The sequence below is a fragment of the Vibrio navarrensis genome, from assembly GCF_015767675.1.
GTDB lineage: Bacteria > Pseudomonadota > Gammaproteobacteria > Enterobacterales > Vibrionaceae > Vibrio.
Genome location: NZ_CP065217.1, coordinates 1670624 through 1785966 on the forward strand (window position 1 = coordinate 1670624; position 115343 = coordinate 1785966).

Genomic DNA, 115343 nt, shown 5'->3' on the forward strand with positions numbered 1-115343 from the left:
GCCGATGTCGTTGCACGTTATTTTGTCGGTGTCATTTTGCTCATTTCAGCGGCAACCTGGCTCTACTGGCACCAAACTAAGCCGGAAGATGCGTTTTGGATTATGTTATCTGTGCTTGTGGCGACCTGCCCTTGCGCCCTTTCGCTCGCCACGCCGACAGCCTTGACTTGTGCGACCTCACGCATGGGCAATTTTGGCATCTTGCTGCGCAAAGGCCACGTGTTTGAAACTCTATGTAAAATCAATCATCTGGTGATAGATAAAACGGGCACCTTGACCAAAGGTGATATCGAGATACAGCGCACGGAAACCTTTGCCGAATGGCCAGAAACACAATGTCTCGCGATTGCGAGCAGTTTAGAATACTACGCTAACCACCCGATTGCTCGCGCTTTTTCTAGATACGCAGACTCAGCCGTTCAAGCCGTCGATGCAACCAACGTCATTGGCTCAGGTATTTGTGGTTATTGGAGCGGCGAAGAAGTGAAAATTGGTAGCAGTAGATATGTACTAGACAGTGAGCAGTCGGAAAGTCATGCGGTATATCTTTCTATTGCTGGCAAACACGCCGCCACATTTTTTTATCACGATCCAATTCGTAAAGAGAGCAGAGAGTTTTTGCAAAAGTTTGCTGAGGCAGGAATAAAAACAACACTGCTCACCGGTGACTCTCTTGCCAATGCAACGCCTGTTGCTAGCGCGATGGGCATTGAACACGTGATAGCTTCTGCCAAACCCGAAGATAAGCTCGCCTATTTGCAAAGCTTGGATGCCTCAGACATAACCATGATGGTTGGCGATGGTATAAACGATGCGCCTACTTTAGCCGGTGCTCATCTTTCGGTCGCAATGGGTAGCGGTACCGACGTTGCTAAAGCATCAGCAGATATGACGTTGCTTGGTGATCGGCTCGATAAATTACTCGAAGCTCGAGAGCTCGCTTTGCGCACAAGGAAAATCATCCGAGAAAATCTGGCTTGGTCTCTAGGCTATAACCTGTTAATTTTACCGCTAGCGGTTGCTGGCTTGGTTGCCCCCTACATCGCCGTTGTTGGCATGTCGGCAAGCTCTATCATCGTTGTCTCTAATTCGCTCAGACTGCTCAAAGAGCAAGGTAAGTAATATGGAAAGCTTGTACATTCTCATTCCGATTGCCATTGTTTTGGTTTGTGTTGCCGTCGCGATCTTCTTGTGGGCAGTCAAAAGCGAACAATTTGAAGATCTTGAGCGTCAAGGAACAAACATACTATTTGATGACGAGCAAGAATCTCAGCAACAAAGCGAGAAAAAGTAGGCTATGAATGGTGATTACCTTGGCGCGCTGATGATCGGGTTAGCGGGCGCTGGTCATTGTTTGGGAATGTGTGGTGGGATTGCCTCATTGCTCAATCTAGGCAGTCAAAATCCTTCTCCAAAGTTGAACACGCTTTTCTATAATTTAGGGCGTTTATTGAGTTATGGGCTGTTTGGCGCCATTGTCGGGGGGACCATTTCTTCTCTCAGTGATATGGCTGGACTCAATCAATCGCTAGCATGGTTGCGCTTATTGGCCGCCCTATTCATGATTCTGGTTGCCCTTTATATCGCGAAGTGGTGGAACGGACTTCTCTTCGTGGAGAAACTTGGGCAACTGCTTTGGCGTTTTATTAAGCCGATGACTCAACATTTCATGCCGATCCGCCACCCTTTACAAGCGATCCCTTTTGGTTTTCTATGGGGATGGTTGCCGTGTGGCTTAGTTTACTCAGCCCTCACTTGGTCCGCGCTCTCTGGCAGTGCTTTAAACGGTGCTTTGATGATGCTGGCATTTGGTTTGGGCACCCTGCCGGCGATGTTACTGGTTGGAATCGGTGCGGAGTATTTCGCTCGGATTCAAAAATCATCGATATTCAGACACACTTCAGCCACAATTCTAGTCCTATATGGACTCTATACCGGATTTGGCGCAGCAACGATGCTTGGTCTTGCCCGTTAACTCACATTGAGCAAACGCTTTTTTACTACCCTTTAGTATTCACCAGTGCTAAAATATTGACATATATCAAATAGTGAAAGGTTGTTATGATTTCTGAAAAACCTGCGACAAAGCGTATCCAGTCCGGTGGGTGCGCGATTCATTGTCAAGATTGTAGTATCAGCCAACTCTGTATTCCATTTACATTGAATGAAGCTGAATTGGATCAACTTGATCAGATTATCGAGCGAAAAAAACCGATCCAAAAAGGCCAAGAGCTCTTTAAAGCGGGTGATGTGTTACGCTCTCTCTACGCGATTCGCTCGGGTACGATCAAAAGCTACACCATCACTGAGCAAGGCGATGAGCAGATTACAGCCTTCCATCTTGCCGGTGACTTAGTTGGATTTGATGCGATTACCGACGACGCTCATCCTAGTTTCGCCCAAGCCCTCGAAACATCGATGGTTTGCGAGATTCCATACGAAATTCTCGATGACCTTTCAGGAAAAATGCCAAAGTTGCGCCAGCAGATCATGCGTCTCATGAGCAATGAGATCAAAGGCGACCAAGAAATGATTCTGCTGTTGTCGAAGAAAAATGCAGAAGAACGTTTGGCGGCATTTCTTTACAACCTTTCAACTCGTTTCTCTCAACGTGGATTCAGCCCTCGCGAGTTCCGTTTAACCATGACACGTGGTGACATTGGTAATTACCTTGGCTTGACTGTTGAGACCATTAGCCGTCTTCTCGGACGATTTCAAAAATCTGAAATACTCAGTGTTAAGGGTAAATATATTACTATCCTTGATCACAGTGCATTAATGGAACTGGCTGGCGTCTCTAACGGCTAATCCGTTTTTAATGATGTAGCTCAGAGATGAGCTGCATCATAATTTTATGTAAAACCTTTCTAAACTCCTAATATTTCTCTCTTTTCTAAGCTACAGTTACTTATATGGTTCTCCAACATGAGCGTGCTTAGATATGAGTATTTACAGTAAAATCCTTGTGGTTGCCGACATTAACAAAGATGAACAACCTGCACTGGCGCGAGCTGTACAATTAGCCAGAAAGAGTGTCTCGAAGAGTCATGTTACTTTCTTTCTATCCATCTACGATTTCTCCTATGACATGACATCAATGCTGTCTTTAGATGAGCGTGATGCGATGCGCCGCGGTGTTATCTATCAACGCGAACAGTGGATGAGAAAAATTGCAGAGCCATATGTTGATGAATCGATGACCTTTGATATCAAGGTGGTTTGGCATAATCGCCCTTATGAGGCCATCATCGCCGAAGTGTTTTCAGGCAGTCATGACATCGTAATTAAAGGGACGCGTAAACACGATGTCCTTGAGTCGGTCATCTTCACACCAACTGATTGGCATTTGTTACGTAAGTGCCCTGTTCCTGTACTCTTGATTAAAAACGCCGATTGGCCAGAGCAAGCGAATATCATCGCATCAGTCAACGTGGGCTCGGATAACTCGACACATATCGAACTGAATAACATTATGGTTGAGCGGTTGTTGGAAATCTCATCCAGACTGGATGCACAAGCGTATTTGGTTAATGCTTATCCAGTAACACCTGCCAATATTACCATTGAGTTACCAGAGTTTGACCCGACGACCTATACCGATGCGGTACGTGGCCATCATCTCACGTCCATGAAGGCATTGAGGCAGCAATATGGGATAGATGAAGAGCACACCATCGTTGAGCAGGGGTTGCCAGAAGATATCATCCCCGCGTCGGCAGACAAGTTGAATGCTGCTATGGTGATTTTGGGGACAACTGGGCGAACCGGACTCTCAGCGGTCTTTATCGGAAATACCGCTGAACACGTGATTGATAAGATTAACTGTGATGTGTTGGCGCTTAAACCGAAAGGTTATGTCAGCCCGCTCGACCCCAACATCGCTTCCTAAGCCGATAAAAATCCCAGGCGTCTCTTCTGGGATTTTTTCTTGTCGGCACTGGCATCTTGCAAATTTATCCGTATCATACGCACTTCATTTATTTTGATGAATTTAAGATTAGCAGCAGATGACAGAGCAAATTCAAGAGCGTACGAAAGCTCAACAATACAACTTTAATAAGCTTCAAAAGCGCATTCGTCGCAATACTGGCCAAGCTATTGCTGACTTTAATATGATCGAAGATGGCGATCGCATTATGGTCTGTTTATCCGGTGGTAAAGACAGCTTTACGATGTTGGATATTCTGCTGAGTTTGCAAAAAAGCGCGCCTGTCTCCTTTTCTCTGGTTGCTGTGAACCTTGATCAAAAGCAGCCGGGGTTTCCTGCACATGTGTTACCTGAGTATCTAGAAAATCTTAGTGTTGAGTACAAGATTGTCGAAGAGGACACCTACTCCATCGTGCAAGACAAAATTCCCGAAGGGAAAACCACGTGTTCTCTGTGCTCTCGTTTGCGCCGTGGCATTTTGTATCGCACAGCGAAAGAGCTCGGCGCAACCAAAATCGCGCTTGGCCATCATCGCGACGATATTCTGGAAACTCTTTTCCTCAATATGTTCTACGGCGGAAAAATTAAAGGAATGCCACCGAAACTGGTCTCTGATAATGGAGAGCACGTTGTTATTCGTCCATTGGCTTATTGCCGTGAAAAAGACATTATTAAATACGCAGATATGGTCGGCTATCCTATCATCCCATGTAATCTGTGTGGCTCTCAGCCAAACCTTCAACGTCAGAACATTAAGATGATGCTTAATGACTGGGACAAACGCTTCCCTGGACGAATTGAAACCATGTTCAGAGCGATGCAAAATGTTGTGCCAAGTCATCTGGCGGACTTTGAACTGTTTGATTTCAAATCAATCAACAAAGACTCAGGTGTTATCAATGGTGGTGATATTGGCTTTGATAAAGAAGATGTGCCAAATGTGGTCGAAGATGAGGACGATGTAGTGCAAGCGTTTGATACTGCACTTAAACTCGATGTGACCAATCTGTCTGTGTAACGTGTTTGGTTTAAAGACACAATGAAAGAGGCTGCCATTTCGGTAGCCTCTTTTTGTTTCTATTGAATTCTATTTTTTTGCCCTAGGCAAGTAAGGCAGTACCCGTGTAGTGGCTTGCGGTAAAAGTACAAATCCCTCTTCACCAATCTCCGTTAGCGCAACTTGTACTTTGCCATTCACAATCGCTTTTTCACCACCGTTAGAAAACGTGACTTTACTATTGAGCCCATTAGCAAATTCCATCGTCACCCCCTCAACTTCGGGAGTAAACCAACTGGAAAACATGCCCCCCAAATCGTCCAAAAGATCCTTCATTTGTGGCATCAAAGGGGCTAGTTGTTGGTAGGTTACTTTCCCTTCAAGCGGCTCTTTCGTCATCACTACCAGTGAATAGTCGCAACGTATATCCTGAGGAGTGTGGACAAAAACCAGTGGGTTGGCGGACTTCAAGTTATTATCCAGTGGTAACAAGAGCTCTTGGGATGGCGGGATAACAAACTCTTCGTAATGCTGTTCCTTTTCCATCCAAGCCTTCTCTATATTACATAGCCGCTTGGTTTGCGGGTTGACAAAGAAGATCCCGACTTTGACATCATCATGTCCTTCTTTGGTGTTGTTTTTCAGTTGCGAGAACAACTTCGAGTAGGTAAACATGTATTCCTGAGCTTGAACGCTAAAGGAAGAAAACAGACTCATCGCACATCCTAGCAGAGCTAGGTTTCTTTTCATCATTACTTGCATCCTGTTTATTGGCTCCAAAACTCGCTGTTGTGACGTATCATCGCTTGCAAATCTTGGACGTAATCCATGCCGCGTTCTGAATAGGCTAATAGCCCATTTGTTAATGTGGTCGCCGTTTCGACACTGAACAGATCTTGCTTTTTGTCCACCAAATTTTGGCGAATATTACGCAGTTCTGTATAAGCTCGGTTGCGGTTTACATTCATAAAATAACGGTGAATGGATTCTTGAGCGGAAGAGAATTTGGCCACCTCGTGAAATGCGCCTTCACTGCGCTGCAAAGGGACAACGCCGCAGCCGCGAGTGTAACACCACTGCCCAAATAGGTTGTTGGCTTCACGGGCAAATCGTGACGTTCCCCATGCTGACTCATTCGCCGCTTGCGTCATGACTAATGACTCAGGAAGCACATTAACGCGTTTCAGCATTTCACCAAGCCAATCACGGGTCAATTGCTCGTCTGTCAACGTGACGTCGTAACGCTTAGCTAGGCGTAATGCCCTCTCTCTTTGCTTTTGCGAGGGTTCAGCAAGATTTAGAGTGAGCAAAAACTCACGGTCTTTGAGAATTTTTTGATTTTCTGCGGCAATCTTAGGGCGTAAATAATCAAAAAATGCCAGTTTCTTTTCTCGAGTATCTGTGATTGAGGCAAAATCTGGCAACGCTTCCGCGGCTCCAGTTGCGTCATCCTGCTGAGCTTCCAGCTCACGACGCTGCTCTTCGTAAAAGAGATAAGGACCGATAGATGAAAAAGCGACAGCCATCGCTATGGCTGTCGCTTTGAGAAAAATGGAAGAAGACGTGTTATTAGGCATTGAACACCTGCGAATGATTGTCATCGTTATGATCGCCAGAATCTTGCACTGTAACGACCTTGAGTCGGATACCGAACATTTCTCGATAGAGAATTCCTTTGAGATGGAAAAAGAACGGCAACACAAAAATCAAACCAATGCCATAGAAAAGGATGGCAACGACAAACAGCAACATCACCAGTAAATAGAGCCCTGAGATGACCAGTATTTTGCGATTTATCGCCCTAAATGATAACAGCAGAGAGCGCATCGGTGGTACGTTCTTCTCACAGATCAGTAAGATAGACAAACTGAATGCCATCGACAAATAGAGCGAAACAAATGGCAGCAGCAGTCCCGCCACGCCCTGTAGCATGAGGCTGAACAGGGTAGAAAGAATGACAGGGACGGTAAATTGCAGTCCTTTGCCAATGTGACGGTTTTTAGTTTTTAGCCCAGCGGCATGGCTCATGGCCATTAAACTAACACCGGCAAAAATCGGCGCGCTCACCACTTCGAAACTAAAATTGGCGATGTAAATAGACGAAAGGATCTGCTCATTGAGCAAATTCGGGTCGAGAATTGCATCAAGCAAAACAGCGGGATCGCCTAATTGCAATTGTAACGCGATGTAAAAAATGGCCAACTGCACTAACAGTAAAGCGATAATGGCGGGGGAAAAGCTGAAAAGATGTCGGATGGTCAACTTCCAAGCTTCTTGAAAAATTGCCCCTGCCTTTAACTCATATTGCCCAGAAAGCGCCCTATCGATGGTGCCACCAAGGTTAAAATCTTTTTCAAATTCGTTATTCATATCTATTCCAAGGTTTACTGCGTACCTTATCTACCTAACTCGCTGATTAGAATTGTCTTCATTATACTGAAATCTACTTTTTGCTAAACTCTGTTTTGTTAGCAGTCCTTGCATTATTTGTTATTTGGCTGATAATTAACCGCTTGAAAAGTATAGGTAGCGGAAGGTTTTTGCTCAGGAATTTTTGCCTTGCAATCAACAGGTTGATTGTGTCACTAAATCCTAAGGGTAGTATGGTAAGAAACATCGTCTTTTGCATGCAAAACTTTTTCTGTTTCCGAATAAGAAAACACTTTGAATTCACAAATTTGGTGATTATGATGCGCCCCTTACATGTGAATAGCTACAGGTCGTACTAGTTAGTTGACAAGACCAATGTGGGAGAAATACAGACGTTGAACGCTAAACAGAACGCAGGACAGCCAGTTATCCGCTTGACTGGCATCAGTAAGAGTTTCGATGGTAAGGAAATCATCGGTAATTTAAATCTGGACGTTAATCATGGTGAGTTTTTGACGATCCTAGGCCCATCAGGTTGTGGTAAAACAACGGTTTTACGCATGATTGCAGGCTTTGAAACTGCAGATAAAGGCCAAATTACGATAGACAATCAGGATGTTACCAATGTTCCTGCGGAACAAAGGCATGTCAACACGGTATTCCAAAGCTATGCGCTGTTTCCTCACATGACGGTGTTCGAAAACGTTGCATTTGGCCTGCGCATGCAAAAAGTTCCTTCCGCTGATATTGAACCTCGCGTGATGGAAGCACTAAAAATGGTACGACTAGAAAGCATGGCGCAGCGCAAGCCTCATCAGCTCTCTGGTGGTCAGCAACAGCGTATCGCTATCGCACGTGCGGTGGTCAACAAACCTAAAGTTCTGTTGCTCGATGAATCTCTCTCTGCCCTTGATTACAAACTGCGCAAGCAGATGCAAATTGAGTTGAAGCAGCTGCAGCGCCAACTAGGTATTACCTTTATCTTTGTTACCCACGATCAAGAAGAAGCCTTGTCGATGTCAGACCGCATCATCGTTATGCGCTCTGGTGTGATTGAGCAAGATGGCTCCCCACGTGAAATTTACGAAGATCCGAAGAATCTGTTCGTTGCGCGTTTCATCGGTGAAATCAACGTGTTCGAAGCGGTTGCGAAAGAGCGTGTTGACGAGAAGCGTATCCGAGCTGAAATCGAAGGGGTGGACTCAGTGGTCTACTTCGATGAACCGATTACGCAAGGTCAAAAGCTGCAAGTATTGCTTCGCCCAGAAGATTTACGCATCGAAGAGATCACGGAATCGGAAGAAAAAGGCATCGTTGGTCACGTGACTGAACGTACCTACAAAGGCATGACACTGGATTCGGTCATTGAAACAGAGTCAGGAATGCGTGTGATGGTAAGCGAGTTCTTTAACGAAGATGATCCAGACGTAGATCATTCTCTAGGACAAAAAGTCGCCATTACTTGGGTAGAAAGCTGGGAAGTGGTGCTAAGTGATGAGCAAGAAATTTAGTCTGCAAAACGCCATCATCACGCTGATTGTTTCATGGTTAGTGCTGTTTGTTCTGATCCCAAACGTGATGATCATCGGAACCAGTTTTCTGACTCGTGATGAAGCCAATCTAATAGAGATGACGTTCACGCTCGATAACTACGCGAGATTGCTCGATCCGTTGTATGCCAAGGTGCTATTGCACTCTTTTTATATGGCGATTGTAGCGACCTTGATCTGTTTGGTTATCGGTTATCCCTTTGCCTATATTGTGGCCAAGATGCCAGCGAAGTGGCGTCCTTTTATGCTGTTTTTGGTGATTGTTCCTTTTTGGACCAACTCACTGATCCGTACTTATGGCTTGAAAATCGTCTTAGGTACGCAAGGCATTCTCAATAACGTCCTACTCACTTTGGACATTATCGATAAACCGCTACGTCTGATGTATACAGAAACTGCTGTGATGATTGGCCTCGTTTACATCTTGCTGCCATTTATGATTTTGCCGCTCTATTCGGCGATCGAGAAGCTGGATTACACCTATATTGAAGCTGCCAAAGATTTGGGTGCCAACAAGCTGCAGACGCTAACTAAGGTCATTTTGCCCCTTACCATGCCAGGTATCATCGGCGGTTGTTTGCTGGTTTTGCTACCCGCTCTTGGCATGTTCTACATTGCCGATTTGCTGGGTGGCGCGAAAAACCTATTGATCGGTAACGTAATTAAGAGCCAAGTGCTCAATGCTCGTGATTGGCCATTTGGCGCAGCAACCAGTATTGCCTTGACCATTGCAATGGCAATTATGCTGTACGCCTACTACCGTGCAGGAAAACTGTTGAATAAGAAAGTGGAGCTGGACTAATGGGACGTACAATTAGATTTAGCTTTATGACCTTGGTGTATGCATTTTTGTATTTGCCAATCATAGTGTTGATTGCCAACTCGTTTAACGAAAACAAGTTCGGTATGAAATGGGGCGGATTTACCACCAAGTGGTATCACGCGCTAATGAATAACGACAGCTTAATGCAAGCCGCTTGGCATTCATTTAATGTGGCGATCTTTTCTGCTACAGCAGCTACTATTATTGGTAGCCTGACAGCCGTTGCTCTTTTCCGTTACCACTTTAAAGGCAAAAAAGCGGTGAACGGAATGTTGTTTGTTGTCATGATGTCACCAGATATCGTGATGGCGATTTCGTTACTCGCGCTGTTTTTGGTTTTGGGCGCTCAACTGGGTTTCTTTACCTTGCTGATTGCCCACATTACGTTCTGTTTGCCGTTTGTTGTGGTGACGGTTTACAGCCGTCTAAATGGTTTCGATGTCAAAATGTTGGAAGCAGCGAAGGATTTAGGGGCAAGTGAGTGGGTGATTTTGAGAAAAATCATTCTACCTCTGGCGAAACCTGCTGTTGCAGCTGGTTGGCTACTGAGCTTTACCTTGTCTCTAGACGACGTAATCATCAGCTCATTTGTTACTGGTCCAACGTATGAGATTTTGCCATTGAAGATTTATTCTATGGTTAAGGTCGGCATTTCACCGGAAGTGAATGCCCTTGCAACAGTTATGTTAGTGGTATCGCTAGCGCTGGTGATCACTTCTCAGCTTATTGCACGAGAGAAAGTGAAATAAGCCAGCCGGTTTCTGCTGCGATTTAAACGCGAAACAGAATGATGCGAATCATTCTGTTTTTCTATCAAAAGCCTTCGGGCAACGTTTGGTTTGGAGCTAACGTCAATGAAAAAATGGGCTACTTTATTAGCTGGTAGTGCATGTGCGCTTTCCTTATTTTCTGCTTCTGCTGCCGCAGATGAGAACAAAGAGCTGGTCTTCATGAACTGGGGACCTTACATCAACAGTGGCATCTTAGAGCAGTTTACTAAGGAAACTGGCATCAAAGTGATTTACTCAACTTATGAGTCAAATGAAACCTTGTATGCAAAGCTAAAGACTCACAATCAAGGCTACGATCTTGTTGTTCCTTCAACCTATTTCGTGTCTAAGATGCGCGATGAAGGCATGCTACAAAAGATCGAAAAATCTAAGCTGAGCAATTTCAAAAACCTCGATAGCAACTATCTCAATAAGCCTTACGATCCAAACAACGACTACTCGATTCCTCACGTTGTGGCGATCACAGGTCTTGCGGTCAATACCGATATGTATGATCCGAATGATTTCCAAAGCTGGGCAGATCTGTGGAAACCGGAGTTAAAAGGCCAACTGATGCTGATGGACGATACACGTGAAGTGTTCCACATCGCACTGCGCAAACTGGGTTACTCAGGTAACACCACCGATGAAAAGCAGATCGACGAAGCGTATGCCGAGCTGCAAAAACTGATGCCAAACGTACTGGTCTTTAACTCAGATAACCCAGGCGCACCATACATGTCTGGTGAGGTTGGCCTTGGCATGCTTTGGAATGGCAGTGCCGCAGCCGCGCAGAAAGAAGGTCTACCACTCAAGCTGGTTTTCCCTAAAGAAGGCGGTATCGGCTGGGTAGATAACTTTGCAATCAGCTCTGGCGCGAAAAACGTCGAAGCGGCGCATAAGATGATTGATTTCCTACTGCGCCCAGAAATTGCAGAGCAGATCTCTAACGACACTGGCTATCTCACGGCTGTGAAAGCATCTAATGAGAAGTTTAAAGATATTGCTCCACTCTTCCCATCTCAAGAAGATCTGGATCGCGTTGAGTGGCAAGCTGCGGTTGGTGATAAGACCGTGAAATATGAAGAATACTTTATGAAACTGAAAGCCAGTCAGTAAAACGACACATGGTTTCATTGCTAATCACTTAGGCAGCCAAAAGCTGCCTATTTTTTTTTATTGCTGATATAATCCCGACCTATTCGCGTCTAATTCGTGAATTTCAGCCTATTTTTTACAACCATTTGCCCTTTAGGGCACGCTAACATGAGCGGAACAGTAATGAAAAAAGCACTGTATACCGGCGCATTGTGTGCTGCTACTTTCTTGCCTACCCCTTCCTTTGCCGCAGATCAGGAACTCTATTTCTATAACTGGTCTGAATACATCCCAAGTGAAGTGCTGGAAGATTTTACTAAAGAAACGGGTATCAAAGTCATCTATTCGACATACGAATCCAATGAGAGTATGTACGCAAAACTGAAGACTCAGGGTGGTGGTTACGATTTGGTGGTCCCTTCAACCTACTTTGTCTCCAAAATGCGCAAAGAGGGTATGTTACAGAAAGTCGATAAAACCAAACTCTCCCACTTCGCTGAACTCGATAGCAACTATTTAGATAAGCCTTTTGACCCGGGTAACGACTACTCCATTCCTTACATTTGGGGGGCGACGGGCATTGGTATCAATGTGGATATGCTTTCCAAAAATTCGGTGAAAAATTGGGGCGATCTTTGGGATACTCAATGGGAAGGTCAACTGATGTTAATGGACGATGCTCGTGAGGTCTTCCACATCGCGCTCTCTAAACTGGGTTATTCACCGAATACCACGGATGCGAAAGAGATTCACGCTGCTTTTGAGGAATTAAAGAAACTCATTCCTAACGTGCTGGTCTTCAACTCAGATTTTCCAGCAAACCCCTATTTAGCTGGTGAAGTGTCTTTGGGCATGTTGTGGAACGGCTCTGCTTACATGGCTCGCCAAGAAGGCGCCAAGATTGAGATCATCTGGCCGGAAAAAGGGGCTATTTTTTGGATGGACAGCCTAGCCATTCCAGCCCAAGCAAAGAATGTTGATGCCGCTCATAAAATGATCGATTTCCTTTTGCGCCCTGAAAACGCGGCGAAAATTGCGATGGAAATTGGTTATCCGACGCCTGTGAAAAGCGCTTACCCTCTGCTACCTAAAGCGTTTGCTAACGATCCGAACATTTTCCCACCACAATCTGTGATGGATAATGGGGTATGGCAAGATGAAGTTGCTGAAGCCAGCGTTTTGTACGATGAGTACTTCCAAAAGTTGAAAGTGGATAACTAATCCACATCTCCAAGAAAAAGCGACGTAGTGCCGCTTTTTCTTGGCTGTTCTCTCTCAACTGGCAACTTGAGAATCGATATGGGCTAACAGCTCTTCCACCAAGCGTGGAACTTCAACGCTCGCCTTACCATAACGTTTTTCGGCAAACTCACTCTCCAGTGCACTCGGCTCAAGGTTGATTTCTATGGTATGCGCACCATGCATTTTCGCATCATGTACAAATCCAGCCGCGGGATAAACCACCCCCGAAGTACCGATAGAAACAAACAGGTCGGCCTCTTCGAGTGCGGCATAGATATCCCCCATTCTGAGCGGCATTTCACCAAACCAGACAATGTGTGGCCTCATTTGAGCTGGCATTTGACAGCAATGGCATAAATCTCCTGTAAGAATGTCTCCACTCTGTTCAATAACCTGATTCGAGACACTGCAACGACTTTTGAGTAGCTCACCGTGCATATGGATGATATTTTTGCTTCCGCCACGTTCGTGCAGATTATCAATGTTCTGAGTAATGATAGTAACCTTGCCATCTAACTCTTGTTCCAAACGTCCCAATGCATTATGCGCTGCATTGGGTTCAATATTCTCGCCTTGCAGTTTACGTCGGCGCTGGTTATAGAACTCTTGGACTAGATCTGGATTTTTAGCAAAGCCCTCTGGGGTTGCGACATCTTCAATGCGGTGGTTTTCCCAAAGGCCATCTTGTGCTCTAAAAGTCTGAATGCCTGACTCAGCAGAGATTCCTGCACCCGTTAATACAACAATATTTTGGTATGGGAAATTCATGTTACATCCTTGCTTCTCGAAGTGGTGATAGTCGCGCGAAGATGAACGAGAGAAAAACTCAGACACTACACACGCTGTCTTTTGTTAATAGAGTAGCACTGCAGAAATAACAACAATAGTGATGAGGGTTAGACGATGGTCGCAATTGTGAGCGTTAAGAGGCAATAATGTGAACTGATACCAAAAGGGGCCGACAATGCGGCCCCTTTCTCACTCTTCCACCGAGTTTATTATTCCATGTTAGTGGCAGAAATCTTGTGAATAGCCAAATCGGCGCCGTTAAACTCATCTTCTTCTGAAAGACGTAGCCCACTGGCTTTGTGGATTGCACCATAAACAAGCACAGCACCGATCAGCGCCACACTAATGCCCAGCAGCGTACCGAGAATTTGCACGCTCAAACTCACCCCGCCCAAACCGCCTAAAGCGCTTTGACCAAAAATGCCAGCCGCAATACCACCCCAGGCTCCACAAAGGCCATGCAGCGGCCACACCCCAAGTACGTCGTCAATTTTTGTTTTGTTCTGTAAGTAAGTGAAGAGGTAAACAAACAATACGCCTGCAATCAAGCCAGTAACGAGCGCACCAATCGGGTGCATGAGATCAGACCCCGCACACACCGCCACCAGCCCAGCTAATGGGCCGTTATGGATAAAGCCAGGGTCATTCTTACCAGCGATAAGCGCCGCAACAATACCACCAGCCATCGCCATGAGAGAGTTCATTGCGACTAAGCCACTGATGCCGTTTAGGGTTTGGGCCGACATAACGTTGAAACCAAACCAGCCAACACAGAGGATCCATGCGCCCAACGCAAGAAATGGAATGTTTGATGGAGCAAAGTTAGTGTGCTTTCCAGCACGTACGCGCCCTTTTCGCATGCCAAGGAACAAGACCGCAACCAGCGCAATCCAACCACCAACGCCATGCACTACCACAGAGCCTGCGAAGTCGTGAAATCCTACGCCAAATTGACTTTCAAACCAGGCTTGAACGCCAAAATTGCCGTTCCAGATGATGCCTTCAAACAGCGGGTAAACCAAACCGACGGTAAAGAAGGTCGCAATCAGTACTGGATAGAATCGAGCTCGCTCGGCGATACCACCAGAAACAATCGCCGGAATTGCCGCAGCAAAAGTCAGCAAAAAGAAGAACTTGACCAATTCATATCCGTTACCTTGTGACAAGGTACTGGCATCGGCTAGGAAGGTGCCGCCATAAGCCACCCAATAGCCAATAAAAAAATAAGCAATCGCAGAGATACCGAAATCGGCGATGATCTTGACTAACGCGTTCACTTGGTTTTTTTGTCGTACTGTCCCCACTTCAAGAAAGGCAAAACCGGCATGCATCAAAAACACCATGATCGCTCCAAGAAGGAGGAACAGTGTGTCGGAGCTTTGGGTCAGGGTTTGAACGGCTCCTTGAACCTGACTGGCGGTAACACTCATTGTTAGAACTCTCCGTTTATGTAGTGCACTTATCCTGTGCATCAGAAAACTTTATCATCACCATGATGGTGAGAAAATCAATTGAGCGCTACATACAGCAAAGAACGTTCCAACTATTGGTTAATCTATTAATAAAATCCATCCATATGAAAATTATCAATATTTCTTCTATTTAAATACAACAAATGAAATGAGGGAGAGAGATTTTGCACTCAATTGGTTCGAATGCACCAAAAACAAGCGCACCCATTACGTGCAATAAGGCAGTGGATAGAATCAAGAGTAAGAAGCCCCTCGTTTATACGAGGGGATTTTCCTAGTGGGGTAACCGGTGTCGCTTAGTCGACACCGCGAGATTTGAGGAACTCTGCGTAAGTACCTTTGAAATCGGTGATCTTGCCATTACGGATCTCGATAATCCGAGTGGCTAGAGAGTCAACAAAAACGCGGTCATGTGATACGAAGAACAGCGTACCCTTATATTGCTCAAGCGCATTGTTGAGTGATTCGATCGATTCCATGTCCATGTGATTGGTTGGTTCGTCCATCAGCAGCATGTTAGGTTTGTGCATCATGATCTTACCGAGAAGCATACGCCCCTGCTCTCCACCGGAAAGCACTTTCACGGATTTCTTAATGTCGTCTTGGCCAAACAGCATGCGACCAAGGAAGCTACGTACCACTTGTTCGTCGTCGCCTTCCTGACGCCATTGCCCCATCCACTCCATTAGATTCATGTCTTCAGCAAAATCGTGCGCGTGGTCTTGCGCGTAGTAACCAATGTTTGAGTTTTCAGACCACTTGTAGCTGCCTGTGCGAGGCTCTAGCACGCCAGCAAGGGTGCTGAGTAAGGTTGTTTTACCGACACCGTTTTCACCGATAATGGCAACACGCTCACCCACCTCAAAAATGGCATTGAAGCCCGCGAAAAGGTCTTGATCAAAACCTTGGCTGAGGTTCTCAACTTCCAGCGCGTTACGGAAAAGCTCTTTCGATTGTTCGAAGCGAATGAATGGGTTTTGACGACTTGAAGCCTTCACTTCATCCAGTTTGATCTTATCAATTTGTTTAGCGCGAGAAGTCGCCTGCTTCGCTTTTGATGCGTTGGCCGAGAAGCGAGCAACGAAGGTTTGTAGCTCGGCAATTTGCGCTTTCTTCTTAGCATTATCGGCTAATAGACGCTCACGTACCTGAGTTGCAGCGGTCATGTATTCATCGTAGTTGCCTGGGTACACACGAAGCTCACCATAGTCCAAATCCGCCATGTGGGTACATACCGAGTTCAGGAAGTGTCGGTCATGCGAAATGATGATCATGGTGCAGTTGCGCTCGTTGAGCGTATCTTCTAGCCAACGGATGGTATCAATGTCCAAGTTGTTGGTCGGCTCGTCCAATAGCATGATATCTGGATCAGCAAACAGCACTTGCGCCAAAAGAACACGCAGTTTCCAGCCTGGTGCAACTTCGCTCATTAAACCAAAGTGCTGCTCCAGCGGAATGCCCACAGCCAAGAGCAGCTCACCCGCTTTCGCTTCGGCCATGTAGCCGTCCATCTCTGCGAACTCAACCTCAAGATCGGCCACTTTCATCCCATCTTCTTCACTCATTTCTGGCAACGAGTAAATACGGTCACGTTCTTGTTTTACTTTCCAAAGATCTTTATGCCCCATGATCACGGTATCGATGACCGTAAACTCCTCATAAGCAAATTGGTTCTGGTTCAGTTTGGCAACTCGTTCGTTCGGATCGTAGCTCACGTTTCCGGCACTAGGTTCCAGTTCACCGCTTAGGATTTTCATAAAGGTTGACTTACCACAACCATTTGCGCCGATTAAACCATAGCGGTTGCCCTCGCCAAATTTAACCGAGATGTTTTCAAACAGAGGCTTGGCGCCAAATTGTTGAGTGATGTTTGCTGTAGAAATCAAAACCTGTACCTTTTGTGTCCAGTATCAAATAAAAAAACTGCGCAACGTTACTTGTTCAACGAGCCGACTGCAAGCATTGATTGCGCTGTGTAGCAAAGAAAGTGCTTAAGTTTAACAGCTTTGTTAGGCAAGCGGGTGATTGATGTGTTTCTTTCGTTAGTTGGTGTCTTGCTTGGGGAAATCGCCGGGGATTTCTGCTAGAGTCTGCAGCAATTTTGAAGTGGTTAGACCCAGTTTCAATCAAAGAGAACCGATATGCTGCAACCAACACAGACCACTTGGGTAATTCTTGCCGGAGGGCAAGCCACCCGTATGGGAGGCGATGATAAAGGGTTTATTGAGCTTAACCACAAACCGCTGATCCAACATGTTATCGAGCGCCTTGCAACGCAAACCGATCGTATTTTTATCAACGCCAATCGTAACCAATCGCGCTACCAAGCGTTCGCTCCGGTATTTGCGGATCATATTGAAGGATTCCAAGGGCCTCTTGGAGGCATGCATGCCGCGCTCAATCATATAGAAACAGATTGGGTTGGCTTTGTTCCCTGTGACAGCCCAAATATCAGTCTCGACTTGGTTGAGCGTTTCTGTAGGTCGGTCGACGAATCCAGCGATATTTGGGTCGCCCACAATGGGCAGCAGCCACAACCTGTCTTTGCACTTTGTCACAAACGTGCCCTGCCCGCTTTGACGGCATTTTTACAGCGTGGCGAGCGCAAAATGGGGTTGTTTTTTTCACAGCACCATGCACGTTATGTGGATTTCAGTGATTCGCCACAATGTTTTGTGAATCTGAATACGCCACAAGAATTAGCCCAGTTTGGAAAAATCTGTTCATGATACATAAATCATCTATCCCTTTACTCGGTTTCGCAGCGTATTCCGGTACTGGAAAAACCACTATGCTTGAAGCACTACTGCCAAAACTTACTGAAGCGGGCTTAAGAGTGGGTGTATTAAAACACGCCCACCATGATTTTGATGTCGATAAGCCCGGCAAAGACAGTTACCGTCTGCGCAAAGCAGGTGCGTTGCAAATGCTGATCGCCTCACACAAGCGCTTTGCTTTAATGACAGAAACGCCGCAAGCTGAAGCTGAATTTGACTATCTGCTTAGCCGTTTTGATCACAGCAAACTGGATTTATTACTGGTCGAGGGCTGCAAAAATATCGCCTTTAATAAGATTGAGTTGCACCGCGAGGAAGTCGGTAAACCGTGGTTGTATCCGCACGATGAAAACATCATCGCGATTGCATCTGATGCCAATCACTTAGAGACGACCTTGCCGCAAATGAACCTCAATGACCTCGACTCTATTGCCGAGTTTGTTCTTCGCTACGCGCGAGAACAATTTCACTCTAAAGAGCACTCAACAATAGATAACGTATCGCAAGATATGTTGACGCAAGAGAGCGGCATTGAGCGTATCCTTTCTCATCTAAAGCCGCTCGCTGAGAGCGAAACGGTGCCCCTCGCTGATGCCTACGGACGCGTATTGGCTTTGCATATATCTTACAATGGTGACGTTGTCACGGATGGCGGTGCGCTACTGACGCAAACACATCTCTCTTCCCTATCTGCTTTAGGGATCAAGCGCTGTCAGGTCATACGAAAACCACGTGTCGCACTACTGTCGCTAGACGGTAACGATTCTCAAGTTTGCCATGCTGTTTTACTTGGCATGCTGCATACGCTCGGTTGTGAGGTAACCGCGCAAGTTGTTGGTGCTGAGCAAAGTCAACAACGAGTACAATTACTTGAAGAGGCGCTAAACCTGAATGAGGTTATCCTCCTCAACGGGAGCGCTAAGAGTTGTCAAGGCATAGTACTTAATTCTATTCCAGAGATTAATGGCAACGGTTTCTCTTTGCAATTCGTTGAGCAAAAACCGCTTTTCTTGATGGATACATCACTCGAAGGTTTGCAAGGTTATTTTCTTTCAACCGTTGCACCTATGCTGCGTAAACTTCGTGGCGAGCGAGGCCATCTGGTTACCGGGCAAAAAGCGCGATTAACCCAAGGAATTGAGGGCATTCTGGGAGAGCGCGAATTTTGCTATGGCTCTTTGACGGTGGATAACATGGGAAGCAATCAGGTGACACCGGTGATGCACTCGTTTGAGAGTCTGGCCTCTTGGTTAACGATACAGAGTAAAGAGAATATCAACTGTCTGATCGTCGTCCCCGCTGCTGTGGATACGCTGAAAGCCGGAGAATGCGTGACAATCTATCCACTTCAAGGCAAAATCTAGCCAATTTAAATCAAGGCCAACTCGTTGGCCTTTTTCATTGCGAGAGAAACTGATGGTTCGCACTCTAATTTACATCTACAAAGGCGTTGAGAAAACGCTGCCTTTTTCTTACGAAAAGCATCGCAATATTCACGAAGCGGTTGCTGAAGCGGAAGGCATTGATATCTCAGCATACTTGAAAATGGAGCAGCAGCTCGAAGCGATTTCGGACACCAAGTCGGTGCGCAATTATCGCGATAATCACTTCAAGAAGTTGGGATTTGAGTTGATTACGCTCAAGCAGAAAGATAACTTGGGCGTAGGCAAAAAGAAGCGCGACTGAACATAAAACAAAGGCTTGCATCTGCAAGCCTTTATTAAATTTATCCTTTGATATTTAAGAAGGCTGCGCCACGAACACCGCCTGAATCACCATGTTTTGCTTTGATGATCTTCGGACATTTCGCCACAGACAACAAATACTTAGGCACGCGTTTTGGCATCTCATCGTAAATGAGATCAAAGTTAGACAGACCGCCCCCCAGCGCAACCACGTGTGGATCGTTTGCGGTAAAGATATTGGCAAAGCAGATCGCCAGCAACTCCATAAAGCGCTCAACATGTTCTGCGGCTTTCTCATCGCCTGCGGCGTTTGCTTGAATAATGTCGATGGCTTTTTTCTCTTCACCATAATAGTGGGCGTAAAGCAGCTCAAAGCCACGACCTGAAAGATAGCTATCAAGACAGCCTTTTTTGCCGCAGCCGCAACCCAACAATGGTGCTTTTTCTCCAAGTTGGAACCATGCATCAATCGGCAAGCGCATGTGGCCCAGTTCACCTGCCACGTTGTTACGGCCAGAGAACACTTTGCCGTCGTAGATCAAACCACCGCCAAAACCTGTACCGAGAATAAGCCCCATCACCGATGGCGAATCTTGTAACTCTTCATCCCACGCTTCAGAAAGAGCAAAACAGTTGGCATCGTTTTCAATTTTTACGCTACGACCAATACGCGCCTCTAAATCAGCACGCAGTGGTTTGCCTTTTGCTGCGGGGACATTCACCGTCAGAACCGTTGCATCATCAGCATCTTCCATCCCCGGCAGACCTAAACCGATTTTACCTTCGCAGCCAAACTGCGCATCGTACTTTTCAACTAGACCGACGATGGTGTCAATCAGCAGTGAGTAATCGTCGGTAGGCGTAGGGACACGCTCCGTTGCAACGCGCGCTAGTTTTTCATTAAATGCACCAAACTCAATTTTAGTGCCGCCGACATCAAAGCCGTAATACATGGGTTCTCTCCTGAAAAGACCTGTCAGACTCCTAATGTGTTGGAGTCAAAAGATGATAAATATCTGCGCATTATCCACATCTGTACGCCTACAAACCGTGACGCAGGCAGGATTTATCTGCTGATTGATATCGTTTGCGCAACTACTCAGCAGCGCAGCAGTATAACTTAGAGTGATGTCTCGCTTTTAAAGCGGCGAAGGTATGCAGATCGATATGGCCTACTCTCATCCGGTTTTGCGCGACTTTTGCTAAGCAGGTAACTTTCGCGAAAGGCTTCAAACCAACTTTGCAAACACTGGCTGGCATGCGTTTCGCTGGCTTGGCTAAGTACTAATGAAGCCACTTCTGCCGTTGATAGGTGTTGATCATTATCTGAGTGGCGCATTTGATATTGGGACAACTGCTCGGGGTCGATGGAGAGCACAGGCAGATTTTGCAGATAATTGGAGCGACGAAAGATTTTTCTCGCTTCACGCCAGCTGCCATCAATGAAGATCAGAAGCCATTTGCGGTTATCATGCTTGGACGACTCACGTATTAACAGGTTGGAATCCAACTGCTTAAGCAAGCGCTCTGGTTGATCAACATAATCTGCGGGAAAGACAATCACTGGTTGGTAGTCGTCACACTGTAACAAGGCAAGCATTTCATGGTCAGGTTCGGTGCGGTTCCACTGATACACATAGGTTTCTTGTACCACATCGGCAATCAAGCGCCCTGTGTTGCTCGGCTTAAACACCTCATTGTCAGAGACGATCAACATGCACGCGATATTGGTCGGCACATCTGGCTGAATATCGCACAAGCAATGCTCCAAGGAGACTTGGCAATAGCGGCAGCGCACGACATTGCATCCGCGCGCCTGAAATGGCTTGGTTGAGATGGACTGGCGGTACTGGTATAAACGGTGAAAAGCGTGCAATCTCATGATGAACTTGGCTCAGATAAAAGAGAGCTGGATTCTACTGACAAGGCGCGACAAGCTCAACACTGCTCTCAATCGGACAAATTAAAGGAATCCTATGACCGAGCCGAGTTTTAACGACCCCTCCACTCTTCGCTTAGCCATTTTTATTGCTGTTTTGTTGATTTGTGCCGCTTGGGAGCACTACCGACCACGAAAAGCGCTGACCGCCCCTAAAACGGTACGTTGGTTTAACAACCTCACTTTGGTCGCCCTTAACGGCTTACTCATCGCACTTTTACTGCCCCTGACGGCTTTTGAAGCCGCTAATATCGCCCAAGATCAGCAAATGGGCATTTTCCATCAGCTCTCTCTGCCCATATGGGCCAATGTATTGCTTTCTGTCATTGCGCTCGATCTCATCATTTATCTACAGCATCTGTTGTTTCACAGGCTGCCTTGGTTATGGCGTTTACATCGCATGCATCACGCCGACTTAGATATCGATGTCACCACAGGTACTCGCTTCCATCCGATAGAAATTCTTCTGTCTATGATGATCAAAATCGGCAGTGTGTTCGCTTTAGGTGTCTCACCACTGGCGATTGTCGTGTTTGAAATCATTCTTAACGCCAGTGCGATGTTTAATCACAGCAATGCAAAGCTGCCACTTAGGCTTGATGCGGTGATGAGAAAAGTGATTGTGACGCCTGACATGCATCGGGTGCATCATTCAGTGATTGTGCGGGAAATGCATTCCAATTTTGGTTTTTTCCTTTCGCTGTGGGATAGGCTTTTCCGTACCTACATTGCTCAACCGGAACTGGGCCACCAGCAGGTACAAATCGGTGTGCGAGAAATTAGAAAAGCGCGAGAACAATGGTTAGACAAAATGCTGACTCAACCGTGTCGCTATTCGACGAAACGTAAATAGTAACGCGAGTTAAGATGGTGCTGGTTTTAAAGCGCCAATGAAGAAAGCCCAACGCTGTCGTTGGGCTTTCTAAAAATTCGTTAAGCTAGCTGGCTAACTGATATTTATGTAGCATCTCTTGCTGCTGACCTGCAATATCAGCGACTTGCTGTGAGCTCTCCACCATCGATTCCAACTGCTGCCTAGTTTGATCGCCCTGCTCAGAAACATGAGCAATGGCGCGCGAGACTTCCGAGGTGGCTCGCTGCTGCTCTTCTGTCGACAAAGTAATTTGTTCAACGCGCTCGCGAATATGCCCAACTGCGATCTCAATATCGCTGAAGGCGACTTTCACTTCACTGCTTGCTGCTAGTGCTTCGGCCATTCCTTTACGCGATTCTTCCACCGATTGGCGGCTTTTCTCTGCCGCCGATATCAACTCGTTCATCATTTCGCTGATGTTTGACGTTTGTTTGGAGGTATCGCTGGCCAGCTTACGGACTTCATCGGCTACGACAGCAAATCCTCTCCCTTGCTCACCTGCACGGGCCGCTTCAATTGCTGCGTTCAATGCCAGCAAGTTGGTGTTCTCCGCAATACCACTAATCAAATCGACCATTTCGCGAATGGCCTTAACGCGCAAATCCAACTCGCGCATCGCTTCTTCGTTGATGTTCAATGACTGTTCAAGCAGCGCCAAACGATTGAGACTTCCCTCGACCACTCTGACGCCGTGCAGCGTATTTTCTGTCGCCGTTTTGGCATCATCGTAAGAGGCACTAGTTACCGAGGCGATCTCTTTGATAGAGGCTTCCAGTTCAGTGACCGTCGCCACCATCGCCGCTAACGCATCATTTTGCACACTCAAACTTTGGCTAGAATACTCTGCCGCACCGTGACTGATTTCTGCCGTCTGATAGAGCGCCTCACAGTTTCTCGTGACGACCGTGAGCGATTCACCCGTGGAGTTGATCACTTGGTTGAGTTTTCTAGCCACTTCACGCATCTCACGCGGCCCCACTTCCTCGGCCAACTGGGTAAAGTTGTGTTGCGTGAGCTCAGAAAGTCGTTTCATAATATTTTTCAAACCACGATTGACCCATGCACGAAAACCAAGCCATGAAGTGATGACCAGAGCCGCGACAACTAGGCCACTGAGCGTCAGAGTGAGGCTCATATTGCTAATGGTCTGATTCACAATCTGCTCGCCTTGGTGGATCAGTGACGAGGCAGTGGCCGAGATCGCGTTCAATAGCTCGATGGTTTCATTGGATAAATGTGTAGCTTGAGTGATCTGCGTCTGCTGCTCTTGTTGATTTCGAACTCTCTCCATCAACATCGCTAGGACGCCTTGCTCTTTAAAGCCAGCCAACACCATGTCATAAGGCGCGGTCAAGCTAGCAAATTCGGTGACGTCTGGATGCCACTCTTTAAAATCATCATAAGCGAGACGGATCCCGGCGATACGGTTACGCATTTCACGATACTCGCTCTCCGCCTTTTCTGGATCGCTTTGCATCATTAGCATGAGAAACGTGCTCTCCATGGAGCTTGCCCCTGCGCTAAAGCGGTTTGCGGCATCGGTTGACTCAGGATTATCGAGACTCAAAAACGAGCTGATACGATTCATTTCTGGGCCAATAGAGCTGAGACCATAGCGAAAACTGCTAATCGCTTGGTCAATTTTTTGTTGGTTGTCGATCGCTTGTGCTTGTCTCGTCAAGATATCTGAGGTGATCTGGGCTATCGCATCGACATTACTTTGCAACTGCTGCTGCTGTTGCGTGGAAATCACTTGTTCAAAAGCGCTGGTAACTGCCATCACTCGTTCAATATATTGAGACGTTTCTGAAGTTAACTGCTTGATTTTAATGCGAGTTGCTTGCAGTTCACCCGGGGCTTTAAGTGAAGATCCGTAGTTGAGCAGTTTGATCTGTTCAAGAATGTTCTGGGTTAGTTTGGCGTTATTCATCGCAAGTGGTAAAGCTTGGGTCGACAAGGTGCTAAACTGTGTACCTATCTTTTGCACACCGTTGTAACTCGAGATCGAGAGTGCAAAGACGAGGAGAATGATAGAGAGAAACAGCACGCTTATCGCCTGGATCAAAGAAAGAGAAGCGCGTTTAGTTTTAGGCAAATTCATACATTAACCAAAGTATCAAGTCACAAGAATGAGACAAAGTGTGATTTACTACCAAGTTTATGGGTCCTTCGTGACAGTTACATGACAGTAAAAAGACATCCTGATTACATATGAAACAATTTAATTATTTAATTTTGCTAATGATTTTGCTTGTTGGTGGATGCAGCCAGACGAAGATGGCTCACCGCGAGGTTGATAAACTGAACCTTTCAGATCACATTTTTGCCAACAATCCTGAACTGCACTCATTCTATCTTGAATGGCATGGCACACCTTATCAGTTTGGTGGGCATGACAAAGACGGTATTGATTGTTCTGCTTTTGTTCAACATGCCTTTGGCCAAGCCTATCAATTTACTCTGCCCAGAACCACGAGAGAGCAATTCGATGCGAGCCGAAAGATTGAATGGCAGCAGAAGCAGCAGGGGGACTTACTGTTCTTTAAAACCAGCAAATCGGACTATCATGTAGGAATATATTTAGGTGGGTTGCAGTTTATGCATGCATCAACAACGAAGGGAGTAATCATTTCACGGCTTGATAACCCTTATTGGGTGGATAAATTTTGGCAGGTCAGAAGAGTTACTCTCTAACTCTTCTGACCTGGTAGTCTCAATCGTACTTCGCCACAGCACTGTCAAATAGGTTTTTTACCAGTGCAATGTACTCATCAAGAAAATTGATCTGTTCGTTTGTCGCTTTCTTATGCCAAACGCCCGCCAGCACTTCACCCAAATCGTCTGCGACCATATCTGCCTCTTTCAGCAATTTAAAACGGATGCTGGAATGCAGTTCTGGGTTCTGTTCAAAAAGAGCCATGATGTTGGATGCAATCATGTCTGTGATCACATCTTCTATGGTTTCTGTGCCTGTATCGCCAACGTCAGACGCGAATACATCAAGATTCAAGGCAAGGTGCTCTATGAGAGCTAAGTATCCATCGGTTTCAACAACCACTCTTCTTCTCCGTCTGAATGCTTACATCAAGCGTAAGCTTACAACTTTTTTATCTAAGTTAATACTAAGACATGTCTGGGAAATTTCACCAACTTAATCAATTATAAATCGCAGAATTTGATCAAATGGCGTACTTTCCATCAAAAGCGAACAGAGATCACTCTTCGTAAACACAAGTTTGGTTGCGGCCACTCTCTTTTGCCACATAAAGTGCCTTATCCGCGCATTTTAGCCACTCTATGTATCCGGAAAAAGCAGGTTTAAATTCACATACACCTAAGCTGATGGTGTAATTGATCACGAAATCTTCGACTCGGACGATTTCTTGCTCTACTCGTTTGCGTAAACGCTCAGCGAAATAACGCGCTTGATCGGCGCTGGTGTTTGGCAATAGCACGGTAAACTCTTCACCACCATAGCGCCCACACAAGTCACTGCCACGAGCAGTTTTCTTAAGCATATTAGAGGTCTTACGAATCACTTCGTCGCCTGCATGGTGGCCGTAGGTATCATTTACTCGTTTAAAATGATCGATATCGAAAATGACCAGTGAGCTGTGTGTATCGAGAAACTGCATTCGATTAAACTCTTCTTTCATCGACTGTTCCCAGAAGGCTCGATTATACAGCCCTGTTAGTCCATCACGGCGGCTCATTTCTGATAGATGCTGATTGGTCTCTTTGAGGTGAATTTTACTGCGCGCAATTTCGGAAACATCATTAATTTGAATCGCTATGTGTGTCACCTGACCACACAGAGAGCGCAATGGCGTAATGACGATGTCTTGGTACATATAAGTGCTGCCATGTGAGACGGGCGAGAAATTATGGAACTTAAATAGATAAGGGCGGTTTTCCCAGCTAGAGAAAGAGCGCGTCGCCAGTTCAGCAGCGGTATTTACTTTGGTCTCCAACCAAACACGTGGTAACTCATGAAAACATTCAAAGAGATTTCGCCCTAGAATCTTCTGCGACATTACCCCACTGTAGGACTGCATAAAGCTGTTCCAGACACACACTTGAAATGAGCGGTCGATAACAACCAAGCCAGAGTCCATGGTATCGAGAATTTGGGTGACCCAGTGAAAATCGGCAATATCGAGCGTTAAGTCCGAAGTCATAATGTCTCCATAATGTCGTAGATGATAGCAACCGACGGACTATCAATGAGAAACAGCACCTCGCATTCAAAATCCATGGTTTCAGCAAAATAGGTGTACTCAATGGTAAACAGCTCGTCTGATTCTTGTCCGCAATCGACGTCCTGAATCACCATATCGATGATGGCGGGCTGACGAAGTGAGAAGGATTTGTCGAGGTGGTCACCAAGCGAGGTTAAAAAAGAAGAAACCAGTAAGTTGGCAATGTTGAGAATCACCTCGTTGTGGGTGGTAAAGTCTTTGTGGTAACCGAGCTTCTCACCTATTTGGTCAATGTCGTTGCCACGAAGACAAACTAAGGCTTCACCATGAATCCCGCCACCAACAAAACGCTGTGAGACCGCAACCGATCCTTCCCTTTTCACCACATCAACCACCGTCATATAAAGCTCCCCACAGGTGAGTGGTCCGACATTCGGTACTGGTAGCTGAATGAACTCATTAAGATGGTCTGCCATAATCGCCGCCCCTTTCCCCAAAGCAATATTGGCGATCTCTTTAAATTTTAAAAGTGGGGTGGCGAGCGCTTCGGATTTAAGAACGGGCTTAATATGAGGGTTGGTGTAGCGTAGCCCCAGTTGCTGAAACAAAGGTTCTGCTTCTTCATCGCTAAAGGGTTTTTCTACAAAGGCGATGGCTCCCATATTCAGACATCGCTGCTTAGCTTCCCTTTGCACATCGCCCGATACTACCACCACACGGGTTTTGTACTGGCTGACGGGCAAACTGGCTAACAGCTCAAAGCCGTCCATCACTGGCATAGTGAGATCCAAAAACAGCACATCGATATTTTGTTCCATCATGATCTGCAGCGCTTCATAGCCATCTTGCGCTTCGAGAAGATGCACAGAGCTATCGCATACAATTGAACGACTGATTGACTTTCTTGCAACCGCCGAGTCATCGCAAATGAGTATTTTCATACAGACCGTGGAACCAATGTCAAAAAATGAATAATACGTGTCGAACAAAAAATGCTCTAGAGGGAAAAGAGAGAAAAAGCGGGCATATAAGCGACTAAATTCACATTTGAGTTATTTTTTTTCGAAAAATTACCTGATTCTTACTGAAGTTTGTGAAATGGCGACATTTTGTTTCTTCTTCTAGCATACACTTAGGATGAAACCAGCGTAGTCAGATGGGAGGCTTTATGTGGCAAACGATTTCAGAGCAGCTTTCAGACACTTTAATGTTCTCTTACGAGATTGTAGAGAAGGTACCGCTTGATGGCGGTGATATCAGTGACTGCTTTATGATCAGCGATGGTGAACAGCGTTATTTTGTCAAAGTCAACGAGCGTGATTTCCTGCAAAAGTTTGAAAGTGAGGCGGAAAATCTGCGTCAGTTACGAGAAACCTGTACCATTCATCTGCCAGAATTAATTTTGACAGGCGTCTCTAAATCCAACGCTTTCATCATTCTCAATTACCTCCCGACCAAACCACTTGAAGATGCGCAAAGCAGTTATCAATTGGGCCAACAGCTTGCGAGACTGCATTTGTGGGGAGAACAGAAAGAGTATGGTTTCGACCAAGACAACTTCATTGGCGCGGTACTGCAGCCAAACGCTTGGCACAAAAAATGGCACACCTTTTTCGCTGAGCAGCGCATCGGTTGGCAGTTGCAACTTTTACGTGAAAAAGGCGTCAATTTTGGTGTGTTGGATGAGATTGTCGACGTGGTAAAACGTCAGCTCATTAGCCACAACCCTCGCCCTTCCCTATTGCATGGCGATTTATGGCATGGAAATATGGCATTATCTGCCTTTGGCCCAATCTGTTTTGATCCGGCGAGCTATTGGGGAGATCGGGAATGCGATATTGCCATGACGGAGTTATTTGGCGGTTTTCAGCCCGAGTTTTACCAAGGTTATGAAAGCTTAGCCCCGCTCCCATTTGGTTACGCTCAGCGCCGAGAAATTTATAACCTTTACCATCTCCTCAATCATTGCAATCAATTTGGCGGCCACTATCTAGAGCAAGCTCAGAAGGCGGTTGATAATGTCCTCTCCTACTGAGGAAAGGGGATAAATTAAACGCCGATCCAGCAGAGCTAAATCAAGAATGTCATCGTTTTCAGTACAACGATGACATTTTTCGAGTCATATCACTTTAACTTCTGTTCGTTTGTCTATGTATTGAGTTTTTTGTCATGTTTTGCACTTATTTTGAGTCAAACATCAACTTTCCTGCCTAACATAAACTCAGAGCGTAGTGCTGTTGTGTACAAATAAACCTGCTTTTGAGCGCTTTGGATAGCAAGCATTTCGTCACGCGCCACGTTTGCCGACACAAACCAGAATAGACGTAAGGAAAAGAAGTATGCGTAACTACACTGAAAAACACATCAAGTGCCCTCATTGCGGGCATCTTATCGGTATTACATTAGACGCCAGCAATGGCAGTCAAGACTTCTACGATGACTGCCCAGCTTGTTGCCACGCAATCCACCTCAATATGATGGTGGACGAAATGCAAGACACCATTCAACTAACGATAGACGCCGACGACGAGCAGGTTTTCTAAGAGAAGATTACCGCCACATAAACGTGGCGGTGTGTTGTTAAGCCAGACCTTTCGCCGCCAACACGCGTTCAGTGGTATCCACAATCGCTTGGGTCTGTGGGTCAAATTCGATATTCACTCGCTCTCCAACCTTTCTTACGCCAAACAGAGTTCGATTTAATGTCTCTGGGATGAGATGTACAGAAAAACGGTTCTCTGTGACTTCACCGATAGTTAACGAGCTGCCATCCACACCAATAAAACCTTTTTCGAGCACGTATTTCATTTGCTTCTCTGGCAAGCTAAACCAAACGGTGCGGTTATTGGGGCTATCAATCACATCTTCGATCACAGCGGTATTGCTGATATGGCCTGACATGCTGTGTCCACCGATTTCATCACCAAACTTCGCGGCTCGCTCAATATTCACTTTGTCGCCTGGTTGTAAGTCACCCAAGTTGGTCAGTCGTAGGGTTTGCCGCATGAGGTCAAAACTGACCAGTTCACCGTCAATGCGAGTCGCGGTTAAGCAACAGCCATTGTGGGCCACCGATGCACCGATTGTTAACCCTTCTAACATTTCATTGCATAAACGGAGTGTATGAGTCTGAAATTGCTCTTTCTTATCGATGATGACCACTTCTGCCATTCCCTGAACAATGCCTGTAAACATGCTATGCAACCTCTTTTTTCTAGCGCGTAGTTTAAGATTCCATTATTATCCTGGATCAATATTCCGGAGGCTTCAAAAAAATCATACTCATTGTTCTGGCCTACGCTCAACACCAGACAACTTTCCCGAAATGATACCTGTGCTGAATGTTCATCAGCTCAACCACTCCATAGGTTACGTGCCTTTGTCTGCCCCGGAAATGCAGTAAGACCTTATAACATATTTACCTATCTAGTGGAGTAGACGTGCAAAATTACAAGAAAGAAGCATCCAGCCTCGTCAGGCTAGCAACACCAGTACTCATTGCATCCGTTGCACAAACCGGTATGGGTTTTGTCGATACCGTGATGGCCGGGGGCGTGAGTGCAATCGATATGGCAGCCGTCTCCGTTGCGTCAAGCATTTGGTTTCCTTCAATTCTGTTTGGCATTGGACTATTGATGGCCCTGGTCCCAGTTGTTGCTCAGCTCAATGGCGCCGGAAAACGCGACAATGTGCCGTATGAAATCCAGCAAGGCGCAGTAATGGCACTGCTTATCAGTGTGCCTATCATCGCGGTGCTTTTTCAGACTGAACGAATTGTTAGCCTTATGGATGTCGAAGTCGCACTAGCCACCAAAACCGTAGGTTATATCCACGCGGTGATCTTTGCTGTGCCTGCGTTTTTGCTGTTTCAAACACTGCGTAGCTTGACCGACGGGCTTTCTTTGACTAAACCAGCGATGGTCATCGGCTTTTTCGGTTTGCTGCTCAATATTCCGCTCAACTGGATGTTTGTCTACGGCAAACTTGGCGCGCCTGCGCTCGGTGGCGTCGGTTGTGGGGTGGCGACGGCCATTGTCTACTGGATCATGTTCTTCATGTTGCTGCTTTATGTGACGACGTCACAAAGGCTCAAACAGGTGAAGCTATTCCATGTTTGGTATCGCCCTAATCTGAGTGCTCAAATCAAACTCTTTAAACTTGGTTTCCCTGTCGCCGCCGCACTGTTTTTTGAAGTCACTCTTTTTGCCGTTGTGGCGTTGATGGTTGCGCCGCTCGGCTCTGTGGTGGTTGCAGCCCACCAAGTGGCGATCAACTTTTCCTCCTTGCTGTTTATGCTACCAATGAGTATTGGCGCGGCGACCAGCATTCGCGTTGGTCATAAGCTTGGCGAAGCCAGCACTGAAGGCGCGAGAGTGGCTTCCCACGTTGGTCTGATGGTTGGGCTACTCACTGCGGTACTCACGGCGACGGCAACTGTGCTGCTGCGTGAGCCGATTGCATTGCTTTATACCGACAACCAAGCGGTGATCCATCTCGCTATGCAACTACTGCTGTTTTCGGCCATCTATCAATGCACGGATGCGATTCAAGTCATTGCGGCAGGTGCACTTCGTGGCTACAAAGACATGAAGGCCATCTTTAACCGTACGTTTATTGCGTACTGGTTGCTGGGTTTACCAACGGGCTATGTGCTTGGCATTACCGATTGGATTGTTGAACCCATGGGAGCGCAAGGCTTTTGGATTGGTTTCATCGTCGGCCTCTCAGCGGCAGCGTTAATGTTGGGACTACGTCTGCATTGGTTGCACAAGCAAAGTGACGACATACAGCTGCAACTGGTAGGAAAATAGCTATCTACCCAGTTATTGACCCCACTCTTCAAGCCGGCGGATGCCGGCTTTATACTATCTTAAGCGTGGAAGGTTATTGAGGATGACTATGTTGCAGCGTGTTTGCTTACTCTTATTTGCTCTCTTTGTGCTTACTGCCTGCACTGACAATGGCGGTATCGAAGATCGTTTTGTCACCTATGCAGAGCGTCTGGCCAACGTTCTTGAGGTGGATGCGCCAACACCTCCCTCCTCATTTGCCATCACACTTGAGGATAAAAGACGGCTATACAGCGAGCTGCCTCGCTTATCTCTCGGTTTACTGGATAGTTATGAGTTGAGTGATTGTGGCCTTTTTCAAATCGTTGCTGAAAAGAACTCGTCGCTTGGAAAAGTTTGGGATCAGTTCCAAGATTTCGACTATCAACTACGTTTAAGTAATACGCTACGTCACTGCCTGATGTCCGACTCGCTCTCGGCTCGTTTGAGGAAGCAACTGGAAGATCTTGCCAACATCAAACAGGGTCATTTGTCCATCCATTTGCGAAACTTAATCTTGACCAGTGACGCGATGAGAAAGCAGCTCAGTGGTCATCAGTGGTTAATGGAGGGACAACAAAGCCAGTGGAGTGAAATTCATGACGCCTTGTCGATTTTTGCGCAGATAGACGCCGCGGCCAAGGCGGGTGAACCGTTTACTCTGTCAGTCTACCCCTACCAAGAAGTTTTAGAGAGAGCCCCCCTGATTGGTGCTTTGTACTACTCGCTACAACGCTCAACACGTTGGCTGAATCTCACCACTGAGATGCTATCGAAGCATATTTCTTCAATTCACTGCGGCGCTAATCGGGATCAGACTCGTTTTAACTACCTGCGCAACGTTTTTGATGAATACTACATAAAGTCGATTCAAGCGTATAATGCCGACCTTGACGCAGCTTACTATCAATTGAGTAACCATTTGCCCATCATCATTACGTCATTTGAAGAGCAAAACTCGGCATATCGACTCCAAGAAGCTCATCAAGAATTTCGCCAGGCCAATCTACAACACATTCAGTTTTGGCAGCAGCTTTTTCAGCGCTGCCAGAACCCTGTTCAATAGTCCGCGCTTATTGAGTAACACGCTGGCGCAAGTAACGAGCAAACTTAGGAATGCCATTGTGGGTTAGGCCGTTATAACGAAAAGTAATGGTGCTGCCGATCGCTGGTGGCGTTTCGCGTTGCACATCGGTAAACCCGCTACCGATATAAAATTCTGTTCCATCCCCCAGCCGAACCAAAATGGCGCCCATTTTACCCATAAGGCGCCCACTACCGGGCTTATAGCCAATCACCACCGCGTCATCGTCTTGATAACGCTTGAGTTTAAGTAGATCGGAGCTGCGACCCGCTTGGTAGCGGCTGCTGATTTTACGCAGCATTATCCCCTCTCCTTGCTGGTGATCTATTTCATCTAAGTGTGCAAACAGCGCTTGTTCACTTTGTATCGGCAGATGCTCAACGTATTGGATATGTTGAACATCCATTGTCCGAACCAAGTCAGTGATGTGATGGTAACGCTTGCGGTAGTCGCCTGCGGTATGTGGCGAATCAAAAAGCATAAAGCGAATTTGCTGCCATGCTTGGTCTATCGGGCTAGTATCTAACACGGTTTGCTGCACAAGATGAAAGTGACCTCGCCCCGCCCAAAGCTCGCCATCTAACGGATAGTTGGGCAGTGCCTGCACAAACCAGGCTGGTGCGTGAATTTTTTTGCCACTGCGAGTTTGGAGCTGCTCCCCTGTCCAATAGGCACGAATGCCATCCAGTTTTTCGCTGTACCAGTACTCATCGATGTTAATTCCGCTTTGGTAGTTTTCAGCCAGCACAATATCTGCCTCTGGCGGTGGAGAAAGCCCTTCAGCAGAAGTAGCGAAAGTGGCCAATAGGCAGGAAGCTAAGATGGTAAGACGCATCGCATAAATCCTCATAAGTTATCATTTTTCAAGGATCAAATTGGGTGCGAATTGTTCATCTTGGGCAAGTTGAATATATTACTATTGCGAGGCTGATTTTGTAGTTCCGGCTGTGACAAACATCGTATTTCAGTCGCAGGTGCGACATAGCACGTTAAATCGGATTTGAGTTTAGTCTTGCCAAATTTTACGCATTTTCTCTATCGTCTGTACTGGCACTTGATGAACGCTAGCGAACTCTCCTTTGCAAACCAGAACCTCAAGTGGAATGTGATTCTCTTTGGCGTATCGGCGATAGGGTGCTAGTTCCCAGTGGCGTACAAATGTATTACTGACAATCACATGCTGCTGAGCTTGTAAAAGCTCAATGGTACGCGCTAAACACCATTGATGCGCTTCGCTTAGTCTTTGCGGATCGAAGTGATACTCTCCGTTTGCATCGACGAAAAACATATCCGTCTCAATGTGTATCGCCTGATGTTCTCTCGCCAGCTTTTGCGCCAAGGTACTTTTGCCGGAACCCGGTAATCCACGGATTAACGTCAATTTTGCCTTTGTCATTGAAGTAACCTCGTGATGACGCCGATTTGGAAGATAAATAAACTGCTCAGGATTATACATACTTGTGGCAAGAGTTGGCGTTTTGGTTAAGCCTAATCAATTGAACAGAAGTAAAATAATTTAGAACCATGTCACTTTGGCCTGAAAATTGCCCTATTCGTTTCAAAGGATAAATTCGGCGTACTTCGCCCTTTTTAAACAAAGTGTTGCACCAAATTGAAACATAGGAGGCACCAGTATGGGCAGTTTTTGGGATAAAAGATGGCAGATCATTGAAGGTGCGGACAGCTTGTATCAGGTGATCCAGCGTTCACACAAACCAGCGACCAAACGTGAGTTGGCACAGTCGCCCGCTCAGTCTCGCAGCAATCGACAAGCGGTTCACTATACGCCACCAGAAATACGTGAACTGGTGGATGAGATCGTCCGTTATTCCAGCGTTAAAACGGAGCGCAATGCCAGTCGAAAATAATCTTTACTGTTGATTTTTTGCTCATTCACACAAGGAAAATGTGATTTAGGGCGACTCTTTTTTACAATTTGTAGCAAGTTAGCTTGTTATTTCCGTTCAAATCCCAATGATCACAGTATGAGTTAGCAGACCCTCTCTCAGGAGAGGGTTATTCATATTAATTTGATGCACCGCAATGCGAGCCTGCGCCAGTGAATTTTAGTATTACGCTTCCAAACCGAAGCCATTTTCAAAGGTAATTTTTATGTCTGATGCACCAACTACCGTGGAGTATACCGTCGAAACCCTACAACCTGTGGTTGAATCTTCAGGTTCAGTTTGGGGTTATGTTTTAGGGGGTATTGCTGTGGTTGCCCTGCTTGGTTACGTGGTTTACAAAAAAGCCAACACGCCTTCTTTTATTATCAAGCAAATGCGTAAGCGCAATCAGAAAGAGATGAAAAAGCAAGGCATCGAAAGTGCTGAAGCGATGCTCGATCTTGACCAACTACTTAACGCCGTGGAAAGTTACGCGAACGATAAAGGGATGAGCGGAACTCAAATGGTTCAGCTTCTCGCACCACTGAACGATAAAGCGAAAATTAAATCGGCCACGGATCTCTACGGCTCAATGTCTTACATCGCAAAAAGTATCAATAACATTGCGCTGGCAAAAATGTTGGGAAATAAGGCGAAGCAAGTCCGCTCTAGCTCTGCGCTGATGACTGGCCTGCTCAAACGCGCAGGCGTGTAATTAGCAAACTCTCGGCAACTTACTTTCTACTTTGGGGTTTGTCTTTTTAGGCAGACCCCTTTGCTTATTTAGTTTACCAATTCATCGAGTTTCTGCTGAACAAGCAAATTTGTTTGAAAGCGAAAAATATTACGCTTCGCTTGAAGACAAAAGACCGCAAGGGCGATATGCTGCGCTGTAAGAGAGTGAACTGTCTGAAATACAATGGATTTTTGTGCTTTGAATCACACTAGTGGCTTTTCTGCTGTGACAGCGTCGCCAAGCTATCCATACCCGCTTTTTGGTATGATTTTTAAGGAAAAACAATGCCTCCAATGATTGTCGGCCACCGTGGTGTGGCAGGTTCTTATCCAGAAAATACGCGGGCAAGTGTGCAAGCCGCGATTGATCTTGGTCTCAGCTGGGTTGAAGTTGACGTACAGCCGACCAAAGATGGCGTTTTGGTTGTTTGCCACGACCACACGATCGACCGGTGTAGCAACGGTAAAGGCCGCGTCGATGAGCACACGCTGGAAGAATTACAAGATTTAGACTTTGGCGGTTGGTTCGACCCCAAGTTCAATGATGAACCGATCATGACATTAGAATCGCTGTTAAAAATGGCGGCTGAGTACGATTTGGGCTTAAACATTGAAGTCAAAGTCGATCGCCACGAATTGAGTGGAATTGTGCGCAATCTCAAAGAATTGCTTGATGATAGCCCACTCACTACCGACAAAATCTTGCTGTCTAGCTTTAGCCATGAGGTGATTTTGCAGTTACATAAACACTGCCCGGGTTACCGACTGGCCGTGCTAAGTGAACGTTTGTCGCAGCGCGACAGACAAGTGCTGAAAGAAGTCAACGCGTTCAGTTGTAACTTGAACTATCGCTGGATTACAGAAAAACACATTCTCGACTTGCGCCGCGGCGGATATCAGATCTGGTGTTTTACCCTCAACCAGCCGGATAAGTTTCGTTATTTTGACAAAGTCGATGCGATTTTCTCTGATTTCCCTGAACGTTTTACCTCTTAACGCCTTCTGCTCTCGAGAGGTTGTTTCAAAGCTGTTTTAATAACAATGCCCATCAACGTTGGTGGGCATTGTTGTTCACTTCTTATCGAATCAACCTTGTTTGCCGGTTGATTCTCGAATCACTAATTCGCTTTGGTAAACACGATGCTCGACAGGCACAGTTTCCTTGTTGGCGAGCTTGAGAGCACAAAGTGTCGCATCTTTACTTAAGGTAACGATCGGCAGGCTGACTGTTGATAAACTCGGTATCGCATAAGCGGCAGCTGGCTCATTATCGATACCGATTATGGCGATATCGCTAGGCACTTTCTTCCCGTGATCGTACAGTGCGCGAATCGCGCCTAGCGCCATATCATCGTTGCTGGCAAAAACGGCTGTGAACGTTTCAGCTGTTTGGAGTAAATTGTTCATCGCCTCATAACCACCAGCAAGCGTGTTATTACTCTCAATCACCAAATCAGTGCTTACCGCAATACCCTTATCTTGCAACGCTTTTTGATAGCCCTGAAAGCGAATTCTGCCCGTCTCGCTCTGTAATGGCGACGCAATGCAAGCGATTTGTCTGTGTCCAAGTGAAAGCAAGTGTTCCATTGCCAGTGATGTCACCTGCTGCTGATCGAGACCAAAGCTATATAAATGAGGGTTGGTCAAACGCCGATTGAGGATCAATAGCGGTCGTTGTATCTGTTGCTGCAAGCCAACTAGGTCATCCTGCGATAAATGACGGCTATAAAGCAGAACCGCATCACAACGCTGCGCCGCTAATGTGGCGACCGCTTCTTTTTCGCCTTGCTCACTGTTTTTGCTGTTCACGACCAGCAGTTTTTTCCCAGCTTTCTGCGCGCCTTGTTCGGCTTCAAACAAAATCGAACCAAAATAGCTGCTCTCAAAATGCGGCAGCACCAAGCCAATTGAGTTTGTGGTATTGGTAGCGAGCGCCTGCGCCAAACTGTTGGGCTGATAACCGAGCTGCTGCATGGCGGCAAGTACCGCTTCACGCGTTTGTGCTTTGACTTGACCTGTCTCATTCAGCACTCGTGATACCGTGGCTTTGGAGACACCCGCCAATTTACACACGTCGTTTATGGTTGCCATCAACAATCCTTCAAACTGAGTCCGCAAAAATTAAGCGGCGACCCAAAGGCCGCCGACACGATTTAAAGCTTTTCACCGTTACTGGCGATCACTTGTTGATACCAGTAGAAGCTCTTTTTCTTAGCGCGCGCCATGGTGCCACTGCCATCATCGTGTTTATCCACATAGATAAAGCCGTAGCGTTTTTTGTACTCGCCAGTGGTGAACGATACACAGTCGATACAACCCCAAGGGGTGTAACCCATCACTTCAACACCATCATAGTCGATCGCTTGTTTGACTGCCGCGATATGCTCAGAGAGGTAGCGAATTCGGTAATCATCGTTGATTGAACCATCCGCTTCGACGGTGTCCAGCGCGCCGAGGCCATTTTCTACCACAAAAATCGGTTTTTGGTAACGCTCATACAACTCAGAAAGCGCATAACGTAAACCTTGTGGATCAATCTGCCATCCCCAATCAGACGCTGGAAGATACGGGTTTAAGCGGCTGGTTTCAAACAAAGAGGTGGTTTCGCCCTCTTGTTCTGGCGCTGCAGAGACAATGTTGGTCATGTAGTAACTGATGGCGAGATAATCGGCGCAGCCTTGGCGCAGGATCTGCCCATCACCAGCTTGCATCTCAATCTCGATGCCTTTGCGTTGCCACTCTTTGCGCAGATAACTGGGGTAATAGCCACGAACCTGTACGTCACTGAACAGATATTTCTCACGCATCAACTCTTGTGCCAACAACACATCTTCCGGACGTGAGGTGGCAGGATACAGCGGCATCATATGGATCATGCTGCCAATTTTAAAATCCGGATTGATCTCGTGCCCCAGTTTCACCACTAATGCGCTGGCAATAAATTGGTGATGTAGCACTTGGTACATGGCTTGTTCTGGGTGGTCTTGCTCAGCGTAAAGCATACCTGAGTTGCAATAACCAAAGATCGGCAGCTTCCAGTTGCGTTGGTTATTGATTTCATTAAAGGTGATCCAGTATTTCACCTTATGCTGGTAACGGGTCATCACGACTTGCGCAAATTTGGTGAAGTGATCAATCAAATCGCGGTTGAGCCAACTACCATACTGCTTTACCAGATGCAGCGGCATTTCAAAATGTGACAACGTAATGACAGGTTCAATCTTATGCTTTAAAAGCTCATCAAACAGATCATCATAAAACTGTAAACCTGCTTCATTGGGCTCGGCTTCATCGCCATTCGGGAAGATTCGTGTCCATGCAATAGATGTACGGAAGCACTTAAAACCCATTTCAGCAAACAGCGTGATATCTTCTTTATAGTGATGATAAAAATCGACCGCTTGATGGTTTGGGTAAAATTCGCCTTCCATAACCCCATCGGTAATACGGCGTGGTACTTCGTGCGCACCGCGAGTCAGCACATCAACAATGCTCACGCCTTTACCACCTTGATCCCAACCGCCTTCCACTTGATGCGCCGCTACCGCACCACCCCACAAAAAATCGTTAGGAAAAATAGACTTAGCCATAGATGACCTCTCTCACAAAATTGGCGATTCATTTTTAGCCAGTTCAAACTGCTGACACTATAACTTAAACTTTTTTACAATGTAACCGGTTTCTGAAACCGGTTACAAGACAAAATGTCCGCAATATGACCATGGTCAATGTTACCTATCACAAGTATCGGCAATTCTAATTAGTCTTAGTGGGGATCCGTGTCTAGACTCTAAACGTCAACACAGTATCTCAACTCATTCGAATACAAGCTGATTTTCTGCTTTCGAGTGATGAAATTCATCAAAGAATCCCCAGACACTTGGGGTTGTCGCAAAACGGCCAACTATGCACCTACACCAATATGAGTGCGGGTCTCATGAAAATGGCCAACACGCAGCAACTTTCAACTGAAAGGGAATAATGCGAAGCAAGGAGTAATCAATGGAGCACAATAAAGCGGGTTCAAGCGGTCAATGCCCAGTCATGCACGGCGGTGCAACGTCAGCGGGTATATCAAATATGGATTGGTGGCCTAAAGCGCTAAACTTAGACATCCTTCATCAGCATGACAGCAAAACCAATCCACTTGGTGCTGATTTTAATTATCGCGAAGAGCTGAAAAAGCTTGATGTAGAAGCGCTAAAGCGCGATCTTAAAGCGTTAATGACCAATAGCCAAGAGTGGTGGCCTGCCGACTGGGGACATTACGGCGGTTTGATGATTCGTATGGCATGGCACTCTGCGGGTACCTACCGTATTGCCGATGGTCGTGGCGGCGGCGGTACCGGTAACCAACGTTTTGCCCCACTGAACTCATGGCCAGATAACGCCAACTTAGATAAAGCACGCCGTTTGCTGTGGCCTATCAAACAAAAGTACGGTAACAAAATCAGCTGGGCGGATTTGATGATCCTCGCGGGGAACATGGCTTATGAATCGATGGGCCTCAAAACCTTTGGTTTTGCCTTTGGCCGCGAAGACATCTGGCACCCAGAAAAAGACATTTACTGGGGTTCGGAAAAAGAGTGGCTTGCCAAATCTGGCGGTGAAAATAGCCGTTACTCTGGTCAGCGCGATCTCGAAAACCCACTTGCTGCCGTCATGATGGGGCTTATCTACGTCAACCCAGAAGGTGTGGATGGAAACCCAGATCCACTCAAAACGGCGCAAGATATGCGTGTCACTTTTGCTCGCATGGCAATGAATGACGAAGAGACCGTTGCTCTGACGGCTGGCGGCCATACGGTGGGTAAAGCGCACGGTAATGGTAACGCTGCCAATCTTGGCCCAGATCCAGAAGGCGCTGAACTGCACGAACAAGGCTTAGGTTGGAACAACCACACCAGCCGTGGGATTGGCCGAAACACCGTCACCAGTGGTATTGAAGGTGCATGGACCACTCACCCAACCCGTTGGGATAACGAATATTTCTACTTGCTACTCAGCTATGAATGGCAGCTCACTAAGAGCCCAGCCGGCGCATGGCAATGGGAACCTGTCAACATCAAAGAGGAAGACAAGCCGGTTGATGTGGAAGACCCAAGTATTCGCTACAACCCAATGATGACCGATGCCGATATGGCTCTGAAAATCGATCCTGAATATCGCAAGATTTCAGAGCGCTTCTACAAAGATCCCGCTTACTTCTCAGAAGTGTTTGCGCGAGCTTGGTTTAAGCTCACTCACCGCGATATGGGACCGAAAGCGCGCTACTTTGGCCCAGATGTTCCGGCAGAAGATTTGATCTGGCAAGACCCTGTTCCAGCAGGTCGTAAAGACTATGATGTGAATGCGGTGAAAGCAAAAATTGCTGCGAGCGGTCTAAGCATCAGTGAAATGGTCAGCACCGCTTGGGATAGCGCTCGTACTTTCCGTGGCTCCGATAAACGTGGTGGTGCCAACGGGGCGCGTATTCGTCTCGCTCCTCAAAAAGATTGGGAAGGCAACGAACCTACGCGCCTTGGTAAAGTGCTGGCGGTATTAGAGAAAATTGCCGCTGAATCAGGCATCAGTATCGCCGATACGATTGTTCTGGCAGGTAATGTAGGTATTGAACAAGCGGCCAAAGCCGCGGGCATCAATGTGACCGTACCATTCGCATCGGGACGCGGTGATGCCACACTGGAACAAACCGATGTCGATTCATTTGAAGTGCTTGAGCCTCTCGCGGATGGCTTCCGTAACTGGCAGAAAAAACATTATGTAGTCACACCGGAAGAAATGTTGCTCGACAAAGCGCAACTGCTGCGCCTCACCGCTCCAGAAATGACGGTGCTAATTGGTGGCATGCGTGTGCTTGGCACTAACTACGGTGGCAACCAACACGGTGTGTTTACCGACCGCGTGGGTGCGTTGACCAACGATTTCTTCGTTAACCTCACCGACATGAGTTACACCTGGAAACCAACTGGTCGCAACTCTTACGAGATTGTTGAACGTAACAGCGGCAAAGTGAAGTGGACAGCCACTCGTGTTGATCTGGTGTTTGGTTCTAACTCCATCCTACGTGCTTATGCCGAAGTGTACGCACAGGACGACAACAAAGAAAAATTCGTCAAAGACTTTGTTGCCGCATGGACCAAAGTAATGAATGCCGATCGATTTGATTTGTGCTGAAACAAACCTTTATAGAGCAATTCTCCTCACCTGAGTAATGCTCATCGTTTTAGGTAATTGAACGATCCTGAGCAGGCCTCATAATCGGTCTCAACATTGTTGAGGCCGATTTTTTTATGGTTTGCCGAGCATGGCGTTGAGATCTACTAGGAGGTGAAAGTCCTCTAAGGGCTTAGTCGAGCGAGAACCATTAGCCTATGTAAGGGGTTCACCGTTAGGTTGAATCTGAAGGAATCAAATGGCAAAACTTGGTTGTGACGAACAGAAATCTGAGCAGGGAAAAATCATGAACATTCCCGTAAATAAAGGCTTCCCAGAACCTTCAAAAGGTACTCGGGATCCATCGCGCACATCGCTCTTTTGTGTTTAATACTCGCTTTTAGCGTCGTTTCACTTTTGAGCATGTTTAAACACATCTGTCTGATCCTTGCGAAATTCTCTGCTCGTTCTTCCGCTCGTTTACGGCAAGCATCCTCACCAAATTCAGTATCCAACATCCAATGCATCGACTCGACTAACCAGTGCGAGCGTGAAGCATTTAACAATTCTTTAGCACTGAGCGCTTTCGAACTAATATAATATCGCACCGTTACTTCTGACTCTTGGGCCACTGCTGATTCTTGACGAATGGAGACCACAATTCCCATCGTTTTAAGCCCTGGCCAATCCAATTCAAGATCGCCCAAAACTCTTAAATCTTCATTCACTAAGGCCAATCGTGTTTCCTGGCGACCACGCGATTTTTCCTGAGTACTGTAAGAATCACCATCATGCTTTTGTAGCATACTCATATCAAAATAGTTATCAAAAGCCTCCTCTAGTCGGCCTTGATTTCCTTTCACAGCCAGCAAGTAATCTGCGTTCTTTTCAAGGATCTTTTGCGCGATTTTCTTTTGGCAACCCATCGCATCAATTGCGACTAAAAAACCTGATATATCAAGCAGTTGAAGCAACTCAGGGATAGCGGTTATCTCATTGTACTTCTCGTAAACTTTATGTTGTCCAAGGCACACGCCATTCTCTGTAGCAAACGCATTAACCATATGGATCGCACCAAGCCCACGGGAATCATCATAAGACCCTCGAACGGTTTTACCGTCTATCGCTATCACCTCACCATCAGTGAGCTCACAGCATGATTTCATCCATTCGATAAAACACTTTTGTAAGCGTGTCGCATTAATCATTCCCATCACTCGAGCTATGGTAATAGCAGAGGGAACACCATGACTAAAATCACCAAAGCGTTTGAGAAAATCTAACCATCTTGTGCCATAAAGATGAATGGCTTTCCAATCATCCTGTCCGGAAAGTACTGCACAGATTGTTAACAAAATGATATCCGTTAACTTGTGTTCGACTTTGCCTTGTTGACGGTAATCTGGGATGACATCGAAATGCATAAATGGGTGCTGGTTACTCATCGTTTGACCTCCAATTTGTCTATGGAGGTATTATACCAATATAAGTAAAAATGTGATCTAATTGAGGCCATTCAACGATAAAACTTATTCGCTATGGACAGTCTCAATAATATCGACTTTAAAAAGCTCGCAAGCCAGCAGAAATCTATTCAGATGAAAATGAGATTGCTGGCCCTCGCTCATTTCAAAGAGGGACACTCTCGCACCCAAATCGCCAAGTTTCTTATGGTGAGCCGAACCAGTGTTAATAAGTGGGTTCACACTTTTCTTGAAGAAGGATTAGAAGGGCTGAAGGAAAAGCCAAGAACGGGACGACCCCCCTTCTTAACTTTTGAGCAAAGAGAGCAGTTGAGCCAATACATAAAAGATAAAGCCAATGATACACAAGGCGGACGACTGACTGGGGCCGACATCCACGCTTATATCGTGAAAGAATTTGGCCAGCACTACCACCCTGACTCTATCTATTACCTGCTCGAGCACATGGGCTTGTCATGGATAACTTCCCGCTCAAAACACCCCAAGCAATCTCAAGAAGTCCAAGACGATTTTAAAAAAAATTCAAAATTGAAACGATCCTGAAGATCCCAGGACATATCGCTTTAGAGCATGTGGATGTCTGGTTTCAAGATGAAGCCAGATTTGGGCAACAAAACACGACGACACGGTTATGGGCAGAGAAAGGAACACGTCCCAGAGCCGTGAAGCAACAACAATTTGAATATGCGTATCTGTTTGGCTCTGTCTGTCCCGCGAGAGGGATTGGCGAAGCGATGATCGTTCCTTGGGTTAATAAAGAGATCATGATCGAGCATTTAAAGCAAATATCGGCTGTCACAGAGAAAGGGCGTCATGCCTTCATCATTATGGATGGGGCGAGTTGGCATACCAATGACATTGCAGAACCGTTTAGCAATGTCAGTATCATCAAGCTCCGTATCCGCCCCATGAACCCACGGGGCGATATTGTTAGTGTTTGAAGTTCCAAGGCAGGAGTGCATCGATATCAGGTTCCGCTTTCGCTAACTCCTGCATGCACTTGACCATGTAGTCGTAAAGGATAAGGCCGTTGGCTTTCGCTGTCTCGACGATACTGTAAAGCATCGCGCTCGCTTCCGCCCCGTTAGGGTTGGTCGAGAAGAGCCAGTTCTTTCTCCCAATAACCAGCGGTTTTATTGCGCGTTCAGCTCGGTTGTTGTCTATCGATAAGTGACCGTCATCGATATAGCGGGTGAGCTTCGGCCATTGGCCGAGCGTGTATTTTATCGCTTTACCCAGCGGGCTAGACTCAAGCACTTTCTGAGTTGTCATCCATTCATAAAGCTCATCCAGTATCGGCTTAGCATGCTCTTGGCGCTCTGCTTTTCGTTTTTCCGCAGACTCACCTTTTAAGCGTGATTCTATTCCATAAAGCTTCTGGATTTTGGCCAGCGCTTTATCCGCTTTACCTGACTTGCCTTTGCCTTGAAGCTTCTTCGCCTCCATGAACTTGCGCCGAGCATGCGCGAAGCAACCGACATTGGTGACGAGATGAAGCCCATCATAAACACCATAGCCATCGGTTTGTAGATAACCACTGTAATCCCCCAAGAAGGCAACAGGGCACGCCCTAGCTCGACTGTTTTGATAGTCGTACAAGACGATATTTCTCACATTAGGGAGGGCGGCATCTGGCGAGTCTGCGCCCGAGCAGTAAAGCCACATATAACACTGTTTATCTTCTTTGAGGACATTGAGCGGCGTTTCATCCGCCTGAATCACCACTTGCTCAAGTAGGTGCGTTTTTAAGGCCGCGTAAAGTGGAGCGAACTTCTCACTGACTTGGATAATCCACCTTGCCATGGTGGTTCGTGAGAGTTCGATACCCGACTGGGTAAACAGGGATTCTTGACGGTAAAGTGGCATCGCGTATTGGTATTTGCCGAGGATGATATTGGCCAGCAAGCTTTCTGTCGCGAAGCTCTTAGGGATAATGCTTTGCAGCGCTGGCTTTTGAACAACGTGGTTTTTGTCTTCTGTTTGCTCGCATTGGCGGCAAGCATATTTAGGACGAACATATTCCAACACTTTGAGTACCGCTGGCGTGAACTCAAGTTTCTCGCTACGGTCTTCACCGATTTTATGCAGACTATGTTGGCAGCAAGTGCACTGCTTTTCATCGTCGTCTAAATCGAGTTCGATAACTTCACGAGGCAAGCTCTTTGGCAGTGGTCTGCGTTTACCGCGTTTCTTCGTTGTGATGGTCGTTGTGACAACGTCAACCTCTTCTTCTTTAGCAGCTTCACACTCCGCTTCGTTGAAGAGGTCACCTTGGGATTCATTGTAAGGCTTTAACGCCTCCGAGCGTTTAGCGAACTGACGGTCGAAGGCAAGTTTAAGCTGTTCAAGCAGCGATTGGCGCTCTTGTTTCAATTGGGTTTCTGACGCCAACAGCGCTTTCACCATCGCTTGTAGCTCGGCAACATCTTGGCTTTCTGGGCTGATATTTGGCGTCTTTTTCATGGCATTGATGATACTAAAATCATGCCGTTAATGCTTGGTAGATAAGACTTTATTATCGCTTAAGTCATTGTAAAATCGTTTATTCTAACGGGTTTATGGCCGATAATCGTGAAGCCAGAAAGCAGTCTATCAAGTTCGAATTGAGTTAAGGTAAACACGTCGTTTTGCTCTTTTGATGGCCACTTGTACTTGGCTTTTTCAAGGCGTTTGTACCAAAGAGCAAAGCCCGTTTTATGGTGAGTAGGCCAGAGGAATTTCACCTCTAGCCTCTCGCAGAACCGTACGTGATACTCTCATATCATACGGCTCCCATTACCCAATCGTTGATCTTCAAAATAATGCCAGTGGATAAATAAACAAGGACGACTTTGCGCCACATGCCTTAACCACTGCGCACTTTTCCGTTTATGGCCTGCAAGGCGTTTGTATTTTCGCCTCGCCCAGCGCCCTAATCTGAGTTCCAGATAGTCCGCTAGTTTGCGCATTTGAGTAGGATAAAAAAATCCATAATATTGGAACCACCCCCGTATTATTGGGTTATATAAACGTGATAGCTCTTCCAACGTCGAAGGTGTCCTTATTGACAGACGCCATGATCTAATACGTGACCGCATGGACTTTAGCGCTTCGTTGCTCACCGCAGGTAAAAAGCTAGTAAACAAATTACCTTCCTTATTGCTCGCTTTTCTTGGTCTGAAAGTAAAACCTAGAAAAGTGAATTGCGTTGTTGGGTAATCAAGCGAACGATTACTGTCCTTGCAGTACACGATCTTTGACTTCGTTGGATGTAGAGTAAGCTTACACTCCTTCAAGCGCTTTCCAATCGCTCGTAGCAAATACTCTGCTTGTGCTTTGGAATGACAATGGACAACAGCGTCATCTGCGTACCTAGCAAATGGACATTTTGGAGAAGTTTTACTTATCCAAGTGTCAAACGCATAGTGCATAAACAGATTCATCAGTAACGGACTGATCACCCCGCCTTGGGGAGTACCCTGAGTACGAGGTTCTAGGACGTTGTCAACATTGAGTGTTGCCGCTTTTAACCATCTTTCGATGTACAGTAAAGCCCACTTAATCTTTACATGATGACGCACAGCCTTCATCAGAAGCTCATGATCGATATTGTCGAATGCGCCTTTGATATCAAACTCAACGACCCAGTCCATTCGCCAACACCGCAGTCGAGTTTTATCTACCGCTTGCAGTGCCGATTTCCCTGGTCGATAACCGTAAGAATCAGGATGGAAGCATCTGTCTATTTCGGGTTCTATTTGCATCTTGACCACCATCTGAGCGATGCGATCAGACACAGTAGGGACTCCCAGACTCCTTGTGCCACCATCCTTCTTAGGTATATTTACCTGCTGAACAGGTGGTGGCATGTAGGAGCCTGACGACATACGATTCTATATCTTGTAGAGATTTCCTTTCAGGTTTCGCTCAAATGCAGACAAAGAGATTTTGTCTACACCAGCTGCGCCTTTATTAGCTTTTACACGCTGATATGCCCTCCAAACGAGTTGTTTTGAAATATCAAACGATTTTGTTGATGCCATCTGGCTCCTCCCTAACATTGCTAGGTTGACTGAATTTCATCAACTGGATAATGCTGCCCCTTCGCTCCTCATCCATTACAGATGACTCATCACTACTACGAGCAGCTCCGTCCCTGTATTTGATATCGGTATTCTTCCTCATGGTATTTGCCATTTGTCATTTCCCTTAACACTCAAATCCAGGTTCCCACGTTCCATGCTACCGCCTAAATCAAGCTCATGCCGCCTATACACCGATTGCCGCTGAAACAGTAAGTAGGTTTCCTTTCAGCTAATCCTAGGGTTACTGGGCGCCCCTAGTTTTGACAATGCTTAATCCTTAACGATGCGTCATCGGACGGTTTGCTTTCGCTCATCTTCTTGATTCATACCTGATATCTTATTGATACCTTTTCCAAAGTCGCTCACTACCATACCTCTTAAATACAGCAGCACTTGGCGGTTTGAAACCGACCCCTACAGGCAGATTTCGGGAGGCCATCTCCCATCAGTAGCACAGCTCCAAAAGGACTTAGCCTTTTGTTCGTGGCACACCCCAGTACAACACTTTGATTTTGTCGCGTTGTTTGTTGGTGAATAGGAACAGTGCGCCGCTGCCCAAGGGCAAGTCGGTGTCATTTTCGATCATCGCAGCGAGGCCGTTGATGGACTTTCTAAAATCGACGCTTTCGCGATAGAGATAGATTTCGGGAGCACTGAGCATACGTTTCATGACAGCGCACCGATAAGTTCTGCAAGATAGGTCGCTGGCGTGCCTTGTGGGATGCTCAGTTCAACACTGTTTACAAGTAGTGTCATGTTGGCAACGACAGCGTGAATGGCTTGATACTTTGTGGTCTTTTCAACGACTTCTGCTCGGACAAAGCCTAGAGATACGTCAGTTTTATTGAGTTGCTGACGCTTGGCATAGAATGTTGAGGAGAAGTGGACTTTTACAGAAATTCACATGCTCGGAACAGGGCAACCATTTTGTTTTGTTAACTTCTAGATGAATAGTTGAGTTTCTGTCTTGGGACCACTTCTCACCACAGGGCAAGATCATGAACATTTCTTGTACAACGCAAGGTTAAATTTGACCTGAAGCACGGTCTGTGATCTTATGCTCTTCTTTTGGGGAGCGACCATGAATATTAATACCATCAAAGCGCATTTCAGTATCATCCGTGACAAACGGCAAAGTGCAAAAGTTGATTATCCTCTGTTTGATATTTTGTTTGGGTCTATCTGTGCCGTGATAGCCGGAGGTCAAGGCTGGACTGACATTCGTGAATATGTTCTTGGCCACCATGAGTGGTTTCTTAAACAGGGGCTGTTTGAAAACGGTGTGCCTGTCGACGATACCTTTGCTCGTTTGATTGCAAATATTGATCCTGCCGAGTTTCGCGACTGCTTCCTGGGTTGGATGAATGCGGTACATACCATGACGTTTGGTGAGGTGGTTGCCATTGATGGCAAGACTTTGCGCGGCTCCTACGATAGAGACGACAGGCAAAGCACCATCCATATGGTGAGCGCCTATGCAAGTGCTAACCAAATGGTACTGGGTCAACTCAAAACCAACAATAAAAGCAATGAAATTACCGCGATTCCAGAGCTTATTAAGATGCTCGACTTGCGAGGAGCTATCGTGACGATTGATGCGATGGCCTGCCAGACCAAGATTGCCAAGGCGATCACTAGCAAGGGCGGTGATTACTTGTTGGCAGTAAAGGGGAATCAAGGCAAGTTGTCGGCAGCCATACAGACAGCCTTCGCCCCACACCGCCGTGCCCCAATTGACAAAACCACCTATCAAATCGAGAAACAAAAAGGCCGCGTTGAAGCACGTACTTGCCATGTACTCAAGGCTAGTGAGTTAGAGGGTGACTTCTCAACGTGGAGCGGACTCGCCAGTATTGTCATGGTTGAAAATTACCGAGTAGCCAAAGGTAAAGCGCCAAAGTTGGAGTACCGCTACTACATAAGTTCAGCAGACCTGACCGCGGAGCAGGCAGGAAATGCCATTCGAGCCCACTGGGGCATAGAGTCAATGCACTGGATTTTAGATGTGAGCATGCGAGAAGACGCTTGTCAGATTTACCGACAAAACGCGGCTGAAAATTTGGCAGGTTTAAGACACATGGCACTTAACATGCTAAGAGCTGAGCCAAGCAAAATTAGTGTGCCAATGAAGCAGAAACGTTGCATGATGAACCCCGGCTTCTTGGAGCAAGTCTTAGTTGCTGGATTTAAGTCAATGACTAAATTCTAACCATTCATGCGGACGCCCTGGCACGATTAGAACGAAACAGAAAACTTTCATGCCCGTCCGTGACCGCTGTCCCTGGTATATGTCCCTTTTTTATGCCTACAACATCGGCGACCAATAGCTGAACAAAGAACAGCATCCCTGATAAACCAAGCACCAAAACACTTGTGCCATATTGAGCAACCAACTCCATTCGATAGACTCCAATATCTATTATTTCGTAAGCCCTAACGCCCGGTTAAGGGGCAGCCAACGCCATTACCAAGCTTCCGCATAACACCGTAACCACAAAAACTAACGCATGGTAAAAATGCCGCGCGTTGGCTGTCCCTCTTGAACCGTTTGTTATGCTTAAGCTTCAATGACTTACGTTGTACCAAAACCAAGATCAACTCAGCTTTGATTCACAAACAAAACCCAAAAACCAAAAAACTGAAATGACTCATGATTTTGAAAATCAGACTTTGAACTTTGACCGCTAATACTAAACAAACCTAAGATCAGATTGCTTATTGAGCCAACCGCCTCAACCTCGCGCTTGCCCGAAAATTGATTGAGGCAATTCGCTGAATTTCCAGCGCCAAAGAATAATTGTCCAGAAAACCGCGCCCACTGAAGCCAACTTGCCGAGAAACACCAAACTAAAGAGCCAAGGGAACAAAGAACAATCATAAACCACTGACTTTTGGTGATTAAGCATAACGCCGCATTAAGGGGCGAACAACGCACAAAAGCACTTAATGCATAGCACATTCATCACAAAAACAAACGCACGGCAAAAATGCCACGCGTTGTGAGTCCCTCTTAAATGCTTTGTTAGCCGTTTATCTCACACTTGAATGATGAGACACGCTCTCTAACCTTTCTGCCAGCCAAATTTTAATGATTGATTGACGTGTTACACCAATACGACTCGCTTCTCTGTCCAAGGACTCAAGCATCCAGGCTGGAAAATCTACATTGACTCGTTTTTGCTTATGCATCGGTCTTTTTGCTTGCGATAGATCCAAGTCCATTACGATATCATCGTCGTCACTTTCAAACTTGGCATCAAATTCATGCGCTTTCATAAAGGCTTACCTCCGCTTTCCGTGAACGCCGAACCGAGATAATCCTGATATTCGTGCCTCGGTAGGTAATTACTCCTGACCAATGCTTACCGTTTAGTAAGCCGACAACCAAATATCTGGGCTCATCACTCGTGTTAGCAGGGATCTCGATAAGATCTGAATCATTCCACAACCCTTGAGCTGTATGAAAATCAATACCGTGCTTTTCGAGATTACTTCTGCTTTTGTTTTCATCAAATTCAAATTTAATCATGAGTAAAAACTACACCCTTTTTACTCATTAGGCAAACTTTGTTTATTGATGACGGCTAACGCCGCATTAAGGGGTGAACAACGCTACCACCCCACCTAAAGCATTGTGCCGTAAACACTTAAGTCGATTCAAACCAAAATTGCCAAGCGTTGTGAATCCCTCTTAAATGCTTTGTTAGCACTAAAATTCTTCGATTGTGCTGCGTTCTTCGACTTCTAGAATATCGAACTCTACTTCGCCATCATCCTCAAGGGTGAAAGTAACTGAAGATTCTTCTTCTCCCTCAAGATCCATGTCAGCACAACCATTGTAAACTGACCACTGATACTGGTAATCAAGCTGGTATTCATTACCACCGAGAAAAGTAACATCGAAGATATCAATTCCAGTGTGGTTTTCTGCACGAGAGTTAATATGTGACAAATCAGGTACAAGAGATGAGCCAAAAGATTCTTCATGCTCTATGAGGAAAGCTTTCAATTCTTGGCAAAGATGAGTGCCATGCTCAATTTCGCCAGACTTACTTTGGAAAATCATGTTTATACCTCGAAACTTAATATTTATGGTTAGTGCTAACGCCATGCTAAGGGGTGAGCAATGCACTGCAAAAGCGACCGCACACCAACTTAATCACAGAACTCACCGCATGCTAAAAATGCCACGCATTGCGAATCCCACTTAAGCAGTTTGTTAGCTTAAATTTCAGCACCTTAGATTTACCAAACCCGAGACTAACCCAGTTTGGAAAAACGACAAACCACCTGAGTTTTAAAACCCGAAATGACTCAAACTTTGTGGCCGTTCATTTGCTTTAAAAACCAGTAAATTTTGAAAACACGTTTTCGGGTTCATCCGGAAAATCGATACCTGAATGGCTTTTCTGATACCATATCGCCAAAAATAGCCAGTTAATGTCAACTTCACTTCTTTACCATCGCTTTGGAATACGCGGCCCTTTCCATTATTGCTCTACAGAGTTTGATGGTGACGCGACCATCTTTCACGTAGCACACAATCCTCATATTAAATGTCCATCATGTCGTAGTCGTGATGTCATAAAAAAAAGGAGGTAAGGTTCGCCGTTTCATCGCTACGCCAATCGGCACTAGCCCCTGTTACATCCAGATAGCAAACCAGCGGATTGAATGCCGAGCTTGTAATACACTCGGGTATTTGCCGCTTAACTTTGTTCCTCGTCCCAAAGTGCGTTACACAAAGGGCTTTGAACAGTATGTTCTCTCGCTGTCAGCATTGAACGTCACCATCAATGCCATTGCCAAGCTATGTGGTGTCTGTTGGGATACAGTGAAAGATATTCAGAAGCATTACCTGCAAAAGCGATACTCTCAACCTTGTCTTAAAAACGTCACTCACATTGGAATTGATGAGATTTACTGTGGCTCAAAAAGTGGCTTCATGACGGTTGTGATTGATATGAAGACAAGTGCCGTCATTTATACAGAGAAAGGAAAGAAGGCCGAAAGCCTTGACGGTTTTTGGAAACGGAAGCTGCGTTGTAAAAAGCCGATTGAAGCCGTCGCCACCGATATGGGACAGGCATACATCTCTTCGGTAAAACAGCACGCCCCGAAGGCGAAGTTGGTCATTGACCGTTTCCACGTGGTGAAGCGTTTTAATGAAAAGCTGACAGAGTTCAGGCGTGAACTACAAAATTCGATGAGTAACAAAAATGACGCTCAATACCTTAAGAATACTCGTTGGTTATTGGTAAGTAATCCCGATAGGTTAGATGAGCAAGGCCAAGCGAGATTGGAGCGAGCACTCGCAGCCAATCAGCCCTTAGCGGTGGTTTATTATTTAAAAGAGAAGTTAAGAATGCTGTGGTCGCAGCCATCAAAGATAGAGGGTGAGAGATGGCTAGAAAGCTGGATAGATGAAGCGAACCACTCAGGCATTGTGATGCTAGAGAAGTTTACTAAGACCCTGAGGAAGCATAAGGATGGGATATTGGCATTTTATGATGAAAGGATGAATAGTGGTCGAGTAGAGGGTGTGAACAACCGAATAAAGACGCTGAACAAAGTCGCCTATGGGTATCGTGATTGGGAATTTTTTGAGTTAAAAATCAAAGCCAGTCATGAGGCGAAGTATCGATTTTCCGGATGAACCGAATTTCCAGCGCCAAAGAATAAATGTCCGAAAAACAGCGCTCTAAGAAGCCAACTTGCCGACAAACACCGAACTGAAAAGCCGAGGGAACAAAGAAAAACCATAACCAACTGATTTTACGTGATTAAGCATAACGCCGCGTTAAGGGGCAGCCAACGCTACTACCAACTTTCCGCATAACACTGTAACCACAAAAACCAACGCATAATAAAAATGCCACGCGTTGGCTGTCCCTCTTGAACGCTTTGTTATAAGCAAATAACACATTGATTTAATTGATTTTCAACTGTTCTGCGCGATATAGAACCCATGCACTATTAAGAGCTTCAAAACCAATTTTCGGATAATAACCTTGTGCTTTCGGTGCTGACAGTAAAACCAATTTACAGCTTGGGCTCAGCTCTTCTTTGGTCACTAAGATCAGATATTTACCTATACCATTGGATTGAACACTTTCATCAACAGCTAAATCAGACAGATAGCAGCAATAATGGAAATCTGTCACTGAACGAGCAACACCGACAAGTTGATCGTTCAGCCATGCGGTCACAATTAAATTAGAGTTATCGAGCATACCCTGAATAGTTGACTCATTATCCAAAGGACGACGCTAACCCAATGAAGTTTTCTTCAGTAAACTCACGAATTGTTCAACTGAGATTGGATGGTTTACTTTGTACTCGATTTCCATTTTTCATCCTCTGGGGCTGAATTTGCTTATAACGCCCGCCTAAGGGGCTGACAACGCATTACCACTAAACTCAACCACAACAACTGCAACCACCGCGGCTCATTGGGACTGGAAACGCCACGCGTTGACAGTCCCTCTTGAGGCGTTTGTTATGCTTAAGCTTCAACACTTTACATTTGAACTAAACCAAGAATAACTCATTGAAATAATTAACCAAACCTCGAATTCTCTTGAGTTAGAACTGACTCAAACTTTACCTATAAACTGACCAATACAGGGTTTCATCCTGCAAATCAGCCAAAGTGGAAACCCTCTCCGACAAACCTACTCACCACGCATGAGCACAATAACTCAATGAGACAATCACGCTGAAACTTGAAGCGATAGACACATTGCTGTTTCATTAGGCAGCGAAAAACAATGCTCAATTGCCGACTAACTTTCAGCCTGCAAGTAAAGGCACCAAACTGCTCAAAGCAACTTGAAAGAGCAAAACTCAACTCGCGCAGACTCAAGAACCCAATGAGGCAATCACTCAGAATTTACAACGCCAGATACATTGCCGTTTCATTAGGCAGCGAAAAACAATATTGAATTGCCGACAAAACCTGAACAACATGCCTAAGGGATCGACAATCACAACCTGCTGATTTTTTATGGATTAAGCATAACGCCCGGTTAAGGAGCTGACAACGCAAAACACTGAACTCAAAATAACAACCGTAATCACAAAGGCCGATTTGAACATAAACCGCCACGCGTTGGCAGTCCCTCTTTAACCGTTTGTTATGCAAATTCAATAAGATAAACTGACTTTACTCGATCAAAAGCCACCATTGCAATGGTTGAGTGATTCAAGAATCAACCCAAGCCAGAGCCGTGATAAATATGCCGCCAAAACAAAGCCCACCTTTCAGCAACCAACCAAGCTTTTGAATCAGGAAAACTCAACGAGCGAAAACTTCAGCAAGTACAAAATGCTCGATAAACTTGCCCTTTCCACACTTTGCGCACGCTGAATTGACAACAAACCAGCACCAAAACTCATTGAGGCAAACAAAGAACCTTGCCTGTTTTACGGTTTGAGTTAACCACGAATTTTAGGGTAGCAATGCTCATTTGCCGACAACACAAAACCAATGGCCGGAGAAATCCAAAAGATTGCCCCCCTAAATTTACCTGAGTTGCATAACGCCGCGTTAAGGGGTGCAGGCACGCAATACACAAGTTACCGCACAATGCCGTAACCACCAAACCTAACGCAAACTGAAAATGCCACGCGTGCCAAATCCCACTTGAACGCTTTGTTATGCTTAAGCTTCAATGACTTACGTTTTGATAAAACCAAGATTAACTCGACCTTGATTCACAAGCAAAAGCCAAAACCTAAAAAACGGAAATGACTCATGATTTTGAAAATCAGACTTTTAAATTTGGCTGCTAAAACTTAAAAACCTAAGTTCAATTTGCTGATTGCGCCAACCGCCCTAACCTCACGCTTGCCCGAAAATTGATTGAGGCAACGCTCTGAATTTCCAGCGCCAAAGAATAAGTGTCCAGAAAACAGCGCCCACTGAAGCCAACTTGCCGACAAACTCAAAACTGAAAAGCCAAAGGAACAAAGAAGAACCATAACCCACTGATTTTTGGTGATTAAGCATAACGCCCGCTTAAGGGGCAGCCAACGCCACTACCAACTTGCCGCATAACATCGTAATCACAAAAGCCAACGCATGGTAAAAATGCCACGCGTTGGCTGTCCCTCCACGGCTTGCGCATGAGTTAAATAATTGTTAAGTCCCAAATAACACGTGCTCTCGAAACTCTGTATTTAACGCACATTTTAATTGCCGCCTTTTCAAAGTGCCTTTCATTTCTACTAACTTTATCAAGTTCATGCACATTTGACGTATGCGCGAAAGATTCTCTGCCGCATGCTGATAAGTAATGCGGCTATCATCTTCTCCCATCACACAATCCAGCCACCAATGCATACTCTCTACACCCCAGTGACCACGACACAATTCGCCAAAACTAACCGGCGTCAGTTCCTTCGATGAGATGAAATACCGAATACCAAGACTTCCCGATGATTCACTATTCGACTTCTGGTAAGTTACTGCTATACATAATGTTTTTAAACCTTTCCAATCAACAGCAAAATCACCAAATTCTTGGGTAAATGGGACCGTGATGTAGGTCCTTATCACCTTGCGACCACGTTTACCTGCCTCTTCTTGCTCTACTGCGTGAGACGAATATTCTGCCAATTTCTCAAAAGAAAAATGAGATTGAAAAGAGCATGTAAACGAGGTTGGTTATCCTTAACGGACATTAAATAGTCACCGCCTCTAAGAACAATATCTTCCGCTATGGCTCTTTGACATCCCATGGCATCTAGGCTGATAACTCGGTCTTCAACTTGGATTAATTTCAATATCTGGGGAATTAACGTGATCTCATTCGATTTTTCATCCGTTTTCAACTGCCCTAGCACAAGGCCAGTATCTACAGAATACGCGTTCACCATATGAGTTAAGCATTTGTTTTTACTATAATCATACGTACCTTTTAATGACTTGCCATCTATGGCAACATGATGGGTCACTAAGGATTTTTCTCGCCGAATATCATTACACCATCGAACGAAACACAATGAAAACTCATCTGGATCAATCAAACCCACTATTCGCGCCAAGGTATCGTGACTAGGCACACCAGAAGAGTAGTCACTAAACTTACGAAACCAGGTTAAATTTTCCTCACCAAAGCCTTCGATTTCATCCCAAGTCTTCATTCCGCACAGCATCGCTGTCACCACCTGGAACATCACTTCGAAGAAATTATAGGTCGATTTTCTTGCCTGACGAGTATCACTCAATATGCTAAAATGCTCTTTAAATTCGCTGTAATCCATATTCGTCTTATCCTGCTTTATTTTTAACAGTATAAGATCACGTCAAGATCGCTAATTCAATCTATTTCTAAAAATTTTATCCCGAAATTCGATAAAAAGGTGCGTCAATAACATGCGCGAACCCTGGCTGTCCCTCTTGAAGCGTTTGTTATGTACGTGCGCTTTGTTCCAGCGAAACAAACAACGGCTTTACAAACTTTGCTTCTTCTTGATAACGATTTCTCGTATCCCAAAGATCAACTGCATGTTGAATGTTAAGCCAAAATTCTGGGGTGTTACCTAATGCCGCGGCTAACTTGATTGCTACCGGAGCTGTTAACACACCACCATTAATTAAATTACTCACCGTATTTCTGTGTACGCCCATCGCTTCAGCGAGCGCTTTTGATGTGATGCCCATTGGTTCAAGAAATTCAACTTTTAACATTTCCCCAACGCTAACTGGACGACGTTTTGTCTTACGCATAGTCGTTACCTCAATACTTATGTGGGTCTAAGTAAGTATTTAGTGCAACACCATCAACCCACTGAAAAATCAAACGATACTGTTTGTTCACTCGAATTGAACACCAACCTTTAAGATTTCCTTCAAGATGTTCAAAACGATTACCCGGTGGAATTCTTAAGTCTGATTCAGCTTGAGCTGCATCTAAGATTTCCAGCTTCCGAAATAGAGCGTTCTCTATGCTACTAGGAATTAAACGATGTCGTTTATCATCCTCGTAAAACTGCTCTAACCACTTATCTTTAAATTCTAATGCCATTGCAACTTGCACTGTCTCATTGTGCATCCATAAACAAAGACTAACGCATAATGACACTGTGCACAAGTTTGATTTGTAGGAAGGATTTCAGAAAAGTACATAACGCCGCGTTAAGGGGTGAATGCCGCTTAAATCAACTTTCAGCACACCACTTTCACCCCCCCAAAATCACCGCATACCAAAAATGCCACGCGGCATGAATCCCTCTTGAACGCCTTGTTATACCAATTTTGGGCCAATCATAAGCAACCTAACTTATAAGCCAAACCCAACTTTAGGGAGTTTACGAACTGAGCGAACACCCCATTGTGATAAATCTGGCTTAGGTTGGCCCGTGAAGTCACCAAGGCAGATATACCCTCTAGACAGATAACGATAAAGGAAATCACCACCCTCTAAAGAGCCTCTTCTATCATCACCAAATGGTAATTTTATGCGATCTACTCGTAAATCTGACGCGGCTTTGAAAGCTGGATAAACGCTGGAATTCACCGAATATGAGCTTAGATCGTTTAGAAGTGCTTTATCAGACATTTGTGATGTTGTACGACTAAAGATCATGATTAGACGTTTCTGCTGTTCTGATGAAACGATGATCATTTCCATTTTGGTTTTCCTTTGAAATAAGGAAGTATATAGAAACCAAGCTTCTCTCGATAGTCTCTTGAGTTGGAGCTGATTACGATGAATTGGTATAACGCCGCGTTAAGGGGTGCAGGCACGCAATACAAAAGCTACCGCACAATGCCGTAACCACCAAACGCAACGCAAACTGAAAATGCCGCGCGTGCCAAATCCCACTTGAACGCTTTGTTATGCTTAAGCTTCAATGACTTACGTTTTAATAAAACCAAGATTAACTAGACCTTGATTCACAAACAAAAGCCAAAACCTAAAAAACGGAAATGACTCATGATTTTGAAAATCAGACATTGAACTTTGGCCGCTAATACTCAAAAACCTAAGATCAAATTGCTGATTGAGCCAACCGCCATAACCTCGTGCTTGCCCGAAAATTGACTGAGGCAACTCTCAGAATTTTTAGCGCCCAAGAATGGATGTCCATAAAACAGCGCCCACTGAAGTCAATTTGCCGACGAGCACGAAACTTACAAGCCGAGGGAACAAAGAAAAAACATAAATCACTGATTTTTGGTGATTAAGCATAACGCCCTGCTAAGGGGTGAGCAATGCACTGCGAAAGCTACCGCACACCAACTTAATCACAAAACTCACCGCATGCTGAAAATGCCACGCATTGCGAATCCCTCTTAAGCAGTTTGTTAGTTTTTCTGCCGCCTAAGCTCAAACTCTTCAAATCGATGACCAAGAGAGTATATGTAAATCAATAAAGCTTCGGTCAAATCGAGGCAGTCTTTAGCATCCTCTTTACTGACATTGGCAGTGATTGCGTGAGCAGCATCATTGCCCAAGGCACGAATGCCATGCGCCCAAGAGAGCAAGCGTGCATCAATGTGCCCTGCCTTGTGAAGACTTTCTAGTCTATCGTAAAAATTATGTCCTTTCGCTGAGTACAGTTTACACATGATTTCTAGTGCTCGACGACACATTAATGCACAAGGTTCATATAATGATGCTGAAAAACACTTCGTTGCTTGCTCGTAAGCGAGGTTGATCTCGTTAGGTAAGTTCACCAACTCAGTAGATTTAAGTACCGGGTATAACAGTTCTTCTTCTACCACTTCTTCAAACTCTGCAGGGATTCCCATTAATTTTTTTCTTATGAAAAACGGATGGTCACACTTTTTACACAATGAAACTAGGTAGTAATCAGAATGGTAAATAGAATCAACTTCATCTAGTGGGTTTTTCGCTTCACTCTGAAATCGACCTACCCCCTGTAGCACTACATCACTTACAACCATCATATTGCAGTCAGGACAAAATACATCTATGAACTCTTTACTCAAACTTTAGCTCCGATTCCTATTAAAAAACTAACGCTGCGTTAAGGGGTGAATGCCGCACAAACCGACCTTCCGCAGACTACTTTCACCACCAAAACCAACCGCATACCAAAAATGCCACGCGGCATGAATCCCGTTCAAACGCCTTGTTATGCTTAAGCTTCAATAACTTACGTTTTACCTAAACCAAGATTAACGCGACTTTGATTTACAAACAAAAGCCAAAACGCAGAAAACTGAAATGACTCATAGTTTTGAAAATCACACTTTGAAATTTGGCTGATAAAACTCAAAAACCTAAGTTCAAATTGCTGATTGAGCCAACCGGCCTAACCTCTCGCTTACCCGAAAATTGACTGAGGCAACTCCCTGAATTTTCAGCGCCAAAGAATAAGTGTCCGAAAAACAGCACCCAATGAAGCTAACTTGCCGACTAACTCGAAACCAATCAGAAGAGGAAACAAAGAAAAACACTAAACCACTGATTTTACGTGATTAAGCATAACGCCCTGCTAAGGGGTGAGCAATGCACTGCGAAAGCTACCGCACGCCGCCTTAATCACAAAACCCACCGCATGCTGAAAATGCCACGCATTGCGAATCCCGCTTAAGCAGTTTGTTATGCCGCTAGCTGAAGCGTGAGGCGAGCTTCTTATAAACAGCGTCTTTATCTCGTTTACCAACAGCGAGCACATAAACGACAACTTCATTGTCGATGACTTCATAAGCCAAACGATAACCTGCTGTACGAAGTTTGATTTTGTAAACAGAATCATAACCTCGCAACTTTGATGATGGGACGTGGGGGTTTTCTAGCCTTTCTTTGAGTTTCTTTTTAAATTGACTCTGAATAGTTGGCGCTAGCTTACTCCACTCCTTTTGGGCTGCAGGCAAAAACTTTAACTTATAAGTCATCAATATTGATTTCCACAGCTTGCGACAAATCACCACGACGGCTATCTACTATTTGGGAAAGCTCATAATCATCAAGCATATCCATTAGATACTCGTAAGTTTCAGCCGGTACAAGGTAAGCTGCAGGTTTGTTGTGGTTAAGGATCGCAATAGCTGAACCATCAGCCTCGTTCAAAAGAGCAGTTGGATTTTTCTTTAACTCTGAAATACTAGCAGAGCAATTTGCTAATACCTGTCTCATAACTTCACCATATAAGCATTAAAATCAGACCTAATTTTAGACCTTAATTTAAGTAATTGCCAGAGGTTTACGAAAGCGGCATAACGCCCGCCTAAGGGGCTGGCAACGCATAACACCAAACTCAACCACAACAACCGTAACCACCGCGACTCATTGGGACTGGAAACGCCACGCGTTGACAGTCCCTCTTGAGAATCTCCAAACACGACTCACTAGGTCTCAACAACTCTCATACAATAACTTAACTAATTGATTTAAAATAGAATAACACTCTTTCATAATCATTATTTCTCACTGCATCTCACAGCTCTAGTACCCCCTTGCGTACCCCTAAATCGATTGATAAGTTCAGGGGACATACACAAGAAAAGGAGGGTAACAGCATGGCTGCTATCTATAAATTATCAGACACACAAATTAAAAAAGCAGAACCAAATGATAAAGAATACACACTATCGGATGGAGGAAACCTCTACTTAAGAGTACGTAATAATGGCTCAAAGAACTGGTTATTTATCTACACAGACTCTAGCACAAAAAAACGTAAGAAAATCGGGCTTGGTTCATACCCTAGCCTAGCACTCGCCAAAGTCCGAAAAATAGCAGAAAAGCTTCGTGAACAAATGGCAAATAACATTGACCCGAAAATCTATCGTGATAAGCAAAAACTTGACGGTGCCATTGTCAGTGAGCTTACCTTTGAGTCGGTTGCCGAGCTTATGCTTGAACGAGACGAAGGAAAAGAGACGACTACTCGCAAAAAGTTACTCGAAGAAGCTCAAAAGGAAGCAGAAATTAATGGTACAGATTTTGGTGAAGAAGAAATCAAGCGCATTATGAATAAGGTAAGAACAAGTCATCGAAAGCGCTTGTTCTTGAAGCGTCATTTATATCCAAAGCTAGGCCACATACCGCTGAGCTTTATTACCACAACCGCCGTAATTGAAGTCATCAAACCACTTCAAGCAAAAGGACAACTAGAAAACGTAAAACGCGCTTGTACTTTTGTTAATCAGGTCATGTATTTTGCTCTTAATAGAAACTACATCAAGAGTAACTGCTTAGCATATATCAAACATGAGTTTGTTAAACCAAAAGTAACGCATATGCCTGCTGTCCCTCCTGATGAGTTAGCAGAGGTAATGGCTACCATATCAAACCACAATATGAAACTGGTCACTCGATGCGCATTTGAAATGCAGCTGCACACGATGACACGTGCGTTTGAACTCGCCGCGATGCGATGGTGTGACATTGACTTTAAGTTGAAGCTTTGGACGGTGCCTAAGTTTTACACTAAAGGTGCTCGTGAACATCTCGTTCCTCTGAACGAGTACACGCTTGGCTTATTGGCATTTATGAGGCCCATTTCGGGGGACCAGGCGTATGTATTCCCATCTGATAAACAGAACACTAAGTTTCCACACATTAGCCCATATGCAGTGAATTCATCATTAAATCTCACCACGTTAAAAGGACGCTTAGTCAGCCATGGGTTCCGAGGCATCGCAAGCACCTACCTCAACGAGAACACTAACTTCAAAGTGGATGCCATCGAAATGTGTCTTGCCCATTTAGATGCGAATACGACTCGTGCCTCATACAACAGTGCGTTGTATCTCAATGAGCGGTATGAGATTCATCAGTGCTGGAGTGATTATATCGTCGAATCGACAGGTAAATACTATTCAATTGCGGGGCAGTACCGCACCGAGTGTAGACGGGGCGCGTAATACCCCGCCTCTACCTGAAGTATTACTGCTAAACCTAAACAGCTTAGCTCCAATTAACTCACCGTCACTTATGACACCCTCAACCAGTTTAGGGTGCAGCTTTCTGCACCCTAAATTCAGCTAGAAAGGATAGTTTTAATGCCACATTCACACTCACATCAAGCTCACTTAAGCCAATTTGAGGTAAAACCCATCAGCGAACACCCACGCTTTGGTGAAATGCAAGCACTGCGCAGTCTGCGTCGAAAAGGCCGCCCAACCGTCACTCATCAAACTGAAAACATCGGAATAAAGCAACACCGTCAGCTTAGCACCCATCATATCTCCACCAATCAGCATGGCATTTATCAAGTCAAAATCACACCGCCATTATCATTAAGAATCTCAGGCCACACTAGGTCTCATTATTTTGTGGCGCTAAAAACAGATGAACTACAACATGCAATAAGCAGAGCGAAAGCAGTGCGCTTGCAAGCTAAGTGCTTTTTCCAAAACACCCCCCATGCCCTTCCCGACTCTCTGTCATTGGGTCAGCAATTATTAGTGCAAATCCACTTAGTGGCTAAACATTTTTCTGTGGTTGCTTACAAACACAAACCGTCACCGGACGATTTCCCAACCTTGCCCTCTTTAGATTTGTGCAACGCAGAAGAGGACATTCGTTTTCCATACTTCAACTGGTTAAATGAATTGATGGAAGAACGCGAGCATTCAGGAATGCCTCGATTCAGACTCAATCAGATTGCGGATTACCTTCATCAGTTTTTACGCTTCGTTGACGACAACCACTCCAGCAGCAATGAAAGGTTATACATACAGACGCGAGACATTCGTCAATATCGTGAGTCACTCCGCCAATCGAACATATGCTACAAAGAGCAAAAACAGCGTATTGACGCCATTCGTTTTTACTTCCGCTGGCTGACCTCTCGAGGCTATGACACTACTCCAAGACTGACAAGTCCTCTTTTCTCTTAATTAGGAGTTTAACTATGATGATGACTAACCCTATACGCCTCAGCGTCATTTCTGCACTCGATGAAGGCCTAGCTTACTCCCATTCAGACTACTTTGCGCCGCTTCTGATGCAAGGTATCAGTGCCGTGGACATCGGTCTAATTGAACTGGTCACCACGATTCTGCGCAGTGAACCTTATCTCAATGAAACCGACCTGCTCGAGCGTGGTGTGAGCCAAAAACAAATCCAACGGACGTTGGGTGGTTTTGACAACTTCAAGCAACTGTTGAAGATTGATGATTATTGTTTTAGCGATTTACTACGAGATAACAATTGGGATATTAGCCACGGTATTACGCTGTCGTACTTCCAATATCAGAAGTTTTATCAAGATATCCGACGAGATTACATTCAAGGACATATTGCTGACATGCATCCCAACCTATCAGTATTACTCAATGATGATTACCCTATTCACTCCGTTCCTATCACCCGAAGCCATTATGCCACCGTTCCTGCTACGGACGCTGAAGCAGCGGCGGTGAGTTTTGCTTTGCTGTTCCGAGACTACGAATTCATTGAGTATGACGAATCGAAATCGCTCCTGACCTTACAAGCGCATCGCCGCGATAAAGCTGCAGTCATTGAAGTGCGTTGCCTGGCTTCGCAATTTTGTCAAAACACGGCAGCAGGGATTTGTGTGGTGGATGATGCACAAGCCATGACTAAGCTCAGAAATCAGAGAAAAATTCTTGATTTTAAAACCCTGATTGAGAGAAACACACGTAACACCACAATACCAACTTAAGTGCCTTGAACGCCTCAAACAACTTATTCGAATTAGAGATACAGCTTTCTTGTAAGAAAGCTGTTTAACTCTCTTTTGGACAAAAGCGTGTTAGAAATTTCCGCCTAACACGCTGTCATCAGATTAGATAAATTAGCTTGAGGTGAGGTCATAGCCGTTTACTCAAAAAGCTAGTCCGAAACTTCGAAAACAGTATGCCAGCAAGTTTTATCTGCAACCTACTAACCAAGGAGCGCTTTATCAAGAGCATCCAAAGCTGAAACTATGGTTTCAACAGTCCCGTATTCAAATTCATCTCTGTCGGCTTCTTCGTGAGTCCCCTTATTCAAATAAAGCCAATGAGGGTCTTGTCCGCTGACACCTAGCAGAGTTTCGAATGCACTTACAATTTCTACTTTATTCGGGATATCCGCTTTAGAGCGATTAATTTTAGCCTTCAAATTTTCAGCAAGAGCCCTTAAATCATGTGGTAAATGTGGAGCCCTCTTTGAAACACTAATCAGCCCATCGCTTTTATCACAGTGTCTGCTGTAATGCCCCCATGCTTTCTCGCTTAAATGCTCTAAAGCACGTCGAGAGGAAGCCAGAGCATTGCGATATTCTGCACTTTCCAAGTGAGTAGTTGCGGCAAGCACATAATTAGGTGGGCAAGTGAAAGATGCTACCTGGATGTGTGATTCCCCACTTTGCGGCAAGAACTTGTATGTTGCCGACTCTCTTGCCGCTTCCTTTCCAATATCTTGATGAATGTTTTTGAGGAATTCCTCACCATGACAGGCCAAAATGATCTGTTTTTCCTTGAAAAAATCATCCTTATACAGCGTTTCTCGAATAGCTTTACGGTGCTCGTCATCAATAGCGTTAACTGGATCATCAAAGATGAGAAGTGGACTATCTGTTTTCAGGTTTTTAGCCAGCAGAATTGATAGACCGATACAACGAATATGTCCTTCACTCAACACGTGCAGCGCATCGAAGAACTTTGCTGGTTCAGACTGATAAGAAATTTCAATGCGCTCTCCAGAAGCCAACGGCAGCTTTATTGCTGCTAATTGATCTTTAGGTGCATCATAACGGTTAAAGGCATTGTATAACTGCGTAACAAGCTCGCCTAAATCAGCAACAAGCTTACTGGGTAGCTTCTCTTTATATTCAAAGAGCATATCGACGAATTGTTTGTAGCTGCCTGCTATTTGTTTATTTGCTGCTACAACTGCTTTCTCTGCTTCAGCTTCCGTAATTAGTTCTTTATTTTTTTCATCAAAAGCATCAATCGCTTGCTGTGCTTTTTTTATAGCATCATCATAAGTGGTGCGCTGGGTCTGTAATTTTGTTGCTTGCTCTTTAAGCTCACGAAGTTTCTTTAGCTTTTCCTGTCTAGGTTTTCGTTCTTCGTTAGCTTGTTTAACTTCAACATCACGTTGCTCAAGTTGCTTAACTTGCTCAACTAACAATGCCCATGGCGTTGCCTGATCTACCTCTTGGTTTAGGCTTTGCCACCAAGTCCAACCTATTGTGGTACTATCGTCGACAGTGTGAGGAATAAGAGGATTTTCACCTTCTTTATTATATTTTACACAAGTAGAAACTATGGTATGAACCGACTGAATTGCTTTAGAAAACTCAGTTTTGGCCTGAGTTTGCTCCGTTTCTAATTTCGCTAAATGACCAAGCTTTTCTAATTCGGTTGTAGCTAATACAAATGGATTCTGTGTGACCTGATCTAAAGGCGTTTTACAAGCTGGACACTGATCTTCACTCGTACCTTGCAAGTCAAGCACGGCACCATATAGCTGCTTGAATGATAGACCTTCACTTGCTTTCACGAGTTCATCTGATACTTCGTTCAAGCTTTGATGTGTTGCTTCAACCTTCGCTTTACTCTCCTCCAATTTTTTAACAGAGAGGTCAGTAATGTCTGGTTGTTTCTTCTGCAACTCTGCATCTAAGACCTGAATTTCACCTGGTTTTTCCTCGCTACCCAAAGTCACAAGCATTTGCTGAAAACTAATTTCAGGGGCAAGTTTTTTTGCCAGATCTAGTTCATTAACAGTGGCTACTTTTAGATGTTCTTGGTTGTCTACAATTGTTTGATGATGAACAGCAAGTTGCTGTCGTTTTTCTTTTAGCTGGAGCCCTTTTTTCCCGACCAAATCAATATGACGTTCATCCAGTTCACGGCTAAAATTTTTGACAAAGCTGTTAAAACTTTCCAGACCGAACAGACTTGAAATCAACTCTGTTTGTTTAGCTGGTGCTTGCGCTGCAATGCGAGAAAAGCTATCAATGCGGTTCTTTTCTACAAAACAGAAGCGATATAGAGACTCGTTTGGTGAAACAACAACAGTTTCACCTTTACTATTCACTCCTTCGATGACGGGAGCGGCATAGCGATTAACATGAGCATTTTTTAGATATTGTGCGGAAGTAAGACGTTTGCTCTGAGCTTCTTCGACAGCACCCAGCAAACCAAACTCTAGCGCCTCGCAAAAACTTGACTTACCAGCACCATTCGGGCCATAAATCAACACAAGAAGATTATAGAGGTTTAATGTCTCTTCTTTAGCAAATCCACGGAAGGGACCAACGCTAATTGACTTAAGCAGCTTAATGATATTTTCGCTGCTGCCATCCTCAGTAGCAGCTTCCGCTACCACATCAGATAGTTTATCCCAATTGCCAGAAGTTAAATCTACAACCTTCTTTGCACGACGGCTTTGTGCTGTGCCTAAAGGCTCCAACGTATCTAAATGGTCAAGAACGAGGTTTCCGATTTTTCGTATTCCTATCGCTGAATCATCACCAGTTAACGTTTGCATAAATCGTATCAATTCATTCTTAATCAATGTTACTGCCCTTATTTTTTTAACGTTTACAACTTGTTCATGAGCATTGAAAGCTACCGTTCCTCTCAAAATGGCATGGATACGTTGCTAGAGTTACAAACCTTTGCTGAAACGAGACTCAATACATCATAAATATCTAAAATACAGAGTAATAACTTACCATGAAGTAGTCAGAGTAAAACTTGAGTTAGGTCGCGAGTATATGCAAACACTTAACTATTACAATGGCTTGAGACAATGTCGTTTCATGATAAAACACGTTGCGCCTATATGATTAGCTTTACTAGACGAAACTGGTATCTTTTCACGCCCATTAGCGGTATCCCTAACTAACAATGGGGCGTGCGACGTGAAGTCGTATGAAGCGCTGTTCACCGCTTGATGTGTGAACCATCTGTATCACCAGATGAACCTAGGAGCCTGAATAAAGTAGCGGCTCTGACAATGTAACGAAGGTTGGTATTTGCCAATCGGGATCTAAATCGTGAGAGGACGATCCTCCTGATAACCACAAGTCGGGTGAGTGCTAGGTAGTCAGCATGATGAACATAAGTGAATCCGCTCAAGGTGCGTTATGTGATGAAGCAGCGGAAGTGGTTAACACGCTGTAGCCAAAAGGCGTGAGAGTCGGAAAGAGATTGCCCCATGCTCTTTCGTGATCGTTGAACTCTCCGCACCATAGCGGGCATCTAAACTGACATTGCGCGACATACGGAACATGGTAAGCCTGTATCGCTCCCTCTGGGAAAGCCTCTGTGGCCGATAGTGATGCAGGTAGAGGATGTCGGAAAAAGCGAAGGCTGCATTGTAACGATGCAGATACAGATCCCTATCTGGCACGAAAGTGAGCTGACTTCCGACAGGTCTTCCGTTGCAAGAGAATTTGAAGAACTTTATTCAAGGAGATAAGCAAATGATGATTTCAAAAGAGATTAGTGCCTCTCCTGACAGTGCTCAATGGCAATCCATCAATTGGAAAGTCGTAGAATCCCATGTATTAAAGCTTCAGATGCGTATTGCAAAGGCAACACGAGAAGGTAAACACGGCAAAGCGAAAGCATTGCAATGGATACTTACTCACTCGCGTTCAGCAAAGCTTCTTGCTGTTAAGCGGGTATCACAAAATAAAGGCAGTAAAACGCCTGGAATTGACGGCGTTATCTGGAATACAGATACGCGCCGCATGAAAGCTGTCAATCAATTGAGCAGAAGAGCTTATCAAGCCAAACCGCTTAAGCGTATCTACATCCCCAAGAAAAACGGCAAGCTCAGACCACTTGGTATCCCCTGCATGATCGACAGAGCGCAACAAGCGCTCCACCTTCTTGCACTAGAACCAATATCTGAAACTATCGCCGATCCTAATAGCTACGGCTTCCGACCTAATCGAAGCACTGCTGATGCAATTGCACAGTGTTTTATCTGTTTAAGTCAAAAGAAATCCGCGCAATGGGTGCTTGAGGGAGATATTAAAGCCTGTTTCGATAAAATTGGTCATCAATGGCTTATCGAAAACATACCAGCGGACAAACGGTGCGTATTTCGGTGATTGCGATCGCTCGTTTCCGCTGTTTTTCAAGCAAGTTGTCGTCTTTTTTACAATTTAGTAACGTGAATGATTAGGCTGCACACTTTTCAGGGTTCAAGTACACCTCATCGATATAACTCCAGTCTCTCGTTTGCCGACTCCATCTGCCTGGATGAGTCAATTGAGCACGTCGGTAGACTTGCATACGCTGTCGGAGAATTTCATTATCCTCCCCGCAATGCCTCTGCTGAGGTGTTACATACTTTATGCCACTGTGTTTATGCTCATTGTTATACCAATCAACAAAATTACCAACCCAACACCGAGCGTCTTCAATGGAAGAAAACCCATCCATTGGCCATGAAGGACAATACTTTATTGTTTTGAACAACGACTCAGAGTATGGGTTGTCATTGCTTACTCTTGGCCTAGAGTAAGAGCTTGCAATCCCAAGGTCATACATCTTTGCAAGCATGGTGTAACTTCTCATAGGAGCACCGTTGTCAGAGTGCAAAGTAATGTTGCCTTGCACACACTTTTCCCGCCATGTTGTTCTTTGGAGTAACTCCGCTGCATATTCGCCTAGCTCCTGATCATACACTTCTGCACCTACTACTTTTCTACTGAAGATATCCATTATCAAATAGAGGTAATAGTGCTTCCCTCGTATTTTCGATGGCAGATAACTGATATCCCAGCTCCATACCTGATTTGGTTTGCAGGCTTTTTGAACCTTTGGTCGAGAAGGACTTGTGCCAGCTTTGTTACGAGTTCGCTTACCTAGCTGGTTGTTTGCTTTTAATACACGATAAAATGTGGACTCTGAGGCAATGTAAATGCCTTCATCAGCCAACATTGGAACGATGATATTCGGAGGTAAATCGGCATACTCTGGTGTATTGCAGATATCTAATATCTGCTGCCTTTCGGCTTCTGATAGCTTATTATGAGGCTCGTGCTGCCGAGGATGCTGACGCATATCACTTGTGATTTCGGCAGAGTTCCGTGTCCAACGCTGGAACGTTCGTATTGATAACCCAACGGTGGAACAAGCCTTTGTCTTTGTTGCCCCTTTACGTACAGCTTCATCAACAAGTGTGACTATTTTAAGCCGCTCTGAGATAGGAATAAGTCTTCCTCGTTGATTTCCCAGAGGGCATTGAACTTTTCCCGCAAAACCAGTAGCGCAGCCGTTTCAGCAAGTGCTTTATCTTTACGTGCCAACTCCTTCTCCAACGCTTTTACCTTTCTGCGTTCATCACGTAGTAGCTTATTTTCTTTGTGTGACATTGAAGCCGATGTTGTACTCTGCGCCTTGATAGACAGTGCTCGCCAGGTTTTAACGTCATCGACAAATAACCCTTTAGACCTACAGTATTCAGCTAACTCGCGTTCAGACATTGTTGCAGTTTCAATCACTATGAAAAATCTCTGCTCCGCTGAATAATCAGTAGTAGCATTTTCTAAGGGCAGCTCTGTAGACAATAGGCCGCTTTCAACAAGTTCATTTCTCCACTTAGATACCACGGATGGACTCACATCTAATTCTTTAGCAATTCTTCGATGAGACCAATTATATGGTGGTAACAGCCAAGTTTGGCCTTTCGTTTTCACATCAATTGGAACTGGATTGGCTGGCATAGTTATCTCCTTAAAAATCTAGGCGACAACTATGCTGACACAGGGGGGAAATGACTGATCGGAATGCTCCGAAATATGCAAAACGGATGCTGGAACAATGGCTGAAATCTGGCTTTATAGATAAAAGGTTGTTCTACCATACCGACGAGGGGACACCGCAGGGTGGGATTATATCTCCCACTCTGATGTTGATGACACTTGCAGGTCTAGAACAGCGCATAAAATCTACCGCCCTCAAAAAGGGTGCGAGAGCCAACTTTATTGGATACGCCGATGATTTCGTCGTCACCTGTGCCTCAAAGGAAGTGCTGGAGAACGATATCAAACCGTTGATTGCTGAGTTCTTAGCGGAAAGAGGCTTAACACTCTCCGAAGAAAAAACGCACATTACCCACATCAGCCGTGGTTTTGACTTTCTAGGCTTTAATCATAGGAAGTACAATGGAAAACTGCTCATTAAACCGAGCAAATCCAACACTCTAATGCTCTTGAGTAACTTGCGTGAACTCATCAAGAAGCACGCAACCATCCCCGTTAACGATCTAATCAAGTTGATAAATCCGAAACTCAGGGGCTGGTCGAATTACTATCGACACTGCGTTGCTAAACAGATATTCGGATATGTAGGTCACAAACTATTCCATGCGTTATGGCACTGGGCTAAAAGGCGTCATCCGACTAAGTCTAGAACTTGGATCGCCCTTAAATACTTCATCAACCGTCAAGGTCAATGGCAATTTCACGGTTGGCAGAAGATCATGGATATGGATTGTCAGTTCAATCTGTATCAAATAGCTAAGGTGCCGATTGAGAGACATGTGAAAATCAGGAGTGCTGCAACGCCTTTTGATCCTCAATACCAAGAATACTTGGCTAAGAGAAAATCAAAGAAGCAATGCCGTAACTCTTGGCATGAGTCTGCTCTCGCCGCTTTATAAGTTGCTGGGTGCCAATCGGTGCCTTCGTGAAGGCTTGAGCCTAGTGCGGTGAAAGTTGCACGCTGGGTTCTTAGAGGGGCGACACTTGGTAACAGGTGTCGTCTACTCGACAAATTCGTGTTACCAATGGCGTCAGCCGTGACCCTGCTCGCATGACCAAAAGTATGGAAAGACTCTATATACGTGGCCAGTTTTAGTGAATCACTACAAGATGTCTGGAATAGCTTAACAAGAATAGAGCTAACTGGCTTAAGGTTTTAGCTTGGGTTTATCTTGGTCGGGTCATAGGGGTCGGTGTGTCTTGATTCTAAAAGCCGATCAGATTTCAGCGTGGTTTGATAGGTATCTACTGAAGAAAGACAAAGAGTAGACGTGATTGTGAAGCTCTAATATTGGTCGTTAACATGACAAAAGCGAGTAGCCAAATGAAATGGACCTCGCTTTTTTAATCAATTACCTCGTTCGATTCGAGATAAAAATTACCCAGAAAACTCTTCAGAATCGGGACGATTGATAAACTGCACACCATCTAAGAAGTCGCACAGCAGTTGGTCTTCACACTGTTTGTAGTTTTTGTTGTTTGGCTTGCGGAAATACGCACCAATTTCGTATTTACTTAAACTAATACCAACCACTTCTAATACGTCCAACACATCTTCTGCTTTCATGTCTAGCGCAATGCGCAGCTTCATGAGAATCATGTTGTTGGTCAACGCGACTTCTGGCTTAGGTTGCTCGCCGTCTTTTTTTCCTCGCTTGAGGTTAATAAAGCCATTTAAGAATACCGCTAACTCTTGATCCTTCATCTTAACGCAAGATTTGTCGCTTTCATCTTTTAACCAGTTTGCCACTTTATCGTGAGCCACAGTGACTTCGGCCTGCCCGAAAGCTTTCATTATCTGTGCGTTTTTAAGGTTTAACGCGTGTTGGATACGACGTAAAATTTCGTTGTTAGTCACTAGGGATTCCTAAAATGAGTTCTAAGGGTGAATAAAAATCCATCAATCACATGCGATCTGTGGGTGTCTTTTTTCAATAGCGTAGTTGACGGTGACTCTAACAGAGAACACGTTTCTTCGGTAGGTTAAAAAATGGAAATCAGACGGCCTAGTTGGCTAAGTTGGAGAAGTGGACCCCAACGGTTGGACACATAAGCTAATTTCTTAAGTGGTTGACCCAGCTCATGCTGCGTATCTTTGCCGACCGAAGTAGGCCTCATCAGGAGTGAGGTTATTGAGTCCTTGATGGTTACGCTCTTCATTATAAAACACCATGTAGTTGCCGATTTCAAGCTCGGCTTCACGGGGCGTGGTATAAGCTTTTAAGTAAACCTCCTCATATTTCAGGCTTCGCCATAATCGCTCAATGAAAACATTGTCAACCCAACGGCCTTTCCCATCCATGCTTATACGTACGTTATGCTCAATTAACTTCTGTGTGAACTCTGTGCTGGTAAACTGGCTGCCTTGATCTGAGTTAAAGATATCAGGTGGCCCATAATGCTTCAGCGCTTCCTCAAGCGCTTCGATACAAAAACTCGTGTCCATGGTGTTGGATAGTCGCCAAGCCAGCACTTTGCGGCTATACCAGTCGATAATCGCAACGAGGTACAGGAACCCCTTCGCCATCGGGATGTACGTGATATCAATCGCCCAAGCTTGGTTTGGGTAAGTGACTTCGATATCACGCAACAGGTAGGGATACACCTTGTGTGCTTTGTTCGCCAGCGTCGTTTTGGGCTTGGGGTAAATCGCCCCAATCCCCATATCGCGCATGAGTCGAACAACACGCTTACGATTAACGCTATGACCCTTCTTAGCCAGCTCAGTTCGAATGCGCCGACTGCCCATAAACGGATACTGAAGATGAATTTCGTCAATCATACGGCGCAACGCAATCTCCTCAGCAGAGAGTCCTATGGGTTGATAGTAAGCGGTAGAGCGAGCAATATTGAGCAGCTCACACTGGCGCTTTATCGGCAATGGGGTGGATTTAACCAGCGAACTCTTTCGCTGGGCTCGGTCTAACGACCGAGCACTTTGGCCAAAAAATCATTTTCCATGGTCAATTGACCGATCTTGGCGTGAAGTTTGTCCACTTCTTCGGAATTCTCTTTTCCTGTGTGATTTTCGGTGGCAAAAATCATGGCTGCGTTTTCAAGCAGCTCCTTTTTCCATGTCGAGATTTGGTTAGCGTGCAGGTTGTATTTCTGAGCTAACTCAGCGACGGTTTTATCGCCTTTAGCGGCATCGAGAGCCACCTTAGCTTTAAACTCAGGAGAGTGGTTTCTACGTTTTCTAGTCATAATCTGTCCCTGTATTGTTGGGTACTATCAAAACAGATCGACCACTTAAAGTCATGTCCGAAAATCGGGGGCCACTTCTCTGCAACATGGACCCACAACTTGGCGATTTTCGTGGTTGCTACTTCATCAATACGTCAGCGGAATATGGTGATCATACACATCCTATTTCTGTGATGTGCAAAAAGCACAAAGATGAAGTACGCCGCATCATAGAAAAGCATTTGCCTGAGCCAAATGAAACCCTACTGACCCTACTTTGTCTGCTCAAAGAAGGTGCGATCACGTCGGCTTTTGTCAATCATGATAGCAATGCCGCCATGAAGGCTCTAATGATTTTGAAACAGACGTCGTTTACAAGAGATAATGACCGATGAACAATCCAGCAATAAGACAATCACTGAGAGAGATGATGCTTTTGGCCTGGGAGGTCGAAGCTCGGGATCCCTATACCTCAGGCCATCTTTGGCGAGTGTCAAAATTTGCCCATCTCACGGCGACAGCGCTCAATTGGTCTACTCTGGAGATAGCAAAAGCTACCCTTGGTGCTTTCTTGCATGATGTTGGAAAGCTGCACACTCCTCTCGAAATTCTGAACAAACCTGGGCCACTGACGGATAGCGAGTATCAGGTTATTCAACACCATCCTGTACAGGGTTACGAACTCATTAAGGAGAATCCCTTTTCACATTTCGTAGCTGACGCCATTTTGTACCATCACGAACGTGCCGATGGTCAGGGCTACCCTAAAGGGCTAGACAGCAACGCTGTCTCAAAACACGTCAAACTGATTTCTCTTTGTGATGCGTTTGATGCGATGACCAGCCAACGCCCCTATCGCGCTCCAATGATTAAAGAGAGAGCATTAGACATTCTTCAAGCACATTTGGGGACACAATTTGATATAGAAGTGGGTTCGGCTTTCATCGACTTAGGAAGAAACGGTAAATTCGATCACATTATATTGCACTCAGACGAGGGGATCCCGTTGCAACATTGTCCAATGTGCGGACCGACCATTGAAGTAACGCGACATCAGAACAAAGGCGATCTCACTCGGTGCCGAGTGTGCGGCACTCAATATACTGTAAGCGATGCCAAAGTTTCTCTAGACAGCAAGGAGAAGAACAAGCATATGGTTGATCACTTCATCGACGTTACCATCGACCACTTGCCGTGACCAAACTAGGCGGGTCGCGTATTGCCTGGCCCTTTGCTCTAATTAGAGATGCAAGCAACCTCTCAATTTAATGGAAGCTGCTTGCATTCTAACGATTGAGCTGAAAAAATTATTAAATACTCATTGCGATATCTAGCCAGTACGAGTATTGCTCATGTGATTCAAACTCATTTGGGGAGGTATGACGGTCAATTTCCTGTCCATTCTGGAAGACTAGAAATCCACAATCACAACCAAAAGCATATTGGTCAGCAAATTTTACTTTAAAGCGAACTTCACGGTACTTCTCTGATAGCGCAATGAATATTGGGTACGGAGTAGTATTCGCAGTAAAAAATGTAATTCTTCCGTAAATATATTCACCTCTTTCTTCGAGGTAACATTGGCTATCCCATGCATTCCACTTTGTTCCCCAACTTTGAACATTCCAATCCACATCACCATGATAAACACTGTTTCCCCCTTCAAAAGACGTTGATTTTAAAGAGTTGGAAAGCAGCTTATTAAAATCTATATCATTACTTTCATTCCTGATCGCATCGTGAATAGAATTAGCATAGCATTTATCTTTAGTACGAAACTCGATGATATTATAAATATGATTAGGCATGATTTTACTCCTGTTTTTTTAAAAAAATAAATAACAAAAATTCGTTATATTAGGTTAACTGAAAATTTACTTTTTCAGCTTATTTATATCTAAATAGCATTTCCTAAATGTAGGTCACTAAGCTGATTTTTCCTTGAAGTCGAGCAGTTTAGGCGGTTTAACGATATACACATACTTTCTGAATCAAAGGGCGTTCAACAACGCTCCATTAGAAACGCTTATTTAGTCATATACACATATATAACTTTGTTTTTCTTCACGCTGATTTCACCAAGAATACACTTTGAAAATATAAATACACGACACGGACTTCTTTATTGAATCGTCTTACATTGGTGCAAAACCATTTGCTGGATAGCTGAAACAAATGCCTTAAGACTAGGATATTGTTTGAGAAGTGCCTTTAACGTGCTTTTTACTATTTCGAAATGTGGACTGACTCGACAAATAAATTTTAATGCATTCCTAATTGGCTCCTTATGATTGAAGTTATTCAGTCGAAAAATACCATATTGATGATGTGTGACTGAGATGAAGTTAAAACAAGTTCTCATGATGCACACCTATCAATCGAGTATTGGATGACTCGTTAAAAAGTATTAAAACCCTGATAACAACGTGACGTTCTGAGGGTAAAAAGTGCATCAATACGTTCCAATAGGAATAATAAGGTTTGTTTTGATAGAGAGATTAATTGAAGGGCGTCAAATAATCCCAGGTCCAAAGCGTCATTTAATTTGCTGTCAATTAGTAGTGCTTTTAAACTCTCTCGTCGATGCGTGGACTGCGCTGCCAAAAACTGCTCTACGATACACTTGTTTCTCTCAAACCTTTGCCAAACTACATCACGAAAACTTGGTACGTCCCCCTCGTCAATCGAGGGTAAACGAACAAGGGTAAACCCTAACGTTGCCGCATCTCGTGATATGTCATACAAGACAAATGCGGTTGCGGCATTCCATGGGGTGTTTGGCAACAAGACAACGCCATTATAAAGAATAGCACTGTTGAGTATGGCTTCAGTGTCATCAAGACGCGGTGGGAACCATTCCATATCACTTACCTTCAGATAGCTTTAAAGTGGTAATGAGGCTCTTTCTCAGCAAAATGGGTAAGCACTTTCTCCGCCACCTCAATGCGAAACACTGTCCCAGATTTGGCTTGAGTCACCCAATTTTTCTTACTACCACAGCTTGTGAAGCCGCCCGCTACGACACCTACCCCCTCTTCGACTCTTGCTCCTGAATCACGCCCAAATGCACGTGCGATTGGGTAGCCAAGGCAACAAAGTGTCCCCTTTTCTTCGTACACATCGTAGTCATCATTAATCGTCACTTCGACAGGCACGAGAGGAGAATTGAAAACATAAGCCAGCTCATCAACCTTTTCTTCGATGAGGCCACTGAACACCCAACACTTACTGGACTTATCCCATTGCCCCCCCCAGAGCGCGACATTTATCAACGAGATAGGTATTGTAAGTACTAGTTAAAGTAATAAAACCAGACTCATTTTGCTCCTCAATCGAGGATTTAAGTTTGAATATTAGGTCGGTTCCATACTTTGAACGAACGGAGATGTCTTCGACATCCAGCAGTTGTGTACCGATTGAGAGATTCTGAGACAGTTCATCGATTAAGATTCTGCACTTGTAGCCGTTAAGTGATGCAGCAAAATACTTTCGATTTTTCTTTAAGACGTTAAACTCTTTCATGGTTCCTCCGAAGTAATAATGAGTGACAACGTAATAACTTTTTTATGGCTTTCAGCCACTTATCTTGTTTTTATCGTTATTATTTTTGCTGTTATATTATTATTCAGAGCTTTCAAAGAGCAGAGCGATTTGGAAGCTTTATCAAGCTAGCTTAGCCTGTGCTTTAATGTCAAGAGTTTTTTATCCTCCTCAGCTTGAGCGCAAAAGTCGTTGGGAATCTTGCAATTACCACTGAAGTTGAGCAAGCTCTGTGCAACGTATGCACAGAACTAAAAGATAAATTAGTGAAAGTTCATGTACTGCAATAAAGGATTCGCTTGCTTAAGCGCTTGTCGCTGCGCAAGAAGCTCAGCGACCACACGCTTTTTATCTTCTCCCAAAGCACATGCAATAAGAAACGCATCGACTTCATGCGACATGAATCCCACAGCCTTGGGACCCAGTTGTATTGCGGGCGGAAATGTGCCATCGTTTATACGTCTGTGAAGCGTGGCTTGGGATAAACCAACGCGTTTTAATACATCGACTTTCTTTTCTATTTTCAGTTGATTAATTGTGTGTATAAGCGCCATTGGACGCCTCCGTTTATTCTTATTTTTATGACTACAAGAGCCGTTGCAAATATAATATTCGTATTTAGAGGTTAAAAGCAATCACTTTTTCGCATTTATTTAATTAAAAGTAAATATACATACCTTATATATTTCACGGAAGGCAAAGTATATAAGGTTCATATATTAAACATCATGTCGATATAGCCTGCCATAGCAATCAAGAACAGATAAGTATTAACACAACCTCTCCATTAATTCATTTCATTCAATAATCACACCTCTCGTTTATTTTTACGCCCCATAAAACTCAACTTAATCTATGTAATATCCGCCCCGACAACTACTTACTCAGTTCCAGTGAGACGACCTGAAAGCGACTGAAAGCACCAGAGACACAATGATAGTGCAGCGCAAATGCTTTGTCGCAAACGGCACTTTCAATGTCGTAACGCGCATTTTCCCTGTCGCACTCGACAAACTCCGTCATATTACACAGTAAATACAGGATTATTCAAACCGTCATATAGCATCTAATTAACTTAAATTAAAATAAACACTTCCCATCTCGTTAATTATATCGTTATAATAAAAACACTTAGGACAAAAACAGTAACAAGCGGATACTGCTCTTCCCCATTTGTTCCAAATGGCTCGTTTGTAGCTTTAGCCTCCCTTTCAGTCGGTTGCGCTAACATGCTTCGCAGTTATCGCTAAGTCGCACACTGTTGCTTCCTAGATAATAAAAATAAAATAATAATAATAAAAAGAGAAATAATAAAATGAACTTATCATTAAAAGAAGACTTACATGCAGCAATAAGAGAAATAGTAATCGACACCGAAAGAAAAAATAAAGATAAACTAAGAGCGCTTATTGAGAAAACAGATTGCAGCTTAGAAGAATTACAAGTTGTTGTACCTTCCTTTCTTCCGCAATTTTCAAGCACATCTAAACTTACGCTAAGTTCTCATGCGCGTTTTTGCAATTGCATTGTAAAAAGTATTTACGCTAAAAATAATGCAGATAGCTTTAACAAGGATGTTGTTACTGAATCACTTCGCATCCTAGATGCAGTCGAAAACGGCTTCAAAGAAGAGCGCAAAGAAACTAAAGACTTATGCGATGTAGCAATAAAAACACATGTAACTAAAGAAACCCATGAGCACTTCATAGCGTGCAGAAATAGTAACAACTATCGCTCTAACGCTGCTTTTCTGAGAGACATTATCTCAAACCAAATCGAACCACGCCCAAATAATGGTGAAGCGTATTTGCAGTACTTTAAAGAAACTAAAGAGCTATCAAAAGCCCTACAGGTCAGGGCGTCCGCATGAATGGTTAGAATTTAGTCATTGACTTAAATCCAGCAACTAAGACTTGCTCCAAGAAGCCGGGGTTCATCATGCAACGTTTCTGCTTCATTGGCACACTAATTTTGCTTGGCTCAGCTCTTAGCATGTTAAGTGCCATGTGTCTTAAACCTGCCAAATTTTCAGCCGCGTTTTGTCGGTAAATCTGACAAGCGTCTTCTCGCATGCTCACATCTAAAATCCAGTGCATTGACTCTATGCCCCAGTGGGCTCGAATGGCATTTCCTGCCTGCTCCGCGGTCAGGTCTGCTGAACTTATGTAGTAGCGGTACTCCAACTTTGGCGCTTTACCTTTGGCTACTCGGTAATTTTCAACCATGACAATACTGGTGAGTCCGCTCCACGTTGAGAAGTCACCCTCTAACTCACTAGCCTTGAGTACATGGCAAGTACGTGCTTCAACGCGGCCTTTTTGTTTCTCGATTTGATAGGTGGTTTTGTCAATTGGGGCACGGCGGTGTGGGGCGAAGGCTGTCTGTATGGCTGCCGACAACTTGCCTTGATTCCCCTTTACTGCCAACAAGTAATCACCGCCCTTGCTAGTGATCGCCTTGGCAATCTTGGTCTGGCAGGCCATCGCATCAATCGTCACGATAGCTCCTCGCAAGTCGAGCATCTTAATAAGCTCTGGAATCGCGGTAATTTCATTGCTTTTATTGTTGGTTTTGAGTTGACCCAGTACCATTTGGTTAGCACTTGCATAGGCGCTCACCATATGGATGGTGCTTTGCCTGTCGTCTCTATCGTAGGAGCCGCGCAAAGTCTTGCCATCAATGGCAACCACCTCACCAAACGTCATGGTATGTACCGCATTCATCCAACCCAGGAAGCAGTCGCGAAACTCGGCAGGATCAATATTTGCAATCAAACGAGCAAAGGTATCGTCGACAGGCACACCGTTTTCAAACAGCCCCTGTTTAAGAAACCACTCATGGTGGCCAAGAACATATTCACGAATGTCAGTCCAGCCTTGACCTCCGGCTATCACGGCACAGATAGACCCAAACAAAATATCAAACAGAGGATAATCAACTTTTGCACTTTGCCGTTTGTCACGGATGATACTGAAATGCGCTTTGATGGTATTAATATTCATGGTCGCTCCCCAAAAGAAGAGCATAAGATCACAGACCGTGCTTCAGGTCAAATTTAACCTTGCGTTGTACAAGAAATGTTCATGATCTTGCCCTGCCCTACAGGTGCTTTCAGAAGACATTGAAGATGCTGACAGCGCTAAATTAGCTAAACTAAGTAAATGCATTAAAGAGCTTAAGAAGAACGTTGATAGTACGCGCAAGCTAGCAATAGATTCCCATTCATCAGCAACAGCTAAAGTACTAGCTTTAAAATACTTATCTTCGCGTCAGCTAGACGAGCTATGCAAACAAAAGATACTAGAAGAAGCTGAATTATAAAGCCTGAATTCCCTCCTTGTTCAAGGAGGGCTTATCTACATTACTTCTTACTTTCTCACTCACAATAATAATAAAGAGACAATAAAATGATATTTACAGAATTAGAATGCACAAGAAGCCAACAAACCGCCAAGGACGCACAGAACCTCGTTGAATATGGCGCTAAACAAAAAGACGCAGATAACTTGGTGAAATATGGCGCGGGTAAAACAAAACATGCTCCTGCATCTGAGGGACATTCCTTCTTCATCTGTGCTAACGAAATCGAATCTATACCTGTTGAAATGGGTGAGCCAGCTACTGGCGCTGACTGGCACGATTCTATAGCAGAGCTTCAAAGCTCATACAGGCATAATCCGCACGTTAAGCACCCTTTCCGCCACTTTGTCATCTCTATAGACGAAGGAGAGTACCTCACAGACAAGCAATGGCGTAAAACAGTTAGAAAGACTATGAATCGTCTTGGTTACAAAAACGCACGCTACATCGCATTTAGACACGAAGATACTGATTCTCAGCACGTACACATAACAGTATCAACACAAGACTTGGAAACAAACAAAGTGATAAGTAACTGGATGTCTGTTGAAGCTGCACAAGAAATCATGCGCGAACAAGAAAAAGAGTTTGGATTAAGACAGCTAGAAAACTCAGCATCAGTACTAGCAAAAGGTGAAGCAGTCACTTCTGACAAGTACTCTCACTCAGTCAAGTTGATGGTAAGACGCTTAGTTGAATCAAGCATCAAAGAGCTACCAGCGCTAGTGCAAGCTAGGGCAAACATGCTAAAGAAACTGGGCGTAAACGATGAGCACACTAGTAAAGCAAGCTTGGCTCTTTATCAAATAGCGCTATTAAGAAATGGCGTTGAGATAATACTTAAAGAAGACAGAAACAACGAGAAGTACATCGGTCTTGTTTACAAATACAATGACTTCATCATACCCGCCTCAAAACTTAGAAGCGGGAACAAATTCACTCTTGGAGGATTGATAAAATCAGGCGTTCTAGCCAGTGATGCTAACATTATAAGTAGTTATGACGAGTCACAAGTCGAAAATTATGATCTTAGAGAAATGTTTGAATCGCAAAAAGATTTTGCAGAGCGAAGATTTGAAACAGTGAGAAGAGATGCTGAAGCACATGCTGATAAAGTCAAAAAACAGATGGAAGAGTGGGATAAGCACATGTTTAACTGCTTCATTATCTCGTGTAGAAAGCAGCATCAAAAAGCGATGGAAGATGCGATTGATTTTTGGCTGTATCACGGCAAGCGCATCAACAAACGCGACAAAGCTTTCGTTCACACGATTTACGAGCAAGAGAAATGCATATACTCTGCATCTAAAACGCTAAGTAAATACTTCTATCATCTGCTTCTAATCTTTTTCGAACTAAGCAAGAAGAACCACTGGGAATTGAAAATAACCCCAATCGCGGCACATGAAGATCAAGACCTAGCAATTAACCAAGCCATTGAACAAATAGAAAAAACATATAAAAAAGAAGGTATCTTTGCTGACAACAAAAAGCAGAACAGAAGACGCAACATCAAGAAGAAACCAAAAGATATCGCTGAAAATACATATTAATTTAAAAAGAGGGCTGAAGCTCTCTTTTTATTTTTGTAATATAAACAGAAAAACTCACCATCATTTAAAAAATTAACTGAAGAATTTAATACAAACAATAACATTATAGTTTATATTATAAATTTAAATGCTATAATAAAAAAATAAAAATAAAAATAATAATAAAAATATAATAATATCCGACATTCCGCAGCTAATTTAGGAATAAACTACCTCATAGAATCTACCGAGTAATTTGAGTAGTTGTGTTTGGTGATCTTGAAGTCCAGTGATGAACCGTTGGCCGTTAATCTCTAGCGTATCTATGCCTTCGAATTGCAAGAAGACCCAACGTGCCGTCGGTCTGGAGGTCGTCTTGTTCTTTACCATACTTGGGAAGAACGCTTCGGTTTGTGCGAGTTGCTCTCTGATTTTGTGTTCTAAACTGGCGTAAACAAGCAAGCTCAACGTCATTATCATTAGCAACGCTTCAATGCGTTCAGGCTTTTTCAAGAAGATGGAAGAGGTTAAAAATTCAGGGCTTTTTAGAAAGCGGAAGCCGCGCTCGACTTTTTGTTGCGATTTGTAATGTGCTAGAAGAGCCGTCATGGTGAGTTCTTCATTGTCGGTGTCATTTGTCGCGAGGATAAACATGCCTACTTTGAGCTTAGCCAGTTTTACTTTTTCTAGGTCGGTGAAGGGAGCGGCTTCGATAAAGTATTGGTATCCTGTCGGTGCTTCATCTGTCTTTGGGCGGCCCGAATGAGAGTAAGTCGGCAGTTTGATGAGAGTGCCTTGTTCAAACCCTAGTAAGTCAGATTGTTTCTTGAAATCGTTAAACGCTAATTCTGCGTCAACTTCACAAGCGAATGGTTTTTTACTTAGCTTTTCCAACGCTTTGATTTCTTTTGCTATGTTTTTCTCTAAGTTCTTGAAGAAAGTGATTTCTTCCCGCTTGGTGGCCTGTTCACTGTGAACGAGCAACCAACGTTGATTGACCTTTCCGTAATCCGAGTCTATCCAACATCCTGAGTAGCCATCATCAATAGCGATTAATTGCTCTGGCTCTAGCGCAAACAGTGCTTGTTTTGCGAGCTTGATGGTCATGGGTACACGGGTAATGAACTTTTGATTTTGCTCATCTAGCGAGGAGATGCTTTCTTCGGTGTACAAGGCGGCATCAGCGATAAAGTAACGACTATTTTGCGCGGCTTTTAGGCAATGTATGTGTCTTTTAGTGACTTCAGCGAATGCCTTGGCATCATTGGTGTTGCCACTCAGTGCTTGCATGTAAACAGGAATACCTGCTTGGTTTTCACAGATGAGTTCAAGCACCACTTGGTTAAGCTCTGGCCTATGATCCCGACTGTAGCCTCTTACAAGCTTAATGACGTTGGTGTTTTCATCTTGTGCATACTCACCATCAACGTGGAAGCTAGTGATATCAAGATGAACAGAATCCGTCGTCAAGCCCAGTTTATCAACAACACGCTCAGCAATAACCTGATAGAGCGCTGAGACATCGGCTTCGTATAGAGCATCTAAGGTGCGGCCTAGTACATCATCAGTAAGGTGGTGTGCTTCAATGTCTTTGGCGAGTAGCTTAGACACAGGCTTGGTCTTAAAAAAGTCCGAGAACATGTGCAGTGTTCTGCTATGAAAGCCAAGTCCATTTAGGAGCATGGCCAATACCGCGTCACCATGAGAAACATTGTGGTCAGAATATTTTGGGATAACGGCATCTATCATCCGTGGCAGGCCAATTTCGTGACAAAAGGCGGCAATGAGACCAAGGTGATCTAAGCGTTTAATAACAGGATGGGTAGACATATTTTGAGACCGTCAAATAGCAGTAATAGATCAAAACTGTCGATCGCGGTCAAGATGGTGTCGTGGTTTTTATGAAAAAATGATCGCTAGATCACACTATTTAAATTCTGAAATTAGCTGCGGAATGACGGTAATATGAGTAATTTTAAAAAAATAAATAATGAATTAACTGATAACGTTACAGTAACACCAAAACAAAAGAAATCTCCCCTACCGCGATTTCAAAAAAACAAAAGTGGCAAGATACTTTACATTATTGTCCGAGATCCTGAGTTAATAAATGGTAGCGGCAACGCAACACATATAACATTAATAAAGCTACCGATCACTGCCCCCTCCTCTCCGCGTTCTATAAAACACCTCATTGCCAAATATGGCACTGAAGAAGCGAAATCTGGAAAGTACGAAATTACTGAGCACAACTTTGACGAGATCATGTCTCACTTTAGACCAGCTAACGAGTTATATAAGAAGTACAGAAAAGAAGAACTGCATGAAAAGCAAAGCGTTGTTATTAATTCAAAAGAAGAGCAAGTCTGCAAGATTGCTGCATTGATACATCAAGCATCAGATGCTTTTGACGAGCTAGAGGGTGAAGATGAGATTGATGTTCTTGAAGCACAAGAAATCCATCAGGCTTTGTACCGAGTGAAAAACAGACTCAGAGCAGCAAGAATGCCTGATACTTACTATAACGAGTTTCTCTTTAAAGAAGATGATAAAGAATCTGTTGAGCATATGCGCAGTAAGCGTAAGTTTAACCTTGAAGACAAAGCTAGCCTTATGAGATTCGTTAAAGTCTTTTCTAAGCTAACCCCTCTAAAGCTTCGTGACCGTGACTCATCAAAAACTGATACAAGAACAGTAGCATTAAGAAGAAAAATCGAAGAACTCATACAAAAAGTAGAATAGAACCAACAGCCCCGATGGGGCTGTTTTTCCTTTTTACCCTTGACTGCGGGTAAAGCACAAACTACCCTCTATCGCGGGTAAATATGAGGAATTGTTATGTTGATAACATCATCTAGGCAGTTAGCAATACATCTGCGTGACGAAAGAAAACACAAGAACCTGTCGCAAGCTAAGGCTGCCGACCCCGTGGGTCTAAAACAAGACACTATTTCCAAGTTTGAGATTAATCCAGAGACCACCAGGATTCAGACGCTATTCCGCATCTTATCATCGCTAAATCTGGAAATGCATATAGTGCCGAAAGGAGAAAGTATCAAACTGAAAGCCGACAGTGGGAGCGAAGAGAAATGGTGAGTAAAGCCATTCCCATGCATAGGAATACAATCAGACATCTGATCGTCATATTAACTCTGAAAAGTTATTGCTAGATCGTACAAATCGATCTGCTGCTATTGTAGCTCACAACTGTCGGATAGGCGACACCTGTTACCAGATGCCGCCCTCCTAAGAACCGTACGTGCAACTTTCACTGCATACGGCTCAAGCCTCCGCTAAGGCGTATTACGTTACCCAGCAACCTAGATAGCAGTTAAGGCAGGGTCAAACCAAGAGTGACGACTTTCCTTTTTCGGCTTCCTCTTTGCCAAGTAATCTTGGTAAAGCGGATCGAATGGGGTTGCTGCACTTCTAATTTTCACATGCCTTTTGATCGGCGTTTTCGCTATTTGAATTAGGTTGTAGTGACAGTCCATATTGGCGATTTTCTGCCAACCGTGAAATTGCCATCCACCACTTCTGTTCATGTAGTATTTTCGCCTTACCCAGTCTTTGGGTTTAGTGGGATGACGTCTAACCGCCCATCGCCACAGTAACCAGAAGATTTGATGACCGAGGTAACCGAAAGTGCGCTTTGCAACGCAGTGGCGATAATAGTTCGCCCAACCTTTCAGCTTAGGGTTCAGTAATCTAATGAGATCATTGACTGGCATTGTTGCGTGCTTCTTGATGAGTTCACGCAAGTTACCCAAGAAAGAGAGAACGTTGCTCTTACTCGGTTTGATGAGTAGTTTGCCTTTGTACTTCCTGAGGTTAAAGCCCAGAAAATCAAAGCCATCATCTATATGAGTAATGTGTGTTTTCTCTTCAGAGAGTGTCAACCCTCTTTCTTTTAGAAAATCAATCACCCTTGGTTTGACTTCGTTAACAAGAACATCTTTTGACGAACCTGTTATCACAAAATCATCCGCATAACCGATAAAGTTAACTCGTTCTCCCGATTTCTTAGCGACTTCTTTCACGAGCTTTTCTAGGCCCGCAAGCGTCAGTAACATAAGCGTTGGAGAGATAATTCCTCCTTGCGGAGTTCCCTCCGACGTTCGGTAGAACAAGCCCTTATCGATATAGCCAGAGCCTAACCACTGCTTCAGCATCCTTTTGTCTATTTGAACATGTTCAAGTAGCCATTCATGCCCAATCTTGTCAAAGCAAGCTTTAATATCCCCCTCCAAAACCCAGCGACCTGAGCGCTTAAGACACAAGCATTTGAAACATTGTGCTATTGCGTCAGCCGTACTGCGATTAGGGCGAAAACCGTAGCTATTTGGATCTGCTATCGTTTCCGATATCGGTTCCAAAGCAAGCAGATAAAGCGCTTGTTGCGCTCGGTCTATCATGCATGGAATGCCTAGGGGTCTAAGTTTGCCATTCTTTTTCGGGATGTAGATACGTCTGAGCGGTTTAGCTCGGTAACCTTTGCGATTCAATTGATCCACTGCGGTCATTCGACGGGCATCCGTATTCCAAATGACACCATCGATTCCTGGAGTGTTACTGCCTTTGTTTTGGGACACCCGCTTCACAGCAAGTAATTTCGCTGATCTGGAGTGGGTTAAGATCCACTGCAAAGCCTTCGCTTTACTGTGTTTTCCCTCTCGAGTTGCTTTTTCAATGCGCATTTGAAGCTTTAACACGTGCGACTCGACAGCTTTCCAATCGATGGATTGCCATTGAGTGCCATTAGGAGAGGCACTAACTTCTGATGAAGCCACCATTTGCGTTTCTCCTTGAATAAAGTTCTTCAAATCATCTTGCAACGGGAGACCAGTTAGAAGTCAGCTCGCTTTCACGCCAGATATAAACCTGTATCCACTTCATTACAAAGCGGCCTTTGCTTTTTCTAACCTCCTTTACCTGCACACCTATCGGCAATCTTCGCAGACTGCTTTCCCAATGGGAGATATACAGGCTTACCCTGTTCCGTATGTCGCGCAAAATATCAGCTTAGATGCCCACTATAGTGCGGAGAGTACATCGATCACGAAAGAGTACTGTCCAACTTCTTTCCGACTCTCATTGCCATTTTTGGCCACAGCGTATTAACCACTTCCGCTGCTTCATCATATAACGCGCCTTACGTGGATTCACTTACGTTCATCATACTGACACCCTAGCACTTACCCAATTTGTGGTTATCAGGAGGAACGTCCTCTCACGATTCCATTCCCACTCTGCCTAACGGCTGAGTTTCGTTACATTGTCGGATCCGCTGCTTTATTCAGGATCCTAGGGTCATCTGGTGATACAGATGGTTCACTCTTATCGTGGTGAACAACGCTTCATACGACTTCAGGTCGCACGGACAAAAGTGAGTTAGGGCAACCGCTTCAACTCACTTGTAAAGCATAAGAATGTTTAACGACCGACCTTGCAAACCTACACACTCATCCCATGTGTAGAAAGTTCAATAAGATACTTGTCTTTCCTCAGCTCACTTGACTGCGTGATTCATTGTTTTTATACACATAAAGTTGCACAATATTCTCAGTGTGTTTTATTTGAGAATAATTAAATGAGTAACTTTATCTATCAAGGTGGAATTGCAATTTCTGAGGATGACTTTAAAAGTCATCTAGGCTCTTTATGCCAATTAGAAAACATTGGTGTCCTTCTTGGTGCTGGTGCATCCGTAGGATGTGGCGGTATGACAATGGAAGGAGTATGGCTTGATGCAATAGACTGTTCGCCTGATCTACTCGATGAATTACTTACTTTTAATCTCATAACTCAAAAAAATATTAATAATAAAGATGTAAATGTGGAGCAACTTTTAGATCAAGTAACTCAATATTTATCGGTATACAAAAAGACAACACCACAGGGCAAGATCATGAACATTTCTTGTACAACGCAAGGTTAAATTTGACCTGAAGCACGGTCTGTGATCTTATGCTCTTCTTTTGGGGAGCGACCATGAATATTAATACCATCAAAGCGCATTTCAGTATCATCCGTGACAAACGGCAAAGTGCAAAAGTTGATTATCCTCTGTTTGATATTTTGTTTGGGTCTATCTGTGCCGTGATAGCCGGAGGTCAAGGCTGGACTGACATTCGTGAATATGTTCTTGGCCACCATGAGTGGTTTCTTAAACAGGGGCTGTTTGAAAACGGTGTGCCTGTCGACGATACCTTTGCTCGTTTGATTGCAAATATTGATCCTGCCGAGTTTCGCGACTGCTTCCTGGGTTGGATGAATGCGGTACATACCATGACGTTTGGTGAGGTGGTTGCCATTGATGGCAAGACTTTGCGCGGCTCCTACGATAGAGACGACAGGCAAAGCACCATCCATATGGTGAGCGCCTATGCAAGTGCTAACCAAATGGTACTGGGTCAACTCAAAACCAACAATAAAAGCAATGAAATTACCGCGATTCCAGAGCTTATTAAGATGCTCGACTTGCGAGGAGCTATCGTGACGATTGATGCGATGGCCTGCCAGACCAAGATTGCCAAGGCGATCACTAGCAAGGGCGGTGATTACTTGTTGGCAGTAAAGGGGAATCAAGGCAAGTTGTCGGCAGCCATACAGACAGCCTTCGCCCCACACCGCCGTGCCCCAATTGACAAAACCACCTATCAAATCGAGAAACAAAAAGGCCGCGTTGAAGCACGTACTTGCCATGTACTCAAGGCTAGTGAGTTAGAGGGTGACTTCTCAACGTGGAGCGGACTCACCAGTATTGTCATGGTTGAAAATTACCGAGTAGCCAAAGGTAAAGCGCCAAAGTTGGAGTACCGCTACTACATAAGTTCAGCAGACCTGACCGCGGAGCAGGCAGGAAATGCCATTCGAGCCCACTGGGGCATAGAGTCAATGCACTGGATTTTAGATGTGAGCATGCGAGAAGACGCTTGTCAGATTTACCGACAAAACGCGGCTGAAAATTTGGCAGGTTTAAGACACATGGCACTTAACATGCTAAGAGCTGAGCCAAGCAAAATTAGTGTGCCAATGAAGCAGAAACGTTGCATGATGAACCCCGGCTTCTTGGAGCAAGTCTTAGTTGCTGGATTTAAGTCAATGACTAAATTCTAACCATTCATGCGGACGCCCTGGACAACACCATTAAACATCGGAACAGATTTTGAGTCCCCACCAGTGGGTAAGCTTCAGAAAATCCTTCTTTGCTTATATCAATCAGTAACTAAAGCTGCATTACTGGTAAAGCAAGAATCTTTTGGTGATGAAAAATTAGGATCTCAAGACAAGTTCAAATATCACAGAGAACTGCTTGAAAAATTAATTTCAAATCGCCAGCCAGGTCAAGCAGCTCCGATGCTTTTCACCACCAACTATGATCTTTCATTAGAGTGGGCAGCCGAAGAAATAGGCATCCAACTTGTCAATGGTTTTTCTGGACTTCATACGAGAACTTTCCAACCCCAAAATTTTGATTTGAGCTTCAGAAACGTTAATGCAAAAGGTGAAGCCAGATTTGGACATTATCATGCTTACTTGCATAAATTACATGGCTCACTGTCATGGATTCAAGAGCATAACAGTGACATTAAAGAAATCCCCTCTGCTCTGGCTAAAAGTCGCTATATTGATCCATTGCTAAATGGAGAGCCTGTTTATGACAAGCAATTCTTAATTTATCCAGGTGCGAATAAGTACCACCATACAATCGGCTTTGTATATGGCGAGATGTTTCGTCGGTTTAGTGAGTTCTTATCAAAGCCTCAAACAGCTATCATCATCAACGGATATGGTTTTGGTGACTACCATATCAATCGGATAATTCTAGGTGCACTACTAAACCCATCTTTACATATTGTTATTTTTTATCCTGAACTTGATAAAATCTCGGTAGATGCCGAAGGTTTAAGCGAATCTCAAAAGTGTATTAAAAAGCTCAAATCACTGTCATTGAATCAAATTACAATTGTTGGTGGAGGCTCATCTGCTTACTTCGATTCATTTGTTAAATACATCCCGAAACCAGTTTTATTCCCTCGAGATACTTCAACGCAAGATCTCGTAGCTGCGATCAATGATTTAGTTCAAAGTGGAAATCAGATATGAGCATTGAGACTATTGATTCTATTGGGTATGTGGTTGCTCTTGAGGGAACGAAAATTCGCGTTAACTTACTGGAAGGACATAAAGGTCAATTAGCATCTCACCGACGCGGTATAAGTTCTGTTTCTCAGCCAGGTGATTTAATTGGATTAGATGCAGGTACTAATCTTGTGATTGCCAGAGTTACAGACATGGCATTTGTTGATCCTGATAAAGCCCACTCTTCTAATGTGGGGACGATGAATGTAATTGATACCCCTTTAAGGCAACTCATAGCGTATTCCATCGGCTATGTATGTCAGAATGGTGATAATCGAAAATTTATTTCTGAAAGTTGGAAATTACCTACGTTAGGTGCGAAAGCTATTCCACTATCGAGCGACTACCTAGAAAGTATCTATGGTGTGAATGAAGATGAAAAAAATTCCACTGTTGAGCTAGGTCGAGATTCTAGAACCAAAACAACGAAAATTAATGTAGGTATCAACTCGCTACTTTCTAGACATCTTGCCGTGCTAGGCAGTACAGGTTATGGAAAATCAAATTTCAATGCTTTGTTGTCACAAAGAATTCGTGGAAAATTCAAAAATTCTAGAATCGTTATATTCGATATAAATGGTGAATATGCTGTAAGCGCATCATAAACCCCGCATTCTAATCGTCTAGCCCGAATAATAAGATCAAACCTCCAACCCAAAGGAGATTTGAAATGGCCAAACGACGCACTAACCAAGAATGGCGAACCCTGTTCGAACACTATGAATCCAGCCAGCTATCACAACGATTATTCTGTGAACGTAACGGACTGAGCCTTTCCACTTTTTACGCTAAGCGCCAACAGTTAAAGCACATCGAAAAACCGAACACGGTTGGCTTTGTTAAAGCAGAAGTCGTTGAAAAGACGACAAAGTATCAAGCCACTCACGTTGTCGTTGCCAACATGACACTACTTGTAAACAATGTTGAACTGAGCATCCCACAAGGCACACCAGCGACCTATCTCGCAGAGCTTATCGGTGCGTTATCATGAAACGCATGCTCAGCGCTCCAAAGATTTACTTGTATCGTGAAAGCGTCGATTTTAGAAAGTCCATCAACGGCCTCGCTGCGATTATCGAAAATGACACCGACTTGCCCTTGGGCAGCGGCGCACTGTTCCTGTTCACCAACAAACAGCGCGACAAAATCAAAGTGTTGTACTGGGATAAAACAGGCTTTGCTCTTTGGTATAAGCGCCTTGAAAAAGCCAAGTACAAGTGGCCATCAAAAGAGCAAAATGAGGTGTTTACCCTAACTCAATTCGAGCTTGATAGACTGCTTTCTGGCTTCACGATTATCGGCCATAAACCCGTTAGAATAAACGATTTTACAATGACTTAAGCGATAATAAAGTCTTATCCACCAAGCATTAACGGCATGATTTTAGTATCATCAATGCCATGAAAAAGACGCCAAATATCAACCCAGAAAGCCAAGATGTTGCCGAGCTACAAGCGATGGTGAAAGCACTGTTGGCGTCAGAAAACCAATTGAAACAAGAGCGCCAATCGCTGCTTGAACAACTCAAACTTGCCTTCGACCGTCAGTTCGCTAAACGCTCGGAGGCGTTAAAGCCTTACAATGAATCACAAGGTGACCTCTTCAACGAAGCGGAATGTGAAGCCGCTAAGGAAGAAGAGGTTGAAGTTGTCACAACGACCATCACAACGAAGAAACGCGGTAAACGTCAGCCACTGCCAAAGACCTTGCCTCGTGAGGTTATCGAACTCGATTTAGACGACGATGAAAAGCAGTGCGCTTGCTGCCAACATAGTCTGCATAAAATCGGTGAAGACCGTAGCGAGAAACTTGAGTTCACACCTGCGGTACTTAAAGTGTTGGAATATGTTCGTCCTAAATATGCTTGCCGCCAATGCGAGCAAACTCAGGACAACAGCCGCATTGTTCAAAAGCCAGCGCCGCAAAGCATTATCCCGAAGAGCTTCGCCACAGAAAGCTTGTTGACCAATATCATCCTCGGCAAATACCAATATGCGATGCCACTTTACCGTCAAGAATCCCTGTTTACCCAGTCGGGTATCGAACTCTCACGAACCACCATGGCAAGGTGGATTATCCAAGTCAGTGAGAAGTTCGCTCCACTTTACGCGGCCTTAAAAACGCACCTACTTGAGCAAGTGGTGATTCAGGCGGATGAAACGCCGCTCAATGTCCTCAAAGAAGATAAACAGTGTTATATGTGGCTTTACTGCTCGGGCGCAGACTCGCCAGATGCCGCCCTCCCTAATGTGAGAAATATCGTCTTGTACGACTATCAAAACAGTCGAGCTAGGGCGTGCCCTGTTGCCTTCTTGGGGGATTACAGTGGTTATCTACAAACCGATGGCTATGGTGTTTATGATGGGCTTCATCTCGTCACCAATGTCGGTTGCTTCGCGCATGCTCGGCGCAAGTTCATGGAGGCGAAGAAGCTTCAAGGCAAAGGCAAGTCAGGTAAAGCGGATAAAGCGCTGGCCAAAATCCAGAAGCTTTATGGAATAGAATCACGCTTAAAAGGTGAGTCTGCGGAAAAACGAAAAGCAGAGCGCCAAGAGCATGCTAAGCCGATACTGGATGAGCTTTATGAATGGATGACAACTCAGAAAGTGCTTGAGTCTAGCCCGCTGGGTAAAGCGATAAAATACACGCTCGGCCAATGGCCGAAGCTCACCCGCTATATCGATGACGGTCACTTATCGATAGACAACAACCGAGCTGAACGCGCAATAAAACCGCTGGTTATTGGGAGAAAGAACTGGCTCTTCTCGACCAACCCTAACGGGGCGGAAGCGAGCGCGATGCTTTACAGTATCGTCGAGACAGCGAAAGCCAACGGCCTTATCCTTTACGACTACATGGTCAAGTGCATGCAGGAGTTAGCGAAAGCGGAACCTGATATCGATGCACTCCTGCCTTGGAACTTCAAACACTAACAATATCGCCCCGTGGGTTCATGGGGCGGATACAATATGCTGATGCTTTTATTGGGCAAACGCGAGTTAAGGAGACAATCTTAGGAAGTGTTCCATCTTCTCCCGCTAAATTATTCCCGCCTTTAGCCGTACCACCTCCGCCCCTCGAGATTTTTGACGGTAAACACCCTGTTTATCATCGAATCCCCTATCAAGCATTTGGCTATGCTGGATTAATCAAGTTACTCAGACCAAGTGATAAAACGCAACTTCCTGCACTACGAAATGCATTGAAATCACTCCATATGGTTTGTGCTGGTAACAATGGCACTATACTTACAGGAGAAACCATACCACCTTCAACCACAACAACTTGGTTCGAATTGGTTGATGATTGTAGGCAAGATGGACAAGAACAATTAAGTAAATGGTTGCAAAAACTAAGAAGCAACTCTCTTGGGTATTTTCCAATATGGCCTCCTTTTAAAGCGCTAGCTAACCTTGTTGCAGAGTTTGGCTGCCAAGCTTTCATGCCTAACGGTACAAGTAAAAGGGATGCTTTTAGTTATGGCAACGTATTGCCATTGGTTAAGATTATTCAACAACTTGTAGATGACCCACGCTTTAATAATGTAGTTAATCTATCTGGTGGACAAGCTATCAACAATCCTGCAAGTATGTGGCAAGAGGAAGTTGAAAAAGAAGTCGATTATATTTTTGGTAAAAAAGCGGGGGAAGCGCAAGATTGGGATGTTCATATCATTAATTTAAAGAACATTGCAGACGACCATGCCCCAATGATCTTAGGTTCACTTTTAGAAATGTACTCAGATGTGTTATTTAAAAGAGGGCAAGACAACAATTACCCCACGATGCTTCTTTTGGAAGAAGCCCACCACTACCTTAGAGACCCTTTCGCTGAAGAGGGAACTCAGCTTAAAGCATACGAAAGACTTGCAAAAGAAGGGCGTAAATTTAATTGCTCTTTGCTAGTGAGTACACAGAGGCCATCAGAGTTATCTTCAACTGTTCTCGCCATGTGCTCGAACTGGATCTCTCTGCGTTTGACTAACGAGCGGGACATCAATGCATTAAGATATGCAATAGAAAACGGCAATGAACATACACTTAGTGAAATTTCAGGTTTGCCTAGAGGTGATGCTATCGGTTTCGGTTCAGCTTTCAATATCCCAATTCGATTCTCCATTGATGAAGCTGTACCTAAACCAAAATCTTCGGATGCTGCATTTGCGTCAATATGGTCGTAAGTATCTCAATTGGAATATTGGCTGTAGTTGCCAGACTTAATAACAAGTCAAAATTGATTAGCATTTGTATGGCACATTAAAACTAAAAACTCGTAGTAGTTATATCGACCTAAAACGTTTTGGGGCGTGCGACGTGAAGTCGTATGAAGCGCTGTTCACCGCTAAACGAGTGAACCATCTGTATCACCAGATGAACCTAGGAGCCTGAATAAAGTAGCGGCTCTGACAATGTAACGAAGGTTGGTAGTTGCCGATCGGGATCTAAATCGTGAGAGGACGATCCTCCTGATAACCACAAGTCGGGTGAGTGCTAGGTAGTCAGCATGATGAACACAAGTGAATCCGCGTAAGGTGCGTTATCCTTCGAAACAGCGGAAGTGGTTAATACGCTGTAGCCAAAAGGCACGAGAGTTGGAAAGAGATTGCCCCATGCTCTTTCGTGATCGTTGAACTCTCCGCACCATAGCGGGCATCTAAACTGACTTTGCGCGACATACGGAACACGGTAAGCCTGTATCACTCCCTCTGGGAAAGTCTCTGTGACCGATAGTGATGCAGGTAGAGGATGTTGGAAAAAGCGAAGGCTGCATTGTAACGATGCAGATACATGCAAATGTCTGGCACGAAAGTGGGCTGACTTCCGACTGGTCTTCCGTTGCAAGATAATTTGAAGAACTTTATTCAAGGAGAAATGCAAATGATGATTTCAAAAGAGATTAGTGCCTCTCCTGACAGTGCTCAATGGCAATCCATAAACTGGAAAGCCGTTGAATCCCATGTTTTAAAGCTTCAGATGCGTATTGCAAAGGCAACACGAGAAGGTAAACACGGCAAAGCGAAAGCGTTGCAGTGGATACTGACTCACTCGCGTTCGGCAAAACTTCTTGCTGTTAAGCGGGTATCACAAAATAAAGGCAGTAAAACGCCTGGAATAGACGGCGTTATCTGGAACACAGACACGCGCCGTATGAAAGCAGTCAATCAATTGAGCAGAAAAGCTTACCAAGCCAAACCGCTCAAGCGTATCTACATTCCCAAGAAAAACGGCAAGCTCAGACCACTGGGTATCCCCTGCATGGTCGATAGAGCGCAGCAAGCGCTTCATCTTCTTGCTCTGGAGCCAGTATCAGAAACACTTGCCGACCCTAACAGCTATGGATTTAGACCAAACCGCAGCACTGCCGATGCAGTCGCACAGTGCTTCAAGTGTCTGGCATTAAAGAAATCAGCTCAATGGGTTCTTGAGGGAGACATCAAAGCCTGTTTCGACAAGATCGGGCATCAATGGCTTATGAATAACATTGCCGTAGATAAACGCATGTTGGAACAATGGTTAAAGTCTGGTTTTATGGACAAAGGGCTGTTCTACCGTACTGACGAGGGAACACCACAAGGCGGGGTCATATCCCCGACCTTGATGCTAATGACTCTTGCAGGACTTGAGCAACGCATAAAGTCTACTGCACTCAAAAAGGGTGCTAGAGCCAACTTTATTGGATACGCCGACGATTTCGTCGTCACCTGTGCTTCAAAGGAAGTGCTGGAGAACGATATCAAACCGTTGATTGCTGATTTCTTAGCAGAAAGAGGCTTAACACTCTCCGAAGAGAAAACGCACATTACCCATGTCAGCCGTGGTTTTGATTTCCTAGGTTTTAATCATAGGAAGTACAAAGGGAAGTTACTCATTAAGCCGAGTAAAACCAACACGCTACTGTTCCTAAGTAATTTGCGCGAACTCATCAAAAAGCACGCAACCATCCCCGTCAACGATTTAATCAAGTTGATAAATCCGAAACTCAGGGGCTGGTCGAATTACTATCGACACTGCGTTGCGAAACAGGTATTCGGATATGTAGGTCACAAGCTATTCCATACGTTATGGCACTGGGCTAAAAGGCGTCATCCAACAAAATCCAGAACTTGGATCGCGCTTAAATACTTCATCAACCGTCAAGGTCAATGGCAATTTCACGGTTGGCAGAAGATCATGAATATGGATTGTCAGTTCAATCTGTTTCAAATAGCCAAGGTGCCAATAGAGAGACATGTGAAAATCAGGAGTGCCGCTACGCCTTTTGATCCTCAATACCAAGAATACTTGGCAAAGAGGAAATCAAAGAGGCAATGCCGTAACTCGTGGCATGAACCTGCTCTCACTGCTTTATAAGTTGCTGGGTGCCAATCGGTGCCTTCGTGAAGGCTTGAGCCTAGTGCGGTGAAAGTTGCACGCTGGGTTCTTAGAGGGACGACACTTGGTAACAGGTGTCGTCTACTCGACAAAGGTGATTTAAGCAACTGCGAAGGATTCCTTCCTAGTTGCCAGCACGGAATAAGGGCAATTCGAGTTATCTGCGTATTTCGGTGATTGCGATCGCTCGTTTCCCCCCTGTGTCAGCATAGTTGTCGCCTAGATTTTTAAGGAGATAACTATGCCAGCCAATCCAGTTCCAATTGATATGAAAACGAAAGGCCAAACTTGGCTGTTACCACCATATAATTGGTCTCATCGAAGAATTGCTAAAGAATTAGATGTGAGTCCATCCGTGGTATCTAAGTGGAGAAATGAACTTGTTGAAAGCGGCCTATTGTCTACAGAGCTGCCCTTAGAAAGTGCTACTACTGATTATTCAGCGGAGCAGAGATTTTTCATAGTGATTGAAACTGCAACAATGTCTGAACGCGAGTTAGCTGAATACTGTAGGTCTAAAGGGTTATTTGTCGATGACGTTAAAACCTGGCGAGCACTGTCCTCGTGGTACTGGTAAATCACACGTATACAAAGAATGTTCTCCAAACTCCCTACTCGTTTCGGGTGGACAAACTACCGTTGCTAATCTTTTCTATAACATGTCGAGCCGTCAAGTGGGCCTTGTTGGCATGTGGGATATCGTCGCTTTTGACGAAGTCGCTGGTATCCGTTTTAAAGACAAAGATGGCGTGCAGATCATGAAGGACTACATGGCATCAGGGTCTTTTAGCCGTGGTAGGGATTCCATTGAAGCGAAAGCTTCGATGGTTTTCGTCGGTAACATTGATCAAAGCGTTGAGACCTTGGTAAAAACAAGTCATCTACTGGCTCCTTTCCCCACCGAGATGATTGACTCTGCATTCTTTGACCGTTTCCATGCCTACATTCCTGGCTGGGAAATTCCTAAGATGCGACCTGAGTTCTTCACCAACCGTTACGGCTTAATAACAGACTACCTAGCTGAATACATGCGTGAAATGCGCAAACACGGCTTCGCGGACGCTATCGATAAGTTCTTTAAGTTGGGTAACAACCTCAATCAACGTGACGTTATTGCCGTTCGTAGAACAACATCTGGTCTATTAAAACTTCTAGTACCTCATGGAGAGTACTCTAAAGAAGAAGTGCGTACGTGTTTGACTTATGCCCTTGAAGTTCGTCGCCGCGTAAAAGAGCAGCTCAAGAAAATTGGCGGTATGGAGTTCTTCGATGTCAACTTCTCATACATCGATAATGACACGCTCGAAGAGTTTTTTGTAAACGTTCCAGAGCAAGGTGGTTCGCAGATTATCCCACCAGGTATGCCTAATGCGGGTGTAATTCACTTCGTGAGTCCTGGCGCTGCGGGTAAACTTGGTGTTTTCCGAATTGAAACGCAAAAAACAGCAGGTAACGGCAAACTCACTACATCGGGGCTTGGCTCTGATACGGAAGCAAAAGAGCAAGTAAAAGTTGGCTTCGAGTATTTCAAAGGAAACCTGTCACGAATCGCTGCGAACAATCAGTACTCTGATCATGAGTTCCACTTACACTTTGTCGACCTACAGATGTCTGGTAACTCACATAGTTCTAGCCTCGCATCATTGATTGCGAACTGCTCTATCCTATTAGGTAAGCCGATGCAGGAATCAATGGTCGTCCTCGGCACTATGACACTAGGTGGAGTACTAAATCCTGTGCAGGATTTGGCAGGTTCTATGCAGGTCGCTCTTGAGGCTGGTGCAACTAAAATCCTTATCCCGATGGCTTCTGCTACTGATATTCCAACCGTGCCAACGGAAACATTTACTAAGTTTCAAGTCAGCTTTTATAGTGATCCTGTTGATGCGGTGTATAAAGCGCTTGGGGTTAGTTAAGCTAACAAACAAAAAGAAGCGATCATTTTGATCGCTTCTGTATCTAATCGAACTAACTTAGTGAATTGAATCAATCGTACTCACAATCAACCATTTTCATATACATCTGTAGTGCGAAAATCCCATCATTTCAAAATAGCTGACGCCAGTTCATTTCACTACAGTCCTCTACATATTCATCGTACTCACAATCAACCATTTTAATATACATCTGTAGTGCGAAATTCCCATCATTCCAACATAGCTGACGCCCGTTCATTTCACTACAGTCCTCTACATATTCATCGTACTCTTCTTCACTATCAAACACTTTGGTACGATTGATCATGCGATCACCGTTTGCTTCAGAGTCGATAGCTACGAGCAAAACCTTATCTCCATCGGCTTCGGTGTATTTCTCTAAATGGAAGCCGCCCGCGATTCCACAGCCAGCAGCACTTGTAGAAGATTCATTTAGCTTCAACCCACAACTTTCCTCTAACAGTGCATCAAGAGTGCATTCTTCCGAAAAGCCTTGCTCGGCTTCAGCGACAACTTCTTCAAAGAATCTGGTCATTAGCTCTTCGTCAAAGATACCTAATTCATCAGTATCTCTGTAATTATCCCTAAGGCAGTCATCATGACTGATATCGCAAGAATAAATTTGACAGTAACAATCAAACTCACCATCCACTAACTGAACGGTAAGCTCACCTTCCCACTTGATAGTATCACTCTCAACACTCGCCCATACCAATGCTTCGTAGCTTTCGTATTCATTTTTTTGGATGTTACTAAATCTTACTTCAATCTTACTCATGCTGCGTAACCTCTTGTTGTAGTTACAAAGCTTGAGTGAAGCGTTTCAAACTGAGAAGCCATGCGTTCAACCACGGAATCAGGCACACCATGTACATTCTGATAACTCCCCTTCATTTCAATCACCTCAAAGGCCAGCTCCATGTCATTCGCTAGGTTTTGATAGAATTTCATTTCCCAGTTTTTCACGAACGTGTTGGCAACAACAACATTGAAACCAGCTTTCAAAAGACGGGTAGTTTCAAGCTTGCACCAGTTATGTGCATTCTTAATCTGAGCATTATCGTATTGATATAGGCCATCTTTATCGATGAAAAACTGATCAGCCTCAACCAACTTTGCATCTAAAGTTTTAGCGTGCGTTGACTTTCCAGAGCCTGGGATACCGCGCACCAGCGTAAGTTTTTGCTCGTTGGTCACCATCTTATACCTCACCATTTTTGAAAATTGACGATACAAATAATGGCTCTTTAGTCATCAATTTGGCACGAGGAACACGATTGAAGCGAAGATCTTCATTCAGAGTCTTAACCTTTTCTACAAGGTCTGCTTTAAGTTGCTTTGTCAGTCCGTGAACCTTTGTACCAAACGAATCGAGGATTTCAGAGGTTAGTTTGTCGCTATAAATTGGGTTGCCAATGATTAATTCAGATGTAAATGATACCTTTTGGCCTTCTGCGGAAAAACTCAGCGTAGCAATGTCTCTACAACCGTGCAGAAGAAGAACTTCATCACCATTAACAGTACGAGTTGCGTATTGACCATCTCGCAATGCTTGTCGTACTATCAATGACGTAGCATTAAACTCACTGATTTCGAACAAAAACTCTAGAGCAAGCAAATACCCTGAAAAAAGTTGCTTTATAAGTTGCCTATGATTAGTAAAAGACGGATGTATCTCTATGTCGCTAATGCCGTTATATTCATCAGCGTTACAAATAGCAACTAGCTCTAAATCCATAAAGAGTCTTATCTGATACTGACCTGATACATCATCATCGAGTGGAATACCGTCGTAAGATGTGACTATGAGATGAGCGTCGGAAGACTTTAATAGAGAGTCTAATCTATCCCAATCAAGATCTAGGTAGAAAGAAGTGAATTGTTTTTCTGTGTTAAATATATCCATAACGGACTCCAAATAATAATACAAACTCATTATTGAGCTTGATAACTTAGTTCAAACGCCAAACTTACTGGCTAATTTTTAGCCGTTTTGGCACTTATGTTTCAATGTTGCTTCAAGTACTTTTTAGAAACACACATCGAACTTATTATTTTATTATCTAAGTTGTTATATTATTATCTAAGTTGTTATATTATTATCTAAGTTGTTATATTATTATTGAGTCCATAGAGTTTCCTCACTGGAACGCTATAAAAGCTACCATCACATCCAATGCTAAGTCAACAGAAAAAACCATTTAATAAAGCAAAAATAAACTCCAAAACTTCATTTTCACTGCGTTTATGTATAATTAAAGTATAAACATTGTGCATATTAGTAGAAAAACCTTCGGTCTAGATCAGTCAGTGAGAACGACATCAGAGAGTTCCAGAGCAACGTCACCCTAGAAAAAGCAGTATGATGCATCATACTGCCCTATCTATACCTCAAGCAGCAATTCTCCGTTAAATCAACAAATCAATTATTGAGATTGCATTCATTTGCTTTTGTCCGTGACTACAAACCTCGTATTCACGGTCATCGATTAAGCATATTACATCCAAGTTTTCTCGATTACTCTTAACGTGAGATGCATAAATGCTAAAAATAAATCTAGTCTCACAACCATCAGCAGTCAGAAATTTAGCTATAAGAGCGCTACTTTTTTCTGAATTTGAAAATCTGATTGCATCGAAACTTTTCAAAATCCAAGAGGGTTTTGATTTCGAAAACGTGACTGCTAATGACGCAGCATTGTGTGGGATCATCACTAACTTATCATTCACTTTCAACTTTGACATTACACCGTACGAAGGTATATTGACGTTTAATAATGTAGTACCGTGACTCATGTTTCGGTTCTGGTAATTAAAATCAGTTTTTATATCTTGAAAATGTAATTGATATACATCGTAATCAATCGTGATGCACCGCCCATTATCCTGGTCAATTATATAGTTGCCAATTTGTAACTGTTCACCGAGAGCACCTTGTGTTATCGCACGATCTGTACAGTTTAGAGAATTACGTTGAAATTGGCTGCTACAGCTCCGCCTGGGTAGCACTTAATGCTAAAGTTGTCGCCAATGCAAAGTCCTAATTCACTGTCGATACCTCACGGGTGAACAGTTACCAATTACAAAGCAATAATACTAGGAGTAGTCTGACGAGCATCGCTCACCGCATGGGTATCGTTAATATGAGGCGACAGTCCATTTTTGATCTTCCAGTGGCGTTACATACGGCGTGTATTGCGGTTAATTGCAAGCAAAATTAAGGCTTTGAAATCTGATTATCCACCGATGTTATGACAATTGCGTAACAAGGGATACGCCTGCAAACAGCAGCATCCTATTTCATGTTAGCTCCAGAGCAAGTGATGGGCTGTCGTGATACACCAAACAAAGAAGACCAAGACCACTCACCTGGATTCACCACAAAGCCAGTAGATGCTTCCAGTCCAGTCAGTATTTGAATATCACTATTTTGAGCATCGCTTTGATCCCCTGCCTGATTAGTTAACTCATCGCTAGATACCCTAAAATGATCACTGACGACTTCATTTCCGGCAGTCAATATATTCATAACATCCTGACTGTAAATCACCAACTCAATAGCTTCTGAGTCATTAATAGCAATGCTTTCTCCACCAAAATCGCCTGCGGCTAATCGAGTGGGAATTTCAAAACAACTACTAATTTCTCGTCCGTAAATTGTCCCATTACCCGTTATACCACGTAGTTGCAATAAAGTGCCCACAAGTGGCGAAGGAATATAGACAATGCCATACGCCCCTTCTGGAATTACCCTACCATTAGGGAGAATCAATGCCCCTTGAATATTCACTGTGTCATCGCCCTGAGCGATAGCGCTGCAACCACTCATCAACATAACAACTATAAGGGCAGCAACACACATAGACAGCATCTTAAAGAATATTTTTTTAGGTGCATTTTTCATAATATAGTGACTCAACATGGGGTTCTCGCCTTATGTGTCTAATAGGTTAATGATTTTTAAAAGGTCTTTGCTTTGATAGAATGAGTGATCTTCGCAAAGAGTTGAATCAGTATGGGGTCAACAAGGCTAACCATCGTCCTAGATCAGGAAAAAGGACGTCGTGATACAGGTTCTAGGACATAATGATGGCTGAAATGCAGAGATTACAAAGCGTATAGAGACTTAAATGGGAGCCAAAATTGATATGTTAGCGATACCACTGCCTTTTATTGTGACCTTGTTGTTGAGCATATTGGCAGCGATTTTGTGGTTACGAAATGAGCCTCATGAAAAACCGGCTCTGTATTTTGTCACTTTATGTGTTCTAACCACCAGCATGGTAGGCTTGCGATGGACATTTGATATTCCTCTATTTCGTCTATTGCAACCTATCTTGGCTTCTTTTATTCCAATCGCTGCTTGGTATTGCTTTACTCAAGCTCATGCAAAAACACGATTTCATTTTATCCATGCGATTGGTCCTCTACTGGCGCTGGTGTTTTCTTTAACCTACCCTTTTTGGCAACCGCCCATTGATCCATTACTAACGCTTTTGTACGTTGGATATGGCGTGGCATTGATTCGGCTTTCTCTAAATACCAGAAATGTACCGGGGCAAGTACGGATTAGTGACATCGATAAAGCACTCAGGTCCGAACGATTAGCAGGTGGGATGTTATTGCTATCTGCCTCGATTGACGGGGCTTTGGCGCTCGACTTTGCCTTATACAAAGGTGAACACGCTATGTATATCCTCACCATAGGACACGCGGTCTTGTTACCCATATTGGCTTTTGCCGTCATATCAACAACCTTATCCATACGACAATCGGATACAGAGGACACGTCAGAAAGTGCCCCCGAACTCGTTGGTACACCAGCAGCAGCAATACAAGAAGTGACTGATAAACCAACTAAACTCAGCCTCGATCATGATGAAGCGCAAACCATCATCGACAAGCTGGATTACCTTATGACAACGAAAGAAGTGTATTTAGACCCTGATTTAACACTGGATCGTCTATCAAGAAAGCTCGTGATCCCTGCGCGACAAATATCCATGGCGATCAATCAGATATTTGGTCGCAATATTTCTCAAATTATCAATGAATACAGAATCAAAAAAGCCCAACAATTACTGCTAGAAACCAATGATTCCATTACCCAGATTTACCTAAACGCAGGCTTTCAAACCAAATCCAACTTTCATCGTGAATTCAGTCGTATCACTGGACAAACACCGAGTGAGTTCAGAAAAACAAACAGACACTGAATAGTCTAATGCCTAGAACAGTCCAGATGGATACAGGCATTTCGAATGCTGCAATGTGTTAGCTCAAAGAGGCCTATTTACTAACGACCCAGTATGGTACGAACAAGTCATGTAAACTTTCACCAGCACCGCATTGACAGCAAAAAAAGTGTGATCATTAGCACTGGATCCCATTTTGCCTATTGAGTGATCATTCCTAGCGTTCATGCTGACTGCATGACTAAGAAAAAATCAAAATTCTCATCCTCACCACCTATTGCCTCAGACATTAACGAAGCGAATGCGTTGATATCCGAGTTATGGGAACAGTTGCGCCATTACGAAGATAGGCTAAAAACCAGCAGCGCTAATTCCTCTAAATCACCATCATCCGATGGACCCAAAGAGCGGGCTGAACGAAAAAAGCTCAAAGCTCTAGTGGTCGCCATCCGAGAGGAGCTAAACAGGGTCACGAAGGGCATAAACGACAACTCTCAGAACTAAAAGGATCCGATACGGTTGTTGATTGTTACCCCGAAAGCACATGCCCTTGCTGCGGTGACGCTGACCTCAAAATGAGTGACAAACCATTTTATCGCCACCAAGTTCATGAAATCCCAGCGCCACGTATCGACATTACCGAATATCGGCTCTATTCAGGTAAATGCGTGCAATGTGGGGAGGCCGTGAAAGCCCAGAAACCTAGCGATATCCCTCAAGGGATAATGGGGCCAAACCTAATGAGCCAAATCGCCATACTGGCTGGTCAATATCATCTCAGTGTCCGAAAAATACGCTCACTACTGCAAGAGCAGTTTGGTACCACTTTCTCAGTGGGTGCCATAAGTGAAGCGCAAAGCCGCATTGCTTCTATGCTGACGCCACTGCATCAAGCTATCAAAACCAACATACAATCTGCGCCACTGGTCCATGTAGATGAAACGTCGCACTCTAGAAATGATGAGAAGCGTTTGCGTTGGTGCTGGCTAGTGGCAAGCGAGGATTTAGTCTATGAAAAAATCCTTTACTCTCGTTCAATGCATTCAGCAAAAACGGTATTGGACTCAGACTATTGTGGCATTGTGGTCAGTGACCAATATAGCGGTTACAACTGGCTTTCTCCGGACAGACACCAACTCTGTTGGGCGCATGTCATTCGCAATCTACAACAAATTGCCGATTACACAGGCAAAGGGCACACCGCAAAAATAGGTCAGCGCCTTGTACTGCTGAGCAAATTAGTCTTTCGAACTCGGCACCGCTGGGAATCTAGCCAAATCGATGACGCTCTCTACCTAAATCGATTGAATCGCATACGTTGTCGTTTTAATCATTGGCTGGAAAAAGGGGCAACACAAATCCCAATTCAATGCTATCAAGGACGGTGTCGAAAGCTTAAAGAGCATAGCCAAAGTTTATGGCTGTTCTTAACCAACCCTAAAATCCCTCTTACCAACAACGAAGCAGAGCGACGATTGCGCGGCTTCGTCATTCAGAGAAAAATCAGCTACGGTACCACCTCGGACGCAGGCGATAAGTTCCGAGACCGTCTACACTCGCTAATCGAAACGTGTAAAAAGCGAAAAATATCGTCACTTGATACGCTTTCACGCATAGCCAACGCGGTGGTTCGTCAGCAGCCATACCCAAATGTGTTCGACCTTAAGCACACGAGTTTTTATCTAAATACCTAGTCAACATGCTACTGGTGAACGCTTACCATTTACCTTCTTATTATTTATATTATTATCTGTTTTTTCTGCTGCCGCTTTTTCTGCCGCGACTTCTGCTTCAACTCTAGCTCTTTCTCTTCTCTTGTTATCAACAAGAACGAACTGCGCTTGAATTTCGTCTATTGCATTGCTTTCAAACAAAGCTGACTTGGCAAGCTTGTGCAACGTGTAGATTTTACCGTTTGTGGTGTTACCTCTTCTATTTCTCTTCTCTACAAATCCAAGTGCAGTCATGATTTCTTTAAGTGCTCTTGATGCTGCCTTCTTACCTTTTGTGTCTGAGCGCTTCTTACCAGCTTTTAGTTCAGATAGTCCTGCTGCGTTAAAAGTTGATCTACGCTGTACGATATGGTTGTAAACTGCTGAAGTGTCTTCAACTACTATTTCAGTGTCTACGTTAAGATCTTTAACTCCAAGCGCATCAGCCAGTACCTTCATTGCTTTTGCCTCTTTTGAATTAGTGCCTCCGTTCAGAAGGTTGCCCTTCAGCGCTTTCAGGAAATCTTTTTTGAAAACCTTATTAAAATCATACACATCCTCATCAACACGCTCAGTGCTAATGCACAGTCTTTGTGCTATCTCGTACTTCTTAACTGCGTAGCTTTCATCTGTTGTCAGTTCTTCTTTTTCTTTTAGTTCTGCAATTGATACATTGTTGAGATTAAGCGCTTCAGTAGTAGCTTTCATCTCTGACTTTTCGAAAGCTTCTTTTGAAACTTTATCTACCTTCGAAGCAGCTTTAATCTCTTCAAAATCAACATCAACACGCTCAATATTAAAACCAAGTAGCTGTAGTGTTTTAGCTAGTGTAAATCGAAGATTACTTTTAAGTAGCTCGTCTCGAACCAAAAACTCAGCTTCTAATTCGCTAGTGATATTGCCTTTGATCACATCAGCACGATAATCAGTGTAAGCAGCAGCTTGTGAGAATGTTGGTACAGCAAAAGTCAACCTGATTGCTGTTCTAAGTCTTCTTGCTAATTGCACCAGCGCTGCTGGCTGAAGAACGCGATTACAAAGCACTATGACTTCATCAGCATGATTTGCAGTAATGCTGAAACCTTCTTTTAGGCATGGCGATACGATAACAGTGCGGTATTTAGCGATTTCTTTGTTCGGATCCTTAAGAAATGCTCGCTGTTCTTTTCCTCCCTTATTTTCGCTGTGTACGACCAGGATTCCCGCTTTTAGCGCTTTATTGTAGTCAACCTTGCCTTTCGAGTTTGTGTAGCCAGAAGTCTCAACAAGGCGGTCGATTTCGCTTTTTCTGTCGCAAGCGATGAACATCGGATTTTTGCTAAGTAGCTTTTTAGCTATTAGCTCTTGATTCATCATCTCGATGCTTTCGACAGTAGTAGCGATATCTCTGTATACGTTTTTACGCATGTTCACAGTTTTGACTTTGCGACCAAAAGCTTTTGCATACCTCACAGAAATCGCGTCAGTAGCATCAGCGTCCATGAAGATTAGTTTCTTGTTGCTTCTTATAGCTTGAGCCAGTTCTGCTCTAATCGTTCTTTTAGCCAGCTCGCTGATATAGTCAGATCGCGGATCGAAGATGGACTGTAAAACTTTCTCGCACTCATCAATGATGATTGTGTCCGCTTCTTTTACTGTCTCTGCTGTAAAAGCATTGGTAAGAGAGTTGACCGTAGCACTCAAGTGACTCGCATTTTCAATGACATGCATTTGTTCATCATAGAACGCTGAAGCAACATTTGATGGTGTGTGCTGCTTAACCACAGCGATAAGACCAGTTATAGTAGCTGTCTTGCGTCCCTTCTGTGCTTCTCTTTCAATGAGAGCTTTTGCAAACTCAGTTTTGCACGTACCTGTTGGAGAGCGTAGAACTACTACGTTACGTTCGTTCTGAGCGAAAACTTCCATCTCCATGTCGTGCAGTGTGAATGTGTTATAGTCAGCAGTAAGAGTGACAGATTTGATAATCTCTTCCATTAAGTCTGAATGAGATTCTTCGTAGATGGCTTCTGCTTTTTCTATGCTAACGCCAGTCCATTCCATCAAGCTTTTCACTGCTTCTTCATCTGATGAGATAACCGAAGGAACTAGAGATTTGACAGACTTGGCGCTCTCTCTGAGAAGCACCTCAGAGTTGAAAAGGCTAAAAGCTTCGCAAACATATTTAGCAAAACTTACATCGCTATTACCAGTGCTGATTCTCGTGTCAGTGCTTATGTCGTGCATATTTAGCTTATGCTTAATCGCAGTAAGAGCAATGCTTGATGCATACTTAGCTTTGAAGTCGAAATAAATAGCTGTAATTACCTTATCTTTAGCTTCATGCTTTCTGATAGTTAAAACAAGATGGTTTTGAGTTGTAACTACTATTCTGTCTGTAGAATTGAATTCTTCTGCTTTGGTTAGAATTGTTTCATCATCTGATAATATGAAGAGTTGAGTGTCTACTGCACTTTCTCCCTTTATGCAACTGTACGTCATTTTAAAAACTGCCTTTCCCTCTACGGGGTTATAATTATATTTATACTTTACCCTTTCAGTATAAGTGAATTATTTTCACTTTACAAGTTATAATCTTATAAATTAACTGTTTTTATTAATATAGCAATCAAGGGTTAATTGATTATCCTTGTATTATACATGAGTACTTGGTTTTATTTTATGCAAAATGCTTCGCATGTTTGCTTGCTCTATATATTCCTATTTGTTGCCTGCTTTTTTATTCACAGCAATGCATGGACTATGTATGTGGACTTATATATAAAAAAGTAAAAGATAGTCCACGCCCAAACCCTTACCCAAAAAGACCTCAAGGCAGATTCACTTTCACAACCACCAAAGAGAACCCCTCTCAAACCCAAAGGTTAATCTATGCATAAAAATCGATTGAAAACTCACATGACATGAAAGGTAAACTATTAGTACAAATGCGCACTGGGAGTATGATTATAAAAACCATCAGTAGAGTTATCGTCTCCAGTAATATTTTCCTTCATTATATTTCTTATTTGCACTGTGAGTGAAGGTGGTTCAATTTTCGGTTAACCATAACAAGAAGGTTCTAGATTATAAACATTAGCAATGTAAATAAATTTACCCAAAAGGTTTATATAATAAAATCAGTTTTAAATATTATATTTACCACAGGCGGCTTTGATTATTTTTAAATGCAAAATGCTTCGTATGTTTGCTTGTTCTATCTGCTCTTACCTGCTGGGTGTTTTTTATTCACACTAAACTATGGACTATGTAGTGTTGATTTATATATAAAATAAGTAAAACATAGTCCATACCTAAGCCCTTTACCCATAAGGCTTCAAGGCAAATTAGAACTTTAAAATAAATAAAAGCCAGCCTCTAAACTTAGAGAAATTAAATATTCACAAATAACGAATAACCAAGCAAAAAGTGGACAAGCTAGGAAAGTTAACTGCAAAGCAGTTAACACTTCTGTTCCTCAGCTCTCTCCGCCTCTTCAATCGAACTGGGAAGGAATTCTTCCTTGTTGAAAGAACCTGTGTCACATATGGAATTCACGTTTGACACATGGAATTCACGTTTGACACATGGAATTCACGTTTGACACATGGAATTCACGTTTGACACAAGGAAAAATTCTAATAGTTAAGATACGGGCATATATTTGGTCTCTTATTGATGGAGCACAATAGGCAATACTGGTTACTGAGTGTTGTCCATAAGTGCAACTCTCACTGCATACGACTCAAGCCTCAGCTAAGGAGTATTACGTTACTTGCGGCAGGCACCATTATCAGAGCTGTGTATGAGATAGAGATTGTCTGGTTTCAACCACGCGCCTGCGGGAGGCGCGACGTTATTTGGCCCTTCTGTGCCTCAGATGGTAGGGTTTCAATCCACGCGCCTGCGGGAGGCGCGACGTAGGATACTTCCGTCAATTAAACATGTGAATTGTTTCAATCCACGCGCCTGCGGGAGGCGCGACAATTTCTCTCTCAGTGCTTCGATGATGTAAGCCGTTTCAATCCACGCGCCTGCGGGAGGCGCGACGAGTTAAACAAGCTCGCTGTAGAAATGGCGGGCGTGTTTCAATCCACGCGCCTGCAGGAGGCGCGACGACGTCGTAGCAGCCAGCATCGGCTAACAGCTCTAGTTTCAATCCACGCGCCTGCGGGAGGCGCGACTTTTTAGGCTATCAATTTCAGCTGACCAACTTGGGTTTCAATCCACGCGCCTGCGGGAGGCGCGACAAATGTGTTTCCGGTCAATTTTCACATGTTACCGGTTTCAATCCACGCGCCTGCGGGAGGCGCGACGTTCAGCAGCTTGAGGCCATTCTTGCGGACGCTGTTTCAATCCACGCGCCTGCGGGAGGCGCGACTCCACCCATTCCCATGTGTTGCCTACCCAGTCGGTTTCAATCCACGCGCCTGCGGGAGGCGCGACTTTTGATCTCATAGAGGATTACCCAAAAATTGAAGTTTCAATCCACGCGCCTGCGGGAGGCGCGACAGCCAACACGGACCCCATAACGGATATAAGGGGGTTTCAATCCACGCGCCTGCGGGAGGCGCGACCACAAGGCAAGCGCCTTAGCTCTTTAACAACATGTTTCAATCCACGCGCCTGCGGGAGGCGCGACGCCAGTCTAGGTCGTCGCCCTTATTACGCATTAGGTTTCAATCCACGCGCCTGCGGGAGGCGCGACTAATGGGCTAGTAACATCTTTTGAGCTTTTTGACGTTTCAATCCACGCGCCTGCGGGAGGCGCGACTGACCAGTCACATTTTGGTCGATTATTGAATCAAGTTTCAATCCACGCGCCTGCGGGAGGCGCGACCAAATTCAGTTCAGTTATACGCAAATGATGTAAGTTTCAATCCACGCGCCTGCGGGAGGCGCGACGTCTCGTTCACCACGCCACATTACAAACAGCGAGTTTCAATCCACGCGCCTGCGGGAGGCGCGACGTCTATATTTACATGACACAGAAGACTTTTCGTTGTTTCAATCCACGCGCCTGCGGGAGGCGCGACTGTTAAAGTTGCGCCATTGCCAGTTCTTTCGTTTGTTTCAATCCACGCGCCTGCGGGAGGCGCGACCAGCCAATGCACTGGCATGTCGTCTTTGATAGCGATGTTTCAATCCACGCGCCTGCGGGAGGCGCGACAGAGAGTATTTTGCAATCTGCTTTTCATTCTGCGTTTCAATCCACGCGCCTGCGGGAGGCGCGACGTGGCTGCTGGCCACCATTGGCTAAGATTGAAAGTTTCAATCCACGCGCCTGCGGGAGGCGCGACCATACGTCTTCTAAATTGCGGTTTTTAAAACGTGTTTCAATCCACGCGCCTGCGGGAGGCGCGACTTATTTCGTCTGGGGCATTAAGTAGAGAGTAATCGTTTCAATCCACGCGCCTGCGGGAGGCGCGACGGCATAGCCTCCACGTCAGGTTAAGGAGCGAGGGTTTCAATCCACGCGCCTGCGGGAGGCGCGACACTCCATCAAAAGCGTGCTCTCTGTATTCTGTCGGTTTCAATCCACGCGCCTGCGGGAGGCGCGACCGCCTCTTCTTAGAGGCACGTACAGACTAACACACTCTATTGGTTACCGCTAACTTTGCGCGGTAGCACAAAACTACTTTGTGTGAATCTATACAGATAATTATTTCCTATATTTTTAAAGAGCTTATGCAATCGCTAGATCCCCAGTGTTTTACTGAGAACTCAAGCCTAGCGACTATAATATTAGGGTATCTCTGAATATATCTATGGCTTCTTTCGCACCATGGTGCTCTACTTTGTTTTGCCAGTTTTTACCGAGCTTATAAAAACGCAAACTGTCTACTTCAGGGTCGTAAATTGACAGCAGCTTATTTTTAAAGCGCAGCCATTGCGCGGCATCTATGTCGCATTCAAATACAGAATACTGCACCCTTACTCCATTATCTAAACACACCTTTGCTAATTGTCTGAGGCGTTTTTGACCATCTTCACTGGCAAAGGATACATCGTAGGTGACCAATACCATCATGGCTCGCTCCTTATTTTTTGATCACAAATGGCGGATAGTGGGCCAAATCGCCACGCAAGTGACGTGCTAGAAGCATAGCTTGAACATGCGGTAATAAACCAATTTGCATCTTTTCTTTCAAAAATGGGTGTATAACTTCTTCTTGTTTTTTAGCTTGGTATGCCTGAAAAACTCGCTTACGCGCGTCGTCTTTTATGGTGACTCCACCGAGACAATCTGCCTCAAAGTCCTTCATGGTAAGGGTGTTATTATTAAAGAGTTTTAAGGCAATACTATCGACAATATAAGCTCTAAACTCTTCTAAAAGATCAAGGGCGAGGCTATTTCTGCCAGGCCTTTCTTTGTGTAAAAAACCGACTTGTGGATCTAACCCTACACCTTGTAATGCGCCACTTATCTCTTGTCCTAACACAGAGTAAAGCAGTGAAATAACCGCGTTAACTGGGTCTTTTGGTGGTCTTCGAGTCCGCCTATCAAACAGCCGTCTACTTTCATTGCCTTTAAACATGTCAGCAAACGCGGAAAAGTAATGCGATGCGGCCTCCCCCTCTAGTCCTAAAATGGTGTCGTAGGCAGTCACGCCTTTGAGTTGCTCTATAATTTGCTTCAAACGCTCAATGCCTTTTTCTAACTGTGGTGTACTGCTGTGATTGCGTCTAAAGCGTAAAAGCAACATACGAGATGAACGTATTTTTGCGGCGACAATGTTTCTGGCAAGTTCATTTGCAGCCTGCTCCTTAACACTAAACTGCTGCCTACGCAGCAATACATTCCCCGTTTGTTTACCAACAACATTAGCTAGAAAACGACCATGCATATCAAAGAAAGCAAGATGAGTACCGTTTTCACCACAAAAGCCAAGTAACTGCGGCGAAACCATAATATTGCCAAAACAAAATATACTGCCAATCGAATGGATGGGAAGTTGCATCAGTTTTTGTTTTTCACCATCCACTTTCTGTTCAATGAGTAAGGTCTCGCGTTGCTTATGCAAGTAGACACCTTCTTTGGTGATATAAAGTGAGTTTTGCAGTTTTTTCATTCCGCCTCCGTGTTAAACAATGCCGCTACGTAACCGCTTGAACCATCATTCTGGGTTAAATCTGGCTGACATATTTCAATCAGAGAGCATGCCTTACAGTGTTTACCTTTGGTTGGCGGAGGCGTTTTTCCGTTTGCAAACAGCTGTTGCACTTGCGCAATTAGGGCTTTTGTTTGCGTGCGCAGTGGGTTATCGAATTCAACCTCAATGCGTTTGCGTGTTTGCCAATACCAAAGGGCGCCATTTGCGACCTCAACGGATAACATTTCTTCAATACATAAGGCTTGCGCACACAGTTGTACTTTGTCGATATCACTGGCTTTGGGTTTGCCTCGTTTGTACTCAACGGGGACGAATTGGTTGCTGAGCTTATGGTACTCTAATAAGTCTAATTTTCCTGTAATGCCTAATTGTGGCGCAGTAACGACCACGCCACGTTCAAAACGCACACCTTTACGGGTTTCTGGTTCACCACTATCAACTCGTTCATGTAACTGCCGCCCGTGTGCCGTGAGGTAGTTTTCTTGCCACACTTGCTCTAGGTGGATCAGCGCACATTGGCGCTGACAAAAGGCAAAGTGTTGTAGAGCGGAGATGTTGATTAGCTGCTGTTCTTCCATGAAATGAACACTCCAGATAAGAGTAAAATCCATAATTCATAGATCTTACTCTCTGATTAACCACCTAGAAATATTGTTTGGCTTCAACGCCCAAAGCATCCAACCCCTCTGCATTAAAATTGATTTTGTAATCAGAAAATGCAGCGGCAGGCGTGCCTTCTTCGCCATTGATTCTTTCAACTGTAACGCGTTCAAACAATTTATGTGCAGGGGCATTACCTAAAGCGTTTTCATGCTTAAACACAATTAAACTACGTCCGACCATTTCTCCTCTGGCTGCGGAGTGATCATGCTCAAACATCATTTCCAAAGCTTTCCACACTTTCTCTAAATCTCCTTCAGAGAAGCCTGTTTTCTCAGCTAATTTAGCGGAAACAAAGCCATGTACGCGATAAAGTCCATATGGAACGATGTGCTTTCGGCCCATAGTGCGTTCTTTTTCCAAATCCTTTTCGTTGGTGACAGCCATACGTGTGATTGAGATTTCTAGTGGAATAATCGGATCGATGGACTTAGCAAACGCCAACTGTAATGGTCCGCGAACTTGACCAGAGTTGACTTCCGTGGTCATTACCGCGCCAAAGGCACGGACATCAAAGAAGTTAGCACACATCCAAGCCGTTAGTTCTTTTGCCTTAGCTTGATCTTTGGGCAATTTTTTTGACTCAGGTTTAATTTCCAGCGCATCATACGCTTTTTGATTTTGTTGATTTAAAACACTCTTTTCCTGCACGTAAATGTCATAACCTGGTGAGTTTTCTTCAGTGAGCTGAATATAGTTTCTTATCTTGCGTTTAAGGCTTACATCGGTCACTAAACCTTTACTCGATTCAGGATCAAGACGCGGCATATTCCCCGCATCAGGATCTCCATTCGGGTTACCATTTGTTACATCAAAAAAGTAAACAAATTCACAGCGGTTTTGGATGGTCATTAGTCATTCCCTTCTGTCATTGATTCATCGGTTTTTATTTGTTCGGATTGAGAAAAGCGTGCATTTTTTTGATGGTAATAGCCAATCGAAAAGCGGCCTTGGTGCTCAATTGAAAAATGCCGTGGAAATTCTGTTGGTAGCATCCCCATAATGTTGCCAAGTTCTTTTTCTAACGTAACGGCTAGACCAGGTTTTTCCTTGCGTAATTTCGACAGGTGGTGTTTGCTACCGGATAGTAGCCTTGGGTAAATTGAGTAAGGCACAGTCGATGCTGAGGCATAATACTTGTCTGTAATTGTCGCATTGACTTTATCACCCAACGCATTTCGTTGAATGTTTTCCAACACTGCAAATAGCCTCCCCAACAAATACGCTGGGTTGGTATTTAACTCATCTAAGCTCATAGAAATCTCCTCTTTTCCAAGTAATCTGAGTTCTCTTTGCAATACCGCTTTCACCATCGCAACCCGTAACCCACTAATATCTCCGTCAGACCTGAATCGTGCTAGCAATTGAGCTAATATCGCTCTTGGGTAACGTTGCCCGGTTAAAATAGCGCGCATCAATTCACCAGCCAAATGGGCTGGAGCATCATCAATCTTTGGCTTTTGCCCCTCTCGATGAGGTGCCAATTGCAGCAATAAACGCCACACTGACGGCGCAGTTTTCCAAGGCAATGGATTTAAGGCTAAATCTTGAAAATGTTCCGCAAATCTTTGCTGAATATGCCCAAGGTCGGTTTGTAGCCAAAAGCGGATAGAAAGACGGGCAGCATTAGGTGCCAATCCTAAGATGAAGAATTGCGTATTGGGATCTAGATCCGGTGATATTTCTGGCAGGGGCCGCCCTTTGACCAATTTTTCTAGTTCAGCACCAAGTGCCATCACTTCGTTTTCATCGCTCGGCATTGGTGGGTTAAAGCCCCTTAAAAAAAATGCTTCTGCACTCTTGGCCTTGTGCTCACTCTCTGCCAATGCCCAAAACACCACACTAGTGTCGCCTAGATTGATGACCTGATCATTCTCTCGACGTAGCAAGTAATTTAATGCCGTTGTATAAGCAAAGGCTGCTTGTTCAGATACGGGAGCATTGTCACCTTGCCCTTTTCCAAAAGATTCAAACGATTCTTTATTAAAAGAGACAATGGAAACGCCAGAGCTTTGCCCACCTGCAACGCCTTTAATAGCAGGGTGTAATCTGGAGATAGGCGCTTTTTTACCCGTAATTAAGCATGTGGCTTGTTTGATATCATCCGATTGCAGCAAACTACCCCAAATAGTTTTTGCTTCATCTGATTCGTGAATGTATTGACGCATTCCATCCAATTGGAAAACGATATTAGCGTCCAAAACATCTTGAGTGAGAATAGAGCTGCCAAAGTTCTCTGGCTGCCAATTTTGTAAGAATGTCGCGAAGGCTTTTAACCCCTTGTCTTCAGAGTGCTCTAGCAGAGATAAATGCCATTCTCGAAAGGCTTCGAATGTGGGTAGGCTAAAGTCAAAAATTGCCTCGTTTTTTTTGCCCTTAGGCAAAGAAATGCCTAAGACATAAGCTGTTTTGTCCCATAGAAAGTTTGGTTTTATTCCTGACGTTCTTTTCTCAGGACGAGGGACATTCATTAATTTCGGTTTTGGTTTTTTTTCATCCGTTAAGTTAGGAACTATATCGACCAACTCCCCTTGTTCTGAAAGTACGAGAACATAGCTTATTTTTTCTTCGCTAAAGCCAAATGTAGGAACCTTGCTTTGGTTACCGCTATTAAGGCGATCGTAGTATTGGTTTAAGGCTGATAAAATCATTGCACCACCTTCGAAGATCGAAAAGGAGGCACATCTATCATCCCATCCTTTAATTCTGCTCGAAAAAATCTAGGCTCAGCGCCGTTCGCAAAATCAATATCATGCAGCATCCAGCCGAGATCTTTACTGGCGGTTGCCAATTCTGATTTAGGAAAATCCCCTTCATGCTCAATTAGAGAAAAATACGCAGGGAATTCACGGTTTCCTAAACAAGGCTGATGAAAATACTGTCCCCTGCGAGCACGACGGTTAAAAATGTCGAGATGCTTTCCGATGGAATCCTCTGTGCCTGCTTTGTCACTCAACTCAAAATGCGCTTCAATCACGTAACTCACATCACGAAGCAAGGTTGTTGCCCTCTGTTGACGATTATCACCATCATCAATCAGGAAACTTAAATCTTGGGTACTTTTGCGTTTCATTGCGCCACTGACTTTGGCACTGGACACTTTGCAATTACCTAATTCATTTCGCCGAATAGACTCAAAACGCACGGGTTTTAATACATGAATACGGTCAATTACCCAAATAATGGCCGGTTTCC

At 44.3% G+C, this 115343-nt stretch carries 109 protein-coding genes, 8 pseudogenes and 1 CRISPR repeat array (2 of these 118 running past the window's edge); of the genes and pseudogenes, 53 read left to right on the forward strand and 64 right to left on the reverse strand.

Going from position 1 to position 115343, the window contains the following annotated elements; genetic code table 11:
• From I3X05_RS07645 to ttcA, 6 genes are all read left to right on the forward strand, one after another.
• Positions 1–1122, forward strand: partial view of a heavy metal translocating P-type ATPase gene (locus I3X05_RS07645; RefSeq protein WP_045570336.1) — the 3' portion only. The gene continues 1248 nt to the left of window position 1, outside the view; the window shows 1122 of its 2370 coding nt (coding positions 1249–2370); the start codon falls outside the window, past its left edge; the stop codon is at positions 1120–1122.
• A gap of 1 nt (position 1123) precedes the next feature.
• The gene (ccoS, locus tag I3X05_RS07650; protein ID WP_045570335.1) at positions 1124–1294 is read left to right on the forward strand and encodes a cbb3-type cytochrome oxidase assembly protein CcoS; all 171 of its coding nucleotides are present in this window, start codon (positions 1124–1126) and stop codon (positions 1292–1294) included.
• Positions 1295–1297: 3 nt separating this feature from the next.
• On the forward strand, positions 1298–1975 hold the full coding sequence (locus I3X05_RS07655; RefSeq protein ID WP_045570334.1) for a sulfite exporter TauE/SafE family protein: 678 nt from the start codon (positions 1298–1300) through the stop codon (positions 1973–1975).
• A gap of 86 nt (positions 1976–2061) precedes the next feature.
• Positions 2062–2808: an FNR family transcription factor gene (locus I3X05_RS07660; protein ID WP_045570333.1), complete on the forward strand. Its 747-nt coding sequence runs from the start codon at positions 2062–2064 to the stop codon at positions 2806–2808.
• A gap of 133 nt (positions 2809–2941) precedes the next feature.
• Positions 2942–3889, forward strand: coding sequence for a universal stress protein UspE (gene uspE, locus I3X05_RS07665; RefSeq protein WP_045570332.1), 948 nt, complete (start codon positions 2942–2944; stop codon positions 3887–3889).
• A gap of 118 nt (positions 3890–4007) precedes the next feature.
• Positions 4008–4946, forward strand: a complete 939-nt coding sequence (gene ttcA, locus I3X05_RS07670; RefSeq protein ID WP_045570331.1) for a tRNA 2-thiocytidine(32) synthetase TtcA — start codon at positions 4008–4010, stop codon at positions 4944–4946.
• Positions 4947–5015: 69 nt separating this feature from the next.
• Here ttcA and I3X05_RS07675 read toward each other — a convergent pair whose 3' ends face one another.
• From I3X05_RS07675 to I3X05_RS07685, 3 genes are read right to left on the reverse strand one after another with little or no spacing between them, the layout of a single operon-like run.
• On the reverse strand, positions 5016–5678 hold the full coding sequence (locus tag I3X05_RS07675) for a DUF2987 domain-containing protein (protein WP_045570377.1): 663 nt from the start codon (positions 5676–5678) through the stop codon (positions 5016–5018).
• A gap of 14 nt (positions 5679–5692) precedes the next feature.
• The gene (locus I3X05_RS07680) at positions 5693–6502 is read right to left on the reverse strand and encodes a glucosaminidase domain-containing protein (RefSeq protein ID WP_045570330.1); all 810 of its coding nucleotides are present in this window, start codon (positions 6500–6502) and stop codon (positions 5693–5695) included.
• Complete coding sequence (locus I3X05_RS07685) at positions 6495–7295, reverse strand: hypothetical protein (protein WP_045570329.1); 801 nt, start codon at positions 7293–7295, stop codon at positions 6495–6497. The genes I3X05_RS07680 and I3X05_RS07685 overlap by 8 nt, the downstream gene beginning before the upstream one ends.
• A gap of 377 nt (positions 7296–7672) precedes the next feature.
• On the opposite strand from I3X05_RS07685, the gene potA reads away from it, so the two are divergent.
• The 5 genes from potA to I3X05_RS07710 all read left to right on the forward strand — a co-directional run bounded on the left by potA (position 7673) and on the right by I3X05_RS07710 (position 12757).
• Positions 7673–8806 carry a spermidine/putrescine ABC transporter ATP-binding protein PotA gene (potA, locus tag I3X05_RS07690; protein ID WP_039436880.1) on the forward strand — a complete coding sequence of 378 codons (1134 nt, stop codon included), beginning with the start codon at positions 7673–7675 and terminating at the stop codon, positions 8804–8806.
• Positions 8790–9647 carry a spermidine/putrescine ABC transporter permease PotB gene (gene potB, locus I3X05_RS07695; protein WP_193157982.1) on the forward strand — a complete coding sequence of 286 codons (858 nt, stop codon included), beginning with the start codon at positions 8790–8792 and terminating at the stop codon, positions 9645–9647. The genes potA and potB overlap by 17 nt, the downstream gene beginning before the upstream one ends.
• Positions 9647–10417, forward strand: coding sequence for a spermidine/putrescine ABC transporter permease PotC (gene potC, locus I3X05_RS07700; protein WP_039426447.1), 771 nt, complete (start codon positions 9647–9649; stop codon positions 10415–10417). The genes potB and potC overlap by 1 nt, the downstream gene beginning before the upstream one ends.
• A gap of 105 nt (positions 10418–10522) precedes the next feature.
• Positions 10523–11557, forward strand: a complete 1035-nt coding sequence (locus I3X05_RS07705; RefSeq protein WP_045570326.1) for an extracellular solute-binding protein — start codon at positions 10523–10525, stop codon at positions 11555–11557.
• Positions 11558–11719: 162 nt separating this feature from the next.
• The gene (locus tag I3X05_RS07710) at positions 11720–12757 is read left to right on the forward strand and encodes an extracellular solute-binding protein (protein WP_193157997.1); all 1038 of its coding nucleotides are present in this window, start codon (positions 11720–11722) and stop codon (positions 12755–12757) included.
• Between the two features lie 54 nt (positions 12758–12811).
• Here I3X05_RS07710 and cobB read toward each other — a convergent pair whose 3' ends face one another.
• The 3 genes from cobB to I3X05_RS07725 form a co-directional block, all read right to left on the reverse strand.
• Positions 12812–13546 carry a Sir2 family NAD+-dependent deacetylase gene (gene cobB / locus I3X05_RS07715; RefSeq protein WP_045570324.1) on the reverse strand — a complete coding sequence of 245 codons (735 nt, stop codon included), beginning with the start codon at positions 13544–13546 and terminating at the stop codon, positions 12812–12814.
• A gap of 230 nt (positions 13547–13776) precedes the next feature.
• Positions 13777–14997: an ammonium transporter gene (locus tag I3X05_RS07720; protein WP_193157983.1), complete on the reverse strand. Its 1221-nt coding sequence runs from the start codon at positions 14995–14997 to the stop codon at positions 13777–13779.
• Between the two features lie 338 nt (positions 14998–15335).
• Entirely contained in the window at positions 15336–16925 is a 1590-nt protein-coding gene (locus I3X05_RS07725) for an ABC-F family ATPase (protein ID WP_193157984.1), read from the reverse strand.
• Positions 16926–17180: 255 nt separating this feature from the next.
• Here I3X05_RS07725 and mobA point away from each other — a divergent pair, with 255 nt between their 5' ends.
• From mobA to I3X05_RS07740, 3 genes and pseudogenes are all read left to right on the forward strand, one after another.
• On the forward strand, positions 17181–17768 hold the full coding sequence (gene mobA / locus I3X05_RS07730; RefSeq protein ID WP_193157985.1) for a molybdenum cofactor guanylyltransferase MobA: 588 nt from the start codon (positions 17181–17183) through the stop codon (positions 17766–17768).
• Positions 17765–18269, forward strand: a pseudogene (mobB, locus tag I3X05_RS23720) (molybdopterin-guanine dinucleotide biosynthesis protein MobB); the annotation flags it as partial. The gene mobA and the pseudogene mobB, both read left to right, overlap by 4 nt.
• Before the next feature lie 963 nt (positions 18270–19232).
• Entirely contained in the window at positions 19233–19502 is a 270-nt protein-coding gene (locus tag I3X05_RS07740; protein WP_039426466.1) for a DUF2960 family protein, read from the forward strand.
• 40 nt (positions 19503–19542) lie between these two features.
• On the opposite strand, the gene nagK is transcribed toward I3X05_RS07740, so the two are convergent.
• Both nagK and I3X05_RS07750 read right to left on the reverse strand, forming a co-directional pair.
• Positions 19543–20454 (reverse strand): N-acetylglucosamine kinase, encoded by a 912-nt coding sequence (nagK, locus tag I3X05_RS07745; protein ID WP_193157987.1) that lies wholly within the window; start codon positions 20452–20454, stop codon positions 19543–19545.
• Between the two features lie 167 nt (positions 20455–20621).
• A complete protein-coding gene (locus tag I3X05_RS07750) occupies positions 20622–21383 on the reverse strand; it encodes a tRNA-uridine aminocarboxypropyltransferase (protein WP_193157988.1) in 762 nt (253 codons plus the stop codon).
• A 94-nt stretch (positions 21384–21477) separates the two neighbouring features.
• Between I3X05_RS07750 and I3X05_RS07755 the strand changes: the two genes are divergently transcribed.
• Positions 21478–22293 (forward strand): sterol desaturase family protein, encoded by an 816-nt coding sequence (locus I3X05_RS07755; protein WP_193166690.1) that lies wholly within the window; start codon positions 21478–21480, stop codon positions 22291–22293.
• Positions 22294–22378: 85 nt separating this feature from the next.
• Here I3X05_RS07755 and I3X05_RS07760 read toward each other — a convergent pair whose 3' ends face one another.
• Entirely contained in the window at positions 22379–24415 is a 2037-nt protein-coding gene (locus I3X05_RS07760) for a methyl-accepting chemotaxis protein (protein ID WP_193157990.1), read from the reverse strand.
• Positions 24416–24525: 110 nt separating this feature from the next.
• On the opposite strand from I3X05_RS07760, the gene I3X05_RS07765 reads away from it, so the two are divergent.
• Complete coding sequence (locus I3X05_RS07765) at positions 24526–25008, forward strand: C40 family peptidase (RefSeq protein ID WP_045570316.1); 483 nt, start codon at positions 24526–24528, stop codon at positions 25006–25008.
• 19 nt (positions 25009–25027) lie between these two features.
• Here I3X05_RS07765 and I3X05_RS07770 read toward each other — a convergent pair whose 3' ends face one another.
• The 3 genes from I3X05_RS07770 to I3X05_RS07780 form a co-directional block, all read right to left on the reverse strand.
• Positions 25028–25372 carry a DUF3802 family protein gene (locus I3X05_RS07770; RefSeq protein ID WP_039436896.1) on the reverse strand — a complete coding sequence of 115 codons (345 nt, stop codon included), beginning with the start codon at positions 25370–25372 and terminating at the stop codon, positions 25028–25030.
• Positions 25373–25529: 157 nt separating this feature from the next.
• Positions 25530–26492 carry a sensor domain-containing diguanylate cyclase gene (locus tag I3X05_RS07775; RefSeq protein WP_045570315.1) on the reverse strand — a complete coding sequence of 321 codons (963 nt, stop codon included), beginning with the start codon at positions 26490–26492 and terminating at the stop codon, positions 25530–25532.
• Positions 26489–27454 carry a response regulator gene (locus I3X05_RS07780; protein ID WP_193157992.1) on the reverse strand — a complete coding sequence of 322 codons (966 nt, stop codon included), beginning with the start codon at positions 27452–27454 and terminating at the stop codon, positions 26489–26491. The genes I3X05_RS07775 and I3X05_RS07780 overlap by 4 nt, the downstream gene beginning before the upstream one ends.
• A 227-nt stretch (positions 27455–27681) precedes the next feature.
• Between I3X05_RS07780 and I3X05_RS07785 the strand changes: the two genes are divergently transcribed.
• Both I3X05_RS07785 and I3X05_RS07790 read left to right on the forward strand, forming a co-directional pair.
• On the forward strand, positions 27682–28548 hold the full coding sequence (locus tag I3X05_RS07785) for a fructosamine kinase family protein (RefSeq protein WP_337971124.1): 867 nt from the start codon (positions 27682–27684) through the stop codon (positions 28546–28548).
• A 304-nt stretch (positions 28549–28852) separates the two neighbouring features.
• Positions 28853–29056, forward strand: a complete 204-nt coding sequence (locus tag I3X05_RS07790; protein WP_039426480.1) for a CPXCG motif-containing cysteine-rich protein — start codon at positions 28853–28855, stop codon at positions 29054–29056.
• Between the two features lie 37 nt (positions 29057–29093).
• Here I3X05_RS07790 and I3X05_RS07795 read toward each other — a convergent pair whose 3' ends face one another.
• Complete coding sequence (locus tag I3X05_RS07795) at positions 29094–29708, reverse strand: riboflavin synthase (RefSeq protein ID WP_045570313.1); 615 nt, start codon at positions 29706–29708, stop codon at positions 29094–29096.
• A gap of 245 nt (positions 29709–29953) precedes the next feature.
• Here I3X05_RS07795 and I3X05_RS07800 point away from each other — a divergent pair, with 245 nt between their 5' ends.
• Positions 29954–31324 (forward strand): MATE family efflux transporter, encoded by a 1371-nt coding sequence (locus I3X05_RS07800; protein WP_193157994.1) that lies wholly within the window; start codon positions 29954–29956, stop codon positions 31322–31324.
• Between the two features lie 82 nt (positions 31325–31406).
• Complete coding sequence (locus I3X05_RS07805) at positions 31407–32408, forward strand: DUF3080 family protein (RefSeq protein ID WP_337971125.1); 1002 nt, start codon at positions 31407–31409, stop codon at positions 32406–32408.
• Between the two features lie 7 nt (positions 32409–32415).
• On the opposite strand, the gene I3X05_RS07810 is transcribed toward I3X05_RS07805, so the two are convergent.
• Together I3X05_RS07810 and I3X05_RS07815 are read right to left on the reverse strand one after the other, a co-directional pair.
• The gene (locus I3X05_RS07810; RefSeq protein WP_337971126.1) at positions 32416–33261 is read right to left on the reverse strand and encodes a DNA ligase; all 846 of its coding nucleotides are present in this window, start codon (positions 33259–33261) and stop codon (positions 32416–32418) included.
• A gap of 171 nt (positions 33262–33432) precedes the next feature.
• Positions 33433–33822, reverse strand: a complete 390-nt coding sequence (locus I3X05_RS07815; protein ID WP_337971127.1) for an AAA family ATPase — start codon at positions 33820–33822, stop codon at positions 33433–33435.
• A gap of 238 nt (positions 33823–34060) precedes the next feature.
• Between I3X05_RS07815 and I3X05_RS07820 the strand changes: the two genes are divergently transcribed.
• From I3X05_RS07820 to I3X05_RS07830, 3 genes are all read left to right on the forward strand, one after another.
• Positions 34061–34294: a hypothetical protein gene (locus I3X05_RS07820; protein ID WP_045570308.1), complete on the forward strand. Its 234-nt coding sequence runs from the start codon at positions 34061–34063 to the stop codon at positions 34292–34294.
• A 244-nt stretch (positions 34295–34538) separates the two neighbouring features.
• Complete coding sequence (locus tag I3X05_RS07825; protein WP_045570307.1) at positions 34539–35027, forward strand: hypothetical protein; 489 nt, start codon at positions 34539–34541, stop codon at positions 35025–35027.
• Between the two features lie 305 nt (positions 35028–35332).
• A complete protein-coding gene (locus I3X05_RS07830) occupies positions 35333–36043 on the forward strand; it encodes a glycerophosphoryl diester phosphodiesterase (protein WP_045570306.1) in 711 nt (236 codons plus the stop codon).
• 90 nt (positions 36044–36133) lie between these two features.
• On the opposite strand, the gene I3X05_RS07835 is transcribed toward I3X05_RS07830, so the two are convergent.
• Entirely contained in the window at positions 36134–37138 is a 1005-nt protein-coding gene (locus I3X05_RS07835; protein WP_337971128.1) for a LacI family DNA-binding transcriptional regulator, read from the reverse strand.
• A gap of 62 nt (positions 37139–37200) precedes the next feature.
• Positions 37201–38637 (reverse strand): 6-phospho-beta-glucosidase, encoded by a 1437-nt coding sequence (locus tag I3X05_RS07840; protein ID WP_337971129.1) that lies wholly within the window; start codon positions 38635–38637, stop codon positions 37201–37203.
• Positions 38638–39049: 412 nt separating this feature from the next.
• Between I3X05_RS07840 and katG the strand changes: the two genes are divergently transcribed.
• Positions 39050–41224: a catalase/peroxidase HPI gene (katG, locus tag I3X05_RS07845; RefSeq protein WP_337971130.1), complete on the forward strand. Its 2175-nt coding sequence runs from the start codon at positions 39050–39052 to the stop codon at positions 41222–41224.
• A gap of 284 nt (positions 41225–41508) precedes the next feature.
• Here the strand turns inward: katG and I3X05_RS07850 are convergent, their stop codons facing one another.
• Positions 41509–42648 carry an ISAs1 family transposase gene (locus I3X05_RS07850; protein ID WP_337971131.1) on the reverse strand — a complete coding sequence of 380 codons (1140 nt, stop codon included), beginning with the start codon at positions 42646–42648 and terminating at the stop codon, positions 41509–41511.
• Between the two features lie 93 nt (positions 42649–42741).
• On the opposite strand from I3X05_RS07850, the gene I3X05_RS07855 reads away from it, so the two are divergent.
• The gene (locus I3X05_RS07855) at positions 42742–43230 is read left to right on the forward strand and encodes an IS630 family transposase (protein WP_193158308.1); all 489 of its coding nucleotides are present in this window, start codon (positions 42742–42744) and stop codon (positions 43228–43230) included.
• A 29-nt stretch (positions 43231–43259) separates the two neighbouring features.
• A complete protein-coding gene (locus I3X05_RS07860; protein ID WP_337971132.1) occupies positions 43260–43628 on the forward strand; it encodes a transposase in 369 nt (122 codons plus the stop codon).
• Here I3X05_RS07860 and tnpC (I3X05_RS07865) read toward each other — a convergent pair.
• The 6 genes and pseudogenes from tnpC (I3X05_RS07865) to I3X05_RS07890 form a co-directional block, all read right to left on the reverse strand.
• Entirely contained in the window at positions 43618–45150 is a 1533-nt protein-coding gene (gene tnpC, locus I3X05_RS07865) for an IS66 family transposase (RefSeq protein ID WP_337971133.1), read from the reverse strand. The genes I3X05_RS07860 and tnpC (I3X05_RS07865) overlap by 11 nt on opposite strands.
• Positions 45151–45209: 59 nt before the next feature.
• Positions 45210–45410, reverse strand: coding sequence for an IS66 family insertion sequence element accessory protein TnpB (tnpB, locus tag I3X05_RS07870; RefSeq protein WP_139046257.1), 201 nt, complete (start codon positions 45408–45410; stop codon positions 45210–45212).
• A 33-nt stretch (positions 45411–45443) separates the two neighbouring features.
• Positions 45444–46553 carry a group II intron reverse transcriptase/maturase gene (gene ltrA / locus I3X05_RS07875; RefSeq protein ID WP_337971134.1) on the reverse strand — a complete coding sequence of 370 codons (1110 nt, stop codon included), beginning with the start codon at positions 46551–46553 and terminating at the stop codon, positions 45444–45446.
• 6 nt (positions 46554–46559) lie between these two features.
• Positions 46560–46709: a hypothetical protein gene (locus tag I3X05_RS07880; RefSeq protein ID WP_226972604.1), complete on the reverse strand. Its 150-nt coding sequence runs from the start codon at positions 46707–46709 to the stop codon at positions 46560–46562.
• Between the two features lie 511 nt (positions 46710–47220).
• On the reverse strand, positions 47221–47421 hold the full coding sequence (tnpB, locus tag I3X05_RS07885) for an IS66 family insertion sequence element accessory protein TnpB (protein ID WP_197541328.1): 201 nt from the start codon (positions 47419–47421) through the stop codon (positions 47221–47223).
• Positions 47418–47627, reverse strand: a pseudogene (locus tag I3X05_RS07890) (IS66 family insertion sequence element accessory protein TnpA); the annotation flags it as partial. The gene tnpB (I3X05_RS07885) and the pseudogene I3X05_RS07890, both read right to left, overlap by 4 nt.
• Before the next feature lie 205 nt (positions 47628–47832).
• Between I3X05_RS07890 and I3X05_RS07895 the strand changes: the two are divergent.
• A complete protein-coding gene (locus I3X05_RS07895) occupies positions 47833–48960 on the forward strand; it encodes an ISAs1 family transposase (RefSeq protein ID WP_337971135.1) in 1128 nt (375 codons plus the stop codon).
• An 821-nt stretch (positions 48961–49781) separates the two neighbouring features.
• Here the strand turns inward: I3X05_RS07895 and brnA are convergent.
• From brnA to I3X05_RS07910, 3 genes are all read right to left on the reverse strand, one after another.
• Positions 49782–50027: a type II toxin-antitoxin system BrnA family antitoxin gene (gene brnA, locus I3X05_RS07900; protein WP_000643598.1), complete on the reverse strand. Its 246-nt coding sequence runs from the start codon at positions 50025–50027 to the stop codon at positions 49782–49784.
• Complete coding sequence (locus tag I3X05_RS07905) at positions 50014–50280, reverse strand: BrnT family toxin (RefSeq protein WP_000589156.1); 267 nt, start codon at positions 50278–50280, stop codon at positions 50014–50016. Before I3X05_RS07905 ends, brnA begins: the two co-directional genes overlap by 14 nt.
• 180 nt (positions 50281–50460) lie before the next feature.
• Positions 50461–50817 (reverse strand): hypothetical protein, encoded by a 357-nt coding sequence (locus I3X05_RS07910; protein ID WP_045570554.1) that lies wholly within the window; start codon positions 50815–50817, stop codon positions 50461–50463.
• A 588-nt stretch (positions 50818–51405) separates the two neighbouring features.
• On the opposite strand from I3X05_RS07910, the gene I3X05_RS07915 reads away from it, so the two are divergent.
• Positions 51406–52407, forward strand: a complete 1002-nt coding sequence (locus I3X05_RS07915) for an ISL3 family transposase (RefSeq protein WP_337971166.1) — start codon at positions 51406–51408, stop codon at positions 52405–52407.
• Here the strand turns inward: I3X05_RS07915 and I3X05_RS23725 are convergent.
• The 12 genes and pseudogenes from I3X05_RS23725 to I3X05_RS07980 form a co-directional block, all read right to left on the reverse strand.
• A pseudogene (locus I3X05_RS23725) lies at positions 52360–52542 on the reverse strand (hypothetical protein). The gene I3X05_RS07915 and the pseudogene I3X05_RS23725 sit on opposite strands and share 48 nt — an antisense overlap.
• Before the next feature lie 139 nt (positions 52543–52681).
• Positions 52682–53101: pseudogene (locus I3X05_RS07920) on the reverse strand (GNAT family N-acetyltransferase).
• 293 nt (positions 53102–53394) lie between these two features.
• A complete protein-coding gene (locus I3X05_RS07925) occupies positions 53395–53601 on the reverse strand; it encodes a DUF3709 domain-containing protein (RefSeq protein ID WP_346017193.1) in 207 nt (68 codons plus the stop codon).
• A gap of 35 nt (positions 53602–53636) precedes the next feature.
• Entirely contained in the window at positions 53637–53720 is an 84-nt protein-coding gene (locus tag I3X05_RS23730) for a DUF3709 domain-containing protein (RefSeq protein ID WP_226980388.1), read from the reverse strand.
• Between the two features lie 1174 nt (positions 53721–54894).
• Positions 54895–55371, reverse strand: a complete 477-nt coding sequence (locus tag I3X05_RS07935; RefSeq protein ID WP_337971136.1) for an ISAs1 family transposase — start codon at positions 55369–55371, stop codon at positions 54895–54897.
• Positions 55344–56018, reverse strand: a complete 675-nt coding sequence (locus I3X05_RS07940; protein WP_337971137.1) for an ISAs1 family transposase — start codon at positions 56016–56018, stop codon at positions 55344–55346. The genes I3X05_RS07935 and I3X05_RS07940 overlap by 28 nt, the downstream gene beginning before the upstream one ends.
• Before the next feature lie 148 nt (positions 56019–56166).
• Entirely contained in the window at positions 56167–56484 is a 318-nt protein-coding gene (locus tag I3X05_RS07945) for a HigA family addiction module antitoxin (RefSeq protein WP_001232701.1), read from the reverse strand.
• 10 nt (positions 56485–56494) lie between these two features.
• Positions 56495–56782, reverse strand: a complete 288-nt coding sequence (locus I3X05_RS07950) for a type II toxin-antitoxin system RelE/ParE family toxin (RefSeq protein WP_001162670.1) — start codon at positions 56780–56782, stop codon at positions 56495–56497.
• Between the two features lie 255 nt (positions 56783–57037).
• Positions 57038–57388: a hypothetical protein gene (locus tag I3X05_RS07960; protein WP_011150389.1), complete on the reverse strand. Its 351-nt coding sequence runs from the start codon at positions 57386–57388 to the stop codon at positions 57038–57040.
• Positions 57389–58065: 677 nt separating this feature from the next.
• Entirely contained in the window at positions 58066–58713 is a 648-nt protein-coding gene (locus I3X05_RS07965; RefSeq protein ID WP_226978190.1) for a DUF4145 domain-containing protein, read from the reverse strand.
• 624 nt (positions 58714–59337) lie between these two features.
• A complete protein-coding gene (locus tag I3X05_RS07975; RefSeq protein WP_010320326.1) occupies positions 59338–59625 on the reverse strand; it encodes a type II toxin-antitoxin system RelE family toxin in 288 nt (95 codons plus the stop codon).
• Positions 59615–59866, reverse strand: a complete 252-nt coding sequence (locus tag I3X05_RS07980; protein ID WP_001250181.1) for a type II toxin-antitoxin system Phd/YefM family antitoxin — start codon at positions 59864–59866, stop codon at positions 59615–59617. Before I3X05_RS07980 ends, I3X05_RS07975 begins: the two co-directional genes overlap by 11 nt.
• Positions 59867–60249: 383 nt before the next feature.
• Between I3X05_RS07980 and I3X05_RS07985 the strand changes: the two genes are divergently transcribed.
• The 3 genes from I3X05_RS07985 to I3X05_RS07995 all read left to right on the forward strand — a co-directional run bounded on the left by I3X05_RS07985 (position 60250) and on the right by I3X05_RS07995 (position 63365).
• Positions 60250–61599 carry a tyrosine-type recombinase/integrase gene (locus tag I3X05_RS07985; RefSeq protein ID WP_337971138.1) on the forward strand — a complete coding sequence of 450 codons (1350 nt, stop codon included), beginning with the start codon at positions 60250–60252 and terminating at the stop codon, positions 61597–61599.
• A 138-nt stretch (positions 61600–61737) separates the two neighbouring features.
• A complete protein-coding gene (locus I3X05_RS07990) occupies positions 61738–62577 on the forward strand; it encodes a hypothetical protein (RefSeq protein WP_337971139.1) in 840 nt (279 codons plus the stop codon).
• Positions 62578–62591: 14 nt separating this feature from the next.
• Positions 62592–63365, forward strand: coding sequence for a hypothetical protein (locus I3X05_RS07995; RefSeq protein WP_193188161.1), 774 nt, complete (start codon positions 62592–62594; stop codon positions 63363–63365).
• Between the two features lie 221 nt (positions 63366–63586).
• On the opposite strand, the gene I3X05_RS08000 is transcribed toward I3X05_RS07995, so the two are convergent.
• A complete protein-coding gene (locus I3X05_RS08000; RefSeq protein ID WP_337971167.1) occupies positions 63587–66184 on the reverse strand; it encodes an AAA family ATPase in 2598 nt (865 codons plus the stop codon).
• A gap of 940 nt (positions 66185–67124) precedes the next feature.
• Between I3X05_RS08000 and I3X05_RS08005 the strand changes: the two are divergent.
• A pseudogene (locus I3X05_RS08005) lies at positions 67125–67745 on the forward strand (reverse transcriptase N-terminal domain-containing protein); the annotation flags it as partial.
• 85 nt (positions 67746–67830) lie between these two features.
• Here the strand turns inward: I3X05_RS08005 and I3X05_RS08010 are convergent.
• Positions 67831–69380 (reverse strand): IS3 family transposase gene (locus I3X05_RS08010; protein ID WP_413470581.1). Its coding sequence is split into 2 segments (ribosomal slippage): positions 67831–68912 and positions 68912–69380, totalling 1551 coding nucleotides; the frame shifts between segments, so codons are not numbered across the junction.
• 80 nt (positions 69381–69460) lie between these two features.
• Between I3X05_RS08010 and I3X05_RS08015 the strand changes: the two are divergent.
• Positions 69461–70318, forward strand: a pseudogene (locus I3X05_RS08015) (group II intron maturase-specific domain-containing protein); the annotation flags it as partial.
• A 479-nt stretch (positions 70319–70797) separates the two neighbouring features.
• Here I3X05_RS08015 and I3X05_RS08020 read toward each other — a convergent pair.
• On the reverse strand, positions 70798–71277 hold the full coding sequence (locus I3X05_RS08020) for a DUF1456 family protein (RefSeq protein WP_029834991.1): 480 nt from the start codon (positions 71275–71277) through the stop codon (positions 70798–70800).
• 222 nt (positions 71278–71499) lie between these two features.
• A protein-coding gene (locus I3X05_RS08025) for an IS3-like element ISVpa4 family transposase (protein WP_139784410.1) occupies positions 71500–72623 on the reverse strand; the annotation gives its coding sequence in 2 pieces (ribosomal slippage) (positions 71500–72371 and positions 72371–72623; 1125 coding nt in all).
• An 86-nt stretch (positions 72624–72709) separates the two neighbouring features.
• Here I3X05_RS08025 and I3X05_RS08030 point away from each other — a divergent pair.
• Positions 72710–72997: a hypothetical protein gene (locus tag I3X05_RS08030; RefSeq protein ID WP_337971140.1), complete on the forward strand. Its 288-nt coding sequence runs from the start codon at positions 72710–72712 to the stop codon at positions 72995–72997.
• Positions 72994–73800 (forward strand): HD-GYP domain-containing protein, encoded by an 807-nt coding sequence (locus I3X05_RS08035; protein WP_337971141.1) that lies wholly within the window; start codon positions 72994–72996, stop codon positions 73798–73800. Before I3X05_RS08030 ends, I3X05_RS08035 begins: the two co-directional genes overlap by 4 nt.
• A gap of 112 nt (positions 73801–73912) precedes the next feature.
• Here I3X05_RS08035 and I3X05_RS08040 read toward each other — a convergent pair whose 3' ends face one another.
• The 6 genes from I3X05_RS08040 to I3X05_RS08065 all read right to left on the reverse strand — a co-directional run bounded on the left by I3X05_RS08040 (position 73913) and on the right by I3X05_RS08065 (position 77165).
• Positions 73913–74410, reverse strand: coding sequence for a hypothetical protein (locus tag I3X05_RS08040; protein ID WP_337971142.1), 498 nt, complete (start codon positions 74408–74410; stop codon positions 73913–73915).
• Positions 74411–74999: 589 nt separating this feature from the next.
• A complete protein-coding gene (locus I3X05_RS08045) occupies positions 75000–75464 on the reverse strand; it encodes a hypothetical protein (RefSeq protein ID WP_337971143.1) in 465 nt (154 codons plus the stop codon).
• 11 nt (positions 75465–75475) lie between these two features.
• Complete coding sequence (locus I3X05_RS08050) at positions 75476–75820, reverse strand: hypothetical protein (RefSeq protein ID WP_337971144.1); 345 nt, start codon at positions 75818–75820, stop codon at positions 75476–75478.
• A 16-nt stretch (positions 75821–75836) separates the two neighbouring features.
• Positions 75837–76124, reverse strand: coding sequence for a hypothetical protein (locus I3X05_RS08055; RefSeq protein WP_337971145.1), 288 nt, complete (start codon positions 76122–76124; stop codon positions 75837–75839).
• Between the two features lie 281 nt (positions 76125–76405).
• The gene (locus I3X05_RS08060) at positions 76406–76696 is read right to left on the reverse strand and encodes a helix-turn-helix transcriptional regulator (RefSeq protein ID WP_337971146.1); all 291 of its coding nucleotides are present in this window, start codon (positions 76694–76696) and stop codon (positions 76406–76408) included.
• 322 nt (positions 76697–77018) lie between these two features.
• Positions 77019–77165 (reverse strand): hypothetical protein, encoded by a 147-nt coding sequence (locus I3X05_RS08065; protein WP_337971147.1) that lies wholly within the window; start codon positions 77163–77165, stop codon positions 77019–77021.
• Positions 77166–77457: 292 nt separating this feature from the next.
• On the opposite strand from I3X05_RS08065, the gene I3X05_RS08070 reads away from it, so the two are divergent.
• On the forward strand, positions 77458–78012 hold the full coding sequence (locus I3X05_RS08070; protein ID WP_337971148.1) for a chromosome partitioning protein ParA: 555 nt from the start codon (positions 77458–77460) through the stop codon (positions 78010–78012).
• A gap of 4 nt (positions 78013–78016) precedes the next feature.
• Here the strand turns inward: I3X05_RS08070 and I3X05_RS08075 are convergent, their stop codons facing one another.
• Positions 78017–79144: an ISAs1 family transposase gene (locus I3X05_RS08075; RefSeq protein WP_337970597.1), complete on the reverse strand. Its 1128-nt coding sequence runs from the start codon at positions 79142–79144 to the stop codon at positions 78017–78019.
• Between the two features lie 405 nt (positions 79145–79549).
• Here I3X05_RS08075 and I3X05_RS08080 point away from each other — a divergent pair, with 405 nt between their 5' ends.
• On the forward strand, positions 79550–81055 hold the full coding sequence (locus I3X05_RS08080) for a relaxase/mobilization nuclease domain-containing protein (RefSeq protein WP_337971149.1): 1506 nt from the start codon (positions 79550–79552) through the stop codon (positions 81053–81055).
• 198 nt (positions 81056–81253) lie between these two features.
• Here the strand turns inward: I3X05_RS08080 and I3X05_RS08085 are convergent, their stop codons facing one another.
• Positions 81254–82864 carry an IS1634-like element ISSpu7 family transposase gene (locus I3X05_RS08085; RefSeq protein ID WP_337970633.1) on the reverse strand — a complete coding sequence of 537 codons (1611 nt, stop codon included), beginning with the start codon at positions 82862–82864 and terminating at the stop codon, positions 81254–81256.
• A 135-nt stretch (positions 82865–82999) separates the two neighbouring features.
• Between I3X05_RS08085 and I3X05_RS08090 the strand changes: the two genes are divergently transcribed.
• Complete coding sequence (locus tag I3X05_RS08090; protein ID WP_337971150.1) at positions 83000–83776, forward strand: hypothetical protein; 777 nt, start codon at positions 83000–83002, stop codon at positions 83774–83776.
• Between the two features lie 96 nt (positions 83777–83872).
• On the forward strand, positions 83873–84130 hold the full coding sequence (locus tag I3X05_RS08095) for a helix-turn-helix domain-containing protein (RefSeq protein WP_267342464.1): 258 nt from the start codon (positions 83873–83875) through the stop codon (positions 84128–84130).
• A 224-nt stretch (positions 84131–84354) separates the two neighbouring features.
• Here I3X05_RS08095 and ltrA (I3X05_RS08100) read toward each other — a convergent pair whose 3' ends face one another.
• Positions 84355–85827 (reverse strand): group II intron reverse transcriptase/maturase, encoded by a 1473-nt coding sequence (ltrA, locus tag I3X05_RS08100; protein ID WP_337971151.1) that lies wholly within the window; start codon positions 85825–85827, stop codon positions 84355–84357.
• Positions 85828–86624: 797 nt separating this feature from the next.
• Here ltrA (I3X05_RS08100) and I3X05_RS08105 point away from each other — a divergent pair.
• The 11 genes and pseudogenes from I3X05_RS08105 to brxL form a co-directional block, all read left to right on the forward strand.
• Positions 86625–86972, forward strand: coding sequence for a hypothetical protein (locus tag I3X05_RS08105; protein WP_337971152.1), 348 nt, complete (start codon positions 86625–86627; stop codon positions 86970–86972).
• 53 nt (positions 86973–87025) lie between these two features.
• On the forward strand, positions 87026–88153 hold the full coding sequence (locus I3X05_RS08110) for an ISAs1 family transposase (RefSeq protein ID WP_337970597.1): 1128 nt from the start codon (positions 87026–87028) through the stop codon (positions 88151–88153).
• Between the two features lie 63 nt (positions 88154–88216).
• Positions 88217–89143: an SIR2 family protein gene (locus I3X05_RS08115; RefSeq protein ID WP_337971153.1), complete on the forward strand. Its 927-nt coding sequence runs from the start codon at positions 88217–88219 to the stop codon at positions 89141–89143.
• Complete coding sequence (locus I3X05_RS08120; RefSeq protein WP_337971154.1) at positions 89140–89784, forward strand: helicase HerA domain-containing protein; 645 nt, start codon at positions 89140–89142, stop codon at positions 89782–89784. The genes I3X05_RS08115 and I3X05_RS08120 overlap by 4 nt, the downstream gene beginning before the upstream one ends.
• A 65-nt stretch (positions 89785–89849) precedes the next feature.
• The gene (tnpA, locus tag I3X05_RS08125) at positions 89850–90170 is read left to right on the forward strand and encodes an IS66 family insertion sequence element accessory protein TnpA (protein WP_045569184.1); all 321 of its coding nucleotides are present in this window, start codon (positions 89850–89852) and stop codon (positions 90168–90170) included.
• A complete protein-coding gene (tnpB, locus tag I3X05_RS08130) occupies positions 90167–90520 on the forward strand; it encodes an IS66 family insertion sequence element accessory protein TnpB (RefSeq protein WP_337970604.1) in 354 nt (117 codons plus the stop codon). The genes tnpA and tnpB (I3X05_RS08130) overlap by 4 nt, the downstream gene beginning before the upstream one ends.
• A 59-nt stretch (positions 90521–90579) precedes the next feature.
• Entirely contained in the window at positions 90580–92112 is a 1533-nt protein-coding gene (gene tnpC, locus I3X05_RS08135; protein ID WP_193277853.1) for an IS66 family transposase, read from the forward strand.
• Positions 92094–93359 carry an ATP-binding protein gene (locus I3X05_RS08140; RefSeq protein ID WP_337971155.1) on the forward strand — a complete coding sequence of 422 codons (1266 nt, stop codon included), beginning with the start codon at positions 92094–92096 and terminating at the stop codon, positions 93357–93359. Before tnpC (I3X05_RS08135) ends, I3X05_RS08140 begins: the two co-directional genes overlap by 19 nt.
• Positions 93360–94056: 697 nt before the next feature.
• Complete coding sequence (gene ltrA, locus I3X05_RS08145) at positions 94057–95529, forward strand: group II intron reverse transcriptase/maturase (RefSeq protein WP_337971156.1); 1473 nt, start codon at positions 94057–94059, stop codon at positions 95527–95529.
• Between the two features lie 262 nt (positions 95530–95791).
• On the forward strand, positions 95792–96127 hold the full coding sequence (locus I3X05_RS08150; RefSeq protein WP_193188492.1) for a helix-turn-helix domain-containing protein: 336 nt from the start codon (positions 95792–95794) through the stop codon (positions 96125–96127).
• A pseudogene (gene brxL / locus I3X05_RS08155) lies at positions 96111–97466 on the forward strand (protease Lon-related BREX system protein BrxL); the annotation flags it as partial. The gene I3X05_RS08150 and the pseudogene brxL, both read left to right, overlap by 17 nt.
• A gap of 130 nt (positions 97467–97596) precedes the next feature.
• On the opposite strand, the gene I3X05_RS08160 reads toward brxL, so the two are convergent.
• From I3X05_RS08160 to I3X05_RS08180, 5 genes are all read right to left on the reverse strand, one after another.
• Positions 97597–98265, reverse strand: coding sequence for a hypothetical protein (locus I3X05_RS08160; RefSeq protein ID WP_193188494.1), 669 nt, complete (start codon positions 98263–98265; stop codon positions 97597–97599).
• Positions 98262–98687 carry an AAA family ATPase gene (locus tag I3X05_RS08165; protein ID WP_193188496.1) on the reverse strand — a complete coding sequence of 142 codons (426 nt, stop codon included), beginning with the start codon at positions 98685–98687 and terminating at the stop codon, positions 98262–98264. Before I3X05_RS08165 ends, I3X05_RS08160 begins: the two co-directional genes overlap by 4 nt.
• A 1-nt stretch (position 98688) precedes the next feature.
• Positions 98689–99393: a hypothetical protein gene (locus tag I3X05_RS08170; RefSeq protein WP_337970589.1), complete on the reverse strand. Its 705-nt coding sequence runs from the start codon at positions 99391–99393 to the stop codon at positions 98689–98691.
• Positions 99394–99896: 503 nt separating this feature from the next.
• Positions 99897–100283 (reverse strand): hypothetical protein, encoded by a 387-nt coding sequence (locus tag I3X05_RS08175; protein WP_337970590.1) that lies wholly within the window; start codon positions 100281–100283, stop codon positions 99897–99899.
• 499 nt (positions 100284–100782) lie between these two features.
• Positions 100783–101409, reverse strand: a complete 627-nt coding sequence (locus I3X05_RS08180) for a hypothetical protein (RefSeq protein ID WP_193188453.1) — start codon at positions 101407–101409, stop codon at positions 100783–100785.
• A 208-nt stretch (positions 101410–101617) separates the two neighbouring features.
• Here I3X05_RS08180 and I3X05_RS08185 point away from each other — a divergent pair, with 208 nt between their 5' ends.
• The 3 genes and pseudogenes from I3X05_RS08185 to I3X05_RS08190 all read left to right on the forward strand — a co-directional run.
• A complete protein-coding gene (locus tag I3X05_RS08185; RefSeq protein WP_337970591.1) occupies positions 101618–102703 on the forward strand; it encodes an AraC family transcriptional regulator in 1086 nt (361 codons plus the stop codon).
• 216 nt (positions 102704–102919) lie between these two features.
• A complete protein-coding gene (locus I3X05_RS23735) occupies positions 102920–103186 on the forward strand; it encodes a DUF6444 domain-containing protein (RefSeq protein ID WP_045569421.1) in 267 nt (88 codons plus the stop codon).
• A gap of 20 nt (positions 103187–103206) precedes the next feature.
• Positions 103207–104376 (forward strand): annotated as a pseudogene (locus I3X05_RS08190) (IS66-like element ISVch7 family transposase); the annotation flags it as partial.
• Here I3X05_RS08190 and I3X05_RS08195 read toward each other — a convergent pair.
• The 7 genes from I3X05_RS08195 to cas5c all read right to left on the reverse strand — a co-directional run.
• Positions 104377–106875 carry a hypothetical protein gene (locus I3X05_RS08195; RefSeq protein WP_193188120.1) on the reverse strand — a complete coding sequence of 833 codons (2499 nt, stop codon included), beginning with the start codon at positions 106873–106875 and terminating at the stop codon, positions 104377–104379.
• Positions 106876–108196: 1321 nt separating this feature from the next.
• Positions 108197–109935: direct repeats of the CRISPR family, unit length 32 nt; unit sequence GTTTCAATCCACGCGCCTGCGGGAGGCGCGAC.
• A gap of 175 nt (positions 109936–110110) precedes the next feature.
• A complete protein-coding gene (gene cas2, locus I3X05_RS08200; RefSeq protein ID WP_061899418.1) occupies positions 110111–110404 on the reverse strand; it encodes a CRISPR-associated endonuclease Cas2 in 294 nt (97 codons plus the stop codon).
• Between the two features lie 10 nt (positions 110405–110414).
• Complete coding sequence (gene cas1c / locus I3X05_RS08205) at positions 110415–111446, reverse strand: type I-C CRISPR-associated endonuclease Cas1c (RefSeq protein ID WP_148538113.1); 1032 nt, start codon at positions 111444–111446, stop codon at positions 110415–110417.
• The gene (gene cas4, locus I3X05_RS08210; RefSeq protein ID WP_226980335.1) at positions 111443–112099 is read right to left on the reverse strand and encodes a CRISPR-associated protein Cas4; all 657 of its coding nucleotides are present in this window, start codon (positions 112097–112099) and stop codon (positions 111443–111445) included. Before cas4 ends, cas1c begins: the two co-directional genes overlap by 4 nt.
• A 31-nt stretch (positions 112100–112130) precedes the next feature.
• Positions 112131–113000: a type I-C CRISPR-associated protein Cas7/Csd2 gene (gene cas7c / locus I3X05_RS08215; protein ID WP_039425123.1), complete on the reverse strand. Its 870-nt coding sequence runs from the start codon at positions 112998–113000 to the stop codon at positions 112131–112133.
• Positions 113000–114799 carry a type I-C CRISPR-associated protein Cas8c/Csd1 gene (gene cas8c / locus I3X05_RS08220; protein WP_337970593.1) on the reverse strand — a complete coding sequence of 600 codons (1800 nt, stop codon included), beginning with the start codon at positions 114797–114799 and terminating at the stop codon, positions 113000–113002. Before cas8c ends, cas7c begins: the two co-directional genes overlap by 1 nt.
• A protein-coding gene (cas5c, locus tag I3X05_RS08225) for a type I-C CRISPR-associated protein Cas5c (protein ID WP_193188123.1) crosses the window boundary here: on the reverse strand, positions 114796–115343 show its 3' portion. Its footprint extends 133 nt past the window's final position; only the last 548 of its 681 coding nucleotides appear in the window; its start codon lies off the right edge, out of view; it ends in the stop codon at positions 114796–114798. The genes cas8c and cas5c overlap by 4 nt, the downstream gene beginning before the upstream one ends.

Bases quoted from the DNA above. Each gene is read 5' to 3' on its own strand.
- I3X05_RS08065 (WP_337971147.1), bottom strand. From the start codon at position 77,165: ATGACGGAGTTTGTCGAGTGCGACAGGGAAAATGCGCGTTACGACATT.
- I3X05_RS23735 (WP_045569421.1), top strand. From the start codon at position 102,920: ATGACTAAGAAAAAATCAAAATTCTCATCCTCACCACCTATTGCCTCA.
- katG (WP_337971130.1), top strand. From the start codon at position 39,050: ATGGAGCACAATAAAGCGGGTTCAAGCGGTCAATGCCCAGTCATGCAC.
- I3X05_RS08075 (WP_337970597.1), bottom strand. From the start codon at position 79,144: ATGAATATTAATACCATCAAAGCGCATTTCAGTATCATCCGTGACAAA.
- I3X05_RS07720 (WP_193157983.1), bottom strand. From the start codon at position 14,997: ATGAGTGTTACCGCCAGTCAGGTTCAAGGAGCCGTTCAAACCCTGACC.
- cobB (WP_045570324.1), bottom strand. From the start codon at position 13,546: ATGAATTTCCCATACCAAAATATTGTTGTATTAACGGGTGCAGGAATC.
- I3X05_RS08180 (WP_193188453.1), bottom strand. From the start codon at position 101,409: ATGTTGAGTCACTATATTATGAAAAATGCACCTAAAAAAATATTCTTT.
- cas7c (WP_039425123.1), bottom strand. From the start codon at position 113,000: ATGACCATCCAAAACCGCTGTGAATTTGTTTACTTTTTTGATGTAACA.
- I3X05_RS07685 (WP_045570329.1), bottom strand. From the start codon at position 7,295: ATGAATAACGAATTTGAAAAAGATTTTAACCTTGGTGGCACCATCGAT.
- cas1c (WP_148538113.1), bottom strand. From the start codon at position 111,446: ATGAAAAAACTGCAAAACTCACTTTATATCACCAAAGAAGGTGTCTAC.
- I3X05_RS08030 (WP_337971140.1), top strand. From the start codon at position 72,710: ATGGACCCACAACTTGGCGATTTTCGTGGTTGCTACTTCATCAATACG.
- I3X05_RS08110 (WP_337970597.1), top strand. From the start codon at position 87,026: ATGAATATTAATACCATCAAAGCGCATTTCAGTATCATCCGTGACAAA.
- ltrA (WP_337971151.1), bottom strand. From the start codon at position 85,827: ATGGTGGCTTCATCAGAAGTTAGTGCCTCTCCTAATGGCACTCAATGG.
- ltrA (WP_337971156.1), top strand. From the start codon at position 94,057: ATGATGATTTCAAAAGAGATTAGTGCCTCTCCTGACAGTGCTCAATGG.
- cas8c (WP_337970593.1), bottom strand. From the start codon at position 114,799: ATGATTTTATCAGCCTTAAACCAATACTACGATCGCCTTAATAGCGGT.
- I3X05_RS08195 (WP_193188120.1), bottom strand. From the start codon at position 106,875: ATGACGTACAGTTGCATAAAGGGAGAAAGTGCAGTAGACACTCAACTC.
- potB (WP_193157982.1), top strand. From the start codon at position 8,790: ATGAGCAAGAAATTTAGTCTGCAAAACGCCATCATCACGCTGATTGTT.
- I3X05_RS07740 (WP_039426466.1), top strand. From the start codon at position 19,233: ATGGTTCGCACTCTAATTTACATCTACAAAGGCGTTGAGAAAACGCTG.
- tnpA (WP_045569184.1), top strand. From the start codon at position 89,850: ATGGCCAAACGACGCACTAACCAAGAATGGCGAACCCTGTTCGAACAC.
- I3X05_RS07680 (WP_045570330.1), bottom strand. From the start codon at position 6,502: ATGCCTAATAACACGTCTTCTTCCATTTTTCTCAAAGCGACAGCCATA.
- I3X05_RS07825 (WP_045570307.1), top strand. From the start codon at position 34,539: ATGTCTGATGCACCAACTACCGTGGAGTATACCGTCGAAACCCTACAA.
- nagK (WP_193157987.1), bottom strand. From the start codon at position 20,454: ATGTATTACGGCTTTGATGTCGGCGGCACTAAAATTGAGTTTGGTGCA.
- mobA (WP_193157985.1), top strand. From the start codon at position 17,181: ATGCTGCAACCAACACAGACCACTTGGGTAATTCTTGCCGGAGGGCAA.
- I3X05_RS08055 (WP_337971145.1), bottom strand. From the start codon at position 76,124: ATGAAAGAGTTTAACGTCTTAAAGAAAAATCGAAAGTATTTTGCTGCA.
- I3X05_RS07675 (WP_045570377.1), bottom strand. From the start codon at position 5,678: ATGATGAAAAGAAACCTAGCTCTGCTAGGATGTGCGATGAGTCTGTTT.
- I3X05_RS08185 (WP_337970591.1), top strand. From the start codon at position 101,618: ATGGGAGCCAAAATTGATATGTTAGCGATACCACTGCCTTTTATTGTG.
- I3X05_RS08150 (WP_193188492.1), top strand. From the start codon at position 95,792: ATGCCAGCCAATCCAGTTCCAATTGATATGAAAACGAAAGGCCAAACT.
- I3X05_RS07790 (WP_039426480.1), top strand. From the start codon at position 28,853: ATGCGTAACTACACTGAAAAACACATCAAGTGCCCTCATTGCGGGCAT.
- I3X05_RS08060 (WP_337971146.1), bottom strand. From the start codon at position 76,696: ATGGCGCTTATACACACAATTAATCAACTGAAAATAGAAAAGAAAGTC.
- I3X05_RS23730 (WP_226980388.1), bottom strand. From the start codon at position 53,720: ATGTTGTTCAGGTTTTGTCGGCAATTCAATATTGTTTTTCGCTGCCTA.
- cas2 (WP_061899418.1), bottom strand. From the start codon at position 110,404: ATGATGGTATTGGTCACCTACGATGTATCCTTTGCCAGTGAAGATGGT.
- I3X05_RS08035 (WP_337971141.1), top strand. From the start codon at position 72,994: ATGAACAATCCAGCAATAAGACAATCACTGAGAGAGATGATGCTTTTG.
- brnA (WP_000643598.1), bottom strand. From the start codon at position 50,027: ATGAAAGCGCATGAATTTGATGCCAAGTTTGAAAGTGACGACGATGAT.
- I3X05_RS08095 (WP_267342464.1), top strand. From the start codon at position 83,873: ATGTTGATAACATCATCTAGGCAGTTAGCAATACATCTGCGTGACGAA.
- I3X05_RS07705 (WP_045570326.1), top strand. From the start codon at position 10,523: ATGAAAAAATGGGCTACTTTATTAGCTGGTAGTGCATGTGCGCTTTCC.
- I3X05_RS07975 (WP_010320326.1), bottom strand. From the start codon at position 59,625: ATGACTTATAAGTTAAAGTTTTTGCCTGCAGCCCAAAAGGAGTGGAGT.
- I3X05_RS08175 (WP_337970590.1), bottom strand. From the start codon at position 100,283: ATGAGTCACGGTACTACATTATTAAACGTCAATATACCTTCGTACGGT.
- I3X05_RS07830 (WP_045570306.1), top strand. From the start codon at position 35,333: ATGCCTCCAATGATTGTCGGCCACCGTGGTGTGGCAGGTTCTTATCCA.
- I3X05_RS07880 (WP_226972604.1), bottom strand. From the start codon at position 46,709: ATGGCATCAACAAAATCGTTTGATATTTCAAAACAACTCGTTTGGAGG.
- I3X05_RS07775 (WP_045570315.1), bottom strand. From the start codon at position 26,492: ATGACTTCGGACTTAACGCTCGATATTGCCGATTTTCACTGGGTCACC.
- tnpC (WP_337971133.1), bottom strand. From the start codon at position 45,150: ATGAAAAAGACGCCAAATATCAGCCCAGAAAGCCAAGATGTTGCCGAG.
- I3X05_RS07780 (WP_193157992.1), bottom strand. From the start codon at position 27,454: ATGAAAATACTCATTTGCGATGACTCGGCGGTTGCAAGAAAGTCAATC.
- I3X05_RS07940 (WP_337971137.1), bottom strand. From the start codon at position 56,018: ATGGATTACAGCGAATTTAAAGAGCATTTTAGCATATTGAGTGATACT.
- I3X05_RS08170 (WP_337970589.1), bottom strand. From the start codon at position 99,393: ATGGATATATTTAACACAGAAAAACAATTCACTTCTTTCTACCTAGAT.
- ltrA (WP_337971134.1), bottom strand. From the start codon at position 46,553: ATGTCGTCAGGCTCCTACATGCCACCACCTGTTCAGCAGGTAAATATA.
- I3X05_RS07850 (WP_337971131.1), bottom strand. From the start codon at position 42,648: ATGAGTAACCAGCACCCATTTATGCATTTCGATGTCATCCCAGATTAC.
- tnpC (WP_193277853.1), top strand. From the start codon at position 90,580: ATGAAAAAGACGCCAAATATCAACCCAGAAAGCCAAGATGTTGCCGAG.
- I3X05_RS07760 (WP_193157990.1), bottom strand. From the start codon at position 24,415: ATGAATTTGCCTAAAACTAAACGCGCTTCTCTTTCTTTGATCCAGGCG.
- I3X05_RS07945 (WP_001232701.1), bottom strand. From the start codon at position 56,484: ATGCGTAAGACAAAACGTCGTCCAGTTAGCGTTGGGGAAATGTTAAAA.
- I3X05_RS07960 (WP_011150389.1), bottom strand. From the start codon at position 57,388: ATGGAAATGATCATCGTTTCATCAGAACAGCAGAAACGTCTAATCATG.
- I3X05_RS08000 (WP_337971167.1), bottom strand. From the start codon at position 66,184: ATGCAAACGTTAACTGGTGATGATTCAGCGATAGGAATACGAAAAATC.
- I3X05_RS07750 (WP_193157988.1), bottom strand. From the start codon at position 21,383: ATGAGATTGCACGCTTTTCACCGTTTATACCAGTACCGCCAGTCCATC.
- I3X05_RS08160 (WP_193188494.1), bottom strand. From the start codon at position 98,265: ATGAGTAAGATTGAAGTAAGATTTAGTAACATCCAAAAAAATGAATAC.
- I3X05_RS08070 (WP_337971148.1), top strand. From the start codon at position 77,458: ATGAACTTATCATTAAAAGAAGACTTACATGCAGCAATAAGAGAAATA.
- I3X05_RS07815 (WP_337971127.1), bottom strand. From the start codon at position 33,822: ATGACAAAGGCAAAATTGACGTTAATCCGTGGATTACCGGGTTCCGGC.
- I3X05_RS07660 (WP_045570333.1), top strand. From the start codon at position 2,062: ATGATTTCTGAAAAACCTGCGACAAAGCGTATCCAGTCCGGTGGGTGC.
- ttcA (WP_045570331.1), top strand. From the start codon at position 4,008: ATGACAGAGCAAATTCAAGAGCGTACGAAAGCTCAACAATACAACTTT.
- tnpB (WP_337970604.1), top strand. From the start codon at position 90,167: ATGAAACGCATGCTCAGCGCTCCAAAGATTTACTTGTATCGTGAAAGC.
- potC (WP_039426447.1), top strand. From the start codon at position 9,647: ATGGGACGTACAATTAGATTTAGCTTTATGACCTTGGTGTATGCATTT.
- I3X05_RS08040 (WP_337971142.1), bottom strand. From the start codon at position 74,410: ATGCCTAATCATATTTATAATATCATCGAGTTTCGTACTAAAGATAAA.
- I3X05_RS07835 (WP_337971128.1), bottom strand. From the start codon at position 37,138: ATGGCAACCATAAACGACGTGTGTAAATTGGCGGGTGTCTCCAAAGCC.
- I3X05_RS07950 (WP_001162670.1), bottom strand. From the start codon at position 56,782: ATGGCATTAGAATTTAAAGATAAGTGGTTAGAGCAGTTTTACGAGGAT.
- I3X05_RS07805 (WP_337971125.1), top strand. From the start codon at position 31,407: ATGACTATGTTGCAGCGTGTTTGCTTACTCTTATTTGCTCTCTTTGTG.
- I3X05_RS08045 (WP_337971143.1), bottom strand. From the start codon at position 75,464: ATGGAATGGTTCCCACCGCGTCTTGATGACACTGAAGCCATACTCAAC.
- tnpB (WP_197541328.1), bottom strand. From the start codon at position 47,421: ATGAAACGTATGCTCAGTGCTCCCGAAATCTATCTCTATCGCGAAAGC.
- I3X05_RS08120 (WP_337971154.1), top strand. From the start codon at position 89,140: ATGAGCATTGAGACTATTGATTCTATTGGGTATGTGGTTGCTCTTGAG.
- uspE (WP_045570332.1), top strand. From the start codon at position 2,942: ATGAGTATTTACAGTAAAATCCTTGTGGTTGCCGACATTAACAAAGAT.
- I3X05_RS07785 (WP_337971124.1), top strand. From the start codon at position 27,682: ATGTGGCAAACGATTTCAGAGCAGCTTTCAGACACTTTAATGTTCTCT.
- I3X05_RS07710 (WP_193157997.1), top strand. From the start codon at position 11,720: ATGAAAAAAGCACTGTATACCGGCGCATTGTGTGCTGCTACTTTCTTG.
- I3X05_RS08080 (WP_337971149.1), top strand. From the start codon at position 79,550: ATGATATTTACAGAATTAGAATGCACAAGAAGCCAACAAACCGCCAAG.
- I3X05_RS08090 (WP_337971150.1), top strand. From the start codon at position 83,000: ATGAGTAATTTTAAAAAAATAAATAATGAATTAACTGATAACGTTACA.
- I3X05_RS08165 (WP_193188496.1), bottom strand. From the start codon at position 98,687: ATGGTGACCAACGAGCAAAAACTTACGCTGGTGCGCGGTATCCCAGGC.
- cas4 (WP_226980335.1), bottom strand. From the start codon at position 112,099: ATGGATTTTACTCTTATCTGGAGTGTTCATTTCATGGAAGAACAGCAG.
- I3X05_RS07905 (WP_000589156.1), bottom strand. From the start codon at position 50,280: ATGATTAAATTTGAATTTGATGAAAACAAAAGCAGAAGTAATCTCGAA.
- I3X05_RS07855 (WP_193158308.1), top strand. From the start codon at position 42,742: ATGGACAGTCTCAATAATATCGACTTTAAAAAGCTCGCAAGCCAGCAG.
- I3X05_RS07795 (WP_045570313.1), bottom strand. From the start codon at position 29,708: ATGTTTACAGGCATTGTTCAGGGAATGGCAGAAGTGGTCATCATCGAT.
- I3X05_RS07895 (WP_337971135.1), top strand. From the start codon at position 47,833: ATGAATATTAATACCATCAAAGCGCATTTCAGTATCATCCGTGACAAA.
- I3X05_RS07655 (WP_045570334.1), top strand. From the start codon at position 1,298: ATGAATGGTGATTACCTTGGCGCGCTGATGATCGGGTTAGCGGGCGCT.
- I3X05_RS07990 (WP_337971139.1), top strand. From the start codon at position 61,738: ATGCCACATTCACACTCACATCAAGCTCACTTAAGCCAATTTGAGGTA.
- I3X05_RS07810 (WP_337971126.1), bottom strand. From the start codon at position 33,261: ATGCGTCTTACCATCTTAGCTTCCTGCCTATTGGCCACTTTCGCTACT.
- I3X05_RS07985 (WP_337971138.1), top strand. From the start codon at position 60,250: ATGGCTGCTATCTATAAATTATCAGACACACAAATTAAAAAAGCAGAA.
- I3X05_RS08105 (WP_337971152.1), top strand. From the start codon at position 86,625: ATGAGTAACTTTATCTATCAAGGTGGAATTGCAATTTCTGAGGATGAC.
- I3X05_RS07995 (WP_193188161.1), top strand. From the start codon at position 62,592: ATGATGATGACTAACCCTATACGCCTCAGCGTCATTTCTGCACTCGAT.
- I3X05_RS07980 (WP_001250181.1), bottom strand. From the start codon at position 59,866: ATGAGACAGGTATTAGCAAATTGCTCTGCTAGTATTTCAGAGTTAAAG.
- I3X05_RS07820 (WP_045570308.1), top strand. From the start codon at position 34,061: ATGGGCAGTTTTTGGGATAAAAGATGGCAGATCATTGAAGGTGCGGAC.
- I3X05_RS07840 (WP_337971129.1), bottom strand. From the start codon at position 38,637: ATGGCTAAGTCTATTTTTCCTAACGATTTTTTGTGGGGTGGTGCGGTA.
- ccoS (WP_045570335.1), top strand. From the start codon at position 1,124: ATGGAAAGCTTGTACATTCTCATTCCGATTGCCATTGTTTTGGTTTGT.
- I3X05_RS07755 (WP_193166690.1), top strand. From the start codon at position 21,478: ATGACCGAGCCGAGTTTTAACGACCCCTCCACTCTTCGCTTAGCCATT.
- I3X05_RS07910 (WP_045570554.1), bottom strand. From the start codon at position 50,817: ATGATTTTCCAAAGTAAGTCTGGCGAAATTGAGCATGGCACTCATCTT.
- I3X05_RS08085 (WP_337970633.1), bottom strand. From the start codon at position 82,864: ATGTCTACCCATCCTGTTATTAAACGCTTAGATCACCTTGGTCTCATT.
- I3X05_RS07765 (WP_045570316.1), top strand. From the start codon at position 24,526: ATGAAACAATTTAATTATTTAATTTTGCTAATGATTTTGCTTGTTGGT.